Annotated in this window: 90 protein-coding genes (1 of these 90 running past the window's edge); 53 read left to right on the forward strand and 37 right to left on the reverse strand. The window is 68.1% G+C overall.

Annotated features, from left to right (window positions below):
* The first annotated feature begins 528 nt into the window (after positions 1–528).
* Positions 529–1,716: a benzoate/H(+) symporter BenE family transporter gene (locus QMZ26_RS08945; RefSeq protein ID WP_283221290.1), complete on the forward strand. Its 1,188-nt coding sequence runs from the start codon at positions 529–531 to the stop codon at positions 1,714–1,716.
* Between the two features lie 6 nt (positions 1,717–1,722).
* On the opposite strand, the gene QMZ26_RS08950 is transcribed toward QMZ26_RS08945, so the two are convergent.
* From QMZ26_RS08950 to egtB, 4 genes are all read right to left on the reverse strand, one after another.
* The gene (locus QMZ26_RS08950) at positions 1,723–2,454 is read right to left on the reverse strand and encodes a GYF domain-containing protein (protein WP_283221239.1); all 732 of its coding nucleotides are present in this window, start codon (positions 2,452–2,454) and stop codon (positions 1,723–1,725) included.
* 274 nt (positions 2,455–2,728) lie between these two features.
* The gene (locus QMZ26_RS08955) at positions 2,729–4,885 is read right to left on the reverse strand and encodes a lytic murein transglycosylase (RefSeq protein WP_283221291.1); all 2,157 of its coding nucleotides are present in this window, start codon (positions 4,883–4,885) and stop codon (positions 2,729–2,731) included.
* 87 nt (positions 4,886–4,972) lie between these two features.
* Positions 4,973–5,959, reverse strand: a complete 987-nt coding sequence (egtD, locus tag QMZ26_RS08960; RefSeq protein ID WP_079224380.1) for an L-histidine N(alpha)-methyltransferase — start codon at positions 5,957–5,959, stop codon at positions 4,973–4,975.
* Positions 5,956–7,227, reverse strand: a complete 1,272-nt coding sequence (gene egtB, locus QMZ26_RS08965; RefSeq protein ID WP_283221240.1) for an ergothioneine biosynthesis protein EgtB — start codon at positions 7,225–7,227, stop codon at positions 5,956–5,958. The genes egtD and egtB overlap by 4 nt, the downstream gene beginning before the upstream one ends.
* Before the next feature lie 142 nt (positions 7,228–7,369).
* Here egtB and QMZ26_RS08970 point away from each other — a divergent pair, with 142 nt between their 5' ends.
* Positions 7,370–8,650: a GGDEF domain-containing protein gene (locus QMZ26_RS08970; protein WP_108760558.1), complete on the forward strand. Its 1,281-nt coding sequence runs from the start codon at positions 7,370–7,372 to the stop codon at positions 8,648–8,650.
* Positions 8,651–8,653: 3 nt separating this feature from the next.
* On the opposite strand, the gene QMZ26_RS08975 is transcribed toward QMZ26_RS08970, so the two are convergent.
* The gene (locus QMZ26_RS08975) at positions 8,654–9,046 is read right to left on the reverse strand and encodes a YchJ family protein (RefSeq protein ID WP_200734189.1); all 393 of its coding nucleotides are present in this window, start codon (positions 9,044–9,046) and stop codon (positions 8,654–8,656) included.
* A gap of 81 nt (positions 9,047–9,127) precedes the next feature.
* On the opposite strand from QMZ26_RS08975, the gene QMZ26_RS08980 reads away from it, so the two are divergent.
* On the forward strand, positions 9,128–9,907 hold the full coding sequence (locus tag QMZ26_RS08980) for a TSUP family transporter (RefSeq protein WP_079224385.1): 780 nt from the start codon (positions 9,128–9,130) through the stop codon (positions 9,905–9,907).
* Positions 9,908–9,961: 54 nt separating this feature from the next.
* Here the strand turns inward: QMZ26_RS08980 and QMZ26_RS08985 are convergent, their stop codons facing one another.
* The 4 genes from QMZ26_RS08985 to folE form a co-directional block, all read right to left on the reverse strand.
* Positions 9,962–13,342 carry an SbcC/MukB-like Walker B domain-containing protein gene (locus QMZ26_RS08985; RefSeq protein ID WP_283221241.1) on the reverse strand — a complete coding sequence of 1,127 codons (3,381 nt, stop codon included), beginning with the start codon at positions 13,340–13,342 and terminating at the stop codon, positions 9,962–9,964.
* Positions 13,343–13,358: 16 nt separating this feature from the next.
* Entirely contained in the window at positions 13,359–14,060 is a 702-nt protein-coding gene (locus QMZ26_RS08990) for a DUF4194 domain-containing protein (protein WP_283221242.1), read from the reverse strand.
* Positions 14,047–15,516, reverse strand: a complete 1,470-nt coding sequence (locus tag QMZ26_RS08995) for a DUF3375 domain-containing protein (protein ID WP_079224391.1) — start codon at positions 15,514–15,516, stop codon at positions 14,047–14,049. Before QMZ26_RS08995 ends, QMZ26_RS08990 begins: the two co-directional genes overlap by 14 nt.
* Before the next feature lie 112 nt (positions 15,517–15,628).
* Entirely contained in the window at positions 15,629–16,240 is a 612-nt protein-coding gene (gene folE, locus QMZ26_RS09000; protein ID WP_079224393.1) for a GTP cyclohydrolase I FolE, read from the reverse strand.
* 266 nt (positions 16,241–16,506) lie between these two features.
* On the opposite strand from folE, the gene QMZ26_RS09005 reads away from it, so the two are divergent.
* The 6 genes from QMZ26_RS09005 to QMZ26_RS09030 all read left to right on the forward strand — a co-directional run bounded on the left by QMZ26_RS09005 (position 16,507) and on the right by QMZ26_RS09030 (position 22,170).
* Entirely contained in the window at positions 16,507–16,962 is a 456-nt protein-coding gene (locus QMZ26_RS09005) for a MarR family transcriptional regulator (protein ID WP_079224394.1), read from the forward strand.
* Between the two features lie 109 nt (positions 16,963–17,071).
* Positions 17,072–17,281 carry a DUF1656 domain-containing protein gene (locus QMZ26_RS09010; protein ID WP_010487502.1) on the forward strand — a complete coding sequence of 70 codons (210 nt, stop codon included), beginning with the start codon at positions 17,072–17,074 and terminating at the stop codon, positions 17,279–17,281.
* A complete protein-coding gene (locus QMZ26_RS09015) occupies positions 17,278–18,195 on the forward strand; it encodes an efflux RND transporter periplasmic adaptor subunit (protein ID WP_283221243.1) in 918 nt (305 codons plus the stop codon). Before QMZ26_RS09010 ends, QMZ26_RS09015 begins: the two co-directional genes overlap by 4 nt.
* Positions 18,192–19,661, forward strand: a complete 1,470-nt coding sequence (locus QMZ26_RS09020; protein WP_283221244.1) for an efflux transporter outer membrane subunit — start codon at positions 18,192–18,194, stop codon at positions 19,659–19,661. The genes QMZ26_RS09015 and QMZ26_RS09020 overlap by 4 nt, the downstream gene beginning before the upstream one ends.
* Positions 19,662–19,664: 3 nt before the next feature.
* Positions 19,665–21,704 carry an FUSC family protein gene (locus QMZ26_RS09025; protein ID WP_283221245.1) on the forward strand — a complete coding sequence of 680 codons (2,040 nt, stop codon included), beginning with the start codon at positions 19,665–19,667 and terminating at the stop codon, positions 21,702–21,704.
* A 67-nt stretch (positions 21,705–21,771) separates the two neighbouring features.
* A complete protein-coding gene (locus tag QMZ26_RS09030) occupies positions 21,772–22,170 on the forward strand; it encodes a hypothetical protein (protein ID WP_283221246.1) in 399 nt (132 codons plus the stop codon).
* Positions 22,171–22,395: 225 nt separating this feature from the next.
* Here the strand turns inward: QMZ26_RS09030 and recD are convergent, their stop codons facing one another.
* From recD to recC, 3 genes are read right to left on the reverse strand one after another with little or no spacing between them, the layout of a single operon-like run.
* Positions 22,396–24,261, reverse strand: a complete 1,866-nt coding sequence (gene recD / locus QMZ26_RS09035; RefSeq protein WP_283221247.1) for an exodeoxyribonuclease V subunit alpha — start codon at positions 24,259–24,261, stop codon at positions 22,396–22,398.
* The gene (recB, locus tag QMZ26_RS09040) at positions 24,258–27,896 is read right to left on the reverse strand and encodes an exodeoxyribonuclease V subunit beta (RefSeq protein WP_283221248.1); all 3,639 of its coding nucleotides are present in this window, start codon (positions 27,894–27,896) and stop codon (positions 24,258–24,260) included. The genes recD and recB overlap by 4 nt, the downstream gene beginning before the upstream one ends.
* Entirely contained in the window at positions 27,893–31,234 is a 3,342-nt protein-coding gene (gene recC / locus QMZ26_RS09045) for an exodeoxyribonuclease V subunit gamma (protein ID WP_283221249.1), read from the reverse strand. The genes recB and recC overlap by 4 nt, the downstream gene beginning before the upstream one ends.
* Before the next feature lie 212 nt (positions 31,235–31,446).
* On the opposite strand from recC, the gene QMZ26_RS09050 reads away from it, so the two are divergent.
* Genes QMZ26_RS09050 through QMZ26_RS09075 form a run of 6 tightly spaced genes read left to right on the forward strand, consistent with a single transcriptional unit; the run spans position 31,447 to position 35,527 of the window.
* On the forward strand, positions 31,447–32,235 hold the full coding sequence (locus QMZ26_RS09050; protein ID WP_079225437.1) for an ATP-binding cassette domain-containing protein: 789 nt from the start codon (positions 31,447–31,449) through the stop codon (positions 32,233–32,235).
* A complete protein-coding gene (locus QMZ26_RS09055) occupies positions 32,235–32,984 on the forward strand; it encodes an MlaE family lipid ABC transporter permease subunit (RefSeq protein WP_079224408.1) in 750 nt (249 codons plus the stop codon). The genes QMZ26_RS09050 and QMZ26_RS09055 overlap by 1 nt, the downstream gene beginning before the upstream one ends.
* A gap of 58 nt (positions 32,985–33,042) precedes the next feature.
* The gene (gene mlaD / locus QMZ26_RS09060) at positions 33,043–33,564 is read left to right on the forward strand and encodes an outer membrane lipid asymmetry maintenance protein MlaD (protein WP_079224410.1); all 522 of its coding nucleotides are present in this window, start codon (positions 33,043–33,045) and stop codon (positions 33,562–33,564) included.
* Positions 33,561–34,223, forward strand: coding sequence for an ABC transporter substrate-binding protein (locus QMZ26_RS09065; RefSeq protein ID WP_108747720.1), 663 nt, complete (start codon positions 33,561–33,563; stop codon positions 34,221–34,223). Before mlaD ends, QMZ26_RS09065 begins: the two co-directional genes overlap by 4 nt.
* Positions 34,213–34,524: an STAS domain-containing protein gene (locus QMZ26_RS09070; protein ID WP_200733945.1), complete on the forward strand. Its 312-nt coding sequence runs from the start codon at positions 34,213–34,215 to the stop codon at positions 34,522–34,524. The genes QMZ26_RS09065 and QMZ26_RS09070 overlap by 11 nt, the downstream gene beginning before the upstream one ends.
* A gap of 1 nt (position 34,525) precedes the next feature.
* Positions 34,526–35,527, forward strand: a complete 1,002-nt coding sequence (locus QMZ26_RS09075) for a VacJ family lipoprotein (RefSeq protein WP_200733946.1) — start codon at positions 34,526–34,528, stop codon at positions 35,525–35,527.
* Positions 35,528–35,629: 102 nt separating this feature from the next.
* Here the strand turns inward: QMZ26_RS09075 and QMZ26_RS09080 are convergent, their stop codons facing one another.
* The 3 genes from QMZ26_RS09080 to rmuC all read right to left on the reverse strand — a co-directional run bounded on the left by QMZ26_RS09080 (position 35,630) and on the right by rmuC (position 38,264).
* On the reverse strand, positions 35,630–36,175 hold the full coding sequence (locus QMZ26_RS09080; RefSeq protein WP_283221250.1) for a glutathione peroxidase: 546 nt from the start codon (positions 36,173–36,175) through the stop codon (positions 35,630–35,632).
* Positions 36,176–36,242: 67 nt separating this feature from the next.
* A complete protein-coding gene (locus tag QMZ26_RS09085; RefSeq protein WP_283221251.1) occupies positions 36,243–36,641 on the reverse strand; it encodes a hypothetical protein in 399 nt (132 codons plus the stop codon).
* A gap of 72 nt (positions 36,642–36,713) precedes the next feature.
* Positions 36,714–38,264 (reverse strand): DNA recombination protein RmuC, encoded by a 1,551-nt coding sequence (gene rmuC, locus QMZ26_RS09090; RefSeq protein WP_200733949.1) that lies wholly within the window; start codon positions 38,262–38,264, stop codon positions 36,714–36,716.
* A gap of 44 nt (positions 38,265–38,308) precedes the next feature.
* Here rmuC and QMZ26_RS09095 point away from each other — a divergent pair, with 44 nt between their 5' ends.
* Positions 38,309–38,911 (forward strand): glutathione S-transferase N-terminal domain-containing protein, encoded by a 603-nt coding sequence (locus QMZ26_RS09095; RefSeq protein ID WP_283221252.1) that lies wholly within the window; start codon positions 38,309–38,311, stop codon positions 38,909–38,911.
* A gap of 502 nt (positions 38,912–39,413) precedes the next feature.
* On the opposite strand, the gene QMZ26_RS09100 is transcribed toward QMZ26_RS09095, so the two are convergent.
* Positions 39,414–40,421, reverse strand: a complete 1,008-nt coding sequence (locus QMZ26_RS09100; RefSeq protein WP_079224425.1) for a zinc-binding alcohol dehydrogenase family protein — start codon at positions 40,419–40,421, stop codon at positions 39,414–39,416.
* A gap of 92 nt (positions 40,422–40,513) precedes the next feature.
* On the opposite strand from QMZ26_RS09100, the gene QMZ26_RS09105 reads away from it, so the two are divergent.
* From QMZ26_RS09105 to QMZ26_RS09120, 4 genes are all read left to right on the forward strand, one after another.
* Positions 40,514–41,494 carry a LysR family transcriptional regulator gene (locus tag QMZ26_RS09105; protein WP_283221253.1) on the forward strand — a complete coding sequence of 327 codons (981 nt, stop codon included), beginning with the start codon at positions 40,514–40,516 and terminating at the stop codon, positions 41,492–41,494.
* An 8-nt stretch (positions 41,495–41,502) separates the two neighbouring features.
* Entirely contained in the window at positions 41,503–42,132 is a 630-nt protein-coding gene (leuE, locus tag QMZ26_RS09110; RefSeq protein ID WP_312737886.1) for a leucine efflux protein LeuE, read from the forward strand.
* Between the two features lie 130 nt (positions 42,133–42,262).
* Positions 42,263–42,967, forward strand: a complete 705-nt coding sequence (locus QMZ26_RS09115; protein WP_283221255.1) for a suppressor of fused domain protein — start codon at positions 42,263–42,265, stop codon at positions 42,965–42,967.
* 168 nt (positions 42,968–43,135) lie between these two features.
* The gene (locus QMZ26_RS09120; protein WP_200734404.1) at positions 43,136–44,563 is read left to right on the forward strand and encodes an amino acid permease; all 1,428 of its coding nucleotides are present in this window, start codon (positions 43,136–43,138) and stop codon (positions 44,561–44,563) included.
* A gap of 48 nt (positions 44,564–44,611) precedes the next feature.
* Here QMZ26_RS09120 and QMZ26_RS09125 read toward each other — a convergent pair whose 3' ends face one another.
* Positions 44,612–45,853 (reverse strand): dipeptidase, encoded by a 1,242-nt coding sequence (locus QMZ26_RS09125; protein ID WP_283221256.1) that lies wholly within the window; start codon positions 45,851–45,853, stop codon positions 44,612–44,614.
* A gap of 127 nt (positions 45,854–45,980) precedes the next feature.
* Positions 45,981–47,150, reverse strand: a complete 1,170-nt coding sequence (locus QMZ26_RS09130) for a class I SAM-dependent rRNA methyltransferase (RefSeq protein ID WP_079224439.1) — start codon at positions 47,148–47,150, stop codon at positions 45,981–45,983.
* 304 nt (positions 47,151–47,454) lie between these two features.
* Between QMZ26_RS09130 and QMZ26_RS09135 the strand changes: the two genes are divergently transcribed.
* Both QMZ26_RS09135 and QMZ26_RS09140 read left to right on the forward strand, forming a co-directional pair.
* Positions 47,455–48,417 (forward strand): TerC family protein, encoded by a 963-nt coding sequence (locus QMZ26_RS09135; protein WP_283221257.1) that lies wholly within the window; start codon positions 47,455–47,457, stop codon positions 48,415–48,417.
* A gap of 107 nt (positions 48,418–48,524) precedes the next feature.
* Complete coding sequence (locus QMZ26_RS09140; protein WP_079224441.1) at positions 48,525–49,304, forward strand: rhomboid family intramembrane serine protease; 780 nt, start codon at positions 48,525–48,527, stop codon at positions 49,302–49,304.
* On the opposite strand, the gene QMZ26_RS09145 is transcribed toward QMZ26_RS09140, so the two are convergent.
* From QMZ26_RS09145 to rpmH, 7 genes are all read right to left on the reverse strand, one after another.
* A complete protein-coding gene (locus QMZ26_RS09145; protein ID WP_283221258.1) occupies positions 49,301–50,269 on the reverse strand; it encodes a hypothetical protein in 969 nt (322 codons plus the stop codon). The two genes, QMZ26_RS09140 and QMZ26_RS09145, sit on opposite strands and share 4 nt — an antisense overlap.
* Positions 50,270–50,379: 110 nt before the next feature.
* The gene (locus QMZ26_RS09150; RefSeq protein ID WP_283221259.1) at positions 50,380–51,495 is read right to left on the reverse strand and encodes a glycerophosphodiester phosphodiesterase; all 1,116 of its coding nucleotides are present in this window, start codon (positions 51,493–51,495) and stop codon (positions 50,380–50,382) included.
* Between the two features lie 140 nt (positions 51,496–51,635).
* Positions 51,636–52,985, reverse strand: coding sequence for a tRNA uridine-5-carboxymethylaminomethyl(34) synthesis GTPase MnmE (gene mnmE, locus QMZ26_RS09155; protein ID WP_283221260.1), 1,350 nt, complete (start codon positions 52,983–52,985; stop codon positions 51,636–51,638).
* 3 nt (positions 52,986–52,988) lie between these two features.
* On the reverse strand, positions 52,989–55,661 hold the full coding sequence (locus tag QMZ26_RS09160) for a polysaccharide deacetylase family protein (protein ID WP_283221292.1): 2,673 nt from the start codon (positions 55,659–55,661) through the stop codon (positions 52,989–52,991).
* Positions 55,662–55,819: 158 nt separating this feature from the next.
* Positions 55,820–57,535 (reverse strand): membrane protein insertase YidC, encoded by a 1,716-nt coding sequence (gene yidC, locus QMZ26_RS09165; RefSeq protein WP_283221261.1) that lies wholly within the window; start codon positions 57,533–57,535, stop codon positions 55,820–55,822.
* Positions 57,535–58,029, reverse strand: coding sequence for a ribonuclease P protein component (rnpA, locus tag QMZ26_RS09170; RefSeq protein WP_079224447.1), 495 nt, complete (start codon positions 58,027–58,029; stop codon positions 57,535–57,537). The genes yidC and rnpA overlap by 1 nt, the downstream gene beginning before the upstream one ends.
* A 5-nt stretch (positions 58,030–58,034) precedes the next feature.
* A complete protein-coding gene (gene rpmH, locus QMZ26_RS09175; protein WP_005411729.1) occupies positions 58,035–58,175 on the reverse strand; it encodes a 50S ribosomal protein L34 in 141 nt (46 codons plus the stop codon).
* A 254-nt stretch (positions 58,176–58,429) separates the two neighbouring features.
* Between rpmH and dnaA the strand changes: the two genes are divergently transcribed.
* The 17 genes from dnaA to QMZ26_RS09260 all read left to right on the forward strand — a co-directional run bounded on the left by dnaA (position 58,430) and on the right by QMZ26_RS09260 (position 76,309).
* Complete coding sequence (dnaA, locus tag QMZ26_RS09180) at positions 58,430–59,761, forward strand: chromosomal replication initiator protein DnaA (protein WP_079224448.1); 1,332 nt, start codon at positions 58,430–58,432, stop codon at positions 59,759–59,761.
* A 275-nt stretch (positions 59,762–60,036) separates the two neighbouring features.
* Positions 60,037–61,137 carry a DNA polymerase III subunit beta gene (dnaN, locus tag QMZ26_RS09185; protein ID WP_005411731.1) on the forward strand — a complete coding sequence of 367 codons (1,101 nt, stop codon included), beginning with the start codon at positions 60,037–60,039 and terminating at the stop codon, positions 61,135–61,137.
* An 886-nt stretch (positions 61,138–62,023) separates the two neighbouring features.
* The gene (recF, locus tag QMZ26_RS09190; RefSeq protein WP_079224449.1) at positions 62,024–63,118 is read left to right on the forward strand and encodes a DNA replication/repair protein RecF; all 1,095 of its coding nucleotides are present in this window, start codon (positions 62,024–62,026) and stop codon (positions 63,116–63,118) included.
* Between the two features lie 111 nt (positions 63,119–63,229).
* Positions 63,230–65,689, forward strand: a complete 2,460-nt coding sequence (gene gyrB, locus QMZ26_RS09195) for a DNA topoisomerase (ATP-hydrolyzing) subunit B (protein ID WP_283221262.1) — start codon at positions 63,230–63,232, stop codon at positions 65,687–65,689.
* Between the two features lie 67 nt (positions 65,690–65,756).
* On the forward strand, positions 65,757–66,602 hold the full coding sequence (locus tag QMZ26_RS09200) for a CPBP family intramembrane glutamic endopeptidase (protein WP_283221263.1): 846 nt from the start codon (positions 65,757–65,759) through the stop codon (positions 66,600–66,602).
* A 69-nt stretch (positions 66,603–66,671) separates the two neighbouring features.
* Positions 66,672–67,478 carry a M48 family metallopeptidase gene (locus QMZ26_RS09205; protein ID WP_079224454.1) on the forward strand — a complete coding sequence of 269 codons (807 nt, stop codon included), beginning with the start codon at positions 66,672–66,674 and terminating at the stop codon, positions 67,476–67,478.
* A gap of 131 nt (positions 67,479–67,609) precedes the next feature.
* Positions 67,610–68,797, forward strand: a complete 1,188-nt coding sequence (locus QMZ26_RS09210; RefSeq protein WP_200732563.1) for a tetratricopeptide repeat protein — start codon at positions 67,610–67,612, stop codon at positions 68,795–68,797.
* A 254-nt stretch (positions 68,798–69,051) separates the two neighbouring features.
* Positions 69,052–69,609 carry an energy transducer TonB gene (locus tag QMZ26_RS09215; RefSeq protein ID WP_174208710.1) on the forward strand — a complete coding sequence of 186 codons (558 nt, stop codon included), beginning with the start codon at positions 69,052–69,054 and terminating at the stop codon, positions 69,607–69,609.
* A 92-nt stretch (positions 69,610–69,701) separates the two neighbouring features.
* Positions 69,702–70,463, forward strand: coding sequence for a TonB-system energizer ExbB (gene exbB, locus QMZ26_RS09220; RefSeq protein ID WP_079224460.1), 762 nt, complete (start codon positions 69,702–69,704; stop codon positions 70,461–70,463).
* A gap of 59 nt (positions 70,464–70,522) precedes the next feature.
* Positions 70,523–70,948, forward strand: coding sequence for a biopolymer transporter ExbD (locus tag QMZ26_RS09225; protein WP_079224462.1), 426 nt, complete (start codon positions 70,523–70,525; stop codon positions 70,946–70,948).
* 3 nt (positions 70,949–70,951) lie between these two features.
* Positions 70,952–71,365 carry a biopolymer transporter ExbD gene (locus tag QMZ26_RS09230; RefSeq protein ID WP_283221264.1) on the forward strand — a complete coding sequence of 138 codons (414 nt, stop codon included), beginning with the start codon at positions 70,952–70,954 and terminating at the stop codon, positions 71,363–71,365.
* Positions 71,366–71,486: 121 nt separating this feature from the next.
* Complete coding sequence (cls, locus tag QMZ26_RS09235) at positions 71,487–72,947, forward strand: cardiolipin synthase (protein WP_283221265.1); 1,461 nt, start codon at positions 71,487–71,489, stop codon at positions 72,945–72,947.
* Positions 72,948–72,988: 41 nt separating this feature from the next.
* Positions 72,989–73,249: a hypothetical protein gene (locus tag QMZ26_RS09240; RefSeq protein ID WP_200732565.1), complete on the forward strand. Its 261-nt coding sequence runs from the start codon at positions 72,989–72,991 to the stop codon at positions 73,247–73,249.
* A 9-nt stretch (positions 73,250–73,258) separates the two neighbouring features.
* Entirely contained in the window at positions 73,259–74,002 is a 744-nt protein-coding gene (locus tag QMZ26_RS09245; protein ID WP_079224469.1) for a pyridoxine 5'-phosphate synthase, read from the forward strand.
* Between the two features lie 248 nt (positions 74,003–74,250).
* Positions 74,251–75,363 (forward strand): PA0069 family radical SAM protein, encoded by a 1,113-nt coding sequence (locus QMZ26_RS09250; RefSeq protein WP_283221266.1) that lies wholly within the window; start codon positions 74,251–74,253, stop codon positions 75,361–75,363.
* Positions 75,364–75,523: 160 nt separating this feature from the next.
* Positions 75,524–75,886: a hypothetical protein gene (locus QMZ26_RS09255; RefSeq protein WP_283221267.1), complete on the forward strand. Its 363-nt coding sequence runs from the start codon at positions 75,524–75,526 to the stop codon at positions 75,884–75,886.
* A gap of 111 nt (positions 75,887–75,997) precedes the next feature.
* The gene (locus tag QMZ26_RS09260; protein ID WP_283221268.1) at positions 75,998–76,309 is read left to right on the forward strand and encodes a hypothetical protein; all 312 of its coding nucleotides are present in this window, start codon (positions 75,998–76,000) and stop codon (positions 76,307–76,309) included.
* A gap of 189 nt (positions 76,310–76,498) precedes the next feature.
* Here the strand turns inward: QMZ26_RS09260 and QMZ26_RS09265 are convergent, their stop codons facing one another.
* The 3 genes from QMZ26_RS09265 to QMZ26_RS09275 form a co-directional block, all read right to left on the reverse strand.
* The gene (locus QMZ26_RS09265) at positions 76,499–77,206 is read right to left on the reverse strand and encodes a 2OG-Fe(II) oxygenase (protein ID WP_079224489.1); all 708 of its coding nucleotides are present in this window, start codon (positions 77,204–77,206) and stop codon (positions 76,499–76,501) included.
* A 108-nt stretch (positions 77,207–77,314) separates the two neighbouring features.
* Positions 77,315–78,331, reverse strand: a complete 1,017-nt coding sequence (locus tag QMZ26_RS09270; RefSeq protein WP_079224491.1) for a class 1 fructose-bisphosphatase — start codon at positions 78,329–78,331, stop codon at positions 77,315–77,317.
* A 339-nt stretch (positions 78,332–78,670) separates the two neighbouring features.
* The gene (locus QMZ26_RS09275) at positions 78,671–79,873 is read right to left on the reverse strand and encodes an amino acid aminotransferase (protein WP_200732570.1); all 1,203 of its coding nucleotides are present in this window, start codon (positions 79,871–79,873) and stop codon (positions 78,671–78,673) included.
* 168 nt (positions 79,874–80,041) lie between these two features.
* On the opposite strand from QMZ26_RS09275, the gene QMZ26_RS09280 reads away from it, so the two are divergent.
* The 4 genes from QMZ26_RS09280 to QMZ26_RS09295 all read left to right on the forward strand — a co-directional run bounded on the left by QMZ26_RS09280 (position 80,042) and on the right by QMZ26_RS09295 (position 86,793).
* The gene (locus QMZ26_RS09280; RefSeq protein ID WP_283221269.1) at positions 80,042–82,156 is read left to right on the forward strand and encodes a TonB-dependent receptor; all 2,115 of its coding nucleotides are present in this window, start codon (positions 80,042–80,044) and stop codon (positions 82,154–82,156) included.
* A gap of 122 nt (positions 82,157–82,278) precedes the next feature.
* Positions 82,279–84,594: a TonB-dependent siderophore receptor gene (locus QMZ26_RS09285; RefSeq protein WP_283221270.1), complete on the forward strand. Its 2,316-nt coding sequence runs from the start codon at positions 82,279–82,281 to the stop codon at positions 84,592–84,594.
* Positions 84,595–84,656: 62 nt separating this feature from the next.
* Positions 84,657–85,394 (forward strand): response regulator, encoded by a 738-nt coding sequence (locus QMZ26_RS09290; RefSeq protein WP_283221271.1) that lies wholly within the window; start codon positions 84,657–84,659, stop codon positions 85,392–85,394.
* Positions 85,387–86,793, forward strand: coding sequence for an ATP-binding protein (locus tag QMZ26_RS09295; RefSeq protein ID WP_283221272.1), 1,407 nt, complete (start codon positions 85,387–85,389; stop codon positions 86,791–86,793). The genes QMZ26_RS09290 and QMZ26_RS09295 overlap by 8 nt, the downstream gene beginning before the upstream one ends.
* Before the next feature lie 142 nt (positions 86,794–86,935).
* Here QMZ26_RS09295 and QMZ26_RS09300 read toward each other — a convergent pair whose 3' ends face one another.
* Entirely contained in the window at positions 86,936–87,259 is a 324-nt protein-coding gene (locus QMZ26_RS09300; RefSeq protein WP_108745596.1) for a hypothetical protein, read from the reverse strand.
* Between the two features lie 148 nt (positions 87,260–87,407).
* On the opposite strand from QMZ26_RS09300, the gene QMZ26_RS09305 reads away from it, so the two are divergent.
* The 3 genes from QMZ26_RS09305 to ligD all read left to right on the forward strand — a co-directional run bounded on the left by QMZ26_RS09305 (position 87,408) and on the right by ligD (position 91,293).
* Positions 87,408–87,806, forward strand: coding sequence for a hypothetical protein (locus QMZ26_RS09305; RefSeq protein ID WP_108745597.1), 399 nt, complete (start codon positions 87,408–87,410; stop codon positions 87,804–87,806).
* A gap of 91 nt (positions 87,807–87,897) precedes the next feature.
* Entirely contained in the window at positions 87,898–88,827 is a 930-nt protein-coding gene (locus QMZ26_RS09310) for a Ku protein (RefSeq protein ID WP_283221273.1), read from the forward strand.
* Positions 88,828–88,830: 3 nt separating this feature from the next.
* Complete coding sequence (gene ligD / locus QMZ26_RS09315; RefSeq protein WP_283221274.1) at positions 88,831–91,293, forward strand: DNA ligase D; 2,463 nt, start codon at positions 88,831–88,833, stop codon at positions 91,291–91,293.
* Between the two features lie 88 nt (positions 91,294–91,381).
* Here the strand turns inward: ligD and QMZ26_RS09320 are convergent, their stop codons facing one another.
* The 4 genes from QMZ26_RS09320 to QMZ26_RS09335 form a co-directional block, all read right to left on the reverse strand.
* Positions 91,382–94,132 carry a TonB-dependent receptor gene (locus QMZ26_RS09320; RefSeq protein WP_283221275.1) on the reverse strand — a complete coding sequence of 917 codons (2,751 nt, stop codon included), beginning with the start codon at positions 94,130–94,132 and terminating at the stop codon, positions 91,382–91,384.
* A gap of 169 nt (positions 94,133–94,301) precedes the next feature.
* A complete protein-coding gene (locus QMZ26_RS09325) occupies positions 94,302–94,697 on the reverse strand; it encodes a hypothetical protein (protein WP_283221276.1) in 396 nt (131 codons plus the stop codon).
* 489 nt (positions 94,698–95,186) lie between these two features.
* Positions 95,187–95,825 (reverse strand): bifunctional 4-hydroxy-2-oxoglutarate aldolase/2-dehydro-3-deoxy-phosphogluconate aldolase, encoded by a 639-nt coding sequence (gene eda, locus QMZ26_RS09330; RefSeq protein ID WP_283221277.1) that lies wholly within the window; start codon positions 95,823–95,825, stop codon positions 95,187–95,189.
* Entirely contained in the window at positions 95,812–96,831 is a 1,020-nt protein-coding gene (locus QMZ26_RS09335; RefSeq protein ID WP_283221278.1) for a sugar kinase, read from the reverse strand. The genes eda and QMZ26_RS09335 overlap by 14 nt, the downstream gene beginning before the upstream one ends.
* A gap of 285 nt (positions 96,832–97,116) precedes the next feature.
* On the opposite strand from QMZ26_RS09335, the gene QMZ26_RS09340 reads away from it, so the two are divergent.
* The 3 genes from QMZ26_RS09340 to QMZ26_RS09350 all read left to right on the forward strand — a co-directional run bounded on the left by QMZ26_RS09340 (position 97,117) and on the right by QMZ26_RS09350 (position 107,193).
* Positions 97,117–99,897: a TonB-dependent receptor gene (locus QMZ26_RS09340; RefSeq protein ID WP_079224511.1), complete on the forward strand. Its 2,781-nt coding sequence runs from the start codon at positions 97,117–97,119 to the stop codon at positions 99,895–99,897.
* 225 nt (positions 99,898–100,122) lie between these two features.
* Entirely contained in the window at positions 100,123–103,299 is a 3,177-nt protein-coding gene (locus QMZ26_RS09345; protein WP_079224513.1) for a TonB-dependent receptor, read from the forward strand.
* Between the two features lie 75 nt (positions 103,300–103,374).
* Positions 103,375–107,193 carry a LamG-like jellyroll fold domain-containing protein gene (locus QMZ26_RS09350; protein ID WP_283221279.1) on the forward strand — a complete coding sequence of 1,273 codons (3,819 nt, stop codon included), beginning with the start codon at positions 103,375–103,377 and terminating at the stop codon, positions 107,191–107,193.
* A 174-nt stretch (positions 107,194–107,367) separates the two neighbouring features.
* Here the strand turns inward: QMZ26_RS09350 and QMZ26_RS09355 are convergent, their stop codons facing one another.
* The 4 genes from QMZ26_RS09355 to QMZ26_RS09370 all read right to left on the reverse strand — a co-directional run bounded on the left by QMZ26_RS09355 (position 107,368) and on the right by QMZ26_RS09370 (position 111,596).
* Entirely contained in the window at positions 107,368–107,955 is a 588-nt protein-coding gene (locus QMZ26_RS09355) for a cysteine dioxygenase family protein (RefSeq protein ID WP_283221280.1), read from the reverse strand.
* 119 nt (positions 107,956–108,074) lie between these two features.
* Entirely contained in the window at positions 108,075–108,932 is an 858-nt protein-coding gene (locus tag QMZ26_RS09360; protein ID WP_283221281.1) for a rhamnogalacturonan acetylesterase, read from the reverse strand.
* A gap of 1 nt (position 108,933) precedes the next feature.
* A complete protein-coding gene (locus QMZ26_RS09365) occupies positions 108,934–110,559 on the reverse strand; it encodes a carboxylesterase family protein (protein WP_283221282.1) in 1,626 nt (541 codons plus the stop codon).
* Positions 110,556–111,596, reverse strand: a complete 1,041-nt coding sequence (locus tag QMZ26_RS09370; RefSeq protein WP_283221283.1) for an alpha/beta hydrolase — start codon at positions 111,594–111,596, stop codon at positions 110,556–110,558. The genes QMZ26_RS09365 and QMZ26_RS09370 overlap by 4 nt, the downstream gene beginning before the upstream one ends.
* A 156-nt stretch (positions 111,597–111,752) precedes the next feature.
* Here QMZ26_RS09370 and QMZ26_RS09375 point away from each other — a divergent pair, with 156 nt between their 5' ends.
* The 4 genes in view from QMZ26_RS09375 to QMZ26_RS09390 are tightly spaced (at most 40 nt apart) and all read left to right on the forward strand, a layout consistent with a single transcriptional unit that may run on beyond the window.
* Positions 111,753–112,580, forward strand: coding sequence for a 2-keto-4-pentenoate hydratase (locus QMZ26_RS09375; RefSeq protein WP_283221284.1), 828 nt, complete (start codon positions 111,753–111,755; stop codon positions 112,578–112,580).
* 40 nt (positions 112,581–112,620) lie between these two features.
* Entirely contained in the window at positions 112,621–113,622 is a 1,002-nt protein-coding gene (locus tag QMZ26_RS09380) for a TRAP transporter substrate-binding protein (protein ID WP_200733196.1), read from the forward strand.
* Between the two features lie 10 nt (positions 113,623–113,632).
* Positions 113,633–114,163 carry a TRAP transporter small permease gene (locus tag QMZ26_RS09385; protein ID WP_283221285.1) on the forward strand — a complete coding sequence of 177 codons (531 nt, stop codon included), beginning with the start codon at positions 113,633–113,635 and terminating at the stop codon, positions 114,161–114,163.
* Between the two features lie 3 nt (positions 114,164–114,166).
* Positions 114,167–115,343: the 5' portion of a TRAP transporter large permease gene (locus QMZ26_RS09390; RefSeq protein WP_079224528.1), read on the forward strand. Its footprint extends 107 nt past the window's final position; 1,177 of the gene's 1,284 nt are visible here — the first part of the coding sequence; it begins with the start codon at positions 114,167–114,169; the stop codon falls past the right edge of the window.

The following is a 115,343-nucleotide window of genomic DNA, read 5'->3' on the forward strand; positions in this document are numbered from 1 at the left end:
CAATCATCCTTCCTGCAGGCGCCTTCACAAGATACCTGCGCATACTTTCAAAGATCTTGGGAAGTGGCCTCAGCGCCATTCCCGTGTGCTGCGAAGTTTCCTTCGTAGCGAGCCGCCCATTATAGCCGGCTTTTCCGCTTCGTCAACACCTTTTTTCAAGGCCGTCTCACCGAAGTGGACGTTGTTGCCGATGCCGCTTCGTCGTTGGACCCGAAGGCCTTTCGTCGTTGCGAGCCGCCTATTATGCCGGACTTTTTGAGTCCGTCAACACCTTCGTTCGATCATCTCGTTCGCCGGTGTGGCGTCGCTGTTGGCGGGTCACTTCCGAGGAAGTTGCCACGCCGCAGCAAGGGAGCGAATTCTAGAGATCCTGCAGGATTCGTCAACACTTTTTTTCAGGAAGATGACAAAGACGTCGCCTGTGCCATGCATAGCGTGCGTGCCGGCATCACTGCGGCGTTGCCCGCGCGTTGCGCGGTCAACGCCGCAAGCGCTATGTATGTACGGATGCATACAGACAAGACAGCGATGGGCACGCAGGTTCGACAGGTGTGGTGGCGCGATCTTTCGGTGCCGGCGATCGTGGCCGGCTTCATTACGGTGCTGGTGGGCTTCGCCAGTTCGGCGGTGATCGTGTTCCAGGCCGCACAGGCCGTCGGCGCCAACCAGGCGCAGATCGCTTCATGGATGTGGGCGCTCGGCCTGGGCATGGGCGTGACCTGTATCGGCCTGTCGCTGCGCTACCGCGTGCCGGTGGTCACCGCGTGGTCGACCCCCGGCGCGGCGATGCTGGTGGTCGGCGCCGGTGGCGCTTCGCTGTCCGAAGCCACCGGCGCGTTCCTGCTCGCCGCGGTGCTGGGCATGATTGCCGGCTTCTCGGGCATCTTCGCCCGCCTGATGCAGCGGGTACCGATGGCGCTGGCCGCCGGCATGCTGGCGGGCGTGCTGCTGCGCTTCGGCCTGGATGTGTTCGTGGCAATGAACACCCAGGTCGTGCTCGCCCTGGCGATGTTCGCCACCTGGCTGGCCGGCCGCCGCCTGTTCCCGCGCTATGCGGTGATCGCCACGCTGCTGGTGGGCATCATCATCGCCGCCAGCCGTGGCCTGCTGCATGCCCAGGACCTGCAGCTGCAGCTGGCCACCCCGCACTGGGTCACACCGTCACTGTCGTGGCAGGCGGTGGCTGGCATCGCCCTGCCCCTGTTCGTGGTCACCATGGCCTCGCAGAACATCCCCGGGGTGGCGGTGATGCGTGCCTCCGGCTACAGCGCGCCCATTTCGCCGGTGATCGGCTGGATAGGCGTGGTCAACACGCTGCTGGCCCCCTTTGGCGCCTACGCCTTGAACCTGGCGGCGATCACTGCGGCGATCTGCATGGGCCGCGATGCCCATGAGGATCCCGCGCGCCGCTATACCGCAGCCATGGCGGCTGGCGCCTTCTATATCGTGATCGGCCTGTTCGGCGCGACCGTGGCCGCCCTGTTCGCGGCCTTCCCCAAGGAACTGGTCGCCTGCGTGGCCGGCATCGCCCTGTTCGGCACCATCGGCAACAGCCTGGCCAGTGCCCTGGCCGTGGAGCGCGACCGCGAGGCCGCGCTGGTCACCTTCCTGGTCACCGCCTCCGGGGTATCACTGGCCGGCATCGGCTCGGCATTCTGGGGGCTGGTGGCAGGTTCGCTGTGCCTGCTGGTACTGCGGCCACGCACATCGGGTTGAGACGGTTCAGGCCGCCATGAGCGCACCCAGTACGCTCATGGCCAGGGCTACACCGAGGGCGGCGAGCGCGGAACCCACGCTGGTGCCGCCCCGCTCGGCCAGCGCGCGCAGCCGCCGCGGTTCATCGTAGCCGCGCAGGCGGCGTACCTCGGCCATGTTCCGCTGGCAGTGGGAGAGGTACCAGCCGTTGCCGCAGACGCCCACCGTGACGGACAGCCCCATGGAGATGAGCAAGGTGACCAGCTCGGGCAGGCCGGCGAGCTTCTCGAGCACCAACAGGGTGATCATCAAGCCGAACCAGGGCGCCGCAATACCGTACATCCTGCGGTACATGATCCAGATGACCCCGAAGAGGAAGCCCGGCCAGTGCCACGTGCTGGCAGCGTTGGCGCCGCCGAAGTCCAGCCGCCAGCGTTGGCGATAGACGGCGAAGCGCGGGCCCACGAACGCGGCATACGGCGCCATCTCACCGCCGAGGTGATCCACTGCGCTCGCTGCGGTCGTTTCCGGACCGACTGCGGCTGCGGGTGCGCGGTAGGGATCATGGGCGGCCGGATCGACCGGCGCGTCTGCCGCCAGGTCGATTTCGGCAAAAGGCCGCCAGCCGGAATCGCCTTCGCGCTGCAGCAACGTTTCTGGCGTGATGGTCCGCTGTTCCAGCAGGTGCCGAAGTTCGGCCAGCGTGTATGGCCCGTGGTGGCTGCCGCCATCGGTGTAGTGCCAACGCTCTTCTTCCATGAAGCCTCTCCTTGTTCCTGCCGCACCGGGCACCCTTGCACCGCCGTCGTGACGGTGCGAGGGATGCTTGCCGAGTGCTGCAGGCCAGTCCAGGCCAATAGCGTCACTGCTGTCGATCCGGCCTGGAAAAGCCCATGGCCTGGTCCTTTCCCGTGCCGGATGAGGGTGTCCGGGCGGCATCCGGGGACCCAGGCGGGCTGCGTTCCGTGCAGATTGCGACTAGTACCCGGTGCCATGACAGGCCCGCGGTCAAAGGCAGCCGGTCTGGCGCCGGCTACAGAGGCGCTGCCGAGATCACCTGCACCAGCACATGGCGGCCGCCCGGGACCACGGTGACCACATCGGGACCGGCATTGGCGGCCTCCAGGCAGACGTAGTCGCGCCAGCCATCGCCGACATCGGCCATCTTCGCTGCGGCTTCAGCGCCAGGGTTCCACGCCACCAGCGCGCGGCTGCCTTCGGTATGCAGCGCGATGCGGCGCTTCAGCACCGGGTCGCGCAGCACGTAGCGGCCCCCGGCCGGGCTGTAGATGCGATCGCTGCGGCCCGGGTCGCGCGGGTCGCGCAGCGACCACGGCCCCTGCTGGCGGCGGGTCTGCGCGTAGTTCTCGTACTTGTCCTGGTAGGTCACCCCGTCCACGCCGTCCACTTCCACGCGGGTGGCGTCGCCCACGCGGAAGTAGTTGTGCAGGGCCTGGGTGAAGGTGGCCGGTGCAGTGCCGGTGTTCTCGGTGACCAGCTGCTGGCGCAGTTCGCGGCCCACCCGCACGGTCATCGTCAGGCGCAGGCCGAGATCCTGCAGCGCCGGCGGCGCCAGGGTCAGCTCGATGCTGCCATCGTCGAGGCGGCGCGCCTGCTGCAGTTCCCACGGCAGGGTGCGGACGAAACCATGCGCCGGCACATCGTTGCCCTGGCCCTGGCGGCCGAAGTACGGCCAGCACACCGGGCTGCCGCCGCGGATCGGGGTCGGCAGCTCGGCACGCTTGGGCGAAAGCCACATCACGTCGGGCTGGCCCTTGGGCACGAAGGAGAGCAGCTGGCCACCAAACACGCTGATGGCGGCGGTGGCCTCGGGGGTTTCCACCAGCCAGGCATCGAGTCCCTGGAACTGGCCGCTGCTGACACCCTGGATCTGTTGCACGGTGGATCGACTCCGTATGGCCGGCGACTGCGCGGCACTGTAGTTGGCGGGAAGGCTGAAACGGGTGGGCGTGGCCGGGGTGCGCGGTTCGCCCTGCAGCGCGCGCAGGATGCGCTGGCCGGGGCGGCCATCGGCATCGGGCCAGCCCAGGCGACGCTGCTCGACCTGGATCGCGCGCCGGCTGGCGTTGCCGATCATGCCATCGGCGCTGCCGATATCGTGGCCGCGGGCCAGCAGCAGGGTCTGCAGCTGGCGGCGCTCGTCGCGGCCCAGGCCGGGATCATCCGTGGGCCAGGCCGTGGCCAGCCCATTGCCGCCACGCAGCCGGTCGGCCAGGGTGGCGATGGCCAGTGCGTAGCTTTCGGCGGCGTTGTAGCTGTAGATCGCATCGTAGTTGCGGAATACCAGCAGCACCGGGCCCTTGCTGCCGGCGGGCAGCAGCAGGGCCGCGCGGGCATCGGCCGGCAGCCCCGGCGGCGCGAGGGCGCTGCCATCCAGGCCGGTGATGCCCAGTGCGCGCCAGTCCGCCAGCGCACGACGCTGGGTGCGCCCGGCCTGGCTGGTCTTGAAGCCCTCGGGAACACGCACTTCCATGCCCCACGGTTCGCCGCTGCGCCAACCGGCACGCTTGAGATAGTTGGCGGTGGAGGCCAGTGCATCGGGAATGCTGCCGACCAGATCACGGCGGCCGTCGCCATCGCCGTCGACGGCGATGCGCGCGTAGGTGCTGGGCATGAACTGGGTGTGGCCGAAGGCGCCGGCCCAGGAACCGGTGAGCCCCTGCGCCTGCAGGTCGCCCTGCTCGATCAGCTTGATGAGCGCCAGCAGTTCGCCACGGAAGAAGGGCTGGCGCCGGCCCGCACAGGACAGCGTGGCCAGCGACTGCAGCAGCGGGCGCTTGCCGAACACGCGGCCGTAGTCACTCTCCACGCCCCATACGGCGACGATGGTGGCCGGATCGACGCCGTACTGCACTGATACCCGCTGCAGCAGGTCGCGGTGCTGCTGCAGCATCGCGCGGCCGTCATCCACCCGCGGGCGATCGACAAGCGCAGCCAGGTAATCCCAGATGGGCGTGGTGAATTCAGGCTGCGCGTCCAGCAGTGGCAGCACGCTGGGGTCCGGCTGCAGGCCGGCGGTGATGGCAGCGAAGCGATCCGCGGCCACGCCCTGCTTGGCGGCCGTGGCCTGCAGCTGCGTCATGCAGCGGGCGAAGGCCGGATCGGCGGCGGGTGTCGGTTGCGCCGTCAACGGCGCGGCCAGCGCGGCGGCCAGGCCGAGCGTGGTCATCAAGGGCATGGCGTCCTCCGTGTTGCCGGTGCTGGGGCCATGTTAGCGCGGGCGGACGGCCTGGCAGCCGCCCGGCATGGCCAGGCGCTACCGATGCGGAGCGGAGGCGCGCAGCAGGCGCAGGCCGTAGGCGGGGTCGGACGCGTCCCAGTGGGCGACGGTTTCCAGGCCGGCCTGCTGCAGCAGGTGGTTGAAGCTGGCCTCGGTGTACTTGTGGCTGTACTCGACCCGGATCGGCTCGCCGGCCTGGAAGTGGAAGGTCTGCCCGTCCAGGTGCACGTCCTGTTCGCGCTGGCTGACCAGATCGGTTTCGATGCGCAGGCGCGCGGTGCTGTAGCGGGCCTGGTGGCGGAAGCCATCGAGATCGAAATCGCTGCCCACTTCGCGGTTGAGGCGGGCCAGCAGGTTGAGGGTGAAGGCGGCGGTGATGCCGTCGGCATCGTTGTAGGCGGCCTCGATCAGCGCCGGGTCCTTGTGCAGGTCGATGCCGACCAGCGCCAGGCCGTCATCGCCCATCGTCTGGCGCATCGCACGCAGCAGGGCGATCGCTTCGTCGCCCGCGAAGTTGCCCAGGGTGGAGCCGGGGAAGAACAGCAGGCGCCGCGCCGCCGGGCGTTCCGGCGTGGGGACCTGCACCGGGCGGGTGAAATCGGCGCAGACCGGCAGCATCTCCACCTGCGGCAGGGCCGGGGCCAGGTGATCGATGCTGGAGAGCAGCGCGGCGCGCGAAATCTCGATGGGGGTGTAGGCCACCGGGTCCTGCAGGGCGGCCAGCAGGCGCGCGGTCTTGCGCCCACTGCCGCTGCCCAGTTCGACCACGTGGGCATGCGCGCCGACGGCGCGGGCGATCTCCGGCAGCACCCGGTCAAGCAGCGCCAGTTCGGTGCGCGTGGGGTAGTACTCGGGGGTGTGGGTGATCTGCTCGAACAGGCGCGAGCCGCGTGCATCGTAGAAATACTTGGACGGCAGCTGGCGCGCGGCGCGCGAAAGGCCGGCCACGGCGTCGGCCAGGATCTGCTGGCGGCCGGGGGTGAGGTCGGTCAGCGCCTGCAGCGCGTCCTGCACGGTACTCATGGAAGATCCCTCGCCAGGCGCACGCCGGAGAACTGCCAGCGCGCCGGTGGATTGAAGAAGTTGCGGTAACTGCTGCGTACGTGGCCGCGCGGGGTGGCGCAGCTGCCGCCGCGCAACACCCACTGGCCACACATGAACTTGCCGTTGTATTCGCCCAGGTTGCCGCCGAACGGCTGGAAACCGGGATAGGCGCCATAGGCGCTGGAGGTCCATTCCCAGACATCGCCGAACAGCTGGCGCAGGCCCGTGCCCCGCCCTGCATGCGGATGCAGCTGGTCGTCGTCGGCGAAGTGGCCGCTGGGCGGCTGCGTGGCGGCGGCGGCTTCCCATTCGAACTCGGTCGGCAGCCGCGCTTCGTGCCAGCGCGCACAGGCATCGGCTTCGTAATAGCTGAGGTGGCAGACCGGCGCATGCGGATCGAGATCGCGCCAGCCACCCAGCGTGTACTCGCGCTGCAGGTCGTCGTGCCAGTACAGCGGGTGCTGCCAGCCTTCGGCCTCGCACAGGGCCCAGCCTTCGCTGAGCCACCAGCGCGGATCGCGATAGCCGCCGGCATCGACGAAGGCGCGGTATTCACCGTTACTGAGCGGGCGCTCGGCGAGGGCGTGCGCGGGCAACAGCACGCGATGCGGCGGAGATTCGTTGTCATAGGCGAAGGGCGCGTGCTGCGGCCAGCGCGCTGCACCGACGCTGACGATGCATTCTTCCCGTGCAACCCAGCCCTGTGCGCTGGCCGCGCTGGCGGCCGCCGCGAGGTCCTCGCGATAGGGCGGCTGCAGCGGGTTGCACCACAGGGCGTGCTTGATGTCGGTCAGCAACAGCTCCTGGTGCTGCTGTTCGTGCTGCAGGCCCAGCTGCAGGTGCTGCAGCGCTTCTTCGCCGAGGTCGCCGTCGGCCAGGCGCGCCAGCACCTGCTCGTCCACGTGCCGGCGATAGTCGCGCACCTGCTGCAGCGAGGGCCGCGACAGCAGGCCACGGCGTGGCCGTGCATGGGCGGGGCCCAGGCTCTTGTAGTAACTGTTGAACAGGAAATCCCACGCGGGATCCCATGGCTGGTGGCCGCGTACGCTGGCCAGCACGAAGCGTTCGAAGAACCAGGTGGTGTGGGCCAGGTGCCATTTGGCCGGGCTGGCATCGTCCATGCTCTGCAGCATCGCGTCTTCGGCGCTGAGCGGTGCAGCCAGTTGCTGGCTGCGTCCGCGCACATGGGCGAAGTGGCTGGCGAGTTCACGCTGCGGGGCAGCGACGGCGAGGGTTGCGCTGTCCATGGGCCCAGCTTCGGCTGCGGCGGGTGAGCGCGATGTCATTGCATGGCGCCGGCGCATTCACATCGTGCCCATTCAAGAACCCCGCAGCGACGCCGCTAACGCCAGTGCTGCGGCCGTGTAGTGACCGCGCTGGAATGACCGCTTGTCCCATCATCCGCTCCGCCAGCCTGCGCATTACCTGTTCGTGCTGCCTGCCCTGCTGGTCGCGCTGGTGCTGTGGACCACGCTGGGTAACGAAGATGTCGGCCGGACCGGCCAGCGCGTGCTGCCGTGGTTGCTGGCCTGCCTGGGTTCGGGGCTGGCGCTGATGTACAACCAGGTGCGCACGCTGTGCCTGCTGCTGCTGGTGGCTGCCGTGTTCACGGTGCTGCACCCCGACCTGGCCCACTACCTGCGCCTGGGCTACATCAGCCCGCTGACGCCGCTGCGCTTCCATGCCGTGTCCAGCTGGTTGCCGCTGCTGTTCGCCGCCCACGCGCTGTGGCCCGAGCGCGGCCGGCGCCGCCAGGACCTGCTGCTGCGCGGGATCGGCAGCGGCGCCCTGCTGGCCATCTTCATCCTGCTGGCCGTGCAGCAGCCACAGGGCATGCATGACCTGCTGTCGAACCGGCATTTCGCCTGGATACCCAGTGACTGGAATGCGCTGGCGCAGCTGCCGGCCCTGCTGTTCCTGCTGGCCACCGCCGCGCTGGGCTGGCAGGCCTGGCAGCGCCCGCGCCCGCTGCACACGGCCATGCTGCTGGCGCTGCTGTGCCTGTGGTGGATGCTGCCGCGCATCTTCCTGCAACCGGCGCTGCTGCCGGCGCTGAGCGTGGCAGCGCTGCTGCTGATGCTGGGCGCGACCCTGCAGGAGTCCTTCCACATGGCGTTCCGCGATGAACTGACCGGGCTGCCCGGGCGGCGCGCCTTCAACGAGACTCTGCAGCGTGCCGCCGGCACCTACAGCATCGCCATGGTGGACGTGGACCACTTCAAGAAGTTCAACGACACCCACGGCCACGACACCGGCGATGACGTGCTGAAGCTGGTGGCGTCGCGCCTGGCGCGGGTGGGCGATGGCGGCCGCGCGTTCCGCTACGGCGGCGAGGAGTTCGCGGTGGTGTTCCTGGACCGGCCGGCGCCGGCCTGCGTGGATGCGGTGGAGGCGCTGCGGCAGAACATCGAGGACAGCCGCATGCAGCTGCGCGACCGCAGCACGCGCAGCCGGGACGATGCGGCCGGGCAGCAGCAGCGCGGGCGTGGCGGCACGGGCCAGGTGGTGCAGGTGACGGTGAGCATCGGCCTGGCCGACAGCCGCGTGGATGCGCGGCCGTCCGGGGTGGTCAAGGCAGCCGACCAGGCGCTGTATGCGGCCAAGGAAGAAGGCCGCAACCGGGTCTGCGCGCATGGCGGCCAGCGCGTGCTGGCCGTGCGCGGCGGCTGAGGCTCAAACCGCGTCGAGGTAGTACCAGCGGCCGTCGATGCGCAGGAAGCGGCTGTGCTCGTTCATCCGCACGGCGCTGCCACCGCCGATGCGGTAACGGGCGGTGAAGCGGACCTCGGCGCTGTCCGGGCCGGTGATGCTGTGTTCGTTCACGGTCAGGCCCAGCCACTGGGTGCGCTGGCCCGGCGCCTCGTCCAGCGAGAGTTCGGCCGGGCGCGTCTCCGGGTGCCAGGTCTGGCGCAGGTAATCAGACAACTGCCGCACGTAGGCGCTGTAGCGCGAGCGCATCAGGCGTTCGGCATCCGGCGCGGCTTCGCCGGCGTGGTAGCGGCCGCAGCAGGCGGCGTAGTCGGCGGGCAGGCCGCAGGGACAGGGATCGGCAGGGGTGCGGGTCATGCCGCCATTGTCGCGCGGGACGCCCCCGGCATCCATCGGTGATAGGCGTATGCTGTCGCGCCCCCACTTTGGTTGATTGCCGTGCTGGAACTGGTTCCCCCCGAGTTGTGGTGGTTGGTGGTGATCGCCTTCATCGCTGGCCTGGTCGATGCGGCGGTGGGCGGTGGCGGGCTGGTGCAGTTGCCGGGCCTGTTCACGGTGTTGCCGCAGCAGACGCCGGCGATGCTGTTCGGCACCAACAAGTTCAGTTCGATGTTCGGCACCGGCGCGGCTGCCTGGCGCTATGCGCGCAACGTGCGCTTCCCGTGGAAACCGGTGCTGTTCGCCGCCGGTACGGCCTTCATCTTCTCCTTCGCCGGTGCCACGGCGGTCAGCCTGCTGCCCAAGGACGCGGTGCGGCCACTGGTGCTGGTGCTGCTGGTGGCGATGCTGGGCTACACGCTGTGGAAGAAGGATTTCGGCGCGCTGCACCGGCCGCAGGAGATCGGCCGCCGCGAGCTGGTGATCGCCCTGGCCATCGGTGCGGCCATCGGCTTCTATGACGGCTTCTTCGGGCCGGGCACCGGCAGTTTCCTGATCTTCCTGTTCGTGCGCTTCTTCGGCCTGGATTTCCTGCGCGCCTCGGCGGCGTCGAAGGTGGTGAACCTAGCGACGAACGTGGCAGCGATCTCGTTCTTCATCCCGACCGGCAACATCCTGTGGCTGTTCGCACTGCCGATGGCGGCGGCCAACATCATCGGCTCGGTGGTGGGCACGCGGCTGGCGCTGAAGGGCGGCACGCCGTTCATCCGCAAGCTGTTCGTGGGGCTGGTGGTGGTGCTGATCGCGCGGATGGCGTGGGATACGTTCCGCGGGGCGTGAGGGCGAAGTGCCGCCGGGCATGGCCCGGCGCTACCAGGGGGCCTGCCGAGGCGCTCAGGCCTCGGCTTCTTCCGGTTCGCTGGCCTGCTGGCGGCTGCGTTCGGGCAGCTTCAGGCGCTTGCCTTCTTCGTCGTACTCGATGAGCAGGACGCCCGAATCATGGCGGCCGCTGATCTCGACGAAGCAGGCGCCACCGATGAACGGCTCCAGCGTCATCACCGACTTCAGCGGGGTGGCCACCACCATCTGGAAGCCGAAGTTGTCGAAGATGTTCATCGCCAGCGCGGTGAACTCGTTGTCGGCCTTGTCGAAGGCTTCGTCGAGCACGACCGCGGCGTAGCTGGGCAGTTGGCTGTCGGCACCGCCGAGCTGGTAGCGCAGCGCCGCCGCCAGGCAGGTGGTGGCCAGCTTCTGCCGCTGGCCACCGGACTTGCCGGCGCCGCTGCGGTAGATCTCGACCTGCTGGCGCGTTTCCGCATCCAGCTCCACGCCGATGAACTCCACGTGCATGCGCACGTCCAGCACCAGCTCGCGCCAGCGCTTGTCCTCGCCTTCCTGCGAGCCGAGGCGGTTGACCAGCTGGCGCAGCACGGTGAACTGCGATTCGGCCAGCTCGCGCTGCTCGGTCTGCTGCTGCGACAGCACTTCGCGCAGCTGCAGGTGGAACTCGCCCACTTCCGGCAGGCGACGGTCGCTCAGCTCGATGGTCAGCAGGGTGCCGCGGTTGAACGGCACCTGCTCCAGGCTGGCGTTGACCTCGTCCAGGCGCTGGCCGATCGACTTGCGGGCCTCGGCGCTGTGGCGCTGCAGGGCCAGCAGGTTGTTCTTGCTCTGGTTCTGCAGCAGGTCGAAGAAGCGCTCTTCGTGCTGCGGCAGGCCGTCGCGTTCCAGGCGTTCGAGGCGGGCGAGGAAATCCTCGGCCGAGGCCACCGACACGGTGAAGTCGCCCGATTCCTCCGGCCACTGCTGGACGAAGCGGCGGAAGCAGCCCAGCAGCAGGTTCTCGACGCGGTTGACGTCCTGCTGCGAGGACGACAGCTGTTCGTTCAGCGCGTTGCTGACCTGGCGCATGTGCGCTTCCAGCGTTTCCAGGCTGAGCGGGCCCTGCTCCTGCAGGCGCTCGGCCAGGCCGGCTTCCTGGTCTTCGGCCAGCGCCGGCAGCACCAGGGCGCGGCTCTGCTGGCGGGCACGGTCCAGGCGGTCGCGTTCGCGCACCAGCTGGCCGCGCTCGACGCGGGTGTCCTCATAGGTGCGGCGGGCCTGTTCGATATCGGCGCGCACCGCGTCGATCTGCTTGGCCAGGCGGGCCAGGTCGGCGTTGCCTTCGCGCAGGTCGCGCAGGGTGGCTTCGATATCGGCCAGGCGCTGCTGCGGTGCGGCCGCGTCGATCTCGTTCCACTGGATGCCGATCAGCTCATGGCAGGCCAGGCGGCGTTCGTTGTCGCGGTCACGCTGGCCACGCAGGCTGGCGATATCGGTATCGCAGCTGGCGATGCGCTTGGCCAGTTCCTGCGCCTCGCGCTCGAACACCACCAGCTTGTCGCGGTTGTTGAAGCCGAGGATCCAGCGGCGGCGGTCGTTCACCGCGCTGCGGTCATCCTTCTCGAAGCGGTCGCCCGGATGCTTGACCTGGCCTTCGCGGGTGATGCCGCGGTCGACGTTGCGCAGCTGCTTGGCATCGACGCACTCATAGTCGAAGCGCTTGCCCAGCTCGCGGCGCAGCCAGCCTTCGAAGGCGTGGTCGCGCAGTTCCAGCTTGTGCAGCAGCGAACGCGCGGACGGCTCGCGGGCGAACGCATCATCGTTGCGGCGCACGCGGTAGTAGGTGAAACGCATGCCGAGGTGGGTGCGGTTCACCCAGTCGGCCACTTCGTTGTAATGCTTGTCGTCCACCAGCAGCGACTGCGCGAAGCCGCCCAGCACGCGCTCGATCGCGCCCTGCCAGTTCTGCTCCTCGCTGCGCACCTGGATCAGCTCGCCGACGAAGGGCAGCGCAGCTTCGGAAATGCCGGTCTCTTCGGCCAGGCGCGCGCGCAGCTTCTGCATCGGCGCGGGGATGCTGGACGGCGTGCGCTGCATCGCTTCCAGTTCGCCACGCACTTCGCCGAAGCGGCGCTCGTCATCGCGCTTGCCGCCCAGGCGTTCGCTGATCGCATCGTCCAGCGCCGCCGAAGCACGCTGGCGGTCCTGCAGTTCGTTCTGCGCGCGCTCGACCAGCTCGGCGAAGGCATGTGCGTCTTCGGGCAGTTCAGCCTGCAGGTGGCGCGCGGCGTCGCGGGCCTGCGCCTGCTTGGCCAGGCGGCGGTCGCGCTCGGTTTCGGCGCGGCCCTGCTCGCGTTCCAGTTCCTCGATGCGCTCGCCACCCTGCTGGCGACGCTGCAGTTCCAGCTCGGCCAGGCGTTCGGTGTGGTTGTCCAGCGCCGCACGGCGCTGGGCTTCTTCGCCCAGCAGGCCACGGTCGCGCACATCCATCTCGCGCAGGCGCGCTTCGATCAGCAGCTGGCGACGGCTCTCGCGGAAGCTGTCGATGCCCAGCTTGAGGGTCTCGTCATCGCCGCGCTGGCGATGCATGTGTTTCAGTTCGGTGTAGTGCGCGCGCGCCGGCAGCAGGGTTTCGACCTGGCGGCGGGCGGTGACCACCGCCTGGTGCGCGCCGTCGAGCTCGGCGAAATCGCTGACCAGGCGCTCGGCGGCATCGAAGGTGCGCGGCGTGTCCAGCATGAAGTCGCGCAGGAAGACGTTGAGGTCGCCCAGGTTCTTTGCCGACTGCGTCTTGTGCAGCAGGCGCAGCGCCATTTCGTTGTCGATGCCCAGCAGGTGGCGGAAGCGCTCGGCGTAGCCGGAGAAGGTGTCGAAGTGGTGGATGTCGGCCAGCTTCTGCTTCAGCTTGCGCAGGTCCAGGTCGAAGCCGCCCAGGTCCTTGGCGATGTCGAAGGGACGCTCGGCGATCATGTAGTGCTTGCGCACGTCACCGGCCGAGGTGCCGTTGCCGGAGATCCACAGCAGGCGCACCAGGCACACCACGCGGCCATCGCCGGCGCGGTATTCCAGCACCAGTGCGGTCCAGGTGGCGCCCTTGCGCAGGTACTGGGTGGCGATTTCGCCGGTACCGCTGTCCTGCTGGTCGGCCCAGGCACCGCGCACGTAGGACACCAGGTTGCGGTCGCGGCCACTGCGCTCGGCTTCGCGCGCGGCGGCGTTGAAGTCGACGATGGCCGGCGGGGTCAGCAGCGCGGACATGGCATCGAGCAGCGTGGACTTGCCCGAGCCGGAACGGCCGACGAACAGGAAGCCGCGCTCGGCGATCGGCACTTCGGTCAGGCCGTTGAAGGTGCCCCAGTTGTGCACCTGCAGGCAGCGCATGCGGAACTGCTGCAGGCGCGGGTCCGGCAGGCCGTCGTTGAACAGGGCGGGAGTGTGCTTGGAAATGGCCATGCGGTGCTCGGGTCTCTCAGGCTTCTGCAGCCGGGGTTTCGCGCAGCTGGCGGTACACCGCCGAAAGCTGGGACACGTCTTCGGCGGAGAACATCAGCTTCAGCGCCGGCGAGACTTCGTGGCGGTCTTCCTGGCCGCCAAGGCGGGTCAGGATGTGGTTGTCCTTCATCTTCTGCACGGCCGAGGCCACGCGGCGGTTGAAGCCGGCGCGGTCGGTGGACAGGTTCTTCTCGTAGATGGCCAGGGCTTCGGCCATCTCGGCATCGGCGACGACGGCGCGGTTGCCGCGCGCATCGGCCTCGGCCAGCTGCTGGCGCAGGAACAGCAGCAGCACCGAATCGATGAAGGTCAGCGGCGAGGTACGCAGCAGCACCGGGGCATCGACATCTTCGGTGTCGGCCTGGCGGGTGAACGCCACGCCGCTGTCACGGTCCAGCACCAGTTCCAGGAACAGGTCGGCCAGCGACGAGCGGATGGCGGCCTCGCTGCGGATCAGCGCGGGCCACAGCTTGGCGTGGCGCAGCTGGTCGATGCTGGGGCCGATCAGCAGCTGGCACAGCGCGCGGCGCGCATCCAGCGGCAGGCGGCCGGTATCGCCCATGTAATAGACGTCGTTGCCGCGGCGCGGCGCTGCAGCCACGGGTGCCGGTTCGGCCTCGTAGGCGTCTTCGACCAGGTCGGGCGCCGCTGCTTCGATGGGATCTTCATGCCAGCTCATGGCGTCTCTCCTGGGTGAACCAAACCAGCGGAATACGTGCGCGGCGCACCTGGCCGTCGCCTCCGCGCCATTGCGCAAGTTCCTGCTCGCCGGCGACCACGTTGCCGAAACGCGTGCCCAGCGACAGGTAGCCGATGACGCTGCCCAAGCCCTGCGGTGCTTCGCGCTGGGCCAGGGCCTCGGCGATGCTCAGGCGCGGCTGTGCGTCCAGCAGGTCGTGCAGGTCGCGGCGCAGGGTCCGGAAGTCGATTTCCGACGACGCGACCAGGTCGCCCACGCTTTCCAGGCTGATGGCGGCCGCGTCGTTGTATTCGACGTTGCCATCGACCTGGGCGCTGCGCGGGTCGTGCAGCTTCCATTGCGACCACGAGCGCAGGCGGCTGGTGGTCAGCTGCAGGTCGCGGCCGATGCTGCGCTGGGCGGGGAAATCATCGCGCAGGGCCAGGGCTTCGGACTGCGCCTGCTTCAGCAGCTGGTTGAGGCGGCGCTGTTCCAGATAGCCACGGCTCTGCACGAAGCCACGCAGGCTGCGCGCGAAGTTCTGCAGCACGTCGTGCACCTGGCCGCCGCGTTCCAGCATGGTGCTGGTGAAGCCGCGCAGGAAGTTGCGTTCGTTGCGGTCCAGGCGACGGGCGAAGCCGCGCGCAAGCACGGCCTCCAGCGCGGCGTCGAGCTGAGCGCTCTGCTCGGCATCATTGAGCAGGCGCCAGAACGCCTGGAAGCTGCGGCCGGCATCGCTTTCGCCGATGACATCGACACCTTCGAACAGCTGCGACAGCACGTCGCCGCGCTCGCCTTCGTCGTCGATGATGCGTTCGCGGAAATCACGGTTGAGCTGCTCGAAGTCATCGCGCACGCGGCGGAAGTCCTCGGTCAGTTCGTCGGCCAGGCCGATGATCTGGCGGGTGCGTTCCAGCGCGCGCTTGCCGTCCAGGGCCACCACGCGGCCGGCGCCGACGCGGGCGATCTCGGCATCGATGCGGTCGCGCTCGTCGTGCAGCGCGGACAGGCGCGCATCGGGATCGGCTTCGGTCTGCGCGGCCAGGGCCGAGAGCTGCTCGATGACCAGTGCCAGGCGGCTTTCGGTGGCGGCCACACGGGCCTGCTCCAGGCTGTCGGCGAAGCGGATCGCCTGCAGCGCCGGGGTCGACAGTTCGTACTGCTCCTGGTCGGCGCCTTCGGGCAGGCGGCGTTCCAGCCAGCCCTGGGCCAGCCAGTGGGCGATGTAGGCCTGGGCGGTACGCGGCAGCTCGCGCGACAGTTCGTCGCCGGCCAGCTGGTCCAGCGCGCGTTGCAGGCGCTCGTTCAGCACCGAAGACGGCAACGTGCGCTCGCCGTCCATCAGCAGGCCCTGCAGCAGGCCGATGATTTCCGGGGCGTGGTCGGCGGCAAGCAGCTTCCACTGGGGCTGTTCGCGCAGATGGCGGTAACGGGCAATGCGTTCGCGGTGCTTCATGCAGCGAAAGGATTCATGGACGCTGGCGGCTGCGGGCAGCCATGCACGGCTGCCGCGGGGGCAGCCGTGGACGTGCCGGCCACGCGGGGCCGGCGCGGTGCGGGCAGGCGGCTCAGCGCCTGCCGCCCACTTCGATGAAGCGCAGGAACTCGGCGCGGGTACGCGCGTCGTCGCGGAAGCTGCCCAGCATCTTGGAGGTGACCATGCTGACGCCGCGCTTGTGGATGCCGCGGGTGGTCATGCATTCGTGGGCGCCTTCGACGACCACGCCGACGCCGATCGGCTGCAGCACATCCTGGATGCACTGGGCGATCTGCGCGGTCATCTTTTCCTGCACCTGGAAGCGGCGGGCGTAGGCCTCGACCACGCGGGCCAGCTTGCTGATGCCCACGACCTTGCCGGCCGGCAGGTAGCCGACATGCACGCGGCCGATGATCGGCGCCATGTGGTGCTCGCAGTGGCTTTCGTACTCGATGTCGCGCAGGACGATCAGCTCGTCGTAGCCGGCCACTTCCTCGAAGGTCCGCTCCATGTAGGCGCGCGGGTCGTCGCGGTAACCGCTGAACCAGTCGCCATAGGCTTCGGCGACACGGCGGGGGGTATCCAGCAGGCCTTCACGGGACGGGTCCTCGCCGGCCCAGCGCAGCAGGGTGCGCACGGCATCCTCGGCCTGGTCCTGGGTCACATCGCCCTGCGGGGCGGCCTTTTCGTTGTTCTTGCTCATTGCGTACAGCGTCCCGAACGGGGGGCGAGCATCGTACCCGACCGGGGGGTGGGTCGTCCTGTGGGGACGGTTCATCGGGGGGTCTTTTGGGCGCCTTGTCTGGTACTGGGCTGGAGGGGGGTTTACGGCGTGTCCTGCACCGTCTGGCCCCCGCTGCCCCACCGACAACCAGCAGGCGCAACGCTTTCCCCAGTACACCCACCCGATCAACCATTCAGCAAAAACTATTGATAGGAATGAAATTAGTAGTATCCTATCTATCTCTTATGGACACGCCCCTCGACGAACGTACCCGGCTGCAGATGCAGCTCAGCTCCGGCCTGCTCTATGCAGGGCGACAGTGGCAGCGTCTGGCCGACAGCCGGCTCGGCAGCTACGGCATCTCCACCGCCTGCACCATGCCCCTGTTGATGATCGGCCGCTCCGGCGGCGGTATCCGCCAGGTGGCGCTGGCCCAGCAGCTGGGCATGGAAGGCCCGTCCCTGGTACGCCTGCTGGACAAGCTGTGCGCCAGCGAACTGGTCCGCCGCGAAAGCGACGCCAGCGACCGCCGCGCCAACCTGCTGTGGCTGACCGACGAGGGACAGGTGCTGGTGCGCGAGCTGGAAGAACAGCTCATCGGCCTGCGCCAGGACGTGTTCGGTGAACTTTCCATGGATGAACTGCAGGCCGTGCTGAAGGCATGGCGGCTGCTGGCCGAGGCGGCCGACCGCATCACGTGACGCCGTTCTCCTTGAAACACCGCCGCTGCCGTGCACGCGCCAGCGGCTTTTGCCCGTTGCCGTTGTCCTGTGTGTTGCCCTCCCCTCCCCCATCTCGCCCCCCCTACCGATGCCCGGTGAATTCAGTCTCCACGGAGTGTTCGTCCCGACCCTGCTCGGGTTGATGTTGTTGGCCTACCTGGTCAACAGCGGCCTGCACGCGCTGCTGCAGCGTGCCGGCGCCTATCGCCATGTCTGGCATCCGGCGCTGTTCAACCTGGCGCTGTACGGGATCGTGCTTGGCCTGCTGTTCCACCTCCTGCGTTGGATGCAATCGTGAACAAGATCGTGAAGAAGACCCTTCCCATACTGCTGACCAGCGCAGCGGTGATCGTCGCCCTGCTGGTGCTGCGCCAGCTGTGGGTCTATTACATGGATGAGCCGTGGACCCGTGACGCCCATGTCGGCGCCGACGTGGTGCAGGTGGCCCCGGATGTGTCCGGCCTGGTGGAATCGGTGAACGTGGCCGACAACCAGGCAGTGGAGAAGGGCGACGTGCTGTTCGTGATCGATCGCGCGCGCTACCGCATCGCGCTGGAACAGGCCAAGGCCAGCCTGGCCGAGCGCCAGGCGTCGGTGGCACAGCTGCGCCGCGAGATCGGCCGCGACCGCAGCCTGCAGGACCTGGTAGCCGCCGAGGATGCCGAAGTGCGCCGGGCCAAGCTGCAGGCCGCGCAGGCCGCGCTGGCCACCGCCCAGGCCGCGGTGGACCTGGCCGATCTGAACCTGGCCCGCACCGAGGTGCACGCACCGGCCGATGGCCGGGTCAACGACCGCACCATGCGCGTGGGCGACTACGTGGTGGCCGGCAAGCCGGTGCTGGCGCTGCTGGATACCGGTTCGTTCCGCATCGATGGCTACTTCGAGGAAACCCGCCTGCGCGGCGTGGCCCCGGGGCAGAGCGTGGACATCCGCCTGATGGGCGAGTCGACCGCGCTGCGTGGCCACGTGGAAAGCATCGCCGCCGGCATCGAGGACCGCTACCGCAGCAACGGCAGCACCCTGCTGCCGAACGTCACCCCGGCCTTCGACTGGGTGCGGCTGGCGCAGCGCATCCCGGTGCGCATCGCCATCGACGAGGTGCCGCAGGGCGTCGAACTGATCGCCGGCCGCACCGCCACGGTGACGGTGCAGACCAACAGCAGCAAGCACGCAGACAAGGCCGGCACCACGCCGACACAGGCGGGCCTGTGAACACCACCCTGCCCCGTCTTGGCCTGATCGTCGCGCTGGCCAGCCTGGCGGCCTGCAGGACCGTCGGACCGGATTACGCCCTGCCGGAAGGCTCGGCCTTCAAGCGCCCGGAGGCCAATGCCGCCTTCATCGACACCCGGAACCCGGACGTCGCCGCCAACCAGGCGCTGCCCGACCGCTGGTGGTCGCTGTACAACGACCCGGTGCTGGACGGCCTGATCACACAGGCGCTGCGTGACAACGTCGAACTGAAGGCCGCCGATGCGCACCTGCGCCGCGCCGCGGCCGTGTACGAACAGGCGATGGATGCCGGTGGCTTCGAGTACGAGGCCGAAGCCGGGGTCAGCCGCGCGCAGCTGTCGGCCGAGGCCTTCCTGCAGGAGCACGAACTGCCGGTGATCAACCTGGCCGACGGCAAGTTCTCCGCCAGCTACCAGTTCGACCTGTTCGGCAAGCTCAAGCGCGGTGCCGAAGCCGCCCACGCCGACGAACAGTCGGTGGCCGCCGCACGCGACCTGGCCCAGGTGAGCGTGGTGGCCGAGGTGGCCGACAGCTACCTGGAAATCTGCCACGCCAACCACGAACTGCACGTGGCCGAGCATTCGTTGCAGCTGCAGCAGCGCAGCCGCTCGGTCACCCAGCGCCTGATCCAGGCCGGCCGCGGCACGCCGCCGGAACTGGCCCGCGCCAACGCGCAGGTGGCCCTGCTGGAAGCCGCGCTGCCGCCGCTGCGCGCGCAGCGTTCGGCCGCGGCCTATTCGTTGGCCGCCCTGCTTGGCCAGACCCCCGGCCAGCTGCCGGCCGGGGTGATCGACTGCGCCGACGCGCCGCGCCTGGCCCAGCCCCTGCCGGTGGGTGATGGCCGCGCCCTGCTGCAGCGCCGCCCCGACATCCGCCAGGCCGAGCGCAAGCTGGCCTCGGCCACCGCGCGGATTGGCGTGGCCACCGCCGAGCTGTACCCGGACATCCGCCTGGGCGCCTCGCTCGGTGCCGCCGGCCTGCTGGAAGACTTCGGTACGCCGATGACCCAGCAGTGGTCGATCGGCCCGCTGATCTCCTGGACGCTGCCGTCCTCGGGCACCCACGCGCGCATCCACGCCGCCGAGGCCGGTGCCGATGCTGCGCTGGCCGAGTTCGACCATGCCGTGCTGCAGGCCCTGCGCGAGACGCAGACTGCGCTGGACCGCTACGCGCAGGACCTGCGCCGCCTGCAGTCGCTGCGCGAAGCCCAGCAGCAGGCCGCACTGGCCGCCGAGCAGAACCGCCGCCTGTACCAGGGCGGACGCACGCCGTACCTGTCCAGCCTGGACGCCGACCGCAGCCTGGCCACCAGCGATGCCACCCTGGCCGCTGCCGAGGCGCAGGTCTCGCGCGACCAGATCCATCTCTTCCTGGTGCTGGGTGGCGGCTGGCAGGCGACAGCCGCCCCGGCCGCGCCCGCCACCGCACAGGCCACGGCGAAGTAAGCCATGAACGCGCTGACCGACCGCCAGGCGTGGCTGTTCTCGATCAAGACCTACCTGGCCGCGGTGGCCGCGCTGTACATCGCCATGGCCGGCAACCTGTCGCGCCCGTACTGGGCGATGGGCACGGTGTACATCGTCAGCCAACCGCTGCTGGGCCCGACCCGGGCCAAGGGCGTGTACCGCATCGTCGGCACCCTGGTGGCCGGCCTGGCCACCCTGCTGGTGCTGCCGGCGCTGGTGGAAACGCCCCTGGTGCTGAGCGCGGCGATGTCGATCTGGCTGGCCGCCTGCCTGTTCCTGGCCCTGCTCAACCGCGGCCCGCGCGGCTATGCGTTCCTGCTGGCCGGTTACACCACCGCCTTCATCGGCTTCCCGGCGGTGACTTCGCCGGAAACCATCTTCGACACGGTGGTGGCGCGCAGCGAAGAGATCATCCTCGGCACGGTGGTGGCGGTGCTGGCCGCCTCGCTGCTGTTCCCGGCCTCGGTGCAGCCGATGCTGCGCACGCGCATCGGCAACTGGATGGAGGATGCGTCGCAATGGTGCCGGCAGATCCTCGAGCGCGGCCGTGCCCATGCCCCGCGCAACCGGCTGGCCGCCGACCTGGTGCAGTTCGAGGCCCTGATCGAGTTCCTGCGCCGCGATGATCCGCGTCATGCCGGTGGGGCCATTTCGATGGAACGCCTGCGCGAGCGCATGCTGCTGTTGCTGCCGGTGCTGTCCTCGATCGCCGATCGCCTGAGCGCGCTGCGCAGTGATGGCCAAACACTGCCCGAAGGGCTGCCTGCGCTGGTCGATGACATCCACGACTGGATCGACACACCCGCCAGTGCCAGCGACTACGCCCGCCTGCGCGCGCGCATCAGTGCGCTGAAGCCGCAGGTGGACAGCGACCTGCAGCACCTTCAGCTGGCCAGCCTGCTGCTGCGCCTGGAGGAACTGGTGGACCTGTGGCAGGACTGCCGCACCCTGCAGCACGCGATCGACCACGGCACCGCGCCGCTGGACCGCGCGCACTACCGTATCCGCACCGAACGCGTGGCCGCCGACAAGCATGTCGACTACGGCATGGCGCTGTTCTCCGCACTCAGCGCGGGCGTGGCCCTGATGAGCTACTGCGTGCTGTGGATCGGCCTGGGGTGGGAGGGTGGCGGCAACGGCGCGATGATGGCGGCGGTGACGGCGGCCTTCTTCGCTGCGCAGGACGATCCGGCACCGAGCATGGTCTCGTTCCTGGTGTGGGCCATCGTCGCCTCGCTGGTAGCCGGCGTGTACCTGTTCGGCGTGTTCCCGGCCGTGCATGACTTCGGCCTGCTGGCGCTGGTGCTGGCGGTGGCGTTCCTGCCGCTGGGCCTGTTGCTGCACCACCCCAAGAGCGCGCTGTTCGCACTGCCGCTGACGGTGAACCTGGCCGCCCTGCTGAGCCTGCAGAACACCTACAGCGCCAACATCCAGAGCTTCCTCAATTCGTCCATCGCCATGTTCATCGGCATCGGCTTTGCAGTGGTGATGACCCGCCTGTTCCGTTCGGTGGGTGCCGAGTGGACCGCGCGCCGCCTGGTGCGGCAGGGCTGGAACACGCTGGCCGAGGCCGCCGAAGGGCGCGGCCAGCAGGACCGCCAGCGCTTCGCCGCGCGCATGCTCGATCTGCTGGGCCTGCTCGCCCCGCGCCTGGCGGCGACGCCGGAAGGCAGCGACATCGCCTCGGTGGACATGCTCAACGAGGCGCGCATCGGCCTGAACATCCTGCAGCTGCGCCGCGCGCGGCTGGAACTGCCCGAGCGCAGCCGCGAGGCGGTGGAGCACATCCTGGAAGAGATCGCCGCGCACTACCGCCGGCAGATCGCCGCGCGCCACCCGATTGCCGCGGCCGAAGCCCTGCGCGAGCGCCTGGACACGTCACTGGGGCGCGTGGGTGGCGTGGCCGCCTGCAAGGCGCGCGATGAAGCATTGATGGGCCTGATCGGCCTGCGCTTCGCGCTGTTCCCCGAGGCGAAGGCGCTGGCGCCGGGGTTGGCGGACGCCGAAGCACCGTCGGTGTGATGCGATCCGCCGGGCGTGGCCCGGCGCTACCATCGTCATCCTTCGACCATGCCAACGGGACGGTTCAATGAGTTACGACATGATGGTGTTCGAGGCCAGCGTGGCCCCGCGCGACGCCGCGGCCTTCATCGCCTGGTTCGAGAAACAGGCGGAGTGGGGTGAGAACCACGAGTACGACGACCCGACGGTGAGCAGCCCGGCGCTGCAGGGCTGGTTTGCGGAAATGGCACAGGACTTCCCGCCGATGAACGGGCCGCTGAGCAACGACGATGACGATCGTGCCGAGGTGACCGACTACAGCATCGGCCGCCAGGTAATCTACGGCGCGTTCGCGTATTCGGTGGCCGAGCGTGCACATGGGCGCGTGCAGGACCTGGCCGAGAAGCACGGCGTGGGGTTCTTCGATCTGAGTGCCGATGAGCCGGCGATCGTGTTTCCGGACGGGCTGGTGTTGATCGCGGAGTAGGTGTGGCGGCAGGGCTGCGCCCTGCACCTGCGGTAGTGCCGGCCGCTGGCCGGCAACCTCAACGGCAAAAGCGGGTTTCCTGAGGGATGGCGCTCTGCTTTGGTGGGTGCCGACCGTTGGTCGGCACGGGGTCGGATATCGATGTCTGACAGATGTGTCGACCAACGGTCGACACCTACCAACAGCCGCAGTCGCCAGTAGATCCACGCCATGCGTGGATGGGGGTCAGAGCCCGTTCCCGTCGGGAACAGGATCCGACCCCGCTTCGGCGCCCAGCCGCCACGCCAATCCACCGAGGCGGCTCGCGTGCCGCTTCAACGCTGCCACCAGCACCTCTTCGCTGGCGGCCACATGCAGGCGCTGGCGGGCGCGGGTCAGGCCGGTGTAGACCAGTTCGCGTGACAGCACGCGGCTGTCCTGGCGCGGCAGCTGCAGCCACACTTCATCGAATTCCGAGCCCTGCGCCTTGTGCACGGTCATTGCGAACGCGCTCTCGTGCGCGGGCAGTGCGGCCGGGTGGAACGCACGGGGCTGTTCGGCGGTATCGCCGGGGAACCAGGCCACCATCGCGCCGCTGGGGTCGCGCAGGCAGATGCCGATGTCACCGTTGAACAGGCGGTGGCGGTAGCTGTTCTCGGTCACCAGCAGCAGCCGGCCCTGGAAGTAGCCGGGAGTATTGCCGGCCAACAGCTGTTCGATGCGGCTGTTGAGCCCGCGTGCCCCCTGCGGGCCTTCGCGCAGGGCGGTCAATACGCGCAGGCGGCCGGCCTGCTGCAGCGCGCGGCCGGGATCTTCCGCTTCGGCCAGCGCGCGCCAGTGCGACAGCAGGTGCTCGCGTTGCCCGCGCAGCGGGTCAGCATCGTTTTCATGGAAGCTGACACCGGACAGGCTGCCGCCACGCAGCAGGGCCAGGGCCGTGCGGCTGTCGCCCTCACGCACGGCCTGCGCCAGCGGCGCCAGCTGCAGTGCATCGCTTTGCCGGTAGCCACGCTGCAGCTGCACGCGGCGGCCGGCGAAGGCGCCTGGCGCGGCCTGCGGCTGCAGGGTCGGCGCCGCCAGCAGGCCGTGCAGGGCCTGCGCATCATCGGCGCGCGTACCGGTGCCATCGCCACTGGCGCGCAGGATGGCGCTGAGCACATCGCCGGCCTCCACCGAGGGCAGCTGGTCGGGGTCACCCAGCAGGATCAGCCGCGTGCCGCTGGCGATGGCATCGACCAGCTTGGCCATCAACGGCAGGTCGATCATCGAGGCTTCGTCGACCACCACCACATCCACCGGCAGCGGGTTGTCGGCGTGGTGGCGGAAACGCGGCGAATCGGGAATGACACCCAGCAGGCGATGGAGGGTGGTGCCGGTGCCCGGCAACGCGGCGCACAACGCCGGATCGAGGCCCTCTTCCTGCAGGCGCTGCACGGCCAGGCGCAGGCTCTCGGCCATGCGTTCGGCGGCACGCCCGGTGGGCGCGGCCAGTGCGACCTGCGGCACCGGTTCGCCGGCGTGCAGGGCCTGCGCGGCCAGCAGCAGCAACAGGCGGGCGATGGTGGTGGTCTTGCCGGTACCGGGGCCGCCAGTCACCAGCGCCAACGGGTGGCGCAGGGTGACACCCGCGGCGCGGGCCTGGTGGTCTTCCTGCGCCGCGGCAGCGGGGAACAGCCGCGCGAACAGGGGTGCCAGCGCCGCCATGTCCGGCGCCGGCAACGGGTGGCGGCCGATGCGCTGCAGTCCTGCCGCCAGCTGCCGCTCGTATTCGCGGTAGCGGCGCAGGTACAGCAGGCCGTTTTCCAGCACCAGCGGTGCCTCGTCGGCGGCCGCGCCGGGGTCCTCCGGCTGCGCCACCCACGGCGAAGCCTGCAGCTGGGCCAGCCACTGCGCCGGCGCGGGCCAGGCCTGGAAACCTTCCAGCACGCGCTGCGGCTGTGCCGGATCGAACGCGGCATGGCCCTGCGACACCGCCAGCGATGCCAGTGCGGCGGCAACCGCCACGCCATCGGGCGTGTCCTCGCGCAGACGCCGCAGACTGGTGGCCAGGGCATGGTCGAGGGTGCGCAGATGACCGCCGCGGTAAAGCTGCTGCAGCAGGGTGGCGCTCATGCGCGGGCTCCGATGGCGCGCGCGACCAGTTCGGCATGGGCGGCGTCGCCACCAGCGAACAGCGCATCGAGCCCATCCACCAGCGCCGGCGCGAAGCGGTCCACGTACACGCCATTGCCGTTGCCATCCAGGCCACGGCAGAACAGGTAGCGGATGCCGCCCATGTCGCGCACGTAGTCGTAGGCACCGCCCAGGCGGAAGCGCAGCCAGCGATGCAGGGCCACGGTGTAGATCAGCGCCTGCAGGTCGTATTCGCTGTGGCGCATGGCGATCTGCAGCAGGTCCGGGCTGTAGCCCGGCAGGCGGTTGGATTTGTAGTCGAGCACGTACCAGCGCCCATCGCGCACATAGGTGAGGTCGATCTTGCCGGTCATCAGCCCTTCCAGCCGGCGGCGCAGGCCGAAACCACGACGCGCACTGGAAATGCCATGGGCGTGCAGCAGCTGCAGCAGTGCCGGCACGGCGGTCGGTTCGATCGCGAAGTGGAATTCGATTTCGGCGCGGCGCTCGCCCTCGCCCAGGCTGTGCAGGGCACCGCCTTCGGGCAGCGCGACGGTGAGCGTGTGGCCGACCAGCGGCACCAGCACCGCCACGCCATCGTCGAGGTCCTCGTCGGCATAGCCTTCGTCGTGCAGCGCCTTGCGCAGCAGCTCGGCCTGCCCTTCGGGCGCGGGTTGGCCGGGTGTCCAGCCGCCCCATGCGGCGAAATCGACGTTCTCCAGCGCCTCGTGCAGCACGTTGCCGAAACGGCTGCCCATGAAGCGCGGGTCCAGCGGCGCGGCTTCGGCGGCAGCGGGTTCGGGCAGGGCCGGTTCCAGCGGCAGTTCCGCGCCGGCCGGCTCATCGGCCGCGGGCGACGGCAGTTCGGTCGCAGCGGCTTCGATGTCATTGCCGGCATCGGCATGTGCCAGCTGGGTGAAGCTGTACACCCACCAGTCGTGCGGCACGCGCCGGGTCAGGCTGCGCACGGCCGGCAGTTCGCCTTCCTGTTCCACCGGCAGCTGCGGCAGGCGCAGCACCGGCTCGCTGTCGTCGATATGCACATCGGCGTGCGCGCGCAGCCCCTGCAGGTCACCCAGCAGCGGTGCCAGGCGGGTCCTGCCCAGTCCGGCGAGGTCGCCGATGGCAATCCACAGCGCATGCTCGGCGCGGGTCAGGCCGACGTACAGCAGGCGCGCATCCTCGGCGCGTTGTTCGCGGTCGCGCTGCCCGCTGGCGGCATCCCAGGCCTCGTCCTTGTCCAGCTTCCAGTGCAGCTGGCGCTCGCCGCCCACGTGCACGGTGCAGTGTGCGGCGTTGTTGGGTGCGCCACCGTCGATGCCAACGAACGGCAGGTAGACCAGCGGGTACTCCAGGCCCTTGCTCTTGTGCAGGGTGATGATCTGCACGCGGCGCGCATCCGACTCCAGCCGCAGCAGCTGCTGTTCGTCGTTCTGGTCGGCGTTGGCCATCTGCCCCTGCAGCCAGTCCAGCAGGCCATGCATGCCCAGCGCCTGCGCGGAGGCTTCCTGCAGCAGTTCGCCCAGCTGCAGGTAGTTGGTCAGCCGGCGCTCGCCATCGATCAGCGCCAGCAGGCGCTCGCCCTGTGCGGCGCAGACATCGGCCACCACGGCGAACGGGCCGCCGCGCTGCCAGCGCTCGCGCCAGTGCAGCAGCTGCGCCTGGAACGCACGCTGCAGGTCACCCTCGCGTTCCATGCTGGCGATCGCGCTGGCCCGCTGGCCGAGCAGCACCGTCGCCAGCGCCGCACGCAGGCGGCCTTCGTCGGCCGGTTGCAGCAGGGCCAGCAGCAGCGCGCGCAGGTCGCGCGCCTCGCTGGTGGAGAACAGGCTCTGCTTGCCGGCTGCCACCGCCGGAATGCCCACCGCCGCCAGCGCGCGCTGCACCAGCGTTGCCTCGCGGTGCGAGCGCACCAGCACGGCGATGTCACCGGGCTGCACGGGGCGGCCGCGCAGGATGGCGGTGCCGGCGCGCGCGTCCAGCAGGGTCTGGTGGATGTCCGCCACGCAGGCGTGGGTGGCGGCGGCACGCGAGGCGTCGGCGCTCAGCGCCTTGTCGCCGTCGCTGCGCAGCACGCGCAGGGTCAGTGCCGGCGCCGCTGCACCGTCGCGCTGGTAATCGTCGTCGCTGCGCACGCCACCGGGACGGACCGGCTCGAAGCCGATGCCCGCCTCCAGGAACGCGTCGTCGCCGCCGTTGTCGTACAGCGCCTGCAGCGCGCGCAGCACCGAGGGCCGCGAACGGAAGTTCTGGTCCAGCGGCGGTGCCGGCCGCGCGGCCTGCTTGGCCTTGAGGTAGGTGTGGATGTCGCCGCCACGGAAGCCGTAGATCGCCTGTTTCGGGTCGCCGATGAGGAACAGCGCCGGTGGCAGGCCCAGCTGCTGCACCTCCGGCGAATCGCCGAACACGGTGTGGAAGATGCCCCACTGGCGATCATCGGTGTCCTGGAATTCATCGACCAGGGCGATGCGGTACTGCTGGCGCAGCTTGCGTACCAGCTCCAGCCGCTGCGGGCCCTCCAGTGCATGGGCCACGCCGTCGATCAGGTCGTCATAGGTCTGCACGCGGCGCGTGCGCTTGAGCGTGGCCAGGCGCTGGGTGGCTTCCTCGCGCAGGGCGTGCAGGAACTCCAGCGCAGCGGCGCGCAGCCACTGCTCGCGCTGGGCCAGCAGGGCCACGTAGCGCTGCAGCGGGGCCTGCAGCGGCGAGGACGGCGTGCGGTCGGCGAACTTCTTGTTGGTCTTGGCCACCAGCGCATCGGGCAGCAGCGCCGGCAGGCGGTCGCTGGACAGCAGTTCGGTGGCATCGCCGCGCCCGGCCCAGGCCAGCAGCTGCCGGCCCAGCGGATGCAGCCAGCCCAGCTTGTAGGAAACGCCGTTGATCCACTTGTTGTCGACGGCCTCGCACAGGTCGAGGAAGAACTGCTCGCCATGCTCGCGCACGGCCATCGACAGGTCCGCCGCCGCGCCCTGCAGGGCCGCGCGGGGATCCTCCACCGCCAGCGGCTGCGGGCGCGGGTACAGCGGCGGCGAGGCCAGCAGCGCGCGCAGGTCCGAGGCCAGCGCGTCCGGGTTCGACCACAGCCAGGTCAGCGGCTCCAGCGTCGCCGCATCGTTGGCGTGCACGCGCCACAGGTCGGCCGCCAGTTCCTCCAGCAGTTCGCGGTCGCTGGCCAGCAGTTCCGGCGGATCGAAGGTATGCCCGCTTTCCAGCGCATGCTCGCGCAGTACGCGGGTGCAGAAGCCGTGGATGGTGAAGATCGAGGCCAGGTCGATTTCATCGGCGGCCACCTGCAGGCGGCGCTTCAGCGCGACGGCGCTCTCGCTGCCCGCTTCAAGGTGGCGCTGCAGCACCTGCCGGGTCAGCAGCGCGTCGGGGGCCTCGTCATCGGCGGGCGGCAGATCGACCAGGCGCGCGGCCAGCGCCAGGCGCTCGCGGATGCGCTTGCGCAGTTCCTGGGTGGCGGCGTCGGTGAAGGTGACCGCCAGGATCTGGCCGATGCGCAGGCCCTGTTCCACCACCAGGCGGGTGAACAGCGTGGCCAGGGTGAAGGTCTTGCCGGTACCGGCGCTGGCCTCGATCAGGCCGATGCCCTGCAGGGGCAGCAGCAGGTAGGGATCCACGGGGTTGCTCATGCGTCGGCCTCCTTGCCGGTGCCCGCCGGGCCACGCCCATCGCGTACCGCACCGAACACGACCTGGCTGTTGCGCAGCAGGTCGGCGTAATCATCGTCATCGGCGAAGGGATCGGCGCCGCGCAGCAGCAGCTGCCACGCATCGCTGTTGGCTTCGCCCCAGCTGCGGTCGCTGCCGTGCCACTGCTTCCAGCCTTCGCTGCGTTGTTTTTCCACGGGGGCGGTGAACAGCACCCAGCCGGTGTACGGGGCGAAGCGCAGCGGCTCGCGCAGGCCGCGCTGGCGCAGCTGCAGCAGGGCGCGCAGGGCGGCGCGTGCAGCCGCCGCGCCCGGTGCGGGCAGGATGTGCGGCCCGGGGCCGGCGTCGCCGCCATCGTGGAACTGCACCAGCGGCAGCGCGTCACCGGCGGCATTGGCCAGCAGCCAGTCCAGGCCCTGGCGGATCACTGCATTGCCGTTCAGCGTGCCGGCGCGCAGCCGCACCAGGCCTTCGGGGTGGCGATCGGCCACGCGGCCGTGCAGGCGCACGCCGTCGATCTCCACTTCATACCGACGGCTTTCCAGCGGCTGCCCCTGCATCCAGCCCAGCATCGCGCTGGCGTAGGGGCGGGTCTTGAGCTGTTCCGCCTCGAACTGGCGCTCGCCCAGCGCACCGGACGGCAGCAGGCCGCGGGCACGCAGGCGCGGGTACAGCGGCTCGACATCACCGCTGATGGTGGCGCGCACCACGGCAGCCTGCACGCTGCGCTTTTCCGGGCCGCGCGAGGACAGCACCAGCGGCTCCAGGTCATCCACGTCTTCGACGTCGTCGGCCAGGCGCAGGCCCAGTGCCTGGGCCAGGAACTGCCCGGCCGGGTCGCACAGGAAGCGGCGCAGCGTATCCAGTGCGACTTCGGTTTCCACCGCATCGTCCACGGGCGGCGGCAGCGCGGCGTCGAACCACGGCTGCAACCCGCCACGCTGGCCGGCCATTCGCCCGGCGGCCGGGTGCCACTGCCGGCGGTAGCTGAAACGGCGCGGATCACCCTCGCCGAAGGCGGCAGGCGAGAACGGCTGCAGCGCATGGCGCGCGGTGAACCCGCGGGTGGCCGCGACCGGGTCCTGGTGGTAGGCCGCAGCCGCGTCGATCAGCTCGCTGACCAGCACCGAGGGCTCGCGCACGCTGCCATCGCGCGGGTCGGCGCCCAGGTAGCTCAGGTAGAACACATCCTGCGCGGCGGCGAACAGCTGCAGGAACAGGAAGCGGTCATCTTCGCGGGTCGAACGGTCGCCCGGTCGGCGGCGCGGCGTGTCCAGCTCGGCGGTGAGCTGGTTCAGGCCAGCGGCCGGGTCGCGGCGCGGGAAGTCGCCATCGTTGAGGCCCAGCACGCAGATCACCCGGAACGGCAGCAGGCGCATCGGCACCATGCGGCCGAAGCTGATGCCGCCGGTCAGCAGCGGCGCACGCGTATCGGCCTCGGACAGGGCACCGGCGAAGTGCGCACGCACCACCTCCGGCGGCACGCCGTCCTCGAAGCCGGCCTTGTGCGCGTCGTCGGCAAACTGGTTGAGCAGCTTGCGCAGGCGCTCCAGCGCGCGCTGGCTGTTGGGTGAACTGGGTGCTTCCGGCAGCAGCGCATCGAGCAGGGACAGCAGGCGCTGCCGCCATTGTGCCGGGCTCAGGGTCTCGCCCAGCCTGCGCTGGTAGAGCGCCAGCACGCGCAGCAGGCGCAGCAGCCGGTCCAGCGCGTCCAGTGCGCCGCCCTCCAGTTCGATCCACGGCGCGACGCCGGCCAGGTCGACATCACTGCCGGTGGCGTGGCCCAGCAGCAGGCGATCCAGCGCGAACTGCCAGGTGTAGGCATCGTCGCGCGGCGCCTGCAGCTGGCCGCGATGGTTGGCATCGAGGCCCCAGCGCGCGCCGGCCTGCTGCAGCCAGCCATGCAGGCGGTCGAAATCCACCGCCTCCAGCCCGGCCGCCTCGGCCAGCGGCGCGCTGGCCAGCAGGTCCAGGATCTCGTTCAGGCCGAAGCGCGATACCGGCAGCGACAGCAGGTGCACGAACACGTCGGCCAGCGGCTCGCCCGCCAGCGGGCTGCTGTCGGCCAGCGCATAGGGAATGTGTTCCTCGTCGCCGCCACGGCCACCGAACACGGCTTCCAGGTACGGCACGTAGGGATCGATGTCCGGCGCCAGCACCGCGATCTCGCGGGCCTGCAGCGGCGGGTCGAAGCGCGGGTCCTGCAGCAGGCTGCGCAACTGGTCGTGCAGCACCTGCAGTTCGCGCAGGCGGGTATGGCAGGCATGCACCTGCAGGCTGGGGTCATCGCTGCGCAGTTCCGCGCGCAGTTCGCCCGAGGGCAGCGCGCGGCGGTGGAACAGATCGCGCTGCAGGCGGTGCAGCAGGCTGTCTGCCAGGCCGCCCTCGGCCAGGGTCGGGCGGGTGTCATCCTCGGGATCGGAGTACGCGGCGATCTCGCCGGCCGGGTGCACCACTTCGTAGCTGCCCAGCACCGCCATGAAGTCGCGGCCAGCCGCGCCCCAGGCCTCCAGCAGGCGGTTCTCGCCGGCGGCCTCGCCGAAGGGATCGGGTGCGCCGCTGCGCAGGCGCTCGGCCAGGGTCTGCAGGTCGCCCCAGTAGGACTGCACCGGCGTGGGCATATAGAAGTGCAGCTCGCCCACGCGGGCCTGGGTGGCCATCACCCGCAGCACATCGGGCGAGATGTTGAGCGTGGCGAACGCCGACAGGCGCGGCGGCAGGCCGTTCGGCTTCGGCTTGTCCGGGCCTTCGAAGCGATCCAGGTAGGCCTGGATGCGCCGCGCGCGGTAACCGCGTCCGCCGGCGATGGCCCGCCACAGGATCGCCTGCGGATCGGCCGGGTCGGCGCCGGCATCCCAGCGCAGCAGCCAGTCACGGCGCCAGGCCTGGTACTTCTCGAACACGGAGGCCAGCTCGCCCGCCAGCGCCCACGGCTTCAGGGCATCACCGCCGGCAAGATAGGCCTGCAGCGCACGCATCGGTGGCTGTGCCAGCAGCGCGGGGTCGCGCAGCGCCTGGTACAGCTTCCAGTGCAGGCCGGCGGCATCGAGGTCGTCGCTTTCGCCGGTGACGTTGGCGTTGAGCGCGCGTGCGACGAACTCGCCCGGGGTGAGGAATTCCAGGTTGGCGGCCACGCCATACTCGGCCGCCAGGGTTGCCTGCAGCCAACGCCGCATCGCCACCTGCGGGATCAGCACCACCTCCGGCGCCAGCAGCGGCTGGCCCGGCACCGGGGTGCGCACGTTGCGGGCCAGCAGGGCGGCCAGCACGTCCAACGAGTTGGAGTGATAGAGGCGGAAGTCGCTGAACGGGTCGGTCATCGTGCACAGTGTGCAGGACGCTCGGCAGTATTCAATGGTGACGTACGTCACTGGGGGACGCAGCGACCGCTGCGATGGATTGTTCCGGCACCCCCGGGAATTGTCCCGGCCTGTCGCCGGCCGCGACGTGCCACAATACTGCACCGTCCAGTCTGCTTATGTTCAGCCGACTGACCCCACCCTTCGATGTCTAAAAAACGTTAATGGTGCCCATGTCGGCTTCCGCCTCCAGTCTGGTGCAGTTGTCCAACGTCCGCATCGACCGGAGCGGACGCACGATCCTGCGCGACGTTTCGCTGCAGGTTCCACAGGGCAGCATCACCGCCGTGCTGGGCCCGTCCGGCAGCGGCAAGTCGACCCTGCTGGCGGCGCTGACCGGCGAACTGCGCCCGGTCGCCGGTGAGGTCACCCTGTTCGGCAAGCCCATTCCGCATGACAGCGGCGCGCTGCTGGAAATGCGCAAGAGCGTGGGCGTGCTGCTGCAGGGCAATGGCCTGCTGACCGACCTCACCGTGGCCGAGAACGTCGCCCTGCCCCTGCGCACCCATACCCGCCTGCCGGCGGCGGTGCTGCGCCGGCTGGTACAGATGAAGCTGCACGCGGTGGGCCTGCTGGCCGCCGCCGATGCCTGGCCGCGCGAGCTGTCCGGTGGCATGGCGCGCCGCGTGGCACTGGCCCGCGCGCTGGCCCTGGATCCGCCGCTGATGATCTACGACGAGCCGCTGACCGGGCTGGACCCGATCGCCTCCGGGGTCATCATGAGCCTGATCCAGCGCCTCAACCACAGCCTGGGCCTGACCAGCATCATCGTCAGCCACCACGTGCATGAAACCCTGCCGATCTGCGACCAGGTGATCGCCATTGCCAATGGCGGCATCGTGTTCCAGGGCACGCCCGAAGCGCTGCAGTCCAGCCAGGACCCGCTGCTGCGGCAGTTCCTGCATGGCCAGCCCGACGGCCCCATTCCGTTCGACGCCGCTCCGCGGGCGAGGGTTGCCTGATGCCGTTCGTGCAAGCCACCCGTTCGCTGGGCCGCGCCGGCCTGTTCTCGCTGACCGTGCTGCGTGGTTCGCTGCCGACGCGTGATTTCCTGGCCGAGCTGACCCGCGAGATCTACAAGATCGGCGCGCGCTCGCTGCCGATCATCGCCGTCGGCGGTGCCTTCGTCGGCCTGGTGCTGACCCTGCAGGGCTACCGCACGCTGACCACCTTCGGTGCGGCCGACGCGCTGTCGACCCTGCTCGGCCTGTCGCTGTACCGCGAGCTGGCGCCGGTGCTGACCGCCCTGCTGTTCATCGGCCGCGCCGGCAGCTCGATCGCCGCCGAACTGGGCCTGATGCGGGCCACCGACCAGATCAAGGCATTGGAGCTGATGGCCATCGACCCGGTGGCCAAGGCGGTGGCGCCGCGCTTCTGGGCGGCGGTGCTGACCGTGCCGCTGCTGACCGGCATCTTCTGCTCGCTGGCCATCAGTGCCAGCTACTTCGAAGCCGTGCACGTGCTGGGCCTGGACAATGGCGTGTTCTGGTCGGCGCTGCGCAACAGCGTGGACTTCTGGGATGACTTCGGCGTGGCGATGCTGAAGTCGGCGATCTTCGGCGGCACCGCCGCGCTGGTGGCCTCCTACGTCGGTTTCCATGCCGAGCCGACCATCGAAGGTACTTCGGTGGCCACCACCCGTGCGGTGGTCAACGCCTCGCTGCTGGTGCTGATGTTCAACTTCGTGCTGTCGGCAATGTTGTTCACCTAACCCCTCCTTTGGCGGTGCGCAGGGCGCGCGGCCACCACGACTCGATCAGGTAATCCACATGGCCATACGCGGTCCCAGACTCGAATTCTCCGTCGGCGCATTCCTGCTGCTGGCCCTGGCATCGCTGATGGTGCTGGCCGTGGCCTCGACCAACCAGCGCTGGAGCTGGGGCGGCCAGGGCTATGAGCTGAAGGCACGCTTCTCCCAAGTCGGCCAGCTGCGCAAGCAGGCGCCGGTGAAGATCGGCGGCGTCACCGTCGGCCAGGTCGCCTCGATCGAACTGGACCCGGTGAAGTTCGAATCGATCGTGACCCTGCGCATGGACAGCAAGGTCAAGGACCTGCCGGCCGACACCTCCGCCGGCATCTTCACCAGCGGTTTGCTCGGCGAGAGCTATATCGGTCTGCAGCCCGGTGGTGATCCGGAAGTGCTCAAGCCCGGTGAGGAGATCGTCTTCACCCAGCCGGCGGTGGACCTGCTGCAGCTGGTCGGCAAGTACATGTTCAGTGGCAGTGCCGGTGGCGCTGGCCAGAAACCCAACGATGGCGAGCAGTCGCCTGCAACGGAACCGCAACCATGAAGATGAAACTGATCCCGGCCCTGCTGGCCTCGTCGCTGCTGCTGGCCACCCCGTTCCTGGCCCAGGCGCAGTCCGCCCCCGCCGCTGCCGCCGCCCCGCAGGGCCAGGCCGGCAAGGTGGTGATCGACGCCAGCAGCCGCATCATGTCGACCCTGCAGCAGCGCCGCGCTGAGTTCACCAGCAACCCGGCCAGCCTGCGCAGCTACATCGACAGCGAACTGACCCGCACCTTCGACCGCGACTATGCCGCGCGCCTGGTGCTGGGCACGCACGCCCGCGGCGCCTCCGACGCCGACATCAAGCTGTTCGCCGATGCGATGGCCGACAGCCTGATGCAGCGCTACGGCTCGACCCTGCTGAACATCCAGGGCAAGCCGAGCTTCCGCCTGAAGGGCGAGAGCCCGCTGCCGGGCAACCGTGGCGTGCGCGTGGCCACCGAGCTGGTGCGTGCCGGCAACGAGCCGACCCCGGTCGAGTACTGGATGCGCAACGTCAACGGCCAGTGGAAGATCTTCGACGTCAACATCGAAGGCATCTCCTACGTGCAGACCTTCCGCAACCAGTTCGACGCCCCGCTGCGCCAGAAGGGCATCAAGCAGGTGGCCAGCGAACTGCGCAGCGGCAGCATGCAGGCCGGGCCGGCCGGCAATGGCAAGTAAGCCGCTGGCACTGCTGGAAGGCGACACCCTGCGCCTGCGCGGGGTGCTCGACCGTGCCGCGGTGATCGCTTTGTGGCCGCAGCTCCAGGCCCTGCCGGCAAAGCTGGCACGACTGGAGCTGGGCGAGGTCGAGCGCGTGGACAGCGCCGGCCTGGCGCTGCTGGCCGAACTGGCCGCGCGTGCGCGCACCCAGGGCCACCCGCTGGCGATCTCCGGCACCCCGGCGGGTTTCAACGAACTGAGCGCGGCCTACCGGCTGTCGCCCGATCTGGATTTCAATGCACTTTCTGCTGCGAGCTGACATGAACGTCGTACGCGCCATTCCCCTGATGATCCTGGCCCTGGCGCTCAGCGCCTGTGCCGGCAAGCCCGCGCGCAGCGATGCGCCGGTGGCCGACACCGTGGTCCCGGCCAGCACGGCCGCCGATGCACCCGCTGCCGATACCGGCACGGTTGAAGCGGCACCGGCTGCCGCCGCGGACGACGCAACGGCGACGGCCACCCCGCCGCCGGCCGACACCGCCGAAACCGATGCCGCCACGGCGGCCGCCGCCGCGGCACCCGGTGGCGATGACGATTTCGACGCGCTGTACGGCAACGCCGGCACGGCCGCCACCACGGCTGCCTATGACCCGTGGGAGCCGCTGAACCGCCGCGTGCACCGTTTCAACGTGGGCGTGGACAACGTGATCGCGCGCCCGCTGGCGACCGCCTACACCCACGTGGTGCCGCGCTTCGCACGCACCGGCGTGAGCAACTTCTTCAGCAACATCCGCTCGCCGGTCACCATCCTCAACCAGCTGCTGCAGGGCCGCCCGGATGATGCGTGGGATACCCTCGGCCGCTTCCTGATGAACTCCACGGTGGGCATCGGTGGCCTGTTCGACCCGGCCAGCAAGGCGATGGTGCCCAACCGCCGCGAGGACTTCGGGCAGACCCTGGGTGCCTGGGGCTGGCGCCGTTCGCGCTACGTGGAACTGCCGTTCTTCGGCCCGCGTACCGTGCGCGATGTGTTCGGCCTGGCGGGCGACATGCCGCTGTCGCCGATGCGCACGATCGAGGAAGACAAGATCCGCATCGCCCTGCAGGGCCTGCAGCTGGTCGACACCCGCGCGCAGCTGATGGCGGTGGACGACCTGCGCAGTTCGGCGGTGGATGAGTACGCGCTGGTGCGCGATGCCTGGCTGCAGCGCCGCAACTACCAGATCGAGAACGACCTGCGCGGCAAGCGCGAGCGCGGCAGCGACGATGAGAATTCGCCGATTCCGGTGGATGCCATGCCGATGCCGAACTGGACCAACTGATCACCGTGGTCCAGGCATGAAAAACCCCGCCTTGGCGGGGTTTTTTTTGCGCGGCCTGGGGTCGGAGCCCTTTCCGTGGGAAAGGGATCCGACCCCGTGCGATCAGGCGGCGAGTGCGGCGTCGATCGCCTTGCGCAGGCGCGCGTCATCGGCGGCCACGTCCGGGGCGAAGCGTGCAACGACCTTGCCATCGCGGCCGACCAGGAACTTCTCGAAGTTCCACAGCACTGCCGGTGCGGCGTGGATCGGAATCTCCTTGCTGGCCAGGCGCTCGCGCAGCGGGCCTTCACCGATGGCCTGCGGCTGCGCAGCGGTCAGCTGCTGGTACAGCGGGTGGGTGTCCTCGCCGGCCACGCTGATCTTGGCGAACATCGGGAAGGTGACGTCGTAGGTCAGCTGGCAGAACTGCTGGATCTCCGCTTCGCTGCCCGGCTCCTGGCCGAGGAAGTTGTTGGCCGGGAAACCCAGCACTTCCAGGCCCTGGGCCTGCTTTTCCGCGTACAGCGCCTGCAGGCCTTCGTACTGCGGGGTCAGGCCGCACTTGGAGGCGACGTTGACCACCAGCAGGACCTTGCCCTGGTAATCGCCCAGGGTGGAGGGCTGGCCGTCGATGGTGGTGAGGGAAATATCCTGGATCGGGGCGCTCACGCGGGGGCTCCGGCTATGGCGGGGAAAGGTCCACCAGCATAGCGCTGCGCGGATGCGCCGCGTGCGATCAATCCACGCAGATCGTGCCCTGCGCCTTGCCGTCCTCGATGCGCTGGCGGCAGCCGAAGTTCTGGCTGACATCACGCTGGCAGGTGCCGGTTGCCGCCACGCCCGCCTCGGCTTCGCCCGTGGCCAGGCACTGGCCGCTGCAGTCGCGCTTGCTGCTGCAGGCCTTGCCCGCATCGGCATAGGGAATCACGCACTGCACGCGTTGCAGGCGACCCAGCGGTTGCAGGGTGCCACCGGCGGCGCGGCAATCCACATCGCGCGCTTCCTGGTAGGCCTCGGTGGCTTCCGGCGTGTCTGCCGCCGCCGGCTGTGCCGCCGCATCAGCAGCAGGCGGCGTGCTGCTGCAGGCCGACAACAGGGCGGCCAGGGCCAGGCTGGCAAGGAAGCGTAGACGCATGGTCGGACCTGCAGGCGGTAATCGAGGCCGCCAGCATACGCATTGCCTGGTGCAGGTGGTGTGTCAGTGCACTCAGGTCTCTTCGCCCTCGCTGGCCTCGTCCTCGCCACCCTCTTCTTCCGCCTCGCCCAGGTCGCCCAGCAGCTGCTGCACCTGCTCGTTGGCCAGCGTCTCCACGCCACGCAGGCGGCGTTCGATGGTGCGCGTCTTGCGGCTGGCCGCGCCGATGCTGCGGCCGACCGTGGTGATCTGCTTCTCGGCTTTTTCCAGGATGCCGGCGAACTTGCCGAACTCGCTCTTCACCGCACCCAGCAGGCTCCACACTTCGCTGGAGCGCTTCTCGATGGCCAGCGTGCGGAAGCCCATCTGCAGGCTGTTGAGCAGCGCGGTGATGGTGGTCGGGCCGGCCACCACCACGCGGTGGTCGCGCTGCAGCAGGTCGACCAGGCCGGGACGGCGGATGACCTCGGCATACAGGCCTTCGGTGGGCAGGAACATCACCGCGAAATCGGTGGTGTGCGGCGGCACGATGTACTTCTCGGAGATCGACTTGGCCTGCACCTTCACCGCGCGTTCCAGCTGCGCGCCCTGGACGCGCACCAGCTCGGCATCGCCCTGGTCCTGGGCGTCCAGCAGGCGCTCGTAATCTTCGCGCGGGAACTTGGAATCGATCGGCAGCCACACCGGCGCGTCGTCGCCACGGCCAGGCAGGCGCACCGCGATGTCGACCATCTCGTTGCTGTCCGGGCGCACCTTCACCGCGCGCGCGTACTGCTCCTGGATGAGCGTCTGTTCGAGGATGTTCTCCAGCTGTACTTCACCCCAGCTGCCGCGCGTCTTGACGTTGGTCAGCACGCGCTTGAGGTCGCCCACGCCGGTGGCCAGCTGCTGCATTTCGCCCAGGCCGCGCTGCACCTGTTCCAGGCGCTCGGAGACCAGCTTGAACGACTGCCCCAGGCGCGTTTCCAGCGTGGTCTGCAGCTTCTCGTCCACGGTCACGCGCATCTGTTCCAGCTTCTGCGCGTTGTCGCTCTGCAGCGCGCGCAGCTGTTCTTCCAGGGTCGTGCGCATCTCGGCGATGCGTTGTTCGTTGCGCTGGGTCAGCTCCTGCAGGCGCAGGCCGAGGCTTTCGGTCAGGCGCTGCTGCGACTGCGCGCCTTCCTCGCGGCCCTTGCGCGCATCGTCCACCAGGGTCTGGCGCAACGCGCCCAGCTGGCTGTCGGTGCGGGTGGTCAGTTCCTGCAGCTGCTGGCCGAAGGCGTGGATGCGAGCTTCCTGCTGCTGGCCGAACACTTCCAGCTGTGCGCGCAGTTCCTGCAGGCGCTGGCCCATCAACGCACCGCTGCGCTGCTGGCTTTCGGCCGCTTCGGCGCGGGCCTTGCGCGCATCTTCGCCAAGCGCTTCGCGCAGCAGGTCCAGGCGCTGGTCGGTGCGGGTGGACAGATCGGTCAGCGCGCGGGCGAAGCCATCGAGCTGTTCGCGCAGTTCGCTGCGGCCGGCCCGCGCCTCCTCGCGCACGGCCTGTTCCAGGCGGTCATGGGGCGGGCGGCGCAGCAGGGCGACCAGCTGCAGGACGAGGACGGCCAGGAGGAGGGCGCCGAGGAGCAGGAATTCAGTTTGCATGCCGCCAGTGTAGGCTGGCCCCGTCTCAAACGCTGCGTCTGGCCATGCTCGAACTGTACGGAAAGCCAACCTCGATCAACGTGCGCAAGGTGCTGTGGCTGTGCGCCGGGCTGGACCTGGCGGTGCGGCACCATGCGGCACCCGATGCGGATCTGCTGCGCGGCCTGAACCCGAACGCACAGGTGCCGGTGCTGCGCGAGGGCGACTTCGTGCTGTGGGAATCCAACAGCATCTGCCGCTACCTGGCCGCGCGCGCCGGGCGCCACGACCTGTTGCCGGTGGCGCCGCAGGCACGGGCGCGGGTGGAGCAGTGGATGGACTGGCAGGCGACCGATCTGAACACGGCGTGGCGCCACGTGTTCATGGCGCGCGTGCGCCGGCATGCCGATTACCCGGACGATGCGCGGGCGGAGGCGAGCCTGGCGCAGTGGAACCGCCTGATGACGATGCTCGACGGGCAGCTGGCCGGCCACGCGCACGTGGCCGGCGCGGATTTCACCCTGGCGGACATCGTGCTCGGCCTGTCGACGCAGCGCTGGCGCAGCACGCCGGGCGGCAAGCCGGTGCTGGCGAATGTCGACGCGTGGTTCGAGCGGTTGCGGCAGCTGCCGGGGTTTGCCGCGCACGTCGACAACGGCGTTGCCTGAGGGGTGGGGTTTGCTTGCAGGGCTTGCAGCCCTGCACCTGCTGCAAGCCAGAGCAACGTCAACGTCAAAAACCTGCATCCCGTGGGCATGGCGCTCACGCCCCCGCAACCGGACCCACCCCGCCTTCGACAGTTTCCCGCGATCTGTCAGAACCTGCTGCTGTTGGTGGTGGGTGCCGACCGTTGGTCGGCACACGAGCGAAGCGACCGGCTTCTGCTTTTCTTTTTTCTTTTCCGTGGCTGGACGCGCACGGAAATTGTCAGAGGCCGGGCGGGTGGGTTGCGCGGGGGTGTAGGCCGCATGGATGCGGCTGACAAGCCTCCATGGGTGAGGGCGCTTTGCTTGCGAAGCACTGCTTCGCAAGCGCCCGAACGCACAGCCGCCAGCGGCTGGGCCGGCTTGGGGATTCACGGCGTCCCCCGCGCAACCCACCCGCCCGGCCAAGCGCAGGGTTTTGCGTTCCGCGGCCAGCCACGAGGGGCTCAGCCGTTGGCCATGATCCTTACCAGCCTTCCAGCACGATCTTGCCCTTGGCACGATTGCTTTCCAGCAGCGCATGCGCGCGGCGCAGGTTGGCCGCGTTGATGCGGCCGAAGTGCTCGCCCAGCGTGGTCTGCAGCACCCCGGCATCGACCAGCTCGGCCACGCGGTTCAGCAGATCGTGCTGGCGCTGCATGTCGGCGGTCTTGAACAGCGGCCGGGTGAACATCAGCTCCCAGTGCAGCGACAGCGCCTTGCGCTTGAGTGCCATCACGTCCAGCTGGCCCGGGTCGTCGATCAGGCCCAGCTGACCCTGCGGCGCCAGCACTTCCACGATCTGCGCATAGTGCTGGTCGGTGTGGGTCAGGCTGGCCACGTGCTCGACCTGGGGAATGCCCAGCCGGGCCAGGCCTTCGGTCAGCGGCAGGGTGTGGTCGATCACGTGGTGCGCGCCCATCGCATACACCCAGTCCTGGGTGTCCGGGCGCGAGGCGGTGCCGACGACGGTGAGCTTGGTCAGCGTGCGTGCCAGCTGCACCAGGATCGAGCCGACGCCGCCGGCTGCACCGATCACCAGCAGGGTCTGGCCTTCGCCACCGCCCTCGGCGATGCGCAGGCGGTCGAACAGCAGTTCCCAGGCGGTGATCGCGGTCAGCGGCAGCGCCGCGGCGGCGGCATCGTCGAGGCTGGCCGGCTTGCGGCCGACGCTGCGCTCATCCACCAGCTGGTATTCGGCGTTGCTGCCCGGGCGGTCGATCACCCCGGCGTAGTAGACCGCGTCGCCCGGCTGGAACAGGGTCACCTCGCTGCCCACGGCATCGACCACGCCCACGGCATCCCAGCCCAGCACGCGCGGGCCCTCGGTGGCAGCGTTGCGGCGCACCTTGGTGTCGACCGGGTTCACCGCCACGGCGCGCACCGCCACCCGCAGGTCACGCGGGCCCGGCTGCGGCAGGTCCAGGTCGATGTCGATCAGGGCCTGGGGATCGTCGATCGGCAGGCCGGCGTGGGTGTAGGCAATGGCGCGCATGGCAGCGGTCCGGTGGGTAGAGGAACCCACAGCGTGCGCCGCGCGCGGCCCCCCGGAAAGGCGCAGAATCAGTCAGCACTTTCACTCCGGCAATGAAAATGATCCGTTTCGACGACCTCCAGCTGTTCGTCCGCACCGCCGCGCTGGGCAGCTTTTCGCAGGCCGCGCGCGAAGCCGACCTGCTGCCCGGGCAGGTGGCCGCAGCCGTGGCGCGGCTGGAACGCGAGCTGGACCTGCGCCTGTTCGTGCGCACCACCCGCAGCCTGCGCCTGACCGGCGAAGGCGCGCTGTACCTGCCCTATGCGCAGGAGGTGCTGGCCACGCTGCGCGAGGGCCAGGCCCGCGTGCAGGGCGAGGACGCCGACCTGCACGGCACCCTGCAGCTGTCGGCGCCTTCGGATTTCGGCCGCAACCTGCTGCTGCCGTGGCTGGCCACCTTCCGTGCCGCACACCCGCGGCTGCGGCTGCACCTGCGCCTGTCCGACGAGGTGGCCGACGTGTTCCGCGACCCGGTGGACGTGGCGATCCGCCTGGGCCACTTCGACGATGCCAGCTACGTGGCGCTGCCGCTGCTGGAGGGCAACCGCCGCGTGCTGGCGGCATCGCCCGCCTACCTGCAGCGGCGTGGCGTGCCGGCACGGCTGGAAGACCTGCGCGAGCACGACTGCCTGGCCTACCAGCTGGGTGGGCGCACCTACGACCGCTGGGCGTTCGAGGTCGAGGGGCGGCGCGTGGTGATACCGGTGCGCGGGCCGCTGGTCTGCGACGATGCCGACGTGGTGCGGCGCTGGGCGGTGGCGGGCGAAGGCATCACCTACAAATCCTGGCTGGACCTGCGCGAGGACGTGCGCGCCGGGCGCCTGCAGGTGCTGCTGGACGGCATCGGCAGCCACATCCCGCTGCAGCTGGTATGCCCGCACCGCAAACAGTTCTCGCCGGCGGTGCGGCAACTGCACGCGCAGCTGCGCGACCACCTGCAACCGTTGCTGTCCGGCCTGCCCGGCGATGGCGGCGGCCCCCTGTCCCCGGCCACGCCACTGGCCGACAATGGCGTCCCCCCGCAACAACAATGAGCCTTGCCATGCCGTGGATGGGCATCCAGGACCTGTGGACGTTCCTGCTCGCCGTGCTGGTGTTCCTCGCCCTGCCCGGGCCCGGCACCTTCACCCTGCTCACCGCCACCGGCCGCGGCGGCGTGCGCGGCGGCTACACCGCGCTGGCCGGCCTGCTGGTCGGTGACCAGATCCTGATGTGGCTGGCCCTGGCCGGCGTGGCCGCGCTGCTGAAGGCCAACCCGCTGGTCTTCCACGCGGTGCAGTACCTGGGCGCGGCCTACCTGGTGTGGGTGGGCATCAGCCTGCTGCGCACGCCGAAGCGCGAGGGCGGCGATGCCGGCCCGATCCGCATGCAGCCCGGCCGCTATTTCCAGCAGGCGATCCTGGTCAGCCTGCTCAACCCGAAGGCGATCCTGTTCTACATGGCCTTCCTGCCGCTGTTCATCGACCCGGCCGCGCACCACGGCATCGCCACGTTCGCAGCGCTGGCCGGCATCATCTTCGTGGTCAGCGTGGCCTACTGCTCGCTGCTGATCGGTGCGGGCAACCTGGCCCGTCGCCACCTGATCCAGCACCCGCGCATCAGCACCGTCCTGCGCCGCGTGGCCGGCCTGTTCCTGGTCGGTTTCGGCATCCGCCTGGGGTTGAACGGATGATCCGGCGGCGTAGCGTCAAGCTTGCTCGGCGGATTCCTTCCGTAGCGTCGAGCTTGCTCGACAGATGCACGGTATGGCAGTCGAGCAAGCTCGACTCTACCGGTCATGCGTTGCCTCGCGCAGGTGGTCGATGAGCACCCGCAGCTTGGGTGCCATCTACTCACACGCCGGGGCGATGACCACCATGGATGACGACACCCTGCTCGAACGCAGCTGGGAATTCCGCGAAGAGACCCTGTACTGCCAGCACTTCGGCGACACCGGCCCGGGCATCTTTCCGCTGGACATGGACCTGCTGCATGGGGTGTTCCAGCAGGAGGAAATCGATCCGCGCTGGCTGCACGTAGGCGTGTTCGCCTGCCCGCCGCATGGCGAGCGCCGGCACTGGGTGTACGTCAGCTCGGGCCTGTCCAATGCGTGGGAAGGCCCGCACGAGGATGGGGATTCCGGTTTCGGCGTCGAGCTGCTGATGGAAACGCAGGACGAGGCGCCCTGGGCATTGACCACCGTGCGCTGGTTCACCGCCTACCAGCTGCTGCTGTGCCATGGGCGCATGCCAGGCGATCCACTGTCGGCATGGGACCGGCTGAAGCTGGGCATGCCGGTGGACCGCGCCGACAGCGCACTGCAGGCGATGGTGTTCATTCCCGCCCCGCACTTCCCGGGTCCGCAGCAGCTGCCCTCCGGGCGCTTCGATTTCCTGCAGCTGCTGCCGGTGACGCTGGACGAGCACGCTTTCGGCCGCGAGCACGGCTTTGAAGCGGTGCTGGCCCAGCTCAGCGCCGTCGGCGCCGCGCCGGTCGTGGATCCGGCACGCGGCAGCATCGTGGGCTGACGTGCCCACCGGCGGGATCGAGGACACGGGTTTTGTGCCGATTCCGGCAGCCTGGTCGGGGCGCAGCGCGCGCCGTGGCGGGTATGACCCTCGTCAGTGGTAATGCTGCGCTGCGTTCGGTCACACTCGGGAACTTGTCGTTCCAAGTCATCCCCTTCCGAGGCCTGCATGTCCCTGCTCCGGCGCAAGTCGCTAGATTCCGTCACTGTCCATGAAGCCGGTCGGCGCCTGGTGCCGACCCTCAGCTGGCCGCACCTGATCGCCCTGGGCATCGGCGCCATCGTCGGCACCGGCATCTACACGCTCATCGGCGTCGGCGCCAACCTGGCCGGCCCGGCGGTGCTGATCTCCTTCGCCATCGCCGGTGCGGTCTGCGCCTGCGCGGCACTGTCCTATGCCGAGCTGTCGACGATGATGCCGGCGGCCGGCAGCGCCTATACCTACAGCTACAGTGCGCTGGGCGAGGTGTTCGCCTGGGTGGTGGGCTGGAGCCTGATCCTCGAATACTCGCTGGTGGTCAGTACGGTAGCGGTCGGCTGGTCCGGCTACTTCGTCGGCTTCCTGGAATGGATCCACACCCAGTTCGGCATTGATATCACCCTGCCGGCCGCACTGGCCGCCGGCCCGCACGTGGCCGGTGGCTTCATCAACCTGCCGGCGATCATCATCACCTGGCTGGTGGCGCTGATGCTGATGGCCGGTACCAAGGAAAGCGCCACGCTCAACGCCATCCTGGTGGTGTTCAAGCTGATCGCCCTGGCGGTGTTCGTGGCCGTCGCCCTGCCCGCCTTCGACCCCGCCAACCTGCAGCCGTTCATGCCGTATGGCTTTGCCAAGTCGCTCGGCCCCGATGGCGTCGAGCGTGGCGTGATGGCCGCGGCGGCGATCATCTTCTTCGCCTTCTACGGCTTCGACGCGATCTCCACCGCCGCCGAGGAAACCAAGAACCCGGCGCGTGACCTGTCCATCGGCATCATCGGTTCGATGATCGGCTGCACCATCGTCTACGTGCTGGTGGCGCTGGCCGCCGTGGGCGCGATGAGCTACGCGGTGTTCGGCCACAGCGCCGAGCCGCTGGCGCTGATCATGCGCGAGCTCGGCAGCCCGAAGGCGGCGATGTTCATCGGCGTGGTCGCGATCATCGCCCTGCCCACCGTGCTGCTGGCCTTCCTGTACGGGCAGAGCCGCATCTTCTTCGTGATGAGCCGCGATGGCCTGCTGCCGCGTGGCCTGTCCAAGGTCAACGCACGCACCGGCACGCCGGTGGCGACCACGCTGTTCACCGCCGTGGTGGTGTCGGCACTGGCCGGCGTGGCCCGCCTGGACGAAATCGCCGCCCTGGCCAACGCCGGTACCCTGGCCGCGTTCACCGCGGTGGGCATCTGCCTGGTGGTGCTGCGCGTGCGCGAACCGAACCGCGAGCGCAGCTTCCGCACGCCGCTGGCCTTCGTGGTCGGGCCGCTGGCCGCGCTGGGCTGCATCTACCTGTTCATCAGCCTGCCGCACACCACCCAGCTGTACTTCCTGATCTGGAACGTGGTCGGCCTGGTGCTGTACTTCCTGTACAGCCGCCGCAATGCGTTGATCGCGAAATAACCGGATCACCGGTAGTGCCGGCCGCTGGCCGGCACCCCGCAGGGCGTTTCACCCGCCCTGCTTTGCGGCGTAGTCCTGCGCCTGCCGCATCACCCGCAGCAGGTTGCCGCCCCAGATGGCGGCGATCTGCTGCTCGGTGTAGCCCTTGCGCAGCAGCCACGCGGTGATCTTCGGCAACTGGCTGACGTCGGGCAGGTCGCTCAGGCCACCGCCACCATCCCAGTCCAGGCCGATGCCCACGTGTTCGGGGCCGACCACGTTGAGGATGTGTTCGAAGTGGGCGAAGAAGTCGTCCAGGCTGGCATGGCGCACCGGGTGTTCGTGATCCAGCGCCTGCTCGGCCTGCTGCAGGGCCACGCCCTGCTCGATGCCCATGCCTTCCCAGCCGCCCAGCTGCTTGCTCAGCGCTTCTTCGGCCTGCTTGCGTTCGGGCGTTTTGGCAGTGTCGATCAGGTAACCGCCATAGGCATTCACCTGGATCACACCGCCGGCCTTGGCCAGCTGGCGCAGGCGTGCATCGTCGAGGTTGCGCGGGTGGTTGTAGACCGCCTTGGCCGAGCTGTGCGACAGCACGAACGGCACCGGCATCATCGCCAGCAGGTCATCGAACACCGCATCGGAGGCGTGCGACTGGTCGATGACGATGCCCAGCTTCACCGCCGCGCGCACCAGGTCCTTGCCCGCCGGGCTCAGGCCCTTCCACTCCGCGCCCTTGGGGTCGGTGGCCGAATCGGCGAACTCGTTGTTGGCGAAGTGCACGGTGCTGAGCAGGCGCAGGCCGGCGCGGTGGTAGAACGAGAGCAGGCTGGGATCTTCCACCAGCGGGCTGGCGTTTTCCATGCTGATGTAGACCACGCGCTTGCCAGCGGCCTTGATGCGCGCGGCATCATCGGCGGTCAGCGCCAGCGCGAAGCGATCGGGGTTGGCCGCCAGCATCTGCCGGATCTCCAGCAGGCGCTGCAGACCGTGGTCGCGCTCGGCCAGGTGGGCCGCTGCAGTGCGATCCCCCTGGTCGGTGTAGATCGCCCAGAAGCCCCCATCCAGCGCGCCCTCGACCATGCGCGGGTAATCCACCTGCGAAAGCGCGTTGTGGTCGTGCCGCTGTTCGATGTCGAAGCCAGCGCGGCCGAAGTTGGCCGGCGTATCCAGATGGCTGTCCAGGGTCAGCAGGCGCTGCTGCAGGGTCTTGGCGCGGGCCAGCTCCTGCGCGCTGAACTCGATGGCATGGGCGGACAGCGGCGCACACAGCGCCAGGGCGAGCAACAGGGACAGGCGACGCAGCGATGGCATGGGCTCTCACCGGCAAAGGGAAGAGCCCGACCATAGCGCTGCGGCCCGCCGTTTTGTAGAGCCGAGCCCATGCTCGGCTGCCAGGCAGATCAGCCGAGCGTGGGCTCGGCTCTACAGCGTCACGCGGTCAATCAACCACGCGGCAGAACACCGCCTTCAGGTAACGCGATTCCTGCACGTGGGCCATGAACGGATGGTCCGGACCGGCGCCGGCCACCTTCAGGATCTGGATCGTGCGGCCGGAGAAATAGGCCGCGCGGCGCAGCATGTCCAAGAACTGGTCCTCGGCCACCAGGCCGGTGCAGGAGAACGTGGCGAACAGGCCGCCCGGCTTGACCACGCCCAGCGCCAGCTTGTTCATGTCCAGATACTTCTTCAGCGCGGTGATGACCTGGTCGCGGTCGCGGGTCATCTTCGCCGGGTCCAGGATCACCACGTCGTACTGCTCGCCGCGGTTGGCGGCATCGCGCAGCCACGGGAAGATGTCGGACTGGATGAACTTCGGGCGCACGTTGTTCAGGCGCGAATTGCCCTTGGCGATCTGGATGACGTCTTCATCGATGTCGATGCCGACCACTTCCGAAGCGCCGCGCGCGGCTGCGTACACGGCGAAACCGCCGGTGTTGCAGCACAGGTCGAGCACGCTCTTGCCTTCCACCTGCTGGCTAAGCCACTCGCGGTTCTCGCGCTGGTCGGCGAAGAAGCCGGTCTTGTGCGCACCGGCCGGGTCGGCGCGGAACTTGATGCCATGCTCGGTGATCACCGACGCTTCGGTGGTGGTGTTGCCGTGGAAGTCGAAGCTTTCCTGCTTCTGCACGTGTTCGTCGGCGAAGCTGTGGAAGCGGCAGCCCGGGAACTGTTCGCGCAGGGCGTCGTAGATCCACTCGCGGTGGCGGAACATGCCGGCGGCGAAGAATTCGACCACCACCAGGTCGTTGTAACGGTCCACCACCAGGCCGGACAGGCCGTCGCCTTCGCTGTGCACCACGCGCCAGGCGTCGGACACCGCATCGAGCTTCAGCACGCCGCGGCGCAGTTCGACCGCCTGGGCGATCTTGCGCGAGAACCAGCCGGCATCGACCGGCACGTTCGGGTCGGTTTCAAGGATGCGCACGGCGATGCGCGAGTGCCCGTTGTAGAAGCCACGGCCGATGAACTCGCCATCGATGCCGACCACGTCGACGATGGAACCGGGCTTGGGCCGGACGGTCGGCTTCTCGACCAGTTTCTGGAAGATCCACGGGTGGCTGGAGCGCCACGCGTTCTTGAGGCGGACAACGGGAAGGGGGGTATTCATCGGCCTATTGTAAACCGGCCGCCGGGGTCAGATCCCCGCAGGGGCTCTGACCCCCGCCCGCCGCCCATTTGACGGCGGCCCGGCCAGGCCGCAGAATCGGCCCCAGAAGGGGAGTAGCTCCCAGACGTTGTCGCCGTCAATTCGAGCCCGCAGGCTCCGGTGCAACGGCAATCCCACCCGCGTGGGGTTGCGAGCGAGACCTTCGCCGTACTGGCGAAGCTCTGTCCCTGGATCCCCCTCCCGATCCTCCGTTGCAGATCCTCGCCGTCCGGCTTGGCATTCATCTTTCCAACGGATATTCCCAATGCAGACGATCGGTAATGTGTGGATGTGGGGCGGCTTCGTGGCGGTGGTCATCATCGCCCTGCTCGTCGACCTGGTGTTGATGCGCCACGGCGGACCGCACAAGGTCACCTTCAAGGAGGCCCTGTGGTGGTCCATCGGCTGGGTCGCGCTGGCCCTGCTGTTCAACGCAGGCCTCTGGTATTACCTCAGCGAGACCGCCGGCCAGGTGGTGGCCAACAAGGTCGGCCTGGAGTTCCTGACCGGCTACCTGGTCGAGAAGGCCCTGGCGGTGGACAACATCTTTGTCTTCCTGATGATCATGAGCTACTTCGCGGTGCCGGAGGAGCAGCGCCAGAAGGTGCTGATCATCGGCATCCTGGGTGCGATCGTGCTGCGTACGATCATGATCTTCGCTGGAAGCGTGCTGATCAGCCAGTTCCATTGGCTGCTCTACGTGTTCGGCGCCTTCCTGCTGTTCACCGGCTGGAAGATGTGGTTCGCCGCCGGCCAGGAGCCGGACCTGGAGACCAACCCGGCCCTGCGCTGGATGCGCAAGCACCTGCGCCTGCTGCCCGGCTATGAAGGCAATGCGCTCAGCGTGAAGCGCGACGGCGTGCGCTGGTTCACCCCGCTGTTCGCGGTGCTGATCCTGATCGCGGTGACCGACGTGATCTTCGCGGTGGACAGCATCCCGGCGATCTTCGCCATCACCACCGACCCGTTCATCGTGCTCACCTCCAACGTGTTCGCGGTGCTGGGCCTGCGTGCGATGTTCTTCCTGCTGGCCGGCATGGCCGACCGCTTCCACCTGCTGCCGTACGGCCTGGCGCTGGTGCTGGGCTTCATCGGCATCAAGATGATGATCATCGACCTGTTCAAGATCCCGACCCCGGTGTCGCTGGGCGTGGTCGCAGCGATCATCGCCGCCACCGTGGTGCTCAGCCTGAAGTACCCGCCGAAGGAAGACGCCGGCCAGGCCTGAGCCTGACCGGCCTGCGGCACGCGGCCGGCGGGATTGTCCCGTCGGCCGCTTCCACTCTCCCGTTGCGCTGGCCTTGGTTTCGCGCCGGCCACCGCCATTGCTGAGGTATGGACAACAACACGCCCCTGCCCGCCGGTGACGTGCCGGCCCCCCGCAACGACCGCATGCGCATCCTGCGGGCGTTCAATGTCAGCCTGGCCGCCGTGCTGGTGCTGGTGGCCGTGTTCGCCCTGCAGGGCAGCTTCGACTGGCGGCCGTGGGCGGTGGCACCGCTGGAGGCCAAGGGCCTGCTGGGGCTGATCGGCGGGCCGATGCTGCACGCCTCGGTCGAGCACATCGCCGCCAATGGCTTTGCGATCCTGATCCTCGGCACCCTGGCCGGCAGCGTGTACCCGAAAGCCACCGTGCGTGCCCTGCCCCTGCTGTGGCTGGGTTCGGGCATCGGCGCGTGGATGCTGGGCAACCCCGGCAGCGTGCACCTGGGCGCCAGCGGCGTGACCCACGGCCTGATGTTCCTGCTGGCCAGCCTGGGCCTGCTGCGCCGCGACCGCGCGGCAATCGCTACCGGCCTGATCGGCATGCTGTTCTACGGCGGCATGCTGATGACCATCCTGCCGCATGCCGATGGCGTGTCCTGGCAGTCGCACATGGGCGGCGCCTTCGCCGGCATCATCGCTGCGCTGCTGTTCCGCAATGCCGACCCGATGACGCCGCGCCAGCACTACAGCTGGGAGGACGAGGAAGACGAGGTCGAGGCGCTGGCCGACGACGAACTCGAGCCGCCCTCGCCGCGTCGCGTGCCGGTGCTGTGGCAGCCGCGCGAGGGGCACGATTACGTGGTGGTCCCCTTCCGCCGGCCGGACGAGCCGCGCGACCGCACCTCCTAGCGCGGCATCCTGCCCGTGAGCGACGAGCGCAGGAAATGCACGGCAAAGAACAGCATCACCGGCGCCGCGAACAGGATGAAGGTCACGATCAGGGCGAACATGAAGGGCTGTTCGGCCCAGGTGTAGACGACCCCGCCACTGCGCGGGGACCAGGAGACGTACCGCCCGCTTCCCAGGCTGCGCAGCACCGACAGCAGCGCTGAGCCACCGAACATCAGCAGGAAGGCACCCAGCGAGGCGAACGTCACGCGGATCATTACGGGCAATCGCTCCCCCTGCGGCCGGCGATCCGGCCGACGCCCGGCAGGCACGCCATGCAGGCGTGCCTCGCGTTCGGCACGCTTTCTCTGCTTTCGCGTCATCGGCCGCGGCCTGGCCGTCGGCGGTGGGGTCGCGGCCACCGTGTCCGGGGACGGCGCAATGTCGAGCACCTGGTCAGGCACGGGAAGCTCCAGGTAGGACGCCAGCGTCTGCATCCACTGGGTGGTGCGCCGGCTGCCCAGCGCCATCGGCACCGTGACGGGGGTCAACGCGTGCGCACTGCCGTCTTCCAGGATCAGCCACAAGGTGGTGCTGGGGTAATACCGGTGCCGGATGCGGCGCAGTTCCATGCGCAGCGGCGCGGCCAGCGGGAAGGTCCGTGACCGCTCGCGCAGGCCAAGCAGGTAGGTGGTACTGGACCGGCCGATGCCTCGACCACGCGAGAGAAGCAGGGTCTCGCGCATCTCGCCGTACACCAGCAGGGTCACCGACAGCACGACGACCAGCAGCCCGACCACGGCCAACGGGAGCAGGTCCTGCCCGCCCAGCCGGGCCAGGCGAGGACCGGCCGCAACAAGCAGCAGCCCCACCAGTACAGGTCCCGCCGTGCCAACGAACAGGCAGAGGCCTGCCTGCAGCACATTGTAGGAACGTATCTGCAGGTCACCCTGCGGCGTTTGACGATAGCGATGCAACAGCAGCATCCGGCCTCCCTTCCCTGGTCGGCTCCCTCGCAGCCTGCGCCCAGTATGCCCGCGATCGGCGCTGCATCCACACAGGTAGCGGCCGGGCCGTGCCCGGCGGCGTTGACGGATCAGTTCGCGGCGTTGCCCGCCGCGCCCATGCCATCGACCGCCTGCCGGCCCAGCGCCGGGTCATCGGTGAAGAACGCATCGATGCCGGTGGCCAGGTAGGCACGCATCTCGGCGATCGAGCCTTCCGGGTTGCGCGCGCTGTCGGCACCCTTGCGCAGGTTGCTGGCCTGGAAATGGTTTTCCGGGCGGAAGGTGTACGGGATCACCATCAGGCCGGCCGCATGTGCATCACGCACCAGCGCCGTCGGCGTGCCCAGCGCACCGTTGGCCTCAAGCGGGATGATCGAACGCAGCTCCGGGCCGATGCCATCGGCGTAGCTGGCGATGTCCTTCAGCCCGGCCGGGGTCATCATCTGCGCATAGGTGAGCGTGCCACCGGCCTTGGCGACATCGGCCGGGCGGGCATCGCCCTTCCACAGCAGCTGCAGCAGGCGGATGTTGCTGCCACGGCCGATCTTGCCGCGCAGGTAGCGCAGGTTGGCGGTCTCGAACGACTGGATCGTCACTGGTGCGACGGCGGTATAGGCATTGCCGCGCAGCGCGGCCAGCACCTTGTCTTCCATCGGCAGGCCGATGGACTGGAAGTAGGTCGGGTGCTTGATTTCCGGCACCAGGCCGATGCCGCGGTTGGCACGACCGGCCTGCTGGACAAGGAACGCCAGGATTTCGTCCAGGGTGGTGATGCGGAACTGGCCGTCGAAGGCGGTGCTGCGCAGTTCCGGCAGGCGCTCGCGGGTGTAGAGGGTCTTCAGCTCGGCCAGGGTGAAGTCTTCGGTGAACCAGCCTTCGACCTTCTCGCCATCGATGACCTTGGTGGTCTTCCGCTTGGCGAATTCCTTGTGCTCGGCGACGTCGGTGGTGCCACCGATCTCGTTCTCGTGGCGGGCCACCAGCACGCCGTCCTTGGTCATCACCAGGTCCGGCTCGATGTAGTCGGCGCCATCGGAGATGGCCTGCGCGTAGGCCGCCAGCGTGTGCTCAGGCAGCAGCGCGCTGGCGCCACGGTGGCCGTAGACCGAGGCCTTGGCAGTGGCCGGGGTGGAAGTTTCAGCACTCATGGCCACCGATGGTGCCACGGCCAGCGACAACAGCAACGCACAACCCCACGACTTCACTGCGACTTCCCCAAGCGGTATGTGATGGGGGGCAGTATGCGGCGGGAATGTTACAACCGGCGGTGTCGGGCATGGGGTTGGATCCCCGCAGGGGCTCCGACCCCGGCCCTTCGCAGCCGAGCGTGGGCTCGGCTCTACAGCTACTTGCCGATGCAGAAACTGGAGAAGATCCTGCCCAGCAGGTCATCAGCACTCATCTGCCCGGTGATCTCGCCCAGCGCGTCATGCGCCAGCCGCAGTTCCTCGGCAGCCAGTTCCAGGTGCTCGTGCACCAGCTCGCCATCGGCGCGCTGCGCATGTTCCTGCGCGCGTTCGATCGCATCCACATGGCGGGTACGCGCGGAGAACTCGCCGTCCACCTGCTCGCCTGCTCCGGCCGAGGCAATCGAACGCAGGCGCGCGTGCAGGTCTTCCAGGCCGGCACCGGTGGCGGCCGAAACGAACACGCGGTCCGGGTCATCCAGCGCCGGCAATGCCGCCAGCAGGTCCGACTTGTTGTGGATGTAGACCTTGTGCGGCACGGCGGCCACGGCCTCGCCCAGCGCGGCTTCACCGGCGGCGGGGTCGCGTGCATCCAGCACGATCAGTGCGAGGTCGGTGCGCTCGATTTCCACATGGGCGCGGCGCATGCCTTCGCGTTCGATGGCGTCGCCACCGTCGCGCAGGCCGGCGGTGTCGACCAGGGTCAGCTCCAGGCCATCCAGGCGGATGGTCTCGCGCAGCGTATCGCGGGTGGTGCCGGCAATGTCGGTGACGATGGCGCGCTCGCTGCCGGCCAGAGCGTTCAGCAGCGAGCTCTTGCCGGCGTTCGGCGGGCCGATCAGCACTGCATGGAGGCCATCGCGAAGGCGTCGGCCGCGCTCGGCATCACGACGCAGGAGGGCAAGATCAGCGCGCGCCTGTTCCAGCCCACGCCGCACCTGCGCGCCGCCCAGGGTGTCCAGCGGTTCGTCGGCAAAGTCGATGGCGGCTTCCACGTGGATGCGCAGCAGCACCAGCTGTTCGACCACCGCCTCGATGCGGCGCGAGAACACGCCATCCAGCGAGCGACGTGCCGCGCGCGCGGCGCGGTTGTCGCCCGCAGCGATCAGGTCGGCGATGGCCTCGGCCTGGGCCAGGTCGAGCTTGCCGTTGAGGAACGCGCGCTCGCTGAACTCACCCGGCCGCGCCTGGCGTGCACCGAGCGCGATGCAGCGCGCGACCAGCTGCTGCAGCAGCACGGGGCTGCCGTGGCCCTGCAGTTCCACCACCTCTTCGCCGGTGAAGCTGTTCGGCGCGGGGAACCACAGCACGATGCCATCGTCGATCACCTCGCCGTCGGCGTCGCGCAGGCGTGCGTAGTGCGCGTGGCGCGGGCGCAGCGTGGGTGCGCCCAGCGCGCGGGCAATCACCGCAGCGCGCGGGCCGGACAGGCGCAGCAGGCCGACACCGCCGGCGCCGGGGGCACTGGCGATCGCCACGATGGTGTCGGTGCGGGTCACGTCATTCATGGCTCAGAGTTTCTCCAGCTGCGCGCGTGCCTGCGCGGCGCCGCTGCCCTGCGGTTGCAGGGCCAGGTAGGTGGTGTAGGCCTGCTTCGCCTTGGCCTTGTCGCCGGCGTTGAAGTAGGCATCGCCCAGGTTGAGGTGGGCCACCGCGCGCGACGGGTCGATCTTCAGGGTGTTTTCCAGCCAGCGCGCGGCTTCGGCGTAGCGCTGCTGGCGGTAGTAGACGAAGCCGAGGTTGTTGGCCGCCTGGGCGAAATCAGGACGCAGTTTCAGCGCTTCGGCAAACTGCGCGGCGGCCTCGTCGTACTGCTTCTCGCGGTACAGCTGCAGGCCGCGGTCGTTGGCCTGCTGCGCGCGCTGGCGGTCCGAGGCGGGGCCGGCGGTAGGCACCACCAGCCTGGCCTTGCCCCCCTGCAGGTCGGCCACGGTCACCGGTGCCTGGCTGCCCTTGGCATCCTGGGCGGCATCGACCTTGTTGTTCAGTGCGATGGCATCCGGGGTCAGCTGGCGCGTGTCGGCGTTGAGGTATTCCTGGCTGTCGGGCACCTGGAACACGAACTCGCCGCCCTGCGAGCCGGGCAGGCTGCCGAACGCCGGGGTCTGGTGCGAGACCGCCGAGACGGCCGGCGCCACGTAGGCGGCCAGCTCGGTACCGGTGATCAGGCCGTCGCCGTTGAGGTCACCCTTGCCGGCCAGCGCCTGCAGCAGCACCCAGGTGAACACCGAATGGCCGTTCGGGCCGGCATCGGCGACCTGCTGGTCGGCACCGCCGGCGGTCAGCATCTGCCGCGCGCTGCGGCGGGCGTTCTCGCGCAGGAACGACGACGACGATGGGCCGCCACGGGTCAGGCCCAGGCCGCTGTAGCAGGCATCCATCACGAACATCACGTGCTTGGCCTGCATGCTCTCGGCGATGTTCTGGATGTCGGTCATCGCGATGGCGTCGGTGGCGAATTCCTTCGGGTCCGAATCGACCGGGATGATGTAGCCGAGGTCACGCCCGGAGGCGAGCTGGCGGGTGGCACCATGGCCGGCGAAGAACACGAACACGCGGTCGTTCCTGCCGGTGCGGTCGTCGGCCAGGCGGTCGTGGAAGGCGGCCAGGATGTTGTTGCGGGTGGCCTGCTCGTTCTTCAGCACGATCACCTGCGAGGACGGGAAGCCGAACTGCCCGGTCAGGGTATCGGCCACCGCCTGCGCATCGTGGCTGGCATATTCCAGCTTCGGCCACTTGGCGTAGCTGTCGATGCCGACCACGATCGCCCACGACTTCTCGTAGCCGGTAGTAACGGTGGCATCGCTGGCCGCGCCCTCGCGCGCGCGGGCGACGGTGAAGTCGCGGCCGTTCCAGCCGGCGAACTGGTAACCATCGGCAATCAGCCGATCCAGGATCTGCGGCAGCGCCTTCACCGCGCGGTCGTGGATGTCGTGGAACAGGATGATGCCGCGCTGCTCCTTGTTCACCTGGCCGAGCACGCGCTGCACGATGGATTCCGGCACCGGGTCGGCCCAGTCCATCGAATCGATGTTCCACATGATCGACTTCAGGCCGGCTTCGTTGAGCAGCTGCAGGCCTTCGGCGTTGCGCGCGCCATACGGGAAGCGGAACAGCGGCGCACGCTTGCTGTCGACGTCCTTCAGCAGGGTGTCGGTATCGAGCACCTGCTGGCGCAGCGCATCGCCGGTGGTGCGCGAGAGCTGGGCGTGGGTCAGGCTGTGGTTGCCCACCGCGTAGCCCTCTTCCATCAGGTTGCGGCTGATCTTCGCCATCGGGCCCAGGCTGACCTTGCCGTCGGCCTCGACCTTGCCCAGGTTGCGGCCGACTTCGAAGAAGACGCCCGGCACGTCGTAGCGCTTGAGGATGGCGACCACTTCATCGGTGTAGGCCTTGTGCGGGCCATCATCGAAGGTCAGCACCACGGTCTTTGGCGGCAGGTCGCGGCCGAAGATCTCGCGGTCGCTGTCCTTCATCGACATCGGGTACGGCTCGATCACCCCGTAGTCGCGCAGGATCGCCTCGCGGCTGTAATCCTTGTGCAGGTGGGCGATGTAGTCCTCCCACTTCTCGCGCTTCAGCTCGATGGCGCGGGTGCGCTCGAAACGGCTGAAGATGCGGGTCAGTTCCTGGTTGTAGTTGCGCTCGATCTCGTCCAGCGCGTCCAGGTCCTCGCCGATGCGCTGGTGCAGCTTCACCGCCGGCAGCGAGGAGTCGGCGCCGACGCGTTCGTGCAGGTCACGCAGCACTTCGCGGAAGGCCAGGCGATCGGCATCGAACAGTTCGGGGGCTGATTCGATGTAGTCCAGCACCGTACCGAGGGTGGCAAAGCGCTGCGGGCTGCCACTGCGCAGCAGGCCATCGAACTGCGCGGCAATGGCCGTGCGCTGTTCCAGGCCATCGTGGAACAGCTGCTGCCCGACGCGCGTGGACGTGCCGCGGTCGGTAGCCGACTGCTGTTCCTCGTCGGCCAGCAGCACGATGATGCGGCGGTAGCCGTCCAGCTGCTTCTGCAGCGCGGCCAGCAGCGGCGCGGCGGCCGGGTCGGCGGCGGCGGCGGCCTGCGCGCTGGGCTGGGTGACGGCGGCGGCGGGCGCCTTGCCCTCCTTGTCGCCACAGCCGGCAACGACCAGGGTCAACAGCAGCGAGGGCAGGAACAGGCGGAACGACGACGCACGCGGCATGGTGGACTCGGAGGATGGGGACACGGTGTGCGGGCGATTCTACCCCCGCATGCGAAAAGCCCGCCTTGCGGCGGGCTTCTGCGGGGGTCAGCGTCGGTAGAGTCGACCGTTGGTCGACTGTTCCAAAGCCAGTCGACCAACGGTCGACTCTACCCGGGTTATTTCTTTTTGACCGGGGCCGGTGCGGTGGTTGCCGGCAGCGGCTCGCCGCCGTGGCGCTTGGTCATCCACCACTGCTGCAGCAGGCCCAGGCCGCCGTTGACCACCCAGTACAGGACCAGGCCGGACGGCATGAAGGCCATCATGAAGCCGAAGACGATCGGCATGAACTGCATCATCTTCTGCTGCATCGGGTCCATGCCCGGTGCCGGGGTCAGCTTCTGCGTGGCCCACATCACCGCCACGTTGATGACCGGCAGGATGAAGTACGGGTCGCGGGCGGTCAGGTCCTGGATCCAGCCCAGCCAAGGCGCCTGGCGCAGTTCGACCGACTCGACCAGCACCCAGTACAGGGCGAAGAAGATCGGCATCTGGATGAGGATCGGCAGGCAGCCGCCCATCGGATTGATCTTTTCCTTCTTGTACAGCTCCATCATCGCGGTCTGGAACTTCTGGCGGTCATCGCCATAGCGTTCCTTCAGCTGCGCGATGCGCGGCTGGAAGCGACGCATCTTCGCACCGCTCTTGTACTGCACGGCCGACAGCGGGTAGAGCACCAGCTTCAGCAGCACCACCAGGCCGACGATCGCCCAGCCCCAGTTGCCGACCAGCTTGTGCACCTGGTTCAGCACCCAGAACAGGCCCTGGCCGATCACCGCCATCATCGAGAAGCGGCTGTAGTCGACCACGCGGTCCAGGCCCGGCACGTCTTCCTTGGCGATCTGGTTGACCAGCTTCGGGCCGACCCACAGGCGGGCTTCGGTGCTGGTGGACTGGCCCGGGGCCACGGTGAAGGCCGGGCCACGCGCTTCGATCAGGTCACGACCGGCCACCTGCGACAGCACGTAGTGCGCGGTCTGGTCCTTCTGCGGGATCCAGGCGGTGAAGAAGTGGTGCTGCAGCATCGCCAGCCAGCCGCCGGTGATGTTCTGGTTCAGCGCGCCATCGTCCAGGTAATCCTTGAACGCACGACGCTGGTACTTCTTGTCGTTGTCGTACCAGGTGGCACCGTTGAAGCTGAACGAGTCCGGGTTGGTCATGTTCCGCGACAGGATGGTCGGGGTACGGTCCAGGGTGCGGTAGACGTAGCCGTTCCACGGGGTGGTGCCGGTGTTGCTGACCTCGTCCTTGAAGCGCACGGCGTACTCGTTGCGCGACACGGTCAGGGTGCGCTTGATGGTCACGCCGTTGTCGGCGGTCCACACGAACGGGATCTGCAGTTCCTTCTGGCCATCGGCCAGGACGAAATCGCGGACGTCACCGACCAGCTTGAAGCCATCGGCGCCCGGCACCGGGGTGTTCTTGTCTTCGCTGGCCCAGCCGCTGATCGCGCTGTACGGATGCGCGGGGTCTTCGGTCAGCAGGCGGACCGGCGGGCTGCCTTCGTCCTTGGACTGCGGGAACTGCAGCAGCTCGGCGTCGAGCACGCGGCCGCCGTCCAGCACCAGGCGCAGCACGTCGGTGGTGACGGTCACGCGCTGGGCAGCCGGGGTGGCGCTGGCCTGGGCCTGCACCGCGGCCTGGCCCGGGGCACCGGGGACCTGCGCGCTGGGGATGCTGCCCGGGACCGCCCCTGGAACGCTCTGTGCGGCGGCCTGGACCGACGTCGTGGTCGGTGCCGGGGTCGGTGCAGCCTTTTCACGGCTCCACTCCATCCACAGCAGCACGGCCACCATCAGCCAGGCAAAAATAAGGAATACGCGGGTCTGGTTCATCAGCGGGCAGGCTCGGCGGTGCCGGGACGCGATGCCGGCTCGGTCAAAGAGGGAGATGCAGTGCCATCTGGCGGCGGCATTGTGCCGTCCACGGCGGGCGCGGGCAATGCACGCAGGCGCCGCAGCAGGCGCAGGAACGCCTGACGGATATCGTCATTGCTGGCAGAACGCGCAGCACTGCGAGCCACGACGACGAAGTCGCCTGGCTGGATGTCGGTTCGTGTCTGACGCAGGATATCGCGCAGGACGCGCTTGATCCGGTTACGCCCGACGGCGTGCGGATCAACCTTGCGGGAAACCGCCAGACCCAGCCTGGCCGGCCGGTCAGCCGGCAGCCAGTGCAGGGTCATCAGCGGATCGGACACACGGCGGGCGCCGTTGAAGACCGTTGAATATTCGGCACGCGTGCGAACCCGCGCAGAGCGAGGGAATCGCTTGCGCGGGTCTGCAGTATTCACTGTCGAAGGGATTGCGTCTGCCGCGATGTGCGGCATGGCAATCAGGCGCTCAGGACTTTGCGGCCCTTGGCGCGGCGACGCGACAGGATCTTGCGGCCGTCAGCGGTCTTCATACGGGCACGGAAGCCGTGGTCGCGCTTACGCTTGAGGTTGCTGGGCTGGTAGGTGCGCTTGGTGGCCATGTGGGCCTCTCGTATGAATGGGACGGGAAAGAACCGGAAATTCTAGAGAGGTATCCCCCCCCGCGTCAACCCCTTGTGACTACGCGAATTCATCGGCCTGTGCAATAGCTGTGGATGTTTTTGTGAATAAGTAGGGGACAAGCATTCCGAAGCCGGGCGCTCGGTGGTAGTCTGAGCCATCCATTTCCCCCTTTCAGGCCTGTGTTTGGGCGCGTTGTCGCGCCTGTCCACAGGCCACCGGACGATTATTGCCGATGGATGCCTGGTCCCGAAGTCTCGAACGCCTCGAAGCGGAGTTCCCGCCGGAAGATGTTCACACCTGGTTGAAGCCGCTGCAGGCCGATCTGCGCGCGGACAGCCTGGTGCTGTATGCCCCGAACGCCTTCATCGTCGACCAGGTGCGCGAGCTGTACCTGGCCCGGATCCGCGAGCTGCTGACGCACTTCGCGGGTTTCAGCGACGTTTTCCTTGAAATCGGCTCGCGCCCGCGGCCCTCGGAGGCGCAGAACGCGCCGGTTTCGAGCGCGTCGACGGCGGTGGTGGCCGAACCGCAGGTGCCGTTCGCCGGCAACCTGGACAACCACTACACCTTCGCCAACTTCGTCGAAGGCCGCAGCAACCAGCTCGGCCTGGCCGCTGCCTTCCAGGCGGCGCAGAAGCCGGGCGACCGCGCGCACAACCCGCTGCTGCTGTACGGGGGCACCGGCCTGGGCAAGACCCACCTGATGTTCGCCGCCGGCAATGCCATGCGCCAGGCCAACCCCGGTGCGAAGGTGCTGTACCTGCGTTCGGAACAGTTCTTCAGCGCGATGATCCGGGCCCTGCAGGAAAAGACCATGGATCAGTTCAAGCGCCAGTTCCAGCAGGTGGACGCGCTGCTGATCGATGACATCCAGTTCTTCGCCGGCAAGGACCGCACCCAGGAAGAGTTCTTCCACACCTTCAACGCGCTGTTCGACGGCAAGCAGCAGATCATCCTGACCTGCGACCGGTACCCGCGCGAAGTCGAAGGCCTGGAAGCGCGCCTGAAGTCGCGGCTTGCCTGGGGCCTGTCGGTCGCGATCGAACCGCCGGACTTCGAGACCCGCGCCGCGATCGTGCTGGCCAAGGCCCGCGAACGCGGTGCCGAGATTCCCGATGATGTTGCGTTCCTGATCGCCAAGAAGATGCGCTCCAACGTGCGCGACCTCGAAGGCGCGCTCAATACCCTGACCGCCCGCGCCAATTTCACCGGCCGCGCGATCACCACCGAATTCGCCCAGGAAACCCTGCGCGACCTGCTGCGCGCCCAGCAGCAGGCGATCAGCATTCCCAACATCCAGAAAACCGTTGCCGACTACTACGGCCTGCAGATCAAGGATCTGCTGTCCAAGCGCCGGACCCGTTCGCTGGCCCGCCCGCGCCAGGTCGCCATGGCCCTGACCAAGGAACTGACCGAGCACAGCCTGCCCGAGATCGGCGACGCGTTTGCCGGTCGCGATCACACCACGGTGCTGCACGCCTGCCGCCAGATCCGCACCCTGATGGAGACCGACGGCAAGCTCCGCGAGGACTGGGACAAGCTGATCCGGAAGCTGAGCGAATGATGCACGGACGCTGATGAGGCGTCATCGCACAAAACGGTGCAGAATCCGGTAGCAAGCGCGGGATGAGTTGTGGATAAGAATGGCGTCTGAAATCGCGTCGAATTTATCCACAGCTTTCCCCACCCCCTGGGGGGCGGTAATGCAGAGGGTTTCGAGGCTGAAAACTCTTTTCATTACAAAGACTTAGCGTTGTTTTCCAGCGATTCTGTCTCTACCAGCACCACCAAGCTTTTGATTTATTCCACATTTTTTAAAGCATAGGGGCACGGAACCACATGCGTTTCACACTGCAGCGCGAAGCCTTTCTCAAGCCGTTGGCACAGGTCGTCAACGTGGTCGAACGCCGCCAGACCCTTCCGGTTCTGGCCAATTTCCTGGTCCAGGTGCAGAACGGCCAGCTGTCGCTGACCGGTACCGACCTGGAAGTGGAGATGGTGTCGCGGATCGCGGTTGAAGATGCCCAGGACGGCGAAACCACCATTCCCGCCCGCAAGCTGTTCGAGATCATCCGCGCCCTGCCTGACGGCAGCCGGATCACCGTCTCGCAGACCGGTGACAAGATCACCGTGCAGGCCGGCCGCAGCCGTTTCACCCTGGCAACCCTGCCGTCCAACGACTTCCCGTCGGTTGACGAAGTGGAGGCCACGGAGCGCGTGGCGATCGGCGAAGCGACCCTGAAGGAACTGATCGAACGCACCGCGTTCGCGATGGCCCAGCAGGACGTGCGCTACTACCTCAACGGTCTGCTGTTCGACCTGCGCGGTGATGCCCTGCGTACCGTGGCCACCGACGGTCACCGCCTGGCCCTGTGTGAAACCGACCTGGCCAAGCCCAGCGGTTCCAAGCGCCAGATCATCGTGCCGCGCAAGGGCGTGACCGAACTGCAGCGCCTGCTGGAAAGCGGCGATCGTGAGATCGAGCTGGAAGTCGGCCGCAGCCACGTCCGCGTCAAGCGCGACGATGTCACCTTCACCTCGAAGCTGATCGATGGCCGCTTCCCGGATTACGAAGCCGTGATCCCGATCGGTGCCGATCGCGAAGTGAAGGTCGACCGTGAAGCGCTGCGTGCTTCGCTGCAGCGTGCCGCGATCCTGTCGAACGAGAAGTACCGCGGTATCCGCGTGGAAGTCTCGCCGGGCAACCTGAAGATCAGCGCGCACAACCCGGAACAGGAAGAGGCCCAGGAAGAGATCGAAGCCGACACCACCGTCAGCGATCTGGCCATCGGCTTCAACGTGAACTACCTGCTGGATGCCCTGTCCGCCCTGCGCGACGAGGAAGTCATCATCCAGCTGCGTGATTCAAACTCGTCGGCGCTGGTGCGTGAATCCAGCAGCGAGAAGTCGCGCCACGTGGTGATGCCGCTGCGTCTCTGACAATGCGCTGTTCCACGTGAAACAGGAAAACGCCCGGTTGCTCCGGGCGTTTTTTTTTGTTCCACGTGGAGCATCGATGCGTATCCGGTCTTTCGCGGCGCTTTGCACTTCGATCCAGCGGTTCTCTTTGGTGCGAGGTCGATCAGTGCGAGTTGCGATATCTGCCCTCGCCCGGGTTCAACGGATACCAGGGATGGTTTCAGCAAGCCGATCCGCCTTCTGCTGACGCTACTGTCCACAGCCCGGATTTCTGCCCGCTGCGTGCTGCCCTAGCTTTTAAATCTGGGTATAAATCTAAAGCATGGTGGTGATGGTAGGGCCAGATTTCGTGGAAAAAAGGGCTATCTGTTTGATTTCAATGAAATTTATGCACCTGAAACCCCCTGTATATGGGCCCTTGGGGCTGGGGGGGAAGCTGTGGATAGTTTTCCCAGCGGTTGAAAGTGGCTTTTTTATCCACAGATTGCCCATACCTTGTGTATAAGTCATACAGACCCGCTGTGGATAGCGTGGAACGCGAGGTCTGAATTCTTTGAAATCTGTGGAACTCTGCGGTGCCCTGCCCTGTAGATTTCAAGCAATTCATGGCGGGCGTCATCGATGCGCAGGCAGGACTGGGTAGACCACGGTGCGAATCGCTGAAAATTCGCTGATTTCTGGGGGCCAGGACCGTGCCCGGTGCTGCAGATTTCAAGAAATTCACGGTCTCTGGCGCCGCCCTCGGACGGACCTGCGCCGGGATTCTCCACGTGGAACGGCCTGGTGATGTCCGCCGCGGTCCGCCCTGCCGGCCCTGCCTTGCCCGCAGCGGCGGTCTTGACCGATGCAGTAAGCTGATGGATTCCCTGCCCTGCTACCGCCCCGTGCGGATGGTCCCCCGCGTCCCATGCTGATCCGCCGCCTCGCCTTGAACCAACTGCGCCGCTTCAGTGCCGTGGAACTGTCACCCCAGCCGGGCTTGAACCTGCTGACGGGCGATAACGGTGCGGGGAAGACCAGCGTGCTCGAGGCCCTGCACCTGATGGCGTATGGGCGCAGCTTCCGCGGGCGCGTTCGTGATGGCCTGGTCCGCCAGGGCCAGGACGCGCTGGAAATCTTCGTGGAATGGGACGAACAGCGCGCCGATCACCCGCCGCACCGCCGAAAGGCAGGTCTTCGCCATAGTGGGCAGGACTGGAAGGGGCGGTTGGATGGTGAGGACGTTGCCCAGCTTGGCAACCTCTGCGCGGCCCTGGCCGTGGTGACCTTCGAGCCTGGCAGCCATGCGCTGGTCAGCGGTGGTGGCGAACCGCGCCGTCGCTTCCTCGATTGGGGCCTGTTCCACGTGGAACCAGACTTCCTTTCGCTGTGGCGCCGGTACTCCCGCGCACTCAAGCAGCGCAATGCCCTCCTGAAACAGGGCGGACCGTCGCGCATGCTGGATACGTGGGACCACGAGCTGGCGGAGGCGGGTGAACCGCTGACCAGCCGACGCCAGCATTACCTGGAGCGCCTGCAGGAGCGGGCGATCGCCCTGGCGTCCGCGCTGGCACCGCAACTGGGCATCCAGGGCCTGGATCTCAGTCCGGGCTGGCGCCGGCACGAACTTCCGCTGGCCGATGCCCTGCTGCTGGCCCGTGAGCGCGACCGCCAGGCGGGCTACACCTCGGTGGGCCCGCATCGGGCGGACTGGAGCGTGGATTTCCACAGCATTCCCGGCCGGGATGCGCTTTCGCGCGGCCAGGCCAAGCTCACCGCCCTCGCCTGCCTTCTGGCCCAGGCCGAGGACTACGCCGAGCAGCGGGGGCAATGGCCGGTCATCGCGCTGGACGATCTGGCATCGGAACTGGACCGCACCCACCAGGCACGTGTGCTGGAGCGATTGCTGGCCGGTCCGGCGCAGATCTTCGTTACCGCCACCGAGACCCCGGCGGCGCTGGTGGATATCGCAGACATCACCCGGTTCCACGTGGAACATGCACGGATCGTGGCTGTGCCATAGTGGCTACATCAGGGCTGGCAAGGCCCGGCTGGTATAATTCAGGTTGCACCCCTTCTTACCCGGCGCATCGCTTCGTGCGGTGACCGATCTGCGGAGCCTACGGCAAGCGCAATGACCGACGAACAGAACACCCCGGCAAACAACGGCAACTACGACGCCAACAGCATCACCGCCCTGGAAGGGCTCGAGGCTGTCCGCAAGCGTCCTGGCATGTACATCGGTGACGTCCATGACGGCACCGGTCTGCACCACATGGTGTTCGAGGTCGTCGACAACTCGATCGACGAAGCCCTCGCCGGCCACGCCGACCATGTCGCGGTGACGATCCACGCTGACGGTTCGGTCTCGGTGTCCGACAACGGCCGCGGTATCCCGACCGGCAAGCACGAACAGATGAGCGCCAAGCTGGGCCGCGAGGTTTCGGCGGCCGAAGTCGTGATGACCGTGCTGCACGCAGGCGGCAAGTTCGACGACAACAGCTACAAGGTGTCCGGCGGCCTGCATGGCGTGGGCGTCAGCGTGGTCAACGCGCTGTCGCAGAAGCTGCTGGTGGATGTGTTCCAGAACGGCTCCCACTACCAGCAGGAATTCAGCAACGGCGCCGCCGTGACGGCGCTGGCCAAGCTGGAAGACACCACCAAGCGCGGCACCACCGTGCGCTTCTGGCCCTCGACCGTGGCCTTCCATGACAACGTGGAATTCCACTACGACATCCTGGCCCGTCGCCTGCGCGAACTGTCGTTCCTCAACTCCGGCGTCAAGATCGTGCTGGCCGATGAGCGTGGCGACGGCCGTCGCGACGACTTCCACTACGAAGGCGGCATCCGCAGTTTCGTGGAGCACCTGGCACAGCTGAAGACCCCGCTGCACCCGAACGTCATCGCGGTCACCGGCGAACACAACAACATCGTGGTGGACGTGGCGCTGCAGTGGACCGACTCCTACCAGGAGACGATGTACTGCTTCACCAACAACATCCCGCAGAAGGATGGCGGTACCCACCTGGCCGGTTTCCGCGGCGCCCTGACCCGCGTGCTCAACAACTACATCGAGCAGAACGGCATCGCCAAGCAGGCCAAGATCAACCTGACCGGCGATGACATGCGCGAAGGCATGATCGCGGTGCTGTCGGTGAAGGTGCCGGACCCGAGCTTCTCCAGCCAGACCAAGGAAAAGCTGGTCAGCTCCGACGTGCGCCCGGCGGTGGAAAACGCCTTCGGTGCGCGCCTGGAAGAATTCCTGCAGGAAAACCCGAACGAAGCCAAGGCCATCGCCGGCAAGATCGTCGACGCGGCGCGTGCACGTGAAGCGGCGCGCAAGGCCCGCGACCTGACCCGCCGCAAGGGCGCGCTGGATATCGCCGGCCTGCCGGGCAAGCTGGCCGACTGCCAGGAAAAGGATCCGGCACTGTCCGAACTGTTCATCGTCGAGGGTGACTCGGCAGGTGGTTCGGCCAAGCAGGGCCGCAACCGCAAGAACCAGGCGGTGCTGCCGCTGCGCGGCAAGATCCTCAACGTGGAACGTGCCCGCTTCGACCGTATGCTGGCCTCGGACCAGGTCGGTACGCTGATCACTGCACTGGGTACCGGCATCGGCCGCGACGAGTACAACCCGGACAAGCTGCGTTACCACAAGATCATCATCATGACCGACGCCGACGTCGACGGCGCCCACATCCGCACCCTGCTGCTGACGTTCTTCTACCGTCAGATGCCGGAGCTGATCGAGCGCGGCTACGTCTACATCGGCCTGCCGCCGCTGTACAAGATCAAGCAGGGCAAGCAGGAGCTGTACCTGAAGGACGACCCGGCGCTGGATAGTTACCTGGCCAGCAACGCCGTCGAGAACGCGGTGCTGGTGCCGGCCGCAGGCGAACCCGGCATCGAAGGTGCCGCACTGGAAAAGCTGCTGCTGACCTTTGCCGGCGCACGTGATGCGATCGAACGCAACGCGCACCGCTACGACCGCAACCTGCTCGAAGCGCTGGTCGATTTCGTGCCGATGGACCTGGCCAGCCTGCACAATGCCGGCGAAGGCCAGGGCCTGGATGCACTGGCCAAGCGCCTCAACCAGGGCAGCCTGGGCAGTGCGCGCTTCAGCCTGGAACTGCAGGAACCGAACGACGAGCGTCCGGCCGCCGTGCTGGTGACCCGGCGCCACATGGGCGAGGAGCACGTGCAGGTGCTGCCGCTGGCGGCCTTTGAAGGCGGCGAACTGCGCGCCATCTACCAGGCCGCCAGCCTGCTGCACGGCCTGGTGCGCGAAGGCGCCACCATCGGCCGCGGTGCCAAGTCGGTCGAAGTGGACAGCTTCGCCAAGGCGCAGAGCTGGCTGCTGGAAGAAGCAAAGCGCGGCCGCCAGATCCAGCGCTTCAAGGGCCTGGGTGAAATGAACCCGGAACAGCTGTGGGATACCACGGTCAATCCCGATACCCGTCGCCTGCTGCAGGTGCGGATCGAGGACGCTGTCGCAGCCGACCAGATCTTCAGCACCCTGATGGGCGATGTCGTCGAACCGCGTCGTGACTTCATCGAAGACAACGCGTTGAAGGTCGCCAACCTGGATATCTGACACGCTTCGACCGTGGCCGGCGCGCGGGGATGCGCGCCGGCTTTCGCCCCCTGACTGCAGGTAATCGATGTCCGCTTCCGTCCCGGTTTCCGCTCCGCCGCCTGTTCCGCCAGCGACCGCTGCGCCGCGTCGCGGTTCACCCGTGGCAGGGTTCTTCATCGACCTGGGTATCGGCGCCGCCACGCTGTTCATCCTCAGTCTGGTCAGCGGCCTGGCGTGGGGCCTGTATCGCGGCATCCAGGTCGGCTACGCCAGCGCGAAGAACAACGGCGCTGGAATCGATCCGGCCAGCGTGACCGAAGCCCTGGGCACGCCCGGTGCGCTCGCACAGGTGCTGATGGCCCTGGTCTCCACCGGCGGTGCCGCGCTTCTGCTGTACTTCTGGCGCCGGCCGGCCAACGCGGCCGAACGGCAGGCGTCGGCGCAGGCGCTGCGGCGCCCTTCCACCTGGGGCTGGACCCTGCTGGTGGCCACGCTGATCGTGATCGGCAGCAACGGCATCGCCTTCCTGGCCAAGCAGCTCGGCGTGGAACCGGTGCCGACCAACCTGGCGCTGATGCAGCACGCCATCGAGCGTTTCCCGTTGTTCCTGGTGCTGTTCGCGGTGGTGCTTGCGCCCGCCTACGAAGAACTGCTGTTCCGCCGCGTGCTGTTTGGACGCCTGTGGCAGGCCGGCCGGCCCTGGCTGGGCATGCTGCTGAGCAGCCTGGCCTTCGCCCTCATCCACGAGATTCCCGGCACCAGCGCCAACGGCCCGGCCGAGATCGCCCAGCTGTGGCTGGTCTACGGCGGCATGGGCGCCGCATTCTGCTGGTTGTACCGGCGCACCGGCACGCTGTGGGCGGCGATCATCGCGCACGGGCTGAACAACGCCGTGGCGCTGGCCGCGCTGGTGTTCTTCGGGTCAATGTAAGGCCGTGGCCGCTTGACGAAAAATTAAGCGGGCCCAGTCCACACTGCCTGCATGAACACGGGGGATTCCATGAAATCACTGCTGCTCGCCCTGCTCATTACCACCCTGGTGAGTGCGTGCGCGACCACCACCTCACCGACCGGCCGACGGCAGATGGTCGGCGGCGTGTCGCAGGCCCAGCTCGATCAGCTGGGCGCCCAGGCGTTCGCCGAAACCAAGCAGAAGGAAAAGATCAGCACCGATGGCCGCCAGAACGGTTACGTGCAGTGCGTGGTCAATGCGCTGGTTGCGCAGCTGCCCCCACAATACCGTGGCGTACGGTGGGAGACGGCGGTGTTCGTCGACAAGGAACCCAACGCCTTCGCCCTGCCCGGTGGCAAGGTCGGGGTGAACACCGGCATCTTCACCGTGGCCAAGAACCAGGACCAGCTGGCTGCCGTGATCGGCCATGAAATCGGCCATGTCATCGCCCGCCACCACGAAGAGCGCATCACCCGGCAGATGGGGGCGCAGACCGGTTTGTCCGTGCTGGGCGCGCTGGCTGGCGCGGCCTACGGCGAAGGCGCGGCCAGCACCGTGAACCAGCTGGGGGGCATGGGCGCGCAGACCGCCTTCCTGCTGCCGGGCTCGCGCACCCAGGAATCAGAGGCCGATGTGATCGGTCAGCGGCTCATGGCCGACGCCGGGTTCAACCCCGAGCAGGCGGTCGATCTGTGGCAGAACATGATGGCGGCCAGTGGCGGACGCAGCCCGCAATGGCTGTCCACGCACCCCGACCCGGCCAACCGGATCCGCGAACTGCAACGTGACGCCCCCTCCCTTCTGCCCGCCTACCAGCAGGCCCAGGCCGCCGGACGCCGGCCAAAGTGTGGGTAAGTGCGCAGATCAATGCTGTACTGCAGCACATAAAACGATTTCTCACGCCATCTGTTTCTGATACGTTTGGCGGCTCAGATTTTTCTGACAGTCCGACTTTGCCGCTGACGGCGGTTCGATCGAGGTGAACGATGATTTTCCGCAACCATAAAGCTGTGCTTTCCGTCCTCATCGCGACCGCCCTGACCGGCGCCGTGGTCACCGATGCCTTCGCGCAGTCCTCGCGGTCGTCCGAGCGTGGCAACCGCGGTGGCAAGCAGGCCAAGGCCGAAGTCCTGTTCCCGAATGCCACCCGTGAGGAGCCGAAGGAAAAGGCGTCCTCGAAGATGAGCAGCAAGCTGCAGAAGCTCATTGACAACTACAACGACCAGAAGTTCCCGGAGACCCTGCAGGTCGCAGGCGAGATCCTGGGCAACAGCGCGTCGAACAACTACGACAAGTCGCTGGCTGCGCAGCTGGCTTCGCAGGCTGCCTACCAGACCGACGACACCGCCGGCGCCATCCGCTACCTGAAGCAGGCGCTGGAGCTCAACGGCCTGGACAACAACGGCCACTTCCAGGCGATGCTGATGCTGGGCCAGCTGCAGCTGCAGGAAGACCAGACCGCCGAAGGCCTGGTCACGCTGGACAAGTACTTCGCCGAGAGCAAGTCGACCAAGCCGGAAGAACTGATCGCCAAGGGCCAGGCCCTGTACCAGCTGGAGCGCTACCAGGAAGCCATCCCGGTCATCCAGCAGGCCATCGCCGGCTCGACCGAGCCGAAGGACAACTGGAACCAGCTGCTGATGGCCGCGCTGTCCGAAGCGGGCCAGACCGGCGAGGCGCTGAAGACCGCTGAAGCACTGGCGGCCAAGAACCCGAACGACAAGAAGGCGCAGCTGAACCTGGCCAACATGTACATGCAGGCCGACCAGATGCCCAAGGCAGCCGCGGTGATGGACAAGCTGCGCAGCAGCGGCCAGCTCACCGAAGAGCGCGAGTACAAGCAGCTGTACTCGATCTATGCCAACACCGAGAACAAGGAAAAGGACGTCATCGCGGTCATCAACGAAGGAATGCAGAAGGGCATCCTGAAGCCGGACTACCAGGTTTACCTGGCGCTGGCCCAGTCCTACTACTATTCCGACCAGGTGCCGCAGGCGATCGATGCGTGGCAGAAGGCTGCCCCGCTGTCCAAGGACGGTGAGACCTACCTGAACCTGGCACGCGTCCTGCATGCCGAAGGTCGCGTCCCGGAGGCCAAGCAGGCCGCCCAGCAAGCGCTGGCGAAGGGCGTGAAGAACCAGGCTGATGCCAAAAAAATCATCAACCTGAAGTAAGTAGGAATAACGCCTGAACGCCTGCACAGTTGATGCGCAGGCGCTCAGGATTGGTATAAGCTTGGAGGTTCCTGCGGTGTCATGCACCGCTGATCAGGGATCCCGCCCCCGGGATTCCGGCCCCACTATTGAGCTCTTGGCGCATGACGGAACAACTAGTCGTTCACCGGTACGAACAACCCGATGACAAGGGGCTGAGCTGGCCTCGCATCGTCGGCATCGCGTTTGTAATCGCCCTGCATCTGGCCGCCTTCATGATGCTCCTGATCCCCGCTGTGGCCCCCAAGGCCGTGGCTGAGAAGGAGCGCAACGTCATGGTGACCATCGTCGACGCGCCGCCGCCTCCGCCGCCGCCGCCGCCGCCGCCGCCGCCGACTGAAACGCCGCCGCCGCCGGTGAAGAACCTGTCGCCGCCGAAGCCGTCGCCCGTCCCGCCGCCGCCGCAGGCGCCGGTCGTCGACGTGCCGGAGCCGCGCCCGAACGACATCGTCACCCCGCCGTCGCCGCCTGCGCCGCCTGCCCCCGCCACCTCGATCGAGGCCAGCGTGGACATCTCGTCGAAGGCCATGAATCCGCCGCGCTACCCGCCGGCCGCTTTCCGCGCTGGTATCCAGGGTGAAGTGATCCTGATCATTGATGTCGATGCCCAGGGCAACGTCACCAATGTCACGGTGGAAAAGTCCAGCCGTAACCGCGACCTGGACCGTGCTGCGATGGAAGCTGCCCGCAAGTGGCGTTTCAACGCCGCTGAATCTGGCGGTAAGAAGGCTGCTGGCCGCGTCCGCGTCCCGGTCAACTTTGCACTGAACTGATGCGAGCGGGTGGCCGCCGGCCACCCCTCCTCCGGTTCGATTGTTTAGCTTAGCTACACCCTTTATCACCACACACAACAAAGGTAAGCGTCATGCTGCAGGAACTTTTCATCGCCGCTGCTGCCGGGGGCAATCCGTCCAACGCCCTGTCGCAGATGGGCTTCGAGCACCTGATCCACGAGATGACCACCCAGCCGGGTGACTTCGCTGTCTCCTGGGTGGTGCTGCTGACCCTGATCGTCATGTCGGCCATGTCCTGGTACTGGACCGTCATCAACATCTTCCGTTCGGTCCGCCTGAAGAGCGCTGCCGATCGCGTCGTCAGCCTGTTCTGGGACACCCCGAACGCGCAGGACGCCATCCGTGCAATGGAAGAACAGCCGGCTTCCGAGCCGTTCTCCAAGATCGCCCTGGACGCTGCCCAGGCTGCTGCCCACCACCAGCGCGCTGAAGGCGGCGCCACCGGCGGTCTGGGTGAGAACCTGAGCCGTTCGGAGTTCGTCGACCGCGCCCTGCGTCAGGCCGTGACCCGCGAAAGCAACAAGCTGCAGTCGGGCATGACCCTGCTGGCCACCGTCGGTGCAACCGCTCCGTTCGTCGGTCTGCTGGGTACCGTGTGGGGCATCTACGGCGCGCTGATCAAGATCGGTGCCACCGGCTCCGCTTCGATCGACGCCGTTGCAGGCCCGGTGGGTGAAGCGCTGATCATGACCGCCATCGGTCTGTTCGTCGCAATCCCGGCCGTGTTCGCCTTCAACTTCTTCAGCAAGGTCAACAGCGCGACCATCAGCAAGTTCGATACCTTCGCGCACGACCTGCACGACTTCTTCGCCACCGGTTCGCGCGTCCGCTGATTGCGGCGCGCCACCCTGCGACGAACGACGTAGTCACCAAGATCTAGACGGAGCCCGTTATGGCTTTCAGTAGTGGTAACAGCGGCGGCCCCATGGCCGACATCAACGTGACGCCCCTCGTGGACGTGATGCTGGTGCTGCTGATCATCTTCATCATCACGGCGCCCCTGATGTCCCACAAGGTCAAGGTGGATCTGCCGGAGGCCAACCTGGTCCAGAAGCCGGACGACACCAACGATCGCAAGGGTCCCATCACCCTGGCAGTCAAGGAAGATGGCTCGATCTACTGGAACGACGAAGAAATCAACAAGCAGACTCTCGAGTCGCGCTTGGCGACCGCCGCCCAGCAGACCCCGCAGCCGCCGCTGAACCTGCGTGGTGACCGCACCACCAAGATGCGCGTCATCAACGACCTGACCAAGGTCGCGCAGGAGCAGGGCATGCTGGACGTCGGCTTCGTCGCGACCAAAGAGAAGGGGCAATAAGCCATGGCATTCAGTAGTGGTGGTGGCAAGGGCCCCATGGCCGACATCAACGTCACGCCCCTCGTGGACGTGATGCTGGTTCTGCTGATCATCTTCATCGTGACCGCGCCGATCATGACGTACCCGATCGCCGTGGACCTGCCGCAGCGTGTGCTCAACCCACCGCCGCAGCTGGTCGAACCGCCGCCGCCGATCGAACTCAAGATCGACGCCAGCAACCAGGTCTCGTGGAACAACAGCCCGATCGCTACGCACGATCTGCAGCAGCGGATGGAACAGGAGGTCCAGCGTGACCCGACCAACCAGCCTGAACTGCGCATCGACGCGAGCCCGGATTCCGAGTACGACGTGATGGCCAAGGTTCTGGCCGCCGCGAAGAATGCTCAGATGAAGAAGATCGGCTTCGTGCAGCAGTAATACGCAATACCGCAGCACAACAGTCATGACGCGACTGCAGACGCCCCTGGAAACAGGGGCGTCTTTTTTGTGCCCGGCGACGTGACCCCATCAGCACGCCCGCGCCCGCTATGATCGGCGCATGCTCGCCCTCTTCGATTCGCTGCGCCTCTGGCTCGATGGCATTGCCCACCTGGGAACGATCCTGGCGGTGGCCTATCTGCTTTACCTGCTCGCGCTGACCGGCTGGATCATGCTGCAGAAGCGCGAGCCGGTGGCCACGCTCAGCTGGATCCTGTCGCTGGCGCTGCTGCCCTACCTCGGCCTTTTCATCTACTACCTGCTGGGCCCGCAGAAAGTGAAGCGGCAGCGCCTGCGCCGTGGCCGCGCGCGCTCGGGCATGGAGCACTACAGCGATGTCTGCCCGCCCGATGCCGGCTGCACCGAGCTGGCCAAGGTCGCCCAGGCCACCACCGGCCTGGCGCCGAGCAGTGCCACCGAAGTGACCTGGCTGGTGGATGGCGCGGCGACCTATGCCGCCCTCATCGAGGCCATCGCCGGGGCGCGCGACCACGTGCACCTGGAGTACTACATCTTCAACCCGGACCACGCCGGCACCGCCCTGCGCGATGCCCTGGTCGAGCGCGCCCGCGCCGGCGTGCAGGTGCGCCTGCTGCTTGATGCGGTGGGTTCCTCGGCGCTGCCGGCGCGCTTCCTGCAGCCGCTGCTGGAGGCCGGTGGCGAAGCCGTGTGGTTCCATCCGCGGCAGCTGCTGAAACCCTTCAAGCGCCCATGGTTGAACCTGCGCACGCACCGCAAACTGGTGATCATCGATGGCCAGCTTGCCTTCACCGGCGGCATCAACATCACCGACGAGGAAGACGAGAGCCGCAACCCCAACGCCTACCGCGACCTGCACATGCGCATCCGTGGCCACGTGGTGCGCAGCCTGCAGCTGGTGTTCGCCGAAGACTGGCTCTACGCCAGCGGCCAGGAGCCTTCGCGCTTCGACATCGCACGCCTGTGGCCGGCCGACATGCCGCTGCGCGGCGACGGCAACATTGATGCGCAGGTGCTGGTGTCCGGCCCGGATTCGGGCTGGGAAACCATCCACCGCCTGCACGTGGCGGCCATCCAGGAAGCCAACGAACGGGTCTGGCTGGTGACGCCCTACTTCGTGCCTGGCGAGGCGGCGCGCATGGCGTTGACCTCGGCGGCGCTGGGCGGCCTGGACGTGCGCCTGCTGGTGCCGAAGATGAGCGATTCCTGGTTCGTGACCCAGGCCGCGCGTTCCTACTTCGACGAACTGCTGCACGCCGGGGTGAAGATCTACGAGTACGGCCCGCGCATGTTGCACACCAAGGCGTTCATCGCCGACGACGATGTCTGCATTGTCGGCAGCGCCAACTTCGACCACCGCAGCTTCCGGCTGAACTTCGAGCTGTCGATGATGATCAGCGACCAGGACCGCGTGGCGGAGCTGGCCACCCTGCTGCAGGCCGAGTTCGACAGCGCCACGCGGGTGCATGATGAGGCCGGGCGCTCGCTGTGGCTGCACCGCCTGCCGGAGGCCTTCGCCCGCCTGGCCTCGCCGCTGCTGTAAGGCAGCGCTACACTGCGGCCGATGCCTGGGGAGGATGGAACATGTACTGGTTGTACCTGCTGCTGGCGCTGGGCTGCTTCGCCTTCGCGCTGAAAACCCCGAACATGGGCCTGATGTCGCTGGCCCTGCTGGCCGCCCTCGGCCTTCTGCTGGCGTGGGTGCGCGGCCGCTACGTGGCCCGCTTCGGCGACCTGCAGCGCGACCCGTCCACCCTGATCGATGCCGAGGAACTGCGGCGCCTGCGCGAGCAGGCCCGGGCGCAGGCCCATGACGGCACTCCCCCACCCCCTTCTGCCCCGTAGTCCCGTTCCATGACCCAGCTCAGCGTCAACGTCAACAAGATCGCCGTCCTGCGCAACTCGCGTGGCGGTGCCGAACCCGATGTCGTGCGTGCCGCCCAGGCGTGCCTGGACGCGGGCGCCCACGGCATCACCGTGCACCCGAGGCCGGACCGTCGCCACATCACTGCCGAGGACGTGCTGTCGCTTTCGACGCTGACCCGCGCCCGTGGTGTCGAGTTCAACATCGAAGGCAATCCGTTCGCCCCGCCGCGCGAAGGCTATCCGGGCCTGCTGCCGCTGTGCGCGCAGACCCGTCCGGCACAGGCCACCCTGGTGCCCGATGGCGACGGCCAGATCACCTCGGACCATGGCTTCGACTTCGAGCGCGATGGCGAGCGCCTGCGTCCGCTGGTGGCCGAGCTGAAGGCGATGGGCTGCCGCGTCAGCCTGTTCGTGGATGCCGGCAACCCGTTGCTGGAACAGGCTGCTGCCGTGGGTGCCGACCGCATCGAGCTGTACACCGGCCCCTATGCCGAAGCGCATGCGGCCGGCGATGCCACTGCGATGCTGGAGCTGTTCGCCACCGCCGCGCGGCGTGCACAGGCGGTCGGGCTGGGCGTGAATGCCGGCCACGATCTTTCGCAGGACAACCTGCGCGACTTCCTGGCCGCGGTGCCGGAGGTGCTGGAGGTGTCGATCGGCCACGCGCTGATCGGCGAGGCCCTGTACGACGGGCTCGATACCACCGTGCGCGGCTACCTCGCCCTGCTGTAGTCGCCGGCGCCGGGCATGCCCCGGCGCTACCGGCCGTTCCCCATCGCAGCTGCTGAGACCCCCGTGGCCCATCCTGTCGGCCTGCTGCGGCGATGGCGCCTGCGTGACCCCGTGGAACCTGTGGATAAGCCTGGGGGTCGACGAGCGCTCACATCCACCGCAACGCCTACAGCTACGTGAATCCTGGCCGCTTGCGCCGCCTGTGGTTAGCAATAATACTAACGTCTCTGCAACGGCCGGAGGGCGCCATGCAACCCCACCCTCGCAACGCCCAGGCCGCCATCAAGGGCCGGGGTTCCACCTCCCACCTCGCGGGGCGCTTCGAAAGCACGGTGAGTGAAGCCGTCGACGACGGCTGGGCCATCGACGAAAGCGAAGAATTCCTTGCCCCGCGCCTGCGCACCGAAGTGCGCGCCGAGACCGCGCGCAGCATCATCAGCCGCAACACCTCCCCGGACGTGGGTTTCAGCCAGTCGGTGAATCCCTACCGCGGCTGCGAGCATGGCTGCTCATACTGCTTCGCCCGGCCTTCGCACGCCTATCTGAACCTGTCGCCGGGCCTGGACTTCGAGACCAAGCTGTTCGCCAAGACCAACGCACCGCAACTGCTGCGCAAGGAACTGTCAAAGCCCGGCTATGTGCCACAGCCGATTGCACTGGGCATCAACACCGATGCCTACCAGCCGATCGAGCGAAAGCTCAAGCTGACCCGCCAGCTGATCGAAGTGATGCTGGAGACCAGGCATCCGTTCTCGCTCATCACCAAGAATGCGCTGGTGGAGCGCGATATCGATCTGCTGGCACCGCTGGCCGCAGAGAACCTGGTCAGCGTGCACTTCTCGGTGACCTCGCTGGACCCGCACCTGTCGGCGAAGCTGGAACCGCGCGCGTCGGCACCTCACGCCCGGCTGCGCGCGATGAAGCGCCTGCACGAGGCAGGCATCCCGGTGGGCGTGATGGTGGCGCCGGTCATTCCGTGGATCAACGACAGCGAGCTGGAGGCCGTGCTGGAAGCCGCGCATGATGCCGGCGCCAGCACCGCCGGTTACGTGCTGCTGCGCCTGCCGCTGGAAGTGGCCCCGCTGTTCCGCGACTGGCTGGACACACATCATCCCGATCGCGCCGCGCACGTGATGAGCACCATCCAGCAGCTGCGTGGCGGCAAGGACTACGACAGCCAGTTCGGCACGCGCATGCGCGGCCAGGGCGTATATGCGGATCTGTTGAACAACCGCTTCAAGCTGGCGCGAAAGCGTCTTGGGTTCAACGCGCAGAACAGCCATTGGCCGAAACTGGATTGCAGCCGCTTCCAGAAGCCGTTGCCGCCGCGGAAGGAATCGCCACAGGGGTCGTTGTTCTAGAAGAGTCGAGCTTGCTCGACGGATGTTGAAGGCAGTCGAGCAAGCTCGACTCTACGGGGCGGAGGCAGTCGAGCGCGCTCACCGCGACTGGGTGGACGTGGCGCCCCGCTTCGGCCAAGAATCGGGGCGAGGCCCATGAAGGGCCGGACAGGAGATGTCCGTGAACGATGGTGTACTTGCCGCGGCGATCGCCGCCTCCGCTGCCAACACCCATCCTTGGATGCAGGCGCAGCATCGCCAGGTGCTGGAGTACTTCGAGCAGCGGCAGGCGTTTTCGCAGGCGACCTCGATTCCGTTGGCCGCATTCGATGTGGAGCTGGAAGAGGTGCTGTACGACATGATCGACGACGGCCTGGTCGAGGTCGTGGCGACCGACCGCTGCTACCTGGACCGGCAGACGCTGCTGCAGCGCGTGCAGGACGACGATCGATCGGCCGAGCGCCTCAACCGCATGCTGCTGCGCTACGTAGTACCCGTTCTGGTGATCGTGCTGATCGCCGTGGGCGTAGCGCTGGCCCTGTAGAGTCGAGCTTGCTCGACTGAGCGCGCGACAAAGAGCCGTCGAGCAAGCTCGACACTACGAACACGCCACCCCCCGAACAACTCACGCGGAGGGCGATGAAATGAGGGCCCCATGAGCAGATCTCCGCCGGAAGGGACGCCAGAGGTAGTGGATGCACGTCTCACAAGTGGCAGCGCGGGCTTCGCGTACAAGGGAGACTACTGGCTGTCCGATTCAGCGGACGTCGAACTACATCAGCCGCACAAGGGCGATAGTCGGATTGAAGTCAAAGTGACGGCTGTCGGGTGGAACAGCTATCGAAAAGAAGACCGTTCCTTCCATCTCCAGTTCACCTGTCAACTCAAGGAAATCCCTGTCGAGAAGCTCAATGCTTGGCAAGGAAGCAACGACAGTCTCTGGGGGTCCTTTGGACCCGCCGGATAGCTGAGCGGTATCAATCTGTACCTATCATGGATGCGGAACAGATACGCCCACTGGTTCAAGTCGATGTATCCGAACCCATGCGCACATGACATGAAGAACATCTACTGGCTTGGCATCGCGTTGTTCGGTGCAGTGGCGGGCATGACTCTCTATCGCCGCCGCCCACGGTAGCGTCGAGCAGGTCCGGCCTCACCCGCCGAACAACTTCTGCGCGCTCTGGAACAGGATCCAGCTGGTGGCGATGAACTTGTCGCCGCCCTGCGGCCGGTTGCCGCGATGGGTGTGGGTGAACGCGGTCGGTGCGATCAGCAGGCTGCCGGTGCGCGGTGCGATCTTGCGGCCCTGGAACAGGAACTCGGTCTCGCCCTCTTCAAAGTCGTCGTTGAGGTACAGCGTCCACAACACATGCCGGTGCAGCGTTTCCGCCTGCGCATCCTTCGGGTACAGCTCGCAGTGCCAGTACGGGTAACCGCCCTCGCCCGCCGCGTACCACTGCAGGTTGATGGCGCCGGGGCGCAGGCAGGTGCGGGCGAGCTCGGCCAGCTGCTCCGGTGCCATGTCGGGGAAATCCTCGGCTGACAGTCGGCGCGGCTGGCCGTTGCTGTCCTGGATCTGCAACATCAACGGTGCGATCAGTGCCTGTGGATAACGACGTAGATAAGTCTGCAGCCCGGCGAAAACCGCCTGTTGCAGCGCGTTGTCCACGTCGCGCCAGGCATCCAGCCCGCTGATGCGCAGATCCTTGCTGTGCTTGAGTTCGGGGAATACGCCACTGCCTACTGCACCGGGTTTCAGGCCCTGGCTGCCGCGCATGCGGGCGACGATGGCGGCGCAGACGTCACTGGGGACGGCGTTGTGGATGACTTCGATGAAATCGACCGGGCCCGGCTCGTGCATGCGTGCAATCCTTCGGCGGCAAGGGCTTGATGGTGCCGTTTGCCGCCGCTGCTGTCACCCCGCGGTCATGTCATCGTACTGCCATGACCGCTGTAGGGATGGCCGCCTTCAAACGGTCTTCGCGTCATGCTCCTGGTGATAACGCACCGCTTCGGCCACTTCCTCGCGCGAGCCGAGGAACACCGGCACGCGCTGGTGCAGGTGGTTGGGCTGCATGTCGAGGATGCGCTCGCGACCGGTCGAGGCGGCACCGCCGGCCTGCTCGACCAGCAGGCCCATCGGGTTGGCTTCGTACATCAGGCGCAGCTTGCCGGCCTTGTCCGGTTCCTTCTTGTCCCACGGGTAGATGAAGATGCCACCGCGGGTGAGGATGCGATGCACGTCGGCGACCATGCTGGCGATCCAGCGCATGTTGAAGTTCTTGCCGCGCGCGCCTTCCTTGCCGGCCAGCAGGTCCTGCACGTAGCCCTGCATCGGGGCTTCCCAGTGGCGCTGGTTGGACATGTTGATGGCGAACTCCTGGGTGGCCGCCGGAATCTGCATGTTCTCGGTGGTCAGCACGAACTCGCCGGTCTCGCGGTCCAGGGTGAAGGCGTGGGTGCCGTGGCCGACGCTGAGCACCAGCTGGGTGCTGGGCCCGTAGATGCAGTAGCCGGCGGCAATCTGCCTGCTGCCCGGCTGCAGGAACGCTTCATCGCCCGGCAGTTCGACGTTGGTCGGGCAGCGCAGCACCGAGAAGATGGTGCCGACGGAGACGTTGACGTCGATGTTGGAGCTGCCATCGAGGGGATCGAACAGCAGCAGGAAATCACCGCGCGGGTAGATGTCCGGCACCGGCTGGCTGTGGTCCATCTCTTCCGATGCGCAGGCGGCGAGGTGGCCGCCCCAGGCGTTGGCTTCCAGCAGGATCTCGTTGCTGATGACGTCCAGCTTCTTCTGTGCTTCGCCCTGCACGTTACCGGTGCCGGCTTCGCCGAGTACGCCGCCGAGGGCGCCCTTGCTGACGGCGATGGAGATGCTGGTGCAGGCGCGGGCGACCACGGCGATCAGCTGGCGCAGGTCGGCGTTGATGCGGCCGGCGTGCTGTTCCTGGATCAGGAAGCGGGTCAACGAAGTACGGGACATGAGCGGGCAGGTCTCGGCAGCGGGAAAACGCCTATTGTCGCTGCTGTGCGCGGCGCGTGCGTGATTGGTTTGAGGCGAAATCGTTTACAGGGGCGTTGCGCTGCGTGGCGCCTTCCTTCATGGAGGCGCAGGGCGAGGCACACCGTGGCCAGGACACGCCGTAAACCCATCGATGGGGGCTCGTAGGCGCCATCCATGGCGCCTGCGGTCCCGCGCAGCCTCCCCCTCCCGCGCGCTTCAGGGTTCGCCGCGAGCGCGGAGGGTGTGGCAAAGACAAACGCAGAGCAAAAACAAAGGCGCCTTTCGGCGCCTTTGTTTTCAAGCGTGTGCTGCGTTGCTTCAGCCCTTGGCGACGGTGGCCACGGCTTTGGCGACGTATTCCAGGTTGTTCTGGTTGAGCGCGGCCACGCAGATGCGGCCGGTGCCGACGGCGTAGATGCCGAACTCGTCGCGCAGGCGGTCGACCTGCTCACGGCTCAGGCCGGAGTAGGAGAACATGCCCGCCTGTTCGTTGATGAAGGCGAACTGCGGGGCACCGGCGGCGGCGAGCTTTTCGACCAGGCCCTGGCGCAGGGCGTGGATGCGCTCGCGCATCTCGGTCAGTTCCTGCTCCCACATCGCGCGCAGGTCCGGGTTGGTCAGCACGCCGGCCACCAGCGCGGCACCGTGGGTGGACGGGCTGGAGTAGATCGTGCGGATCACGCGCTTGACCTGCGACTGCACGGCCTTCGCATCGGCGGCGGTCGGGGCGACCATCGACAGCGCACCCACGCGTTCGCCATACAGCGAGAACGACTTGGAGTACGAGTTGGCGACGATGAAGCTGTCGATACCGGCTTCGGCGATGATGCGCACGGCGGCGCCATCCTGCTCGATGCCCTTGTCGAAGCCCTGGTAGGCCATGTCGATGAAGGGGAACAGCTGCTTGTCCTTCAGGACTTCGGCCACCTGCTTCCACTGGCTGACGGTGAGGTCGGCGCCGGTGGGGTTGTGGCAGCAGGCGTGCAGCAGCACCACGGTGCCGGCCTGCAGTTTCTGCAGATCGGCCAGCATGCCGTCGAAATCCACGCCATGGGTGGCGGCGTCGAAGTAGGTGTACTCGACCACGTCGAAACCAGCGGCACCGAACACGGCGCGGTGGTTTTCCCAGCTCGGGTTGCTGATGGCGATGGTGGCGTGCGGCAGCAGCTTCTTCAGCACGTCGGCGCCGACGCGCAGTGCACCGCTGCCACCGACGGTCTGTGCGGTGGTGACGCGGCCGGCGGCCAGCAGCGGCGAGTCCTTGCCGAACACCAGCTCACGGGTCGCCTGCGTATAGGCAGGCAGGCCGTCGATCGGCAGGTAGCCACGCGGTTTGGCTTCGGTGGCGAGCTGCTGCTCGATCTGCTTGACGGCGCGAAGCAGCGGAATGCGGCCGCTCTCGTCGTAGTAGATGCCCACACCCAGGTTGACCTTGGTCGGGCGGCTGTCGGCGTTGTACGCCTCGGTCAGGCCCAGGATCGGGTCGCCCGGGACCAGTTCCACGTTTGCAAAGAAGGACACGGCGGTACTCGTTCTATTTGAGGGGGAGAAGAAGCGCGGGTCGTGAAGCGGCGGCCGTCGGCCGCAGCCCTGCCATCGTAACAAAGCGTGCCACCGGCGCGGCGGCCATCGTCACGCTGCAGCCCGTACCATGCCGTGTTGTTTCCCCGCCGTGCGTATAGCTGAACGATGAACGAGCCCCTGGCGCCCCACCGCCTGCCCCTGCTGATCGCCCTGCTGCCGCTGCCGGCACTGGCGCAGACCGCCGCCCTGCAGCAGCTGCCGACCGTGGAAGTGCAGGCCGCGCGTGTGCAGGGCATCGATCCGTTCGCACTGCCGGCCAGCCAGGACACGGTGTGGGTGGGCGACGACCGCAATGGACCCGGCGTGCAGGTATCCGAGGCGCTGGCCGGGGTACCCGGGGTGCTGGCCCGTGACCGGCAGAACTATGCGCAGGACACCCAGCTGTCGATCCGCGGCTTCGGCGCGCGCTCCACCTTCGGCGTGCGCGGCGTGCGGGTGCTGATCGATGGCGTGCCGGCCACCATGCCCGACGGCCAGGGCCAGCTTTCGCATGCGAGCCTGCTCGGCGCCGAGCGCATCGAGGTGCTGCGCGGGCCGTTCTCCGCCCTGTACGGCAACTCTTCCGGCGGCGTGCTGCAGGTATGGAGCGCGCAGGGCAAGGCCGGCGACCCGTGGCGGCTGCGGGTGAACGCCGGGGCCGACAACACCCTCAGCGTCGGGGCGCAGCTGCGCGGTGCCGGCCCGGTGGTGGACTACAACATCGCGGCCAACCACTTCCGCACCGACGGCTGGCGCGACCACAGCCGGGCGCGGCGCGAATCGCTCAACGCACGGCTCGGCGCTGAAGTGGGCGGCGGCCGCCTGGAGCTGCTGCTCAACGCACTTGATGCGCCCGACGCGCAGGACCCGCTGGGCCTGACCCGCGCGCAGGTGGCGGCCAACCCGCGCCAGGCGACAGCGGTGGCCGAGCAGTACAACACGCGCAAATCGGTGCGCCAGCAGCAGGCCGGGCTGCGCTGGACGCGCGAAAGCGGCGCCCAGCGCTGGCAGCTGATGGGCTACGCCGGGCAGCGCGCGGTGACCCAGTTCCTGCCGATCCCGCCCACCGCGCAGGCCAACCCGCTGCACGCCGGCGGGGTGATCGACCTGGATGGCGGCTATGGCGGCATGGACGCGCGCTGGGGCTGGAACGGCGACCTTGCCGGGCGCCCGCTGGACGTGGTGGCGGGCATCAGCGCCGACCGCCAGCGCCAGCACCGCACCGGCTACGAGAACTTCGTCGGCAGCACCCTGGGCGTGCGCGGACGGCAGCGCCGCGACCAGATCGACATCGTGAAGAACGTCGACCAGTTCGCCCAGGCGTGGTGGCAGTGGAGCCCGCGCTGGTCGCTGCTGGCCGGGGTGCGGCACAGCACCGTGCGCTTCGAATCGGACGACCGCTACATCACCGCCAGCAACCCGGACGACAGTGGCCGCCGGCGCTACCAGGCGACCACGCCGGTGGCCGGGGTCAGCTTCGAGGCCACCCCGCAGTGGCGCCTGCACGCGGCCGTCGGGCGTGGTTTCGAGACCCCCACCTTCAATGAACTGGGCTACCGCAGCGACGGCCAGGCCGGCCTGGCGCTGGACCTGTCGGCCGCGCGCAGCCGCAACATCGAGGTCGGCAGCAAGTGGCATGCGCAGAGCGGAACCCAGCTCGATGTCAGCGTGTTCCGCGCCATTACCGACGATGAGCTGGCCGTTGCCAGCAATACCAATGGCCGCAGCACCTACCGCAACATCGGCCGCACCCGCCGCCAGGGTGTGGAGCTGCAGTACCACCAGCCCCTGGCCGAGCAGTGGGAACTGCAGCTGGCCTGGACCTGGCTGCAGGCGCAGGTGCGCTCGCCGTACCTGACCTGCGGCGGCAGCGGCTGCCGCGTGCCCGACACGGTGGTGGCGGCCGGCAGCCGGCTGCCCGGTGTGCCGCGGCAGCAGGCCTTCGCCCGCCTGCAGTGGTCGCCCGGCGACTGGCAGTGGGCGCTGGAAGCCAATGCCAGCAGCGACACGGTGGTGAATGACCTGGCCACCGAGCGCGCGCCCGGCTACACGGTGCTGAACCTGGAAGCCGGCCGCCAGTGGACCCTGCCCGGTGGCGACCTGCGCGCGTTCGCGCGGCTGGACAACCTGCTGGACCAGGCCTACATCGGCTCGGTGATCGTCAACGATGGCAACGGCCGCTTCTACGAACCGGGCCCGGACCGGCGCGCCAGCGTCGGCCTGCAGTGGTCGTGGCGCTGACCCATTCGGACGCGCTGCGTTACATACGCTTACATCTTCACGAACCGGTAACGCGGAGCGCGTCGGTATCATGACGCAAATGGGAATCGATCCCATTTGTATCTCCGATAAGGACTCCCCCTGTGACTGCCGATGCCCTCACCCGCGCGGGCCTGCCGCGCGCTGCCCTGCCGTGCCCGCCTGCCTTCGGCCGACGCGCTCTTGCCCTGGCTGTCGTCCTGGCGCTGCCGCTGGCGGCCCACGCCGAAGCACCGGCCGATGCCAATCCGACCACCCTGGATGGCCTGGAAGTGACCGCGCGCCGCCAGTCACAGGCTGACAGCTACACCCTGCCGATCAGCAAGGCCGCCATCGGCCTGGACCTGAGCCTGCGTCAGACCCCGCAGTCGGTGACCACGGTCACCCGGCAGCAGATGGATGACCTGCAGATCGAATCCATCAACGATGTGCTGACCAGCACCACCGGCATCACCACCTATTCGCTGGACAACGCCGGCCGCACCACCTTCCGTGCGCGCGGCTTCGACATCGGCAACTTCAAGGTCGACGGCATGCTGATCAACGGCGCCAGCAGCTTCAGCGGCGGCGGCGCGGGCCTGAACATGGACCTGTACGACCACGTGCAGGTGGTGCGCGGCGCCAACGGCCTGCTCGGTGGCACCGGCGACCCGTCGGCCACCATCTACCTGGAGCGCAAGCGCCCGACCCGCGAGTTCGGCGGGGCCGCCTCGCTGACCCTGGGCAGCCATGACAAGCGCCGCCTGATGGGCGACGTCAACGTGCCGCTGACCGCCGATGGCCGCGTGCGCAGCCGCTTCGTGGTCAGTGCCGAGGATTCGGACAGCTTCCGCCAGCGCGAGGACCTGCAGCGCCTGGGCGGCCTGGCCAGCTTCGAGGCCGACCTGGGCGATGCCACCGTGGTGAACCTGGGCGTGCAGTACGAGCGCACCCGCAACGGTGGCGGCTCGTGGGGCAGCAACGTGCCGATCTGGTGGGCCGACGGCACCCGCACCCACCTGCCGCGCAGCACCAACCCGGCCGCCGACTGGAGCGTGGCCAAGCGTGACAACACCTCGGTGTTCGGCAGCGTGGAACAGGGCCTGGGCGCGGACTGGAAGCTGCGCGTGGCCTTCGCCCATGACAGCGGCGAGAGCTACACCAACTACGGCGTGGCCAAGGTCAACAACGCGGCCCCGGGCAAGGGCTTTGCCGGCTTCTGGAACCCCGATGGCAGCGGCGCCTTCCTCAACGCGATCCACAACGAATCGGAAACCCGTCGCGACAACCTGGACATCAGCGTGAGCGGCCCGCTGCAGCTGTTCGGCCGCGAGCACCATCTGATGGCCGGCTTCAACGGCTACCGCAGCGAGATCACCGACTACGCCTTCAGCGCCGCACTGGGCAACTGCACCATCGGCGGCGTGGCCCCGTGGAGTGGCTGCCAGTACCGTGCGGTGGGCCTGCCGATCAATGACTGGCGCACCTGGGACGGCAGCTACGCGCCGTACGAAACCTTCCGCACCCCGGCCCGCACCAAGACCATCACCCAGAACGTGGGCGGCTACCTGGCCGGCCGCTTCAGCCTGGCCGAGCCGCTGTCGCTGGTGCTGGGCACCCGCGTGAGCAACTACAAGACCTACAACCAGGTCTACACCAAGGCCGACGTGCGCACCCGCGGGGCCGCCAGCGGCGACCAGCAGGTGGTCACCCCGTACGCGGGCCTGGTGTGGGACTTCGCGGCGAACTACTCGGCCTACGTGAGCTACACCGATGTGTTCAGCCCGCAGGGCAACGTGCGCGATGCCAACGACACCCTGCTCGACCCGGTGACCGGCAAGAGCTACGAAGCCGGCATCAAGGGCGAATGGGCCGACGGTGCGTTGAATGCTGCCCTGGCCGTGTTCCGCAACGAGCAGAACAACGTGGCCGAGAGCACTGGCGAAGTGCATCCGGTGACTGGTTTCAACATCTACCGCGCGGTGGATGGCGTGGTGTCCAAGGGCGCCGACCTGGAAGTCTCCGGGCGCCTGGCGCAGGGCTGGAACGTGTATGCCGGCTACACCTGGCTGCAGGTCGATGGCCTGTCCTACCAGCAGGACCCGCGCCACCTGCTGCGCCTGAACACCTCCTGGACCCTGCCCGGTGCGCTGTCGAAGCTGACCGTGGGCGGTGGCCTGTCGATGCAGAGCGGCACGGTGATGTCGACCAACCCGGGGCGCCCGCTGGGCGGCGGCAAGTACGACGCCAGCAACCTGCCGATGGGCGGCTACACCCTGGTCAACCTGATGGCGCGCTACGCCCTGACCGACACCGTGCAGTTGGCGGTGAACGTGAACAACCTGACCGACAAGCTGTACTACACCCAGTACGGCTTCTACGACGGGCTGATCTTCGGCGAGCCGCGCACCACCACCTTCAGCATCCGCGCGCGTTTCTAAGCGCCGCCGCGGCACCGGCCTGCTGCCCTGCAGGCCGGTGCCGCATCTGGGAAGATGCGTCGATGCCCGAGTCCCCACCCCCGTCCGCCCGCATCCTGGTCGTCGATGATGATCCGGAGATCGGCGCCCTGCTCGCCCAGTACCTCGGCCAGCAGGGACTGCAGACCGTCGTCGCCGGCGATGGTGATGGCATGCGCGCGGCGTTGGCTGCCGGGACCTTCGACGCGGTGGTGCTGGACCTGATGCTGCCCGGCGAGGATGGGCTGGCCCTGTGCCAGCAGCTGCGCGAGCAGACCGCGCTGCCGGTGATCATGCTGACCGCGCGTGGCCGCCCGGCCGACCGCATCCTCGGCCTCGAACAAGGCGCCGATGACTACATGGCCAAGCCGTTCGACCCGCGCGAGCTGCTGCTGCGGCTGCGCGCGGTACTGCGGCGGCAGGTGCCCGTGCAGGCGGCCACGGCCCCCACGGCGAACGTGGCACGCGTGCGCTTCTCCGGCTGGACCCTGGACCCGCGCACCCATCTGCTGCAGGCCGACGATGGCCGCCGTCACCTGCTGGGCGAGACCGACTTCAGCGCACTGCAGCTGTTCCTGCGGCATCCCGACGAGGTGCTCGAGCGCGATTTCCTGGTGGAGCAGGTGTACGGCCGCGACCGCATGCCCAGCGACCGCAGCATCGACATGTGCATCAGCCGGCTGCGGCAGATGCTGGAACATGACAGCCGCGCGCCGCTGCTGATCCGCACCGTGCGCAACCGGGGCTACTGCCTGGCCGGCCCGGTGCAGGCCGATGGCTGAGGCACGCCTGGGCTGGCCGCGCACGCTGTACGGGCGGCTGGTGCTGGTGCTGGTGGCCGGCATGCTGCTGGCGCAGCTGCTGACCGGCACCGTCTGGCATGACGCCCGCTACGAGCGGGTGGCCGAGATCCCCGCGCGACTGGCTGCCGCGCATGTCGCGCAGACGCTGCGCCTGCTGGAGGCGCCGGCCTCGCCGCTGGCCGGCGCCGACCCCGCCGTGCTGTCCACGGCCGACCTGACGGTGCGCGCGGTGGAAGACAGCGGCCATGTTTCGCTGCGCCCGCGCGACCGCGCGGTGGAACAGCTGCTGCGTGCTTCGCTGCAGGGCGAGCTGGGCATGCCGCGCGAGCTGCACCTGCAGCGCCTGCGGCTGTACGACGCGCAGGGCCGGGAGGATGACAAGGTGCTGTCGGCGCGCCACGTCGCCGGGCAGTTCCAGCTGCGCGTGCGCAGTGCCCAGGGCAACTGGCTGCAGTTCGACGTGCGCGAAGGCCAGGCCGGCCTGCAGCTGGAGCCGGCACATGCGCTGGGCGACTACCTGCTGCGCATCTACGGCCTGCGTACCCTGCTGATCGTGCTGCTGGCCCTGCTGGTGGTGCGCTGGCTGACCCGGCCGCTGACCCGGCTGGGCGCTGCCGCACAGGCCCTGGGCCGCAACCTGCATGCACCGCCGTTGCCGCTGGAAGGCCCGCGCGAGGTGCGCCAGGCCGCGCAGGCCTTCAACCAGATGCAGCAGCAGCTGCAGCAGGCCGCGCAGGGCCGCGAGGAGCTGCTGGCAGCGGTCTCGCACGACCTGCGCTCGCCACTGACCCGCCTGCGCCTGCGGACCGAACTGCTGGCCGACGAGGCCGCACGCACCCGCTGGCGTGCCGACCTGGACGACATGCAGGAGCTGGTGGATTCCATCCTTGATTACAGCAGTGCCACCCAGCTGCGCGGCGACCGCGAGCCGATCGACATCGATGCCCTGCTGCGCACGGTGGTGGAGGATGCACGCGAGGCCGGCCATGCCGTGCAGCTGCAGGGCCGGGTGGGCGTGGCCTATCCCGGCTTCCCGCGCAGCCTGAAGCGCGCGCTGGCCAACCTGCTGGACAACGCCGGGCGCTATGGCGGCGGCGCGCAGGTCGAGGCCTGGGGCGATGCCGAGGCCATCCACATCAGCATCGCCGACCAGGGCCCGGGCATACCGGCCGCACAACGGGAGCGGATGCTGCAGCCCTTCCAGCGCCTGGAGGCTTCACGCAGTGCGCGCCATGGTGGCACCGGGCTGGGCCTGAGCATCGCCGTGGCGGTGGTGCAGGCGCATGGCGGCCAGCTTGCGCTGGAGGACGGCCCGGGCGGACGCGGGCTGTGCGTGCGGATCACCCTGCCGCACTGCCCGGGCACGCGCAGCCGGTAGCGCCGGGCCATGCCCGGCGAGCGCGCAGCGCGGGATTCGTGTCCACGATCAGAAGCAGCCGAGCACAGGCTCGGCTCTACAGGGATCGCAGCCATCGGTAGCGCCGGGCCGTGCCCGGCGAGCGCGCCGCGCGGCCGAAGGCTCAATCCGGTGCCTTGGCCGGCACGAACGGCGAGGTCGGATCGCTGGCCGGGAAAGTTTCTTCCAGCGCCTGGTCCTGGTTGTCGCTGGCATGCTGCTTGCGCTCGCGGCGCTTGAGCGGGCTTTCCTGGCCGCCGCGGTGGCGGTCGCCGCAGTCCTTGCGGTCCTGCGCGGCCTGTTCAGGGTGATGGACGGCCGGCAGCGCATCTTCGTGCGGCACCTGCATGCCGGCGCCCCGGTCCTCGGCATCGGCCAGATCGTGCTTGGCACGGGATTCGCCCGGCACGGGGGCGTGGGTCTGGCGCAGCGGATCACGGTTGGACATGGCGATTACCTGGCGATAGGCGGGGGGCTCCACTACAGCGCGGCAGAGGTAAAGCCGCCGCGAACCCCGCGTCATGAACATCTCTGTCACGGCTGGATAACGGCACCGCCGGTATTCCTGCCCACCCGCCCTGCTGCAGGAGCCGGCCATGGCCCGTCTTGAACGCCCCGCCCCGTCCGTGTTCAACGCCCTGCTGGATCCGCTCGGCGCCCGCACGCCCCTGCGCCGCGCGCGCCGCCATGAGGACCCGCAGGCGGTGGCGCAGGATTACCTGCAGTACATGCTCAACGACTATGAGCGGCGCCGCGCCAACGGCCACCGCAACTGGCGCGACCTGTGCCCGGTGTACGCCTTTGCCCTGACCACCCACGCCGCTGACTGGCCGCGCGGCGGCGACGCCGATACCGGCGAGGAACTGGCCGCGCACTGGGAGCAGATGCGTGGCCAGTCGCGGCTGGGCTGGTCGCAGGCACGCCCGGTGGTGGAGGACGCCTGGCGCGCGCTGGACCACATTCCGGCGGCGGCGGTGCGGCCCCTGCTGCAGTAACCCTGCGCCACCCGGCCTGCACGGGGCCGACACAGCCGTTTCACGGTGGGCGTCCGAAGCTGGCCGCCCCGCCGCAATGCAGGTGCGTGCCATGGCCCGCCCGATCTGGACCGGTACCCTCTCCTTCGGCCTGCTGAACGTGCCGGTCTCGCTGATGTCCGGCGAACGCAAGGTCGACCTGCAGTTCCGCATGCTCGATTCGCGCGACCGCAAGCCGATCCGCTTCGAGCGGGTCAACGCCGATACCGGCGAGGAAGTGCCGTGGAAGGACATCGTCAAAGCCTACGAGTACGACAAGGGCAGCTACGTCGTGCTGGAAGAAGGCGATATCCGCTCGGCCGCGCCGGAAAGCCATGAAACGGTGGAGGTGGAAACGTTCGTGGATGCCACCCAGATCGATCCGCGCTACTTCGAGAAGCCCTACCTGCTGCTGCCCGGCAAGAAGGCCGAGAAGGGCTACGTGCTGCTGCGCGAAACCCTGCGCGGTACCGGCAAGGCCGGCATCGCGCGGGTCGTGGTGCGTACCCGCGAATACCTGTGCGCGGTGATGCCGCAGGGCCACGCGCTGGTGCTGATGATCCTGCGCTACCCACAGGAACTGGTTGATCCGGAAGACTACAAGCTGCCCACCGGCAGCCTGTCCGACTACCGCATCACCGCCAAGGAAACGGCGATGGCCGGGCAGCTGATCGAATCGATGGCCGCCGACTGGGACCCCTCCCAGTACCACGATGAATTCCGCGAACGCCTGCAGCAGGTGCTGAACAAGCGCATCAAGACCAAGGGCGGCACGACCCAGGTGGAAGAGGAGCCGGCGCCGCACGAAGACGCCAGCACCAACGTGGTGGACTTCATGGCGCTGCTGCAGAAGAGCCTGGATGCCAACACGCGCACGCCGGCGAAGAAGACCGCGACACGCAAGGCACCGGCGAAGAAGGCTGCGAAGAAAGCTGCCAAGAAGACCGCAGCCAAGACAGCCAAGGCGGCGAAGAAGACCGCGCCGCGCCGCAAGGCAGGCTGAGCCATGTCGCTGCACCAGTACCGCCGCAAGCGCCGCCTGGGCGGTGGCAGCGGGCAGACGCCGGAGCCGGATGATGGCCCGGCTGCGGGCAATCCAAAGCGGCGGCCGCAGTTCGTCATCCAGCTGCACCACGCCAGCGCGCGGCACTATGATTTCCGCCTGGAAATGGACGGCGTGCTGAAGAGCTGGGCGGTGCCCAAGGGACCATCGCTGCGGGTGGGCGAGAAGCGCCTGGCGGTGGAGGTCGAGGACCACCCGCTGTCCTACGCCGGCTTCGAAGGGGATATTCCCGAAGGCCACTATGGCGCCGGCCATGTGCAGGTATTCGACCACGGCAGCTGGGCCTGCGAAGGCGACCCGCTGCAGGCACTGGCCGCCGGCAAGATCGACTTCGTGCTGCACGGGCAGCGCTTGAGTGGCGGTTGGAAGCTGGTGCGCACGGCCATGAAAGGGCGCCAGGTGCAGTGGCTGCTGATCAAGCGCGACGATGCCGATGCGCGCGATGCCGAGGCCGATGATCTTCTGGAGAACGCCATGCCTGCACCCCGGGCTGCAGCAAAGCGGGCGAAGAAGGCCGCGCGCGCGACTCCACGCAAGGCAGAGGCGCGCTGGCATGCACGCGCGCTGAAGCTGGCCGGTGCACGCGACCAGCCCTACCCGCGTGGCTTCAAGCCGCAGCTGACCGATCACCGCGATACCGTGCCGGACGGCGAACACTGGCTGCACGAGATCAAGTGGGATGGCTACCGCCTGCTGGCCGACCTGCACGACGGCGAGGTGAAGCTGCGCTCGCGCAATGGCCTGGACTGGACCGGTGATTTTCCCGAAGTCGCCCAGGCCGTGCGCGCGCTGCCCGTGCACGATGCACGGCTGGATGGCGAACTGGTGGTCCTCGACGCACAGGGACGCAGCGATTTCGCCGCCCTGCAGCGTGTCATCGATGGCAGTTCGAAAGAGCCGCTGCGCTACATTGTGTTCGACCTGCCCGGTGTGGCCGGCGTGGACATCAGCCGCGCACCGCTGCGGGAACGCAAGGCGCTGCTGAAGGCCCTGATCGGCCCGGCGCCGGGCACGCTGGCCTTCAGCGACCATGTGGTCGACCACGGCCCGGCGGTGTTTGCCGCCAGTGGTGATGCCGGCTTCGAAGGCATCGTCAGCAAGCAGGTCGATGCGCCCTACGTGAACACCCGTGCGCGCAGCTGGGTGAAGGTGAAGCACGAGGACAGCGACGAGTTCATCATCATCGGCCACACGGCGCCCAAGGGCAGCCGGGTCGGCTTCGGTTCGCTGCTGCTGGCCACGCCCGATGCGGGTGGCCTGCGCTATGTCGGCCGGGTCGGCACCGGCTTCGACGATGCGGGCCTGAAGGCGCTGAGCACCGTGCTGGCCCCCTTGGCGGTGAAGACGCCGGTACTGGAGCTGCCGGCGCATGTGCCGTTCGGTGCCGCCAGCGTGCGCTGGGTGAAACCGGTGGTGGTGGCCGAAGTGGCTTTCCGTGGCTGGGGCAAGGAAGGGCTGCTGCGCCAGGCCAGCTTCAAGCGCCTGCGCAGCGACAAACGCAGGGAGGACCTGGACGTGGCACCAGCGGTGGAGCGCGATGATGCGGCGGTGGCCATCAGCCATCCCGAGCGGGTGGTGTACCCGAAGCAGAAGCTCAGCAAGGGCGATGTGGCCGCCTACTACCAGCAGATGGCGCGCTGGATCCTGCCGGAGATTGCCGGCCGCCCGCTGTCGCTGCTGCGCTGTCCCGATGGCGTCGGCAAGGCCTGCTTCTTCCAGAAACACCATGGCCCCGGCCTGGGCGATGGCGTGCATGCGGTGCCGTTGCAGCAGAAGAGCGGGCGCGAGGATTACGTGTACATCGATGATACGCGCGGGCTGCTGCAGCTGGTGCAGATGAACACGCTGGAGCTGCACCCGTGGGGCGCGACGGTCGAGGATCCCGAGCATCCGGACCGGCTGGTGTTCGACCTCGACCCCGGTGACGGCGTGAGCTGGGCGCAGGTGAAATCGGGAGCGCGCGAGGTGCGCGACCGCTTGCTGCAGGTCGGCCTGCAGAGCTTCGTGCGGCTGTCCGGCGGCAAGGGCGTGCACGTGGTGGTGCCGCTGCAGCCGAAGGCCGGCTGGGAACAGGCCAAGGCCTTCTGCGAGGCATTTGCGCAGGCGATGGCGCTGGAGCAGCCCGATCGCTACGTAGCAACCATGAGCAAGGCCAAGCGCGAGGGCGTGATCTTCATCGACTGGCTGCGCAACACCCGTGGTGCCACCAGCGTGTGTTCGTGGTCGCTGCGCGCGCGTGAGGCTGCAGGCGTGGCGGTGCCGTTGCGCTGGGAAGAACTGGCAAAGGTGAGCGCCGCCGATGCGTTCCCGATGCAGAAGGCGCTGGCCCGGGCGAAGCGCCTGAAGGGGAATCCTTGGCAGGGCATCGAACGCGTGAAGCAGGTGTTGCCGACCGGTAATCGGTAGCGCCGGGCCACGCCCGGCGAGCGCGCAGCGCGGATACGTTGCGTGTCGCCGGGCACGGCCCGGCGCTACCAGATCAATGCTGCGTGGATCAGAAGTCCGCGCGGATGCCGAAGGTGACGCGGCGTCCGGAGAACTCGTACTGGGTCGGGAAGGCCTTGTCGATCGTGTAACCGCTGGTCTTCTCGTCCAGCAGGTTGATCGCTTCCAGGTTCAGCTTCCAGGTGTCATTGAGGCGGAAGCCGATCGAGGCATCCAGCTGGCCATAGGCATCGCGGTAGACCGGATACATGTTCAGGTGGATGTACTCGACGTACTTGTCCTTGTAGTTGTACGAGGCGCGCGCGCTGAAGCGGTCGTTCTCGTAGTACAGGGTGAAGTTGTACGCCTTCTCGGCCAGGCCTTCCGGCGGGGTCGGGATATCCAGGTCCGAGGCACCGGTCAGCGAGTTGTCCAGCTGGGTGTAGTTGGCATTGATGCCCCAGCCTTTCAGCGCCGGGTGCAGCATCGACAGCGGCAGCTGCGCGACCAGCTCCACGCCGGTCACCTTGTAGGAACCGTCGGCGTTGACCGGCTGGTAGACCTCGAAGTCGTAGTAGCCGTCCAGTGAACCGTTGGCGTTGAGCTTCTCAACGTTCGGCACGATGCCGGTCAGCGACTGCCGCACCACGCCGTCGATCTTCTTGGAGAAGTACGAGGCGGCCAGCAGGCCACCGTTCTGCAGGTACTTTTCCAGGCCCACTTCCCACTGCTTGGCGGTGGTCGGCTTCAGCGCCGGGTTGCCGTCCATGAAGCGGAAGCTGCTCCAGCTGACCGTACGACGGTAGGCGATGTCGGTCAGCGACGGGCGCATCAGCGTTTCCGAGGCGGCACCGCGCAGCACCAGGCCGTCGGCGATCTCGGCGGTCATGTTGAAGCTGGGCAGGATCTTGCTGTAGTCGCCGCTGCTGGAAATCGGCGACGGCGTGTAGCCGTTGCTGCCGTCGGCGTTCTGCACCGGGTGGAAGCCGGCCGAGTCGACATCGGTGTCGATCGAGCGCACGCCCAGGTTGGCGTACACCGGCACGGTGCCGATATCGAAGTAGAAGTCGGCCATGGCATACAGCGCCAGGGTCTTTTCCTTCACTTCGTAGTACTGGCCCGGATCGATCGGGGTTTCATAGCCCGGGTAGCGGAACGTGGCACGCGCGTAGGCATTGGAGATCTGCTGCCAGTCCAGGTCGCTCGGGCGATAGCCGCCGCCCGGGGCGAGCTGGCTGATCCACACCGGGTTGCTGTCGGCCAGCGTGCGGGTGTTCACCCATGCGGCGCTGCCGGCGGTCGGGCCCTGGATCTTGCCGCTGCCGAACTCGCGTTCCTTGGTCTTGTCGGTGTAGCGCGCGCCAAACTGCACGCCGCTCAACGCCGGGAAGAAGGCCAGGTTCATCTGCCGGCGCAGGTCGAGCTGCGCGGCGTACTTGTCATCCTTCACCTTCTCCAGCTCGGTTTCGTACGCTTCGAACAGGTACTTGTCCGCGGCGTTGTACATGTCGAAACCGCCGGTGGTGCTGGGCACGGTCTCGCCGCCGTTGCTGGTCCAGCGCGTGCGCGACGGTGCGTAGGCCACGTGCTTGAGGTTGGCGTAGTCCGAATCCTTGCGCGCACCGGAATAGCCGACCAGCGCGTCGATGTCCCAGCTGCCGACCTTCCAGTCCAGCTTGCTGCTGAACTGGCGGTAGTCGGTGTTGGCGTTGCGTTCCTTGCTGAGGATCTCGTGCTGGGTGGCGGTATAGGCCACGTCCTTCAGCACGGTGATGCCGTAGTCGCCCAGCGTGGTGTTGTCGTAGTCGTAGATGCGGTCCAGGGTGCTGCGGCTGGATGCCGAGTAGGCCGCGGCATCGTACTCGTCCTCGTGCGTGTCATAACCGCCGAACATCGCATCGAAGCTGAGCGAGAAGGTATCGCTGGGCTTGAACTGCAGCGAAGCGGTGGCGCCCCACTGGTCCTGCTCGTTGAGGTAGACGCGGTCGCCGACCTTGTCCTGGAAGATGATGCGGCTGGTCTCGTCCTTGTCCATGCGGTCCTGCACGACGATGCCGGCATCACGCGCCAGCACGGCGGCGGCCTGCGAACCACGCGTGCCCGACGCTTCCAGGAAGCGGCCCATCGGGCGGAAGTTGATGCCCGAATTGGAATCGGTGCGGTTGGTGCGCTTGGCCTTGGAGAACGACACCAGGCCGCCCCAGTCACCCCAGGTGTCGCTGGCGAGGAAGGATATCTTCGGATCGATCTTGCCGTTGATCGAGTTGTGCGAGGCTTCGGCCGAGGCACTGAACTTCGGCTCGGGGAAGTCGAACGGCTTGGCCGTCTCGATGTAGACCGAACCGGCGATGCCACCTTCCTCGTCGGCGGCGGTCGGCGACTTCTGCACGGTGACCGTCTGCACCACGTCGGCGGCGAAGATGTCGAACTGCACGTCGCGCCCGCCACTGCCCGAGGCGGTGGCCAGGTTGTTGATCGAGACCAGGGTGAACTCGCTGGGCAGGCCGCGCACGCTGACCTTGCTGCCCAGGCCCTTGTTGCGCTCGATGGTCACACCCGGCATGCGCTGCAGCGCTTCGGCGAGGTTCTGCTCGGGGAAGTCGGCCACGTCGGTGGCGACGATCGAATCGGAGAAGCCGATGTTGGCGCGCTTGAGGTCGACGGCGCGTTCCAGGCTTTTGGCATAGCTGCCAGAGACCGTGACGGTGTCCAGCTGCTGCAGCTGTTGCCGGGTATCGCCATCGGCGGCTTCTTCAGCCATTGCATCGATGGGCAGCACGGCGAGGCCGCCGATCAGCACCGCATGCACGGCGCGGGACAAAAGCTTCGCATGGGGGGCCGCAGCAGCGGCCTCCCGGTTCTGGTAACGCATCGGATGATTTCCCGGTTCCCTGTGGTGTCTTACGCCGCGCCTGCCCCTTTATCCGTGGGTGCAGGCCCCTGCGCCGCGTTGCCGACCTTCGGCGGGCACCGAGCCTAGGGGGGAATTGTTAAGCCTGTGTTGCGCTGCGGGACGGACGACGACCGAACCACCAGCCACCGAGCAGCTGCACCGGCAGCGATACCAGCAGGGAGATGGCGAACCAGCGCGGAAAATCACCGCCCATCACCCACAGGCCGTAGCCGCTGCCGACCACCAGCAGCGTCCAGATGGACGTGCCATGCGCACGCGGCCAGCACGGTGCGTAGTAGGTGGCGAAGGCGATGCCGGCGATGCCGCCGAGCACGGTGAAGGCCAGGTCCCAGCCCAGCTGCGTTTCGCTGCCGGGGTGCAGGCCGAACAACGACGGCAGCCAGCCGCCGGCACTGCTGACCAGGGCCAGCGCGAGCAGCGCGCCGATCAGGGCGACGACGGACAGGAAAACGGTCTTGAGCATCTCGGGCATGTGCGCATTGTACGGCGCAGCGTGCACAGGAGCGGCATGGCCGCCGCATCCGTGGGAGAGGGAAACGGAGCGGCGGCCACGCGCAGGCGGATTCGCAATGTTGGCGTGCCCGACCCGCCTCCCACGGCCACGAAGTGCCCCACGCCCGTCATGGCCGGGGAACTGCGGCGGGTCCGGTCCGCCAGCCATGCCGCATGGCAATGGCTGTGTGGCAGAGGCCTCGGGTATCGAAGATTCCAGCGCCATGCCCGCCCCCGGACATGGCACCGGGCGTCGATGCCCGTGGCGTGCCGAACTCGCGGAAGGCGATGCCCTCCGCTTGAGGGAGAGCATGCAGGGGCGGCGTTGGCGCTGCCTTGATCCTGATCAATGGATCGAGGCAGCGTAGAGTCGAGCTTGCTCGGCTGCCTTTTGCCAGAAGCCAGTCGAGCAAGCTCGACTCTACGCAGAGCAGCCGTCGAGCATGGCTCGACGCTACCGAAGCGCTGGTCAGCCGGCCAGCACCGCTGCTTCGCGGGCCAGGCGCTCGATGCTGTCCCAATCGCGCGACTGCATCAGCGCGGCCGTGGTCAGCCACGAACCGCCCACGCACAGCACGTTGGGCAGGTGCAGGAACTGCGGCGCGGTCTGCGCGCTGATGCCACCGGTCGGGCAGAAGCGCACATCGGCGAACGGGCCGTGCCACGCCGACAGCAGCGGCGCGCCGCCGGACTGCACCGCCGGGAAGAACTTGAACGTATCCAGGCCGTGTTCCAGGCCGAGGATCAGTTCCGAACCGGTAGCCACGCCGGGCAGGTACGGCAGATCGGCGTCGCACGCGGCGGCGTACAGCGTTGGCGTCGCACCCGGCGACACCGCGAAGCGCGCACCGGCTGCCTTGGCGGCCTCCATCTGCGCCGGCGTCAGCACCGTGCCTGCGCCCACCACGGCGTCGGGCACGGCCTCGACCATCGCCTTGATCGCGTCCAGCGCACGCGGCGTGCGCAGCGTCACCTCGATCACCGGCAGGCCGCCGCGGAACAGCGCCTGGGCCACCTGCACCGCATCGTCGATGTCATCAGGGGTGAACACCGGGATCACCGGTGCAAGTTTCAGTACCGCACGTACGCGCGGATCAGCGCCGGACATCGAATCGCTCCTCGCCCACCAGGGCCAGTACGTCAGCTTCGCTGACGGGGTTGAAATCGCCGGGGATGGAGTGCTTCAGACCACCGGCGGCCAGGCCGAAACGCACGGTGGCGTCGGCATCGAAGCCGGACAGGATGCCATGCAGGATGCCTGCGGCGAATGCATCGCCACCGCCGATGCGGTCGACGATGCCCTGCAGCTGGCGCACCGGTGCCTGCGCGCGGGTGCCGTCGCGGCCCAGCAGCAGCGCGCCCAGGGCGTGGTGGTCCACGCTGAGGGCCTGGCGCTGGGTGCAGGCCATCCACTGCAGCTGCGGGAATGCCGCGAACGCGGCCGCGGCGGCGGCTTCGACCTTGGCCACCACATCGGCCTGCTCTAAGCGCTGGCCGAGGATCACTTCGATATCGCGGTAATCAGCGAAGACGATGTCGGCCTGGGCGAACAGCGCATGCAGGATCGCCTGCGCATCGCCGCCCCAGCGCTGCCACAGCTTGGGCCGGAAGTTGCCATCGAAGGACACGCGCACGCCCAGCTCGCGCGCCGCACGCGCCGCCGCCAGGGTGGCCTGGGCCACGTCCGGGCCGAGCGCCGGGCTGACCCCGGACAGGTGCAGCCACTGCGCGCCCTGCAGCAGCACCGGCCAGTCGTAGTCGGCGGCGGTGCTGCGCGCGAAGGCCGAGTCGGCGCGGTCATAGACCACTTCGCTGGCACGCTGCACCGCGCCGGTGGTGAGGAAGTACAGGCCCATGCGCCCGTCCGGGTCCTGCCGCACGCTGCGCGTGTCGACCCCGTGCCGGCGCAGTTCACCCAGCACGTGGGCGCCCAGCGCGTTGCCGGCCACGGTGCTGACCATGGCCACCTCATGTCCAAAGCGGGACAGCGAGACACCCACGTTCGCTTCGGCCCCACCCACGTGTACCTGCAGCTGCGGCGACTGCATCAGCAGTTCGTGACCGGGCGCCCCCAGGCGCAGCAGCAATTCCCCGAAACATACGACACGACCCATTTCCGCTCCCTTACGCTGGCCGCCAGCGGGTACTGCTGGGCGGCGTGGAATCGCGCCACGCAGCTGCGTGGCGGTTGACCATCGGTGTCATCGCGAAACCGACCGGCCGTGCACACAGCCTATCAAACTGTCGGAAGCATTGTCCCGCAAGCGTCTTGGAGACATTACAGGTCTGTTGCGGTGCAAGATGCCGCAGAGGGAACGTGCTGCTACCGTCGGCTCTGACCAGCGGTGTCATTCCGCTGAAACACTCGCGAGACCAGACCTTTGGGAGAGGGGAAAGGCATGCATTCTCGGAACCACGCAAAAAAGACACCGGTTACCTTGCTGGCCATGGCGGTCAGCCTGGCCCTTTCGGCGGGCGCCGCCGCCCAGCAGCAGAGCGAGGCGCCCAGCGCCACCAACCTGGATACGGTCAACGTCACCGGCTACCGCGCCAGCGTCGAGAAGGCGCTGGACATCAAGCGTGGCGAGGCCGGCGTGGTCGATGCCATCGTGGCCGAGGATGTCGGCAAGTTCCCGGACCTGAACCTGGCCGAGTCGCTGCAGCGCATCCCGGGCGTGGTCATCACCCGCGAGGCCGGTGAAGGCCGCAACATCTCGGTGCGAGGCCTGGGCCCGGACTTCACCCGCGTGCGCATCAACGGCATGGAAGCGCTGACCACCGTCGGTGCCGGCGACCAGAGCGGCGGCACCAACCGCGGCCGTGGCTTCGACTTCAACGTGTTCGCTTCGGACCTGTTCTCGCAGATGGTGGTGCGCAAGACCGCCTCGGCCGACGTCGAGGAAGGCTCGCTGGGCGCAACGGTCGACCTGCGTACCGCACGCCCGTTCGACTACGACGGCTTCACCTTCGTGGCCAGTGGCCAGGCCAGCTACAACCAGATGGCCGAGAAGGCCGACCCGCGCCTGGCCGCGTTGATCTCCAACACCTTCGCCGATGGCACCTTCGGCGCGCTGCTGTCGGTGGCCTACTCCGAGCGCCAGGCGCTGGAGGAAGGTTCCAACACCGGCCGCTGGGCCAACGGCCCCAGCAACGGCGGCTTCAGCGCGGCCTCGCCCTTCACCGCTGCACGCAGTGCCGATGTCTACCACCCGCGCTTCCCGCGCTACGTGCAGATGGAACACCAGCAGAAGCGCCTGGGCGTGACCGGCTCGCTGCAGTGGAAGCCCTCCGACCGCACCGAGATCTCGCTCGACACGCTCTACTCGAAGATCGACGCCACGCGCGACGAGCACTACATCGAAGCGATCTCCTTCAGCCGCAACCGCGACTCGGCCACCGGCGCCAACCGCCGCCCCGACCGCGACGGCAAGCCGGAAACCATCGTGCGCAATGGTGAGATCCGCAACAACGCGCTGCTGTACGGCGAGTTCGACAACGTCGACCTGCGCACCGAGAACCGCCACGACGAATGGAACACCGAGTTCAAGCAGGTCAGCCTGAACTTCGATCATCGCTTCACCGATGATTTCCAGATGACCGGCAAGGTCGGCATCTCGCGCTCGGCGCACGAGAACCCGGTGCAGACCACCATCATCATGGACAAGTACGATGTGGACGGCTACAGCTACGACTACCGTGGCAACAGCCGGGCGCCGATCATCAACTACGGCATCGACCCCACCAATCCCAATGGCTGGGAACTGGCCGAGATCCGCCTGCGCCCGCAGTACGTGGACAACGACTTCGACACCGCCGAAGTCAACTTCAACTGGAACCTCAGCCCCGGCTTCCGCCTGAAGGGTGGCGTGCTGGCCAAGGATTACACCTTCAGCACGCTGGAGCTGCGCCGCACCAGCGAAGGCGCAGTGCCGGTGATCGCCAACGGCAGCCGCATCGTGCCGGCCGACCTCACCAGCCAGGCGGGCCTGAAGGGCATCAACGGCTCGCCGTCGAACTGGGTGGTGCCCAACCTGGGTGCCATCGCCGACCTGCTGGACATCTACAGCAACAGCGGCACCTTCGCCGTGGCGCCGCGCGCGAACAACAGCCGCAGCGTGGAAGAGAAGGACCGCGGCGTCTGGCTGATGGGTGAGTTCTCCACCGACCTCGGTGCCATCCCGCTGTCGGGCAACTTCGGCGTGCGCTACGTGCAGACCGAGCAGACCTCCAGCGGCGCGGCCACGGTCGGCGGCGTGCTGGTGGATGCCACCACCAACCGCAAGTACAACGACACCCTGCCCTCGTTCAACCTGGTGGCCGAGATCACCCCGGACTTCCTGATCCGCCTGGGTGCGGCCAAGGTGATGAGCCGCCCGGGCCTGGGCAACCTGACCCCGGGCGTGACCGTGGCCGTGGCCGGCGGCGCGCGCACCGTGGCCGGTGGCAACCCCAACCTTGATCCGTTCCGCGCCACCAACGTGGACATGAGCTTCGAGTGGTACTTCGCCGAAGGCGCGATGGCCGGCATCGGCCTGTTCTACAAGGACATCGACTCGTTCGTGCAGACCACCCGCGAAGTGCGCCCGTATTCCAGCAGCGGCCTGCCGGCCAGCCTGCTCGACGGCACCGGCGCTTCGGTCAACGATGACTTCACCTTCAGCATCCCGCTCAATACCCCCGGCGGCGAACTGTATGGCGTGGAAGCCAACTACACCCAGCCCTTCACCTTCCTGCCCGGCAAGTGGTCCAACCTGGGCGTGCAGCTGAACTACACCTGGGTCGACACCAGCATCCAGTACGTCAATGGCGCAGGTGCAGCGGTGATGAAGAACCAGCTGACCGGCACCTCGAAGAACGCGTGGAACGCGACGCTGTTCTACGAAGGCGATGCCTGGTCGGGCCGCGTTTCGGCCACCAACCGCAGCGACTACCTCACCCAGGCACCCGGCCAGGAAACCGGCTTCAACCTGGACGGCTACCACGGCATGACCGGCACCACCGTCCTCGATGCGTCCATCCGCTACCGCATCAGCGACCAGCTGGAGTTGAGCCTGGAAGGCATCAACCTGACCAACGAAGCCTCGGATGAGTGGGTGTACTCGCCCACCACCGGCCAGCTGCCGCTGCAGTACACCGAAACCGGCCGCCAGTTCCTGCTGGGCGTGCGCTACAAGTTCTGACCGCCGACGCGGCGGCGTGGCAGCACGCCGCCGCACTTCGAGTGCAACGAAGAAACGCCGCTGCGGCTGCTGCGGCGCAAGATGCCGCGCGCCATGCGCTTTGTTACGTTCACGCGTGACCCGCGGTGTCAGCAAGTCGTTGCACCTGCGTCGTACCGGAGGAGGCCGGTACGCACGCTAGAACGCCTTCGCAACGCTTGAGGACACCCTGGGAGGGGTTTACAGATGGATTCGTCGCTCGCGCTTCACTGCGGCCGCGCGCCGCTCACCGTGCTTGCCCTGTCGATCGGACTGGCGCTGAGCCACGCCGCGCATGCACAACAGACGCCGGAAGCGGCTGCCGCCGATGCGGTCGACCTGGACAAGGTGGAGGTCAAGGCGACCTACCGCGAAAGCCTGCAGCAGTCGCTGGACGAAAAGCGCTACAGCGTCGAGCAGGTCGATGCGATCTACGCCGAGGACATCGGTAAGTTTCCCGACCTGAACCTGGCCGAGTCGATGCAGCGCATCGCCGGTGTCTCCATCGACCGCGAAGGCGGCGAAGGCCAGCAGATCTCCGTGCGCGGCCTCGGTTCGGACTTCACCCGCGTGCGCATCAACGGCCTGGAAGCGCTGTCCACCGCCGGTAGCGGCAGCACCGGCGTCAACCGCAGCCGCGGCTTCGACTTCAACACCTTCGCCTCCGAACTGTTCAGCCGGGTCAAGGTCAACAAGACTCAGTCGGCGCAGATGGACGAAGGTTCGCTCGGCGCCACCGTCGACCTGCGCGCGTCGCGGCCGTTCGACTTCAATGGCTTCCAGGCCTCGCTCAATGGCCAGTACGGTTACAACGAACTGTCGCGCTCGAAGGACCCGCGCGTGTCGGCGCTGCTGAGCAATACCTGGGCCGACGGTCGCTTCGGTGCGCTGGTGTCGGCGGCGTGGAGCAAGCGCACGATCTTCGAGGAGGGCTACAACCCGGTGCGCTGGGAGCACGGCAACTACCGCAACTCCAACCAGGCCACGGCCGCCAACAACGGCACCTACGGCTTCTGCAGCCCGGCCGGCTATGACCCGCAGACACCGCGCAACCCGGCCGCCAATGAAACCGCGCAGGGCGTCGGCAGCGCCGCCAACCAGGCGCGCAGCAACGGCTGGGGCAGCTATGGCATCGACGCCACCCACTGCGGCACCGGCATCGACCGCCCCGATGCAACGGCAGAGAACATCGCCGCCTACGAGACCGCCACCAATGCGTGGATCCCGCGCTACCCGCGCTATATCCGCACCGAGCATGAGATCGAACGGCTGGGCGTCACCGGCGCGCTGCAGTTCCGCTTCAGCCCCGACAGCCTGCTCAACCTTGACCTGATGTACTCGAAGCTGGACAAGGACCAGCGCGAGGACTCGATCGGCGCCAACCTGCATCGCACCGCGCAGTACGGCGGCAAGACCCAGATCGTGGTGCGCGAAGCGCAGGTGGATGCGCAGAACCGGCTGGTCTACGGTGTGTTCGACAACGTCGACTTCCGCACCGAATCGACCGCCATCGAGGAAAGCACCGAGTTCAAGCAGGCCAGCCTGAACTTCGAGCACCGCTTCAACGATGCCGTGCGCCTGGATGCACTGGTCGGCCACTCCTCGTCCAGTTTCGAGCGGCCGGTGTTTTCCATGGTCAGCTTCGACAACAGCAACCTGGATGGCTTCGTGCTGGACATGCGCAACGGCGCCAGCATGCCGTCGATGACCTTCCCCTTCGCCTTGGGCGATGCCGCGTCCTGGCAATGGCTGGGCTACGGCACCGCGCCGGTGAACGCCAACGGCACCGCGCGCGGCGGCAACATCAGCGAAGTGCGCCTGAACCCGCAGTACGTCGACAACAGCTTCGACACCGCCAAGGTCGACCTGACCTTCAACGTGTCGCCCACCTTCACCCTGCGCGGCGGCCTGGCCTACAAGGACTACGGCATGCGCACGCAGGAGTACCGCAACATCAGCTATGGCCGCATGTCGCAGGCGCTGCCCGATGGCGTCGGCGTGGGCGACCTGTCCACCAGCCTCGATGGTTTCGGCAAGGGCCTGGATGGCAGCACGCCGGGCAGCTGGCTGATCCCCGACTTCAACCGCATCGCCGAGCTGCTGGACATCTACTGCAACTGCAACACCGGCACCCTCGGCGGCGACTACCGCCTGGCCGGCGTCGGCCACTTCGGTGCATCGAACAACAACTTCGACGTGACCGAGAAGAGCTACGCCAGCTACCTGCAGCTGGACTTCAACACCGAACTCTGGGACCGCCCGTTCCGCGGCAACCTCGGCCTGCGCTACGTGCGCACAGAGATCGATGCCAGCGGCTATGCACCGTGCCAGGCGGCAAGCAGCAGCGACCTGTCGGCGGCTTGCGAACCGTTCCTGGGCGTGGCCAGCGCCACCGCCGATGCCGGCGAGCGCCTGCTGGTGGCCACCACCGTCGGCCACCGCTATGACGACTGGCTGCCCTCGCTGAACCTGGCCTGGGACCTGACCGACAGCGTGGTGCTGCGCTTCGGCGCGGCCAAGACCATGGCCCGGCCGACCCTGTCCAACCTGTCGCCCAGCGTCAGCGGCGGCCCGACCAGCTTCCTCGACGAGGACCGCTACTACTCGATCAACCTGGGCAACCCGAAGCTGGATCCGTTCCGCTCCACCAACTACGACCTGAGCGCGGAGTGGTACTTCCAGGAAGGTGCCCTGCTGTCGGCGGCGGTGTTCTACAAGGACATCGAAACCTACGTGCAGCGCACCCGCCTGCTGACCACCTGGGGCGACATGGGCTATTCGCTGGACCTGCTGCCGGCCGGCTTCAGCCCGAACACGCTGTTCAACGTGCAGAGCTACTTCAACACCCCCGGTGGCCCGCTGAAGGGCTATGAGCTGACCTACCAGCAGCCCTTCAGCTTCCTGCCCGGCTTCTGGAAGAACTTCGGCATCCAGCTGAACTACACCCACGTCGATTCGAAGATCAAATACCTCTTCAGTTCCGGCAGCGGCGACACCATCGTCACCACCTACACCGAGAACGACCTGCTGAACCTGTCGCCGAACTCGTACAACGCCACCCTGTACTACGACGACGGCCGCTTCAGCGCACGCGTGTCCACCAGCTACCGCGATGCCTACATCAACCAGATCCTGACCCAGGAAAACGTCTGGGACCTGGACGGCAACCAGTACGCCACCGCCGATGTCACCGGCAAGTACAGCGTGGAGAACGTGGATTTCAACATGTCCTGGAAGTTCAACAAGCAGCTGACCGTCAGCTTCGAGGCGATCAACCTGCTGGACAGCGCCGACGAGCGCTTCGTCGATTCGGCCCTGTCACTGCCCGACCGCTACACCCACACCGGGCGCCAGTACTACCTGGGGCTGCGCTACAAGTTCTGAGCACGGCCCCTGTCCCGCCGTACCGCACCGCCGCCATGCCGCTGCACCGTCGAATGCTGCTGAAAGGAAGGTTCCATGCACCGTACCGCCCCTGACCTGATCCGCCCGCGCCGCCGCCTGCTGGTGGCCGCGCTGTCGCTGGCCACCGCGCTGCCCGCGCTGGCCGCACCGTCGCCGACGCTGCTGTTCCACGTCGACGCCAACCAGGGGCTGACCGCCGTGACGGCGCAGGGCGAAGCGGTGCCGAACTTCCGCGACAAGGCGGCGGTGGTCGATGACGGTGCACGCGGCAAGGCCATCCAGTGGGAAGACGACGGCGTGCTGGCCTGGGATGCGCCCGGCAACATCCAGGCCCAGCGTGGCACCCTCGCCTTCGACTGGCGCCCGCGCTACGCGGTGGGCGAAGCGCCGTTCGTGATCTTCCGCGTCGGCTATGCCGACCACAGCAGCTGGGACATGGCGTGGCTGCGCATCGACTGGAACGGCCACGGCTTCGATGCGTTCGTCACCGATGCCAACCTCGCGCGCAGCCGCGTGTCGTTCCGCATGGATACGCCACCGCGGCCGGAGCAGTGGCTGCACCTGGCCTTTGCCTGGGACGAGGACCAGGGCGTGCGCCTGTTCGTCGATGGCCGCGAAGTGGCGCGTGCACAGGCCACCGGTGACTACGACGCGGCGCTGGACCAGCTCGGCCTGGCCGGGCGGGTGATGGCGCCCTACCAGGTGCAGAGCCGTTACAACTTCCTGCGCGGCAGCGATTTCCAGCACATCCGCGTCTACGACCGCATGCTCGATGGCCCTGCCGTGCAGGCGCTGGCGGGTGGCAAGGCGCCGGCCAGCGCGGTGGCAGCGGCCACCGACGAGCGTGCCTGGCGCCATCGCTTCGGCTGGGAAGGTGCGGCACCGCCGGCACTGGCATCGGCCGGCACGCGCATCCGCAAGATCGAGTTTGCCGATACCCGTGACCTGAAGGCATGGATGTGGAAGGCCACCGATGGCATCGCCGAGACCACCTGGCCGGGCGTCTACAACCGCTCGCGCCTGCCCGGCCGCAACGACTATTTCCAGCTGCCGGACTGGAACACCTACGTGGAAAGCGGCCAGCACCTGGACCTGACCCTGCCGGCCGGCGAGACGGTGAACCGCATGGAGATCCGCGGTGCGGCCTTCGGCACCCTGGCCCACGGCCCCGACGCTGCCCATGCCACGCAGGTGCTGGCCACGCGCCCGCGCGGCGTGGTGCGCAGCGTGCAGGACATTCCCGCGCAGCAGGGCGGCGTGCTGCGTTTCAGCAACGTCGAACAGGAAACGCCGATCCAGGAAATCTGGGCCTACAACGTGAGCGAAGGCGCCGAACCGGAAGGCACGGTGAAGCAGGCCTACGTGATCGACAGCCAGGCGCTGCCCGACTACACCAACCTGGAGGCGCTGCGGCACTACATTGATGGCCGCTACCCGGTGGCCGAGCGCAGCACGGTGATGGCCCTGCCCAAGGGCGCCGGTTCGCGCCGCCGCAGCCCCGATACCCTGCCGGCGCAGCCGCGGCCGATCGTGCACGTGCTGATTCCCTCCGGCGTGGGCGATGCGCCGGCCAACCAGCCCTTGATCCGCAGCTGGGCCTACAGCTGGGAAAACATGCACGACGGCCTGGATGGCGTGGCCATCGATATTCCCGCACTGGACCTGCCGGCCACCCACGGCGGCCTGATCCCGCTGAACATCCGCATCAAGGATCCGATCTGGCCGGCGCGCGACATGATCGATGTTTCGGTGTCGGTGCAGCCGGGGCAGGCACGCACGCTGTGGCTGGACCTGCGCGACCGCATCCTCACCCCGGACAGCCTGTGGCTGAGCATCGCCTCGGCCGCGCCGGGCTTCGATGCCGCTGCGCTGGATGGCGCGCAGATCCGCCTGGTGTTCAAGCCGCGCGCGGACGCGCTGAAGGAGCACGTGGCCGACCGCTTCAACCAGGTGCGCGACAACTGGGGCTTCCTGGTGGAGGAGCACACCACTTCCAAGCGCCAGCGCCTGTATGCACGCGTGTATGCCGACCTCAGCGACCTGCTGCGGGTGGACCCGGACCACGAGCTCGGCCGCCTGTACTGGAACTACATCAGCTACAACAGCCAGGGCCGCCCGCCCTACACCGCACCGGCCATGCCCAAGGGCGTGCCGGCGTGGGCGTTCAACCAGGTGCAGGACCTGGCCCAGGTGCGGCAGTTCGTCGACTGGTGGATCGACCAGCGGCAGGTGGCCTATGGCGATTTCGGTGGTGGCATTTCCGATGATTCCGACCTGACCCAGCAGTGGCCGGGGCTGGCCCTGATGGGCGTGCAGCCGGACCGGCTGAATGCCTCGCTGACCGCGCTGTCCGATGCGGTGTACCGCAATGGCATGTTCAGCAACGGCCTGAGCACGATCGAGACCGACGAGCTGCATTCCTACGAGGAAGGCATCAACACCAACAGCGCCATGCTCTACCTCAACTGGGGCGACCCGTTGACGCTGGAGCGCCTGATGGAAACGGTGAAAGCGTTCGACGAGCGCATCATCCTGCGCAACCCGCAGGGCAACCTGCTGTTCTCCAGCAACTGGTTTGGTGGCAACAAGGTCTACCGCGAACCGAACTGGCAGTGGCAGAAGCCCTATTCGTTCCCGGTGCTGCACCCGGCGTTCCTGCTGGGCCAGTACAACGCCGATGCGACCGGCCGCAAGCTGGTGATCGGCCTGGCCGATGGCTACCTGGCCCATGCGGGCACTGACGGGAAGGGGCGCTTCACCCTGCCCAACGAGATCAACTGGGCCACCGGTGCCACCCGTGGCGGCGAGTTGAACAACGGCTCCGGCGGCGGCGACACGATGCACACCTTCTGGGCGGCGTGGCGCTGGACCGGCGATGCGAAGTACCTGCAGGCGCTGGACTACCGCGTGGCGCGTGGCGGGCCGGGCGCGCTGGCCAACCTGGGCGAGAACTACGTGGACGTGCTGGGCAGGCAGCAGGACTGGTACCCGACGCTGACCGCCGAGGCCGATGCTGGAAAGACCGGTTTCGCCAGCCTGATGGCCTGGCAGGCCAGCGGTGATACGAAGTACATCGACGCGCTGCACGCCGACGGCCTGCAGGCCAAGGTGCAGCGCGCCTACATGAACACCGAGGGCCACTGGTGGTCCGACCGCGTGGAAGCGCCCAGCGAGTTCCTGCAGCGCGCGCGCCTGGGTGGCATCGCGCTGAAGCGCAACCAGAGCTGGCCCGGCCACACCGTCAGCTGGCGCTTCGACCGCGACGGTGCTGCCGAGCAGGTGGCCCTGCTGGTGCACGCGCCGTCACGCGAACGCTTCACCGTGACCAGCCACAACCTGGGCACGCGCACCATTGCTGCCGACATGACCGGCTGGAACGTGGCCAGCGGCACCTGGCGCGTGCGCAGCGGCGTGGACGCCGATGGTGATGGGCGCATCGACGGCACCGCCACCGAACGCAGCGTGCAGCTGGAGACCAGCGTCTCGGTGCCGATGCAGTTCCGACCGGGCCGCACCGAAGTGTTCGAGTTCGAGCGGATCACCGCCGGGACGCCGGTGGAAATGCGCGCGGACCTGGGCATCGGTCGTGGCGATGTGCGGGTGGACGGGCGCCAGGTACACGTGACCGTGCACAGCCTGGGCCATGCTGGCAGCGGCGTGGGCGTGGCGGTGCTGGAGGACGCACGTGGCCGCGAGATCGCGCGCACCGAGGTGCCGGCGCTGGCCGCACCGACCGACCTGCAGCCGAAGACGGTGGTGGTGTCGCTGCCGTTGCCCGCCGGTGACCGCAGCGGCCTGCGCGTGCGCGTGGCGCTGGCCGATGGCGGCGAGGAAGTGACCCGGTTGAACAACGTGGCCGACGTGCCGCGTTGATGGGGCGTGCCGCTGCCTCGCCTGCGTAGAGTCGAGCTTGCTCGACTGCTGTTGGTGCCCTGCAAAGCGCAGTCGAGCAAGCTCGACTCTACGGAGAGCGATGCGCATGCGCGCGGTCAGCAAAGCGCAGTCGAGCAAGCTCGACTCTACGGAAAGCGATGCTCATGCGCGACGTCAGGCCGCGTCGGTCTCCATCATCTTCACCCGGCGCTGGTACCAGCCATCGTCGAGCGGGTCGAACACCGCGCTGCGTTCCATCACGCCCTGGTACACATGCACCGACACCGCAACGTCGGTGTCGCTGGCGTTGCGCAGCGTGTGGTACTCGTGCGGCGGAATCAGGCTGCCGGCGCTGCCGCGGTAGCCGTACAGCGCCTCCTGCGCGGCGAAGCGGTGGCGATCGCCCTGCCGTTCCAGCAGCGCATACGGGGTGACGATCAGTTCGCCCTGCCAGACCCCTTCCACGCACCACATCGCATCGTGGTCGTGCAGCGGCGTGCCCTGCCCCGGCCCCCAGCACATGGCGATGACGCTGTAGCCCAGGGTCGGGCTGCGGTGCAGTTCGCGGCGTGCGTAGTGGCCGTCCACCGGGCGGCGCACGCACGGCGGCAGTTCGATGAGCGGATCGATGATGGCCTCGCGCAGCACCTTCTGCAGGGCGTGAGTGATCAGCGCCGGATCCGCCAGGCAGACCGCGCCGTCGATGGCCGCCAGCAGGCGATCCCGGCCCGTGAACGGCAGTGGTGTGGACGTCGCTCCCATGTCGGCCAGTCTAGGCGAGCCGGGTTAACAGAATGTTTTCAGCCGTCCAGCCTGCGGCCGAAAGGCCAATTACGAAATAATTCGACGTAATTAACCGACGTTTCTTGGCGTTGGCCGCGTCAAGGCAACAGCAGTGCGCGCATCCCCGGCACCTCGCGGGCCAGTTCCGTGGCCACCAGGGTGGCGAACACCTGCGCGCCCTCGTCGCCCAGATGGGTGTAATCGAAGGCCTTTTTGGCCTGGCCCATCGGCTCCAGTGCCGCGTTCTGCACCGCCGCCGGCGCGCCGGCCAGGCCGGGGCTCGCGCCTACCGTGGTGCCGCCCAGGGCGCTGGCCACCTGCGCCTGGCTCGCCGGTGCCTGCGCAAGCCGCATCGCCGGCACCGGCCCGAGTGCCTGCACCAGGGCGCGGCTGCGCGCATGCAGATCCACCAGCGGCACCTGCAGTTCGCGCGCCACCGCACGCACGCTGTCGGCCCACGGTGCAAGGTCGTCCACCAGCACGCCATCGACGAACTGGCGTCGGGTCAGCGGGGTCAGCAGTACCGGTTTGGCGCCGGCCGCGCGGACCTGCTGCACGTAGCGGCGCAGGTTGTCGGGGAACTCCTGCTGCAGGTCGGTCGAGCGCCCCGGCTTGCCCGGCTGGTCGTTATGGCCGAACTGGATCAGCACCCAGGTGGCGGCGTAGCCCGGCGTGCGCATCTCCGCCTCGACCAGGGCCCACGAACCCTCGGCGCGGTAGTTGTACGTGCTGCGGCCACCGCGTGCCAGGTTCAGGCAGGCGGCGAACGAGGTCACGTGGTCGGCGCAGAAGCGCGGGCCCCAGCCGCCCTGCACGGCGGTGGTGGAATCGCCCACCAGCACGATCTTGCTGGCGCGGATCGGCGTGGGGGCCGGGCGGTCGCTGATCGACGGGTCGACGGCGGCGTGGGCCGCGCCGGCCACGGCCAGGGCCAGCAGAACAGGCAGCAGGCGCATGTCAGGCGGTTCCTCGTTGCAGGAAGGGGACGCGCTGGTAGAGCTCGCGCTCGCCACCGCGCGGGTCATCGGCGCCGCGGCTGCGCACGTCGAACAGCATCGTGCGCCGCTGCGGCAGGGTGTACGGCGCCCAGTCCGCCAGCCCGGCATGGTTGGGATTGCCGTGGCGGGCGAAGGCGACCAGTGCATCGCTCATGGTCGCGGCCAGCGCGCGTGCATCCGCGCCGCCGCCGGTGCGCGCCGTGGGCAGGCCGGCGTTGTCGAACACCAGCGGAATATCGAGGGTGTGGAAGGCACGCAGGCGCCCTTCCTGCACCGGCGAAGGCCAGTCGAGCTGGTAGGCCCAGGTGGGCGCCGCCGTGGCCGGCTGGCGGGCACGCGCTTCCAGTTCCTCCACTGCGCCACGCCAGGAGCGCCCGGCGGTGGTGGCCGCGAAGAACACCTCCGACGGCGTGTAGTGCGGGTACAGGCGGCGGTAGTGCTCGATCACCACCGACGGCAGCAGATCGACGAACTGCTGCTTCTCCAGCTGCGCCGGCAGGGTGGTCCAGTCCAGCGCGAAGTTGGCCGGGTCGTTGCCGAGGAAGGCACGGGTTTCATCGTGGGTGTTGCCGATCACCATCGGGATGGCCGCCGACTGCGACGGTGCCTGCGGCCAGAACGGATGCACCGGCAGCACCACCTCATCCAGCACCGGCCCGAAGTACAGCGCGCTGTCCTCCACCCGCGAGGGATCACGGGCACGGGTGGCAGCGAGCAGATCGGCCGCAGGCAGGCGCAGCAGCGCGGCCAGGTCCGGCGCACGCACTGCGTCCATCGCCACTGCTGCACGCTGTGCGGCTGCGCGCGGGCCAGCGGCGGTGACCTGCTGCCCGCTCATCGTCCACGCCCGCTGGAACAGGCCGCGCGCGGCCGGCATCGCCATCAGCGTGGCGATCTTGGCGCCGCCGCCGGACTGGCCGAACACGGTGATGTTGCCCGGGTCGCCACCGAACGCCGCAGCGTGCTCGCGCACCCACTGCAGCGCCTGCACCAGATCCAGCTGGCCGACATTGCCGGATGCCGCGTAGCGCGGGTCGCCCAGCGCGCCCAGGTACAGGTAGCCGAAGGTATTGAGGCGGTGGTTGAGGGTGACCACCACCACGTCGCCACGGCGGCACAGCGCACTGCCGTCGTACAGCGGGTCGCTGCCGGAGCCGTTGTTGAAGCCGCCGCCGTGGATGTACACGAGCACCGGGCGGCGTGCGCGCGCATCCAGCGCGGGCGTCCACACGTTGAGGAACAGGCAGTCCTCGCTGCCGGGGCCTTCACTGCCGCCCTGCGGTGCCGCAGCGCCGAAGTCCAGCGCGTCGGCGATGCCGCGCCAGGCGGCCTCGCGGCGCGGCGGCTGGAAGCGGTAGGCGGCCGTGTCCCCGCCGTAGCGCAGGCCGCGGAACACCAGCACGCCCTGTTCGCGCTGGCCACGTACCCGCCCGCCGCGCACCCGCGCCAGCACCTGGGTGTCATCGCGCGGGCCGGGTGCTGCCAGCGCCGCCGGCAGTGATGCCACGGTGGCCGTGGCCAAGGCCCAGCGCGCGCTGTCGCGCAGGAAGCGGCGGCGCTGCAGATCGTTCGGCGCGGTGTTCATCGGCTACCCCGGGGTCGGATCCCCTCGCCACCGGAGAGGGGCTGTGCCCCGCCATCCGACCCCATGCCCGCAGCCGCCAACCATGCTTCCGCCAGCATCGGCCACCCCGCCAGGGTGGAACCCGGCGGCACGCGCATGCCGAATCCATGCCCGCCGTGGGCGAACAGGTGCAGTTCGTGTTCAACGCCGGCGTCGGCCAGTGCCGCGGCCATCAGCACGCTGTTGCGCACGCTCACCACGCGATCGTCGTTGGCATGCACCAGCAGGGTCGGCGGCATGTCCGCACGCACCTGCTGCTGCATCGAGTACTGCGCCGCCAGCGCCGCATCCGGGTGTTCGCCCAGCAGGCGCCCGCGCGAGCCACTGTGCGCATGCGCGCCCATGTCGATGACCGGATAGACCAGCACCGCCCGCGCCGGCCGTGCGCTCAACCGATCGATCGCATCGCGCGCCGGGTAGACCGGGGCATCGAAGGCGGTGGCCAGCCGCGCGGCGACGTGGCCGCCGGCGGAAAAGCCCATCACCGACACGCTGCCGGCATCCAGCCCACGCTGTGCGGCCTGCCCGCGCACCACGCGCAGCGCACGCTGCGCATCGGCCAGCGCGGCCTGGCGGTCACGGCCGGCCTGCGGCAGGCGGTAGCGCAGCACGAACAGGGTATAGCCGGCGCGGTCCACCCACTCCGGCACCAGGGCGCTGTCTTCCTTGTCGATCACCACGCGCTGGTAACCGCCGCCGGGAATGACCAGCAGTGCGCGCCCGTTCGGCCGCGCCGGCGCATGCACCAGCAGGTAGGGCGCATCGATCTGGTCGACATAGCGGTCGGGCTGCGCCGGATCACGGCTGCGCTCGACCACCCGTGCTGGCCGCACCGGTCCCTGCTCACCCGGCACCTGCCCGGCCGGCCACAGCGCGATCCGTTCGCCGGCCAGCTCCTGGCCGGGGCGTTCGTTGTCGCGCGGCGGCGCGGCGGAGGTGGTCAGCGGCAGGGCCAGCAACAGCCCGCAGAACAACAGCACGACAGGACGCAGACGCATGGCAGGCAACGGCTCCGGCAGGACAGGGACAGGGTGCCTGGTGCATCCGGTGGCAGCACGTGATGCGCTGCGGCTTGCACGATGACACCGGTTTACCATATACACCTCCTGCAGACGCTGTCGATGGGCAGTGCAACAAACACAGGGAGACCGTTCTTGAGCAACGAACACGGCACACATGGGCAGACGCCGCCGCCGGACGATGCGGCCGCGATCGCCCAGGCCTTCACCACCGCCCGCCGCGCCGGGCAGTCGCTGGCCGCATTCCCGGGCACCATCCCGGACACCCTGGTAGGCGCCTACCAGGTGCAGGACCTGGCCATCGCCGCCTGGGATGACCGCGTGGTCGGCTGGAAGGTGGGTTACATCGCCGCCGAGCGCCGTGACGTGTCCGCGGATGACCGCCTGCTGGGCCCCATTTTTTCCCGTCAGCTGAAAAATGCTACCGGTGGAACAACGGACATCCCGGTGTTCGTCGGCGGCTTTGCCGCGGTCGAAGCGGAGTACGTGCTGGAGCTGTTGGAGGACGCCACGGCCGGACAACTGCACTGGTCGCCGGAGCAGGCCGAGGCCCTGCCCGCGCGCCTGTACATCGGTGTGGAAGTGGCCAGCAGCCCGCTGGCCACCATCAACGAACTCGGCCCGCGCGTGGTGGTGTCCGACTTCGGCAACAACAACGGCCTGGTGCTGGGGCCGGAGATCGCCGACTGGACCGCACGCGATGAAACCTCGCTGCGTGCCGAGACGCTGATCGAAGGCGAAGTGGTCGGCACCGGTGGTGCGACGCGCCTGCCGGGTGGCCTGCGCGCTGCGTACGCCTTCGCGCTGTCCCGTTCGGCCCTGCGTGGCCGGCCGCTGCGCAAGGGCGACCTGATCGCCACCGGCAACGCGACCGGCATCCATGACATCACCGCCGGGCAGACCGCGCTGGTGCGTTTCGCCGGCTTCGGCGACATTGCCTGCCGGGCCGTGCCAGCGGGATAACCGCTGGCCTGCCCTGGTGAACACGCGCGGGAGGGCGCAGATGATCACACGACGTAACTTCCTGGCCGGTGGCGCTGCTGCCCTGGCCACGCCGATGCTCGCAGCCTGTGGCCGCGGGCCGGGCGCCAGCGTGGACGGCGGCACCCTGCTGACCGCCACCGATGTGCACGTGGCCGACTACCCCACCGTCACTGCGGTGAAGTGGATCGGCGAAACGCTGGAACGCGAAACCCAGGGCCGGCTGCGCCTGCGGCAGTACCACTCGGGCCAGCTGGGCCGCGAATCGGAAGCGATCGACATGGCCCGCTTCGGTGCCATCGACATCACCCGCGTCTACGCCGGTGCGCTGAACAACGCCTTCCCGCTGACCCAGGCGCTGTGCCTGCCCTACGTGTTCAAGTCGGTCGCGCACCAGCGCGCCGCACTGGATGACGGCGTGGCCGACGCGGTGCTGCGCGGCTTCGAGAGCCGCGACCTGGTGGGCCTGGCGATCTACGATTCCGGCGCGCGCTGCTTCTACAACACCAAGCATCCGATCGTTTCGCCGAAGGACCTGCATGGCCTGAAGCTGCGCGTGGCCTCCTCGGACATCTTCATCCAGCTGATGCGCCTGCTCGGTGCAAACCCGACGCCGATGTCGCTGGGCGATACGTTCTCGGGCATGGAAACGCACATGATCGACGGTGCCGAGAACAACATGCGCAGCTTCCATTCCAGCCGCCATTTCGAGGCCGCGCATTACTGGTCGCAGAGCGATCACTCCTACGCACCGGACGTGCTGCTGATGTCGCGCGCCAGCTTCGAGCGCCTCAGCCCCGATGACCGCCAGCTGCTGCTGCATACCGCGCGCGCCTCGGTGGGCGTGATGCGCGAGCAGTGGGATGCCTCCGAAAGCGCTGCGCGCCGCGCGGTGCTCGACTTCGGGGTGAAAGCCAACGAAGTGGACATGCCCGCCTTCCGCGCCGCGGCCCAGCCGCTGCTGCAGCAGTACCTGCAACAGCCGGACATCGCCGCGCTGGTCGACCGCATCCGCGCTGCCTGAGGACCCTGCCATGACCGAGACCTTGCCGCCCGCCGCCGGGCCTGGACAGCGCCTGCTGGACCGCATCGCCGACATCGCCATCTACTGCGCCGTCGCCGCCCTTCTCGGGCTGGTGGTGGTGCAGGGCTGGCAGGTGTTCGCCCGCTACGTCATCAACGATTCGCCCAGCTGGACCGAGCCGGTCACCCTGCTGCTGCTGGCCACGGCGATGAGCCTGGGCGCGGCCTGCGGCGTGCACACCAACCGCCATTTCGGCTTCTTCCTGCTGCACGCCTACATGGGCCCCGGCCTGCGCCGCGCGGTGGATGTGCTGGTGCAGCTGGTGGTGGCCGTGCTGGGGGCCTTCATCGCCTTCTGGTCGGCCGACCTGCTGCTGGACGGGCTGGACATCAAGACCGCCGGCGCCCAGCTGCCGCAGAGCATCAACTACCTGCCGCTGGCCGTGGGTGGTGCGCTGATGGTGCTGTTCGCACTCAACCGTGCGTGGAAAGCGCTGCAGGCCCGCGACGCCGGCAGCGACGACGCTGAAGGAGATCGTTGACCCATGGGCATCACCATCCTGTTCGCCGTATTCGCCGTGCTGCTGCTGCTCGGCGTGCCGGTGGCCTACGCGCTGGCCGCCGCCGCGCTGGCCACCCTGCTCTACCTGGACATTCCCAGCATCGTGCTGGTGCAGCAGATCTCGGCCGGCACCGGCTCGGCCTCGCTGATCGCCATTCCACTGTTCATCTTCGCCGGCGAGATCATGATGCGCGGCGGCATCTCCGAGCGCCTGATCGCACTGGCGTCCTCGCTGGTCGGCCGCATGCGCGGCGGCCTGGGCCAGGTCTCGATCCTGTCCTCGCTGTTCTTCGGCGGCGTGTCCGGCTCGGCCATCGCCGACGTCTCGGCGGTCGGCGGCACGATGATCCCGCAGATGGTCAAGCGCGGCTATGACCGCGATTTCGCGGTGAACGTCAGCATCACCGCCGCGCTGGTGGCACTGCTGGTGCCGCCCTCGCACAACCTGATCCTGTTCTCTGCCGCCGCCGGCGGTGGCCTGTCCATCGCCGATCTGTTCGCCGCGGGCATCGTGCCGGCGCTGCTGATGACCGTCGCCCTGATGCTGACCGGCTATGCCGTGGCACGCCGCCGCGGCTACGGCGTGGAAGTGTTCCCGGGCTGGCGCGCGGTGCTGCTGCGCATCGTCTCCGCCCTGCCCGGCCTGGGCCTGGTCGCGCTGATCTTCGTCGGCATCCGTGCGGGCATCTTCACCGCGGTCGAGAGTGCGGCCATCGCCGTGGTCTACGCCCTGCTGGTGACCACCGTGCTGTACCGGCAGCTGCGCTGGCGCGAGTTCTTCGACACGGTCATCCATGCCGCGCGCAGCACCGGCGTCATCCTGTTCGTCATCGCCACCGCCGCCGTGTTCGGTTGGCTGCTGGCCTACCTGCAGGTGCCGACCGCCGCAGTGGACTTCCTGCAGTCGTTCGCACACAGCCAGTTCATGGTGCTGCTGATGATCGTGGTGATGCTGCTGCTGCTGGGCACCTTCATGGACCTGGCGCCGATGATCCTGATCTGCACGCCGATCTTCCTGCCGGTGGCCAAGGCCTACGGCATCGATCCGATCCACTTCGGCCTGGTGCTGGTGCTGACCGGCGGCCTCGGCCTGGTCACGCCGCCGGTGGGCTCGGTGCTGTTCATCGGTACCTCCATCGGCAAGATCACCGTGGGCCAGA

It is taken from the genome of Stenotrophomonas sp. PFBMAA-4 (assembly GCF_030053215.1).
Lineage (GTDB): Bacteria > Pseudomonadota > Gammaproteobacteria > Xanthomonadales > Xanthomonadaceae > Stenotrophomonas.

Coding starts and splice junctions, on each gene's coding strand:
- QMZ26_RS08945 (WP_283221290.1), top strand. CDS start 529: ATGGGCACGCAGGTTCGACAGGTGTGGTGGCGCGATCTTTCGGTGCCG.
- QMZ26_RS08950 (WP_283221239.1), bottom strand. CDS start 2,454: ATGGAAGAAGAGCGTTGGCACTACACCGATGGCGGCAGCCACCACGGG.
- QMZ26_RS08955 (WP_283221291.1), bottom strand. CDS start 4,885: ATGACCACGCTCGGCCTGGCCGCCGCGCTGGCCGCGCCGTTGACGGCG.
- egtD (WP_079224380.1), bottom strand. CDS start 5,959: ATGAGTACCGTGCAGGACGCGCTGCAGGCGCTGACCGACCTCACCCCC.
- egtB (WP_283221240.1), bottom strand. CDS start 7,227: ATGGACAGCGCAACCCTCGCCGTCGCTGCCCCGCAGCGTGAACTCGCC.
- QMZ26_RS08975 (WP_200734189.1), bottom strand. CDS start 9,046: ATGACCCGCACCCCTGCCGATCCCTGTCCCTGCGGCCTGCCCGCCGAC.
- QMZ26_RS08985 (WP_283221241.1), bottom strand. CDS start 13,342: ATGGCCATTTCCAAGCACACTCCCGCCCTGTTCAACGACGGCCTGCCG.
- QMZ26_RS08990 (WP_283221242.1), bottom strand. CDS start 14,060: ATGAGCTGGCATGAAGATCCCATCGAAGCAGCGGCGCCCGACCTGGTC.
- QMZ26_RS08995 (WP_079224391.1), bottom strand. CDS start 15,516: ATGAAGCACCGCGAACGCATTGCCCGTTACCGCCATCTGCGCGAACAG.
- folE (WP_079224393.1), bottom strand. CDS start 16,240: ATGAGCAAGAACAACGAAAAGGCCGCCCCGCAGGGCGATGTGACCCAG.
- QMZ26_RS09005 (WP_079224394.1), top strand. CDS start 16,507: ATGGACACGCCCCTCGACGAACGTACCCGGCTGCAGATGCAGCTCAGC.
- QMZ26_RS09010 (WP_010487502.1), top strand. CDS start 17,072: ATGCCCGGTGAATTCAGTCTCCACGGAGTGTTCGTCCCGACCCTGCTC.
- QMZ26_RS09025 (WP_283221245.1), top strand. CDS start 19,665: ATGAACGCGCTGACCGACCGCCAGGCGTGGCTGTTCTCGATCAAGACC.
- QMZ26_RS09030 (WP_283221246.1), top strand. CDS start 21,772: ATGAGTTACGACATGATGGTGTTCGAGGCCAGCGTGGCCCCGCGCGAC.
- recD (WP_283221247.1), bottom strand. CDS start 24,261: ATGAGCGCCACCCTGCTGCAGCAGCTTTACCGCGGCGGTCATCTGCGC.
- recB (WP_283221248.1), bottom strand. CDS start 27,896: ATGAGCAACCCCGTGGATCCCTACCTGCTGCTGCCCCTGCAGGGCATC.
- recC (WP_283221249.1), bottom strand. CDS start 31,234: ATGACCGACCCGTTCAGCGACTTCCGCCTCTATCACTCCAACTCGTTG.
- QMZ26_RS09050 (WP_079225437.1), top strand. CDS start 31,447: ATGTCGGCTTCCGCCTCCAGTCTGGTGCAGTTGTCCAACGTCCGCATC.
- QMZ26_RS09055 (WP_079224408.1), top strand. CDS start 32,235: ATGCCGTTCGTGCAAGCCACCCGTTCGCTGGGCCGCGCCGGCCTGTTC.
- mlaD (WP_079224410.1), top strand. CDS start 33,043: ATGGCCATACGCGGTCCCAGACTCGAATTCTCCGTCGGCGCATTCCTG.
- QMZ26_RS09065 (WP_108747720.1), top strand. CDS start 33,561: ATGAAGATGAAACTGATCCCGGCCCTGCTGGCCTCGTCGCTGCTGCTG.
- QMZ26_RS09070 (WP_200733945.1), top strand. CDS start 34,213: ATGGCAAGTAAGCCGCTGGCACTGCTGGAAGGCGACACCCTGCGCCTG.
- QMZ26_RS09075 (WP_200733946.1), top strand. CDS start 34,526: ATGAACGTCGTACGCGCCATTCCCCTGATGATCCTGGCCCTGGCGCTC.
- QMZ26_RS09085 (WP_283221251.1), bottom strand. CDS start 36,641: ATGCGTCTACGCTTCCTTGCCAGCCTGGCCCTGGCCGCCCTGTTGTCG.
- rmuC (WP_200733949.1), bottom strand. CDS start 38,264: ATGCAAACTGAATTCCTGCTCCTCGGCGCCCTCCTCCTGGCCGTCCTC.
- QMZ26_RS09095 (WP_283221252.1), top strand. CDS start 38,309: ATGCTCGAACTGTACGGAAAGCCAACCTCGATCAACGTGCGCAAGGTG.
- QMZ26_RS09100 (WP_079224425.1), bottom strand. CDS start 40,421: ATGCGCGCCATTGCCTACACCCACGCCGGCCTGCCGATCGACGATCCC.
- QMZ26_RS09105 (WP_283221253.1), top strand. CDS start 40,514: ATGAAAATGATCCGTTTCGACGACCTCCAGCTGTTCGTCCGCACCGCC.
- leuE (WP_312737886.1), top strand. CDS start 41,503: ATGCCGTGGATGGGCATCCAGGACCTGTGGACGTTCCTGCTCGCCGTG.
- QMZ26_RS09115 (WP_283221255.1), top strand. CDS start 42,263: ATGAGCACCCGCAGCTTGGGTGCCATCTACTCACACGCCGGGGCGATG.
- QMZ26_RS09120 (WP_200734404.1), top strand. CDS start 43,136: ATGTCCCTGCTCCGGCGCAAGTCGCTAGATTCCGTCACTGTCCATGAA.
- QMZ26_RS09125 (WP_283221256.1), bottom strand. CDS start 45,853: ATGCCATCGCTGCGTCGCCTGTCCCTGTTGCTCGCCCTGGCGCTGTGT.
- QMZ26_RS09130 (WP_079224439.1), bottom strand. CDS start 47,150: ATGAATACCCCCCTTCCCGTTGTCCGCCTCAAGAACGCGTGGCGCTCC.
- QMZ26_RS09135 (WP_283221257.1), top strand. CDS start 47,455: ATGCAGACGATCGGTAATGTGTGGATGTGGGGCGGCTTCGTGGCGGTG.
- QMZ26_RS09140 (WP_079224441.1), top strand. CDS start 48,525: ATGGACAACAACACGCCCCTGCCCGCCGGTGACGTGCCGGCCCCCCGC.
- QMZ26_RS09145 (WP_283221258.1), bottom strand. CDS start 50,269: ATGCTGCTGTTGCATCGCTATCGTCAAACGCCGCAGGGTGACCTGCAG.
- mnmE (WP_283221260.1), bottom strand. CDS start 52,985: ATGAATGACGTGACCCGCACCGACACCATCGTGGCGATCGCCAGTGCC.
- QMZ26_RS09160 (WP_283221292.1), bottom strand. CDS start 55,661: ATGCCGCGTGCGTCGTCGTTCCGCCTGTTCCTGCCCTCGCTGCTGTTG.
- yidC (WP_283221261.1), bottom strand. CDS start 57,535: ATGAACCAGACCCGCGTATTCCTTATTTTTGCCTGGCTGATGGTGGCC.
- rnpA (WP_079224447.1), bottom strand. CDS start 58,029: ATGCCGCACATCGCGGCAGACGCAATCCCTTCGACAGTGAATACTGCA.
- rpmH (WP_005411729.1), bottom strand. CDS start 58,175: ATGGCCACCAAGCGCACCTACCAGCCCAGCAACCTCAAGCGTAAGCGC.
- dnaA (WP_079224448.1), top strand. CDS start 58,430: ATGGATGCCTGGTCCCGAAGTCTCGAACGCCTCGAAGCGGAGTTCCCG.
- dnaN (WP_005411731.1), top strand. CDS start 60,037: ATGCGTTTCACACTGCAGCGCGAAGCCTTTCTCAAGCCGTTGGCACAG.
- recF (WP_079224449.1), top strand. CDS start 62,024: ATGCTGATCCGCCGCCTCGCCTTGAACCAACTGCGCCGCTTCAGTGCC.
- gyrB (WP_283221262.1), top strand. CDS start 63,230: ATGACCGACGAACAGAACACCCCGGCAAACAACGGCAACTACGACGCC.
- QMZ26_RS09200 (WP_283221263.1), top strand. CDS start 65,757: ATGTCCGCTTCCGTCCCGGTTTCCGCTCCGCCGCCTGTTCCGCCAGCG.
- QMZ26_RS09205 (WP_079224454.1), top strand. CDS start 66,672: ATGAAATCACTGCTGCTCGCCCTGCTCATTACCACCCTGGTGAGTGCG.
- QMZ26_RS09210 (WP_200732563.1), top strand. CDS start 67,610: ATGATTTTCCGCAACCATAAAGCTGTGCTTTCCGTCCTCATCGCGACC.
- QMZ26_RS09215 (WP_174208710.1), top strand. CDS start 69,052: ATGATGCTCCTGATCCCCGCTGTGGCCCCCAAGGCCGTGGCTGAGAAG.
- exbB (WP_079224460.1), top strand. CDS start 69,702: ATGCTGCAGGAACTTTTCATCGCCGCTGCTGCCGGGGGCAATCCGTCC.
- QMZ26_RS09225 (WP_079224462.1), top strand. CDS start 70,523: ATGGCTTTCAGTAGTGGTAACAGCGGCGGCCCCATGGCCGACATCAAC.
- QMZ26_RS09230 (WP_283221264.1), top strand. CDS start 70,952: ATGGCATTCAGTAGTGGTGGTGGCAAGGGCCCCATGGCCGACATCAAC.
- cls (WP_283221265.1), top strand. CDS start 71,487: ATGCTCGCCCTCTTCGATTCGCTGCGCCTCTGGCTCGATGGCATTGCC.
- QMZ26_RS09240 (WP_200732565.1), top strand. CDS start 72,989: ATGTACTGGTTGTACCTGCTGCTGGCGCTGGGCTGCTTCGCCTTCGCG.
- QMZ26_RS09245 (WP_079224469.1), top strand. CDS start 73,259: ATGACCCAGCTCAGCGTCAACGTCAACAAGATCGCCGTCCTGCGCAAC.
- QMZ26_RS09250 (WP_283221266.1), top strand. CDS start 74,251: ATGCAACCCCACCCTCGCAACGCCCAGGCCGCCATCAAGGGCCGGGGT.
- QMZ26_RS09260 (WP_283221268.1), top strand. CDS start 75,998: ATGAGCAGATCTCCGCCGGAAGGGACGCCAGAGGTAGTGGATGCACGT.
- QMZ26_RS09265 (WP_079224489.1), bottom strand. CDS start 77,206: ATGCACGAGCCGGGCCCGGTCGATTTCATCGAAGTCATCCACAACGCC.
- QMZ26_RS09270 (WP_079224491.1), bottom strand. CDS start 78,331: ATGTCCCGTACTTCGTTGACCCGCTTCCTGATCCAGGAACAGCACGCC.
- QMZ26_RS09280 (WP_283221269.1), top strand. CDS start 80,042: ATGAACGAGCCCCTGGCGCCCCACCGCCTGCCCCTGCTGATCGCCCTG.
- QMZ26_RS09290 (WP_283221271.1), top strand. CDS start 84,657: ATGCCCGAGTCCCCACCCCCGTCCGCCCGCATCCTGGTCGTCGATGAT.
- QMZ26_RS09295 (WP_283221272.1), top strand. CDS start 85,387: ATGGCTGAGGCACGCCTGGGCTGGCCGCGCACGCTGTACGGGCGGCTG.
- QMZ26_RS09300 (WP_108745596.1), bottom strand. CDS start 87,259: ATGTCCAACCGTGATCCGCTGCGCCAGACCCACGCCCCCGTGCCGGGC.
- QMZ26_RS09305 (WP_108745597.1), top strand. CDS start 87,408: ATGGCCCGTCTTGAACGCCCCGCCCCGTCCGTGTTCAACGCCCTGCTG.
- QMZ26_RS09310 (WP_283221273.1), top strand. CDS start 87,898: ATGGCCCGCCCGATCTGGACCGGTACCCTCTCCTTCGGCCTGCTGAAC.
- ligD (WP_283221274.1), top strand. CDS start 88,831: ATGTCGCTGCACCAGTACCGCCGCAAGCGCCGCCTGGGCGGTGGCAGC.
- QMZ26_RS09325 (WP_283221276.1), bottom strand. CDS start 94,697: ATGCCCGAGATGCTCAAGACCGTTTTCCTGTCCGTCGTCGCCCTGATC.
- eda (WP_283221277.1), bottom strand. CDS start 95,825: ATGTCCGGCGCTGATCCGCGCGTACGTGCGGTACTGAAACTTGCACCG.
- QMZ26_RS09335 (WP_283221278.1), bottom strand. CDS start 96,831: ATGGGTCGTGTCGTATGTTTCGGGGAATTGCTGCTGCGCCTGGGGGCG.
- QMZ26_RS09340 (WP_079224511.1), top strand. CDS start 97,117: ATGCATTCTCGGAACCACGCAAAAAAGACACCGGTTACCTTGCTGGCC.
- QMZ26_RS09345 (WP_079224513.1), top strand. CDS start 100,123: ATGGATTCGTCGCTCGCGCTTCACTGCGGCCGCGCGCCGCTCACCGTG.
- QMZ26_RS09350 (WP_283221279.1), top strand. CDS start 103,375: ATGCACCGTACCGCCCCTGACCTGATCCGCCCGCGCCGCCGCCTGCTG.
- QMZ26_RS09355 (WP_283221280.1), bottom strand. CDS start 107,955: ATGGGAGCGACGTCCACACCACTGCCGTTCACGGGCCGGGATCGCCTG.
- QMZ26_RS09360 (WP_283221281.1), bottom strand. CDS start 108,932: ATGCGCCTGCTGCCTGTTCTGCTGGCCCTGGCCGTGGCCGGCGCGGCC.
- QMZ26_RS09365 (WP_283221282.1), bottom strand. CDS start 110,559: ATGAACACCGCGCCGAACGATCTGCAGCGCCGCCGCTTCCTGCGCGAC.
- QMZ26_RS09370 (WP_283221283.1), bottom strand. CDS start 111,596: ATGCGTCTGCGTCCTGTCGTGCTGTTGTTCTGCGGGCTGTTGCTGGCC.
- QMZ26_RS09380 (WP_200733196.1), top strand. CDS start 112,621: ATGATCACACGACGTAACTTCCTGGCCGGTGGCGCTGCTGCCCTGGCC.
- QMZ26_RS09385 (WP_283221285.1), top strand. CDS start 113,633: ATGACCGAGACCTTGCCGCCCGCCGCCGGGCCTGGACAGCGCCTGCTG.